The organism is Ilumatobacter sp. (assembly GCF_039969435.1).
Taxonomy (GTDB): Bacteria; Actinomycetota; Acidimicrobiia; order Acidimicrobiales; family Ilumatobacteraceae; genus Ilumatobacter_A.
This window is the reverse complement of the sequence record NZ_JBDVNU010000009.1, coordinates 339,512-454,854: the sequence shown is the minus strand read 5'-3', so window position 1 is coordinate 454,854 and position 115,343 is coordinate 339,512. Positions and strand designations below refer to the sequence as shown.

The window sequence follows — 115,343 nt, the reverse complement described above, 5'->3', positions numbered from 1 at the left end:
CGGAGCGAACGGGATGCAGCCCGAGGCGATCGCGTTGATCGAGGCCCTGGGCTACTCGCTCGACGTGGAGATCGACGACTTCGCGGTGGTCAACATGCAGGGGTTCACCGAGGTCATCGACGCCGTGGGTGGCGTGACGCTCGAACTCGGACAGACCGTGCCGCTCCCACCGAGCCTGCCCGGGGAACGTGCCCTCCCGTCCGAGATCGGACCCGGCTTCGTCGAGATGGACGGAGCGATGGCGATCGCCTACGCCCGCTCCCGCTCCGCCGATTCCGACTACCAGCGGATGGGGCGGCAGCGCCAGTTGCTCGCAGCGCTGGGAACACAGATCTCGCCGCTCGCCGCCGCCGGGGCGTTCGCGTCCGTCACCGGCGTGCTCGAGGACTCGATGCGCACGTCGTTGTCGGCAGGAGAGTTCGACGGCCTGCTCGACCGTCTGGGCGACAACTCGGCGATCAGTGAATCCGTCGGCCTCGCGCCGCCGCTGATCGAACCGGGCTCGCCGGACTACGACCAGATCAGGATGATCGTCGCCGGAGTCCAGCAGTCGCTGATCGACGACGTGCCGTCCGGCTACGCCGGCTGAACCGGACCACGTCCGGGTGGCCCGGCACCACTCGATCCGCGAGAACCCTGACGGGTGGAGAATCCGGTCCGGCCTACGCTCCGTGCGATGCCACGCACGATCGACCCGGTCGTCACCGCTTTCGGATCCGTCGCTCAACCCACGTTCGAACTCGGTGACGGACTGATACTTCGCCCGTTCGGATTCCTCGACGAATCGATCGTGCGCGCTGCCTTCTCGTCACCCGACATCGTCCGGTGGCACCACTTCCGAGTGGACACCGAGGCCGATGCCGTCGCGTGGATCGAACGGACACACGCGAAGTGGGTGCAGGAGGAGTCGGCAGACTGGTTGATCGAGGAGGGCGGAGTCGGCGTCGGTCGCGTCGGCTTCCACGCCGATGCGCTGCGCGGCAATGCGGAGATCGCGTACTGGTTGCTGCCTTCCGGTCGTGGCCGCGGTCTGGTGACCAGCGCTGCGTACGCGGTCACGGAGTGGGCGCACGACCTCCGGTTCCACCGCGTCGTCCTGCAGCATTCCCTGCACAATCCGGCGTCGTGTGCCGTGGCCGCCCGACTGGGCTATTCCTTCGAAGGGACGGCACGCCAGCAGGATCTCCACGTCGACGGCTGGCACGACATGCACCAGCACGCACACGTCGCCGGCGACTCGCTGACCCGGACGTCGCCCGGTGGATGATCAGGGGACCGGCGGAGGAACGAGGACGATCTTGCCCACGTGGCGCTTGGACATGAACTCCCGCTGGGCGTCGGCGATCTCCGACAGCGGGAGCGTCGTCGCGACGATCGGGCGGATCTCGTCGCGTTCGACGTAACCGACGAGATCGGTGAAGACGTGCGGGGGTTGGTACGTCGCACCGAGCAGCGAGAGGTCCTTGAGGTAGAGGGAGCGCACGTCGAGTTCGGTGATCGGTCCGGCGATGGCCCCGGACGTGACGTATCGCCCACCGGGCCGCAGAACGTCCAGCAGCCCCGGCCACTGCGGGCCCGCCACGAGGTCGGCCACCACGTCGATCGAGTTCGAGCCGAGTTCGGTGAGCAGGTCGCCGTCGCGATCGACCACGCGGCTCGCACCGAGCTCGCGCACCGCGTCGGACTTCGCAGCGCTGCACACCGCAATCACCTCGGCGCCGCGCCGCGAGGCGAGTTGCACCAGAGCGGAACCGACTCCACCGGAGGCACCGGTGATCAGCACCCGCTCGGCGCCGACCTGCGCTCGCCGCAGCATGTTCTCGGCGGTCGAACTCGCACACGGGATCGATCCGAGTTCCACGTCGCTCCAATCGCTGTCCACGGCGATTGCGTCGACGGAGTCGGCGACGACGAACTGCGCGAACCCTCCGTCGCGCTCGGCCCCGAGCGTCGTGAACTCGAACGGAACGAGTGACTCGTCCACGTCGCGCACCGGTGCCATGGATCGGAGCAGGACGCGCTCGCCGATCCGGGCAGGGGCGATCCCGCCACCGACGGCCATGATCACGCCGCACACGTCGGCGCCCTGGATCCGGGGAAAGGCGAGCGACGCTCCCGACCAGGGTGCGTCACTCGAATCGCCCGAGGAGACGACGGACTCGGCGTCGCTGGTGTCGAGTCCGTCGCTGGTGCCGGAGTTCACCGACTTCGAGTACCAGCCGACCCTCGTGTTGATGTCGGTGTTGTTCACCCCGGCGGCCCGCACGTTGACCAACACCTCGCCCGATCGAGCGGTGGGGACGGGAACGTCGGTCCGGTACTCGAGTCGGTCGAGTCCGCCATGACCCGTCAGCAGCACGGCCGCCATGTGCGCCGGGATGCTCGTCGCCGAGTGCGTCACGATCTCGGCGGAGGATGAATCGGCTGCCTCCGTCGTCATCGTCCCATCAGTTCACCGAAGGCGGTGCAGTTCGGGTTCTCGCACATCGACGGCTCACCGGGTGCTTCCGGTGGCAACGCGCTGACGCCGCAAGCGGAGCAGATCGGCGAGACGTCATCGTCGTCGGTGTCGTCCCACAGATCGCTCATCGCTGCAGTGTCGCCGCCGATCGCGCATTTCGTCCATCGGTCGGCATCCGACCGGACCGGCGCCTCCGCGTACTCTGGCGTCCATGATCTTCAGCTGCGGCGAGGCCCTGATGGACCTCGTCCCCGAGCCGGTGCCCGGAGGCGGGCCGATGAACGTCGCCATCGCCGCAGCACGACTCGGTGCTCCGGCTTCCTTCGTCGGCGGCATCTCGACCGACCACTTCGGCGATCTGCTCTGGTCGCACATCGAGTCGAACGGCGTCGACATGTCACTGAGTCGGCGGTTCGACGCCCCCACCGCACGTGCGATCGTCGAGCACGTCCCGCAGCTGAGGTTCCGCTTCGAGGGCGAGGGCACCGCCGACACGATGCTCGACTCGATCGACGGAGGTCTCGTGCGCGGTCCGGCCAACGTCGTGCACGGTGGCACGCTCGGCATGTTCCGCGGGGTGGCGGCCGAGGCGTATGCGAACCTGGCGGCGATCCACGACGGGCTCGTCTCGCTCGACCCGAACGTCCGCCCCCGGATGATCGGGGATCGCGCGGCCTGGGACGCCTTCCACGAGCGGTGGCTCCCTCATGTCGATCTCTACAAGGGTTCCGACGAAGACCTGTCGTGGATCTGGCCCGATCGATCTCCCGAGGAGTCGGCGGCATGGCTGCTCGAGCGGAGAGTCGGCGCAGTCATCGTCACCCGAGGGAGTGCCGGCCTGTCGATTCTCACACCGGCCGGGGAGTCGTTCGCGCCGGCGCCGACCGTCGAGGTGGTCGACACCGTGGGTGCGGGCGACACGATCGTCGGCGTGGTGCTCACGTCGATCGTCGAGCACTTCGACGGTGCTGCGATCGACCTCGGTGACATCTCGTCGACGGTGTGGCAACGCGTCGCGGAACGTGCGGTGACCGCGGCCGCCATCACCTGTTCACGCGCCGGCGCCGACGTCCCCTTCCGCCACGAACTCGACTGGTGAAACCAAACGGTGTCAGACACCGTTTCTCAGCGGGGCTTGGCGCCGCCGCCGACGCGGAGGATCTCGCCGCTCACCCAGCTCGCGGCGTCCGACGCCAGATAGAGGCAGGCCGCACCGATGTCCTGGGGCGTGCCGAGGCGACCGAGCGGGATGTTCCAGGCGTCGAGCAGTTCGTCCAACTGGTCCTCGGTCTTGCCGACAGCTGTCAGCATCACCTCGGTCGGGATCGCACCGGGCGCCACGGCGTTGACCCTGATGGCGGGCGCCAGTTCGGCCGACAGCGTCCACGTCAGCGAGTTCGTCCCCGCCTTCGCCGCCCCGTAGTGCGCGCTTCCGGGCACCGGCCCCGAACCGGCACCGGACGAGATGTTGACGATGGAACCGGTTCCGGTGGTCGCGGTGATGTGGCGTGCGGCCACGAGTGAGCCGACGTAGACCGACGTGAGGTTGAGCGCGATCGTGCGGTCCCACTCCGCTCGGGGGAGATCGGCGAGCGGCATTCGCATCGGCGAACCACCGGCGTTGTTCACCCAGGTGGTGAGCGACCCGAACTCGTCGACGGTGGCCTGGGCGAGAGCCTCGACCGCATCGTCGTCCGTGACGTCGGTGGTCACCGCGATGGCCCGGCCCCCGGCCGATCGGATCGACTCCGCGACCGCCTCGATCTCGTCGGTTCGTCGCGCAGCCACGACGACCGCCGCGCCGGCCTCGGCGAACGACCGGGCGATGCCCTCACCGATCCCGCGCCCTCCACCCGTGACCACCGCCACCTTGCCGGTCATGTCGAACAGTTGCGGAGTCGTCCGGTCGTTCATCGACCCAGTGTCGCGATCGACCGTCGCCCGGCTCCGATCGGACGTCGGGCTGGCCTGGGCCCGGGTGGGGGCGTGCCGGGGTGGGGTCAGATCCGTTCGATGATGATCGCCGGTGCCATGCCGCCGGCGGCGCACATCGTGACGAGGCCGATCTGCTTGTCGGTGCGTTCCAACTCGTCGAGGATCGTGCCGATCAGGATCGCCCCGGTCGCACCGATCGGATGCCCGAGAGCGATCGCCGCACCGTTCACGTTGACCTTGCTGCGGTCGAGGTCGAGGTCGCGCTGGAACTTCTCGGACACGACGGCGAACGCCTCGTTGATCTCGAACAGGTCGATGTCGTCGAGCGTCATCCCGGCACGCTCCAGCACCTTGCGCGTCGCGGGCACGGGTGCGTTGAGCATCAACGTCGGAGAGTCGCCCATGTTCGCCATCGCGACGATGCGCGCACGCGGCGTCATCCCTTCACGCTGGGCGTACTCGGAGTTCGCGATGAGGATGGCGGCAGCGCCGTCGACCACGCCCGACGAGTTCCCCGCATGGTGCATGTGCTCGATCTTGAGCCCGTCGAACTCCTTCTCGATCTGCTGGTTCAGGGTGGGCCCGCCCTCGTAGGCCGGGTACCCACCGAACTTGGTGAACGACGGCGCCAGCCCGGCGAGACCTTCCAGGGTCGTCTGCGGGCGTGGGTACTCCTCGCGGTCGAGCAGGACGTTGCCGTCGTCGTCCGTCACGGCGATGAGCGACTTGTCGAAGCGGCCCTCCTCGATCGCGACGGCCGCCCGACGCTGCGACTCGACCGAGAGTTCGTCGAGGGCCTGGCGTGAGATTCCTTCGAGCGTGGCGATCGCATCGGCGCACACGCCCTGGTGGCTCTGCGGGTGCAGCGAGTCGAGGTGCAGGTTGCCGCGGTGCATGCCGCCGGCGGGGTTGTGGCTGTCCTCGCGGGAGCGCGACATCATCTCGGTGCCACCGGCGACGACCATGTCCTCCATGCCGGATGCGACCATGCCCGCAGCGAGGTTCGCGGTGGTGATGCCCGAACCGCAGAAGCGGTCGATCGTGGTTCCGCTGGCCTTGACGCTCCAGCCGGCGTCGAGCAGCGCCATGCGGCCGAGATCGCCGCCCTGGTTGCCCGACTGCATCGACGTGCCCCAGATGACGTCGTCGACCTTCGACGTGTCGAGGTCGTTGCGTTCGGCGAGTGCGCGCAGCACCGAGGCGCCGAGTCGCTGGGGGTGCATGTCGGCGAGCGCTCCCTTGCCCTGCTTGCCGATGCCGCGAGGTGTGCGGCACGCATCGATGATCCAGGCTTCTGACATGTGAGTTCTCCGTTCGAGGTGTCCGTGACGATCCCGAGTGTTGTCGTTCCGCTCCGATGCGGACGATTCGGCAGGCACACGACACACCGCCCCGGAGGTGCGGGCACCGCTCAGCGTTCGGCTCGGCTCTGCGGGACCTTCGTCTCCCAGAACGTCGATCCGGCCTCGGGTTCGATCACCCGACCGTCGACTTCGAGCGTGATCCGGAACAGAGGCGAGAGCAGCCACGACGGCTCCGTGCGCACGACGCAGGCGTGACCGGCGACGTCCACACGTTGCGTGGTCTTCCACGTGAACCACGTGGCGCTCTCGGCGAGTCGTTCGCCGTCCACGTCGACGGTGCGCCGCCCGCTCCAGTACGTCCACTCGAGGCGCAACTCCCGGGGCGTGCCGTCGAGGTCGAACCTCCACGTCTTCACGTAGGTCGTGTCCGCCGCTTTCGGCTTCTCGGTGTCCATGCGCGACCGGTACCCACGCCGGTCGGCTTCGAATCAGGCGTGCTCGTCGGCGTGGATCGCGGCGCGGACCCGGTCGGCGATCTCCTCGGCGCTGGCGCCGGGGGTGAGCACGGTGGTGATGCCGCACTCGGCGAGCGCTTCGAGATCGTGGTCGGGGACGATGCCCCCGAGGATCACCGGGATCTCGATGCCGCGCTTGCGGACCTCCTCGACGACCATCGGAGCGAGGGTCATGTGGGCGCCCGACAGCATCGACAGCCCGATGGCGTCGACGTCCTCGTCGACCGCGGCCGCCGCAACGGTCTCGGGGGTCTGGAACAGACCGGTGTACACGACCTCGAAGCCCGCGTCGCGCAGGATGCGCGCCACGACCTTGATGCCTCGGTCGTGTCCGTCGAGTCCGACCTTCGCGACGAGGATGCGTTCACCCGCCATCGTCAGATGACCGGGACTTCGACGTGACGACCGAACTCGGATTCCATGGTGCCCATGATCTCACCGATCGTCGCGTAGACCTTCACCGCGTCGATCAGAGCGGGCATCAGGTTGATCTCGGGGTCCTGGGCCTCGCTGCGCACACGTGCCAACGCAGCGTCGACGGCTGACTGATCGCGGTCCTGGCGGACCTTGTCGAGCCGCTTGCGCTGCTTGGTCTCGTCCTCGCCGGAGATCCGCAGGAGCTCCATCTGGTCGTCGTCGTTCCCGTCCTTGAAGGCGTTGACGCCGACGCGGATGTGGTCACCGGAGTTGAGGCGTCGCTCCAACTCGTAGGCCGAATCGGCGAGGCGACCCTGGAACCAGTTCTCCTCGATGCCTTGGATCACGCCCTCGAGCATCGACCCGTCGCCGAGTTCGTCGAGGTACGCGAACATCTCCTCGGCCCGCCGCTCCATCTCGTCGGTCAGCGCCTCGACGTAATACGACCCACCGAGTGGATCGGCCACGTGGGCCACGTTCGTCTCGTGGGCGATCACCTGCTGGGTGCGCAGCGCGATGCGCGCCGACTTCTCCGTGGGCAGGGCGAGTGCCTCGTCCATCGAGTTGGTGTGCAGCGACTGCGTTCCCCCGAGGACCCCGGCCAGCGCTTCGATCGCCGTTCGCACGATGTTCACCTCGGGCTGCTGTGCGGTGAGCGACACGCCTGCGGTCTGCGTGTGGAACTTGAGCTGCATCGACTTCTCGTTCGTGGCGCCGTAGCGCTCCTTCATCCAGCGTGCCCAGATGCGACGTGCCGCGCGGTACTTGGCGATCTCCTCGAAGAAGTCGATGTGGGCGTTGAAGAAGAAGCTGAGGCGGGGTGCGAACGTGTCGATCGGGAGTCCGGCCTCGAGCGCCAACTCGACGTAGGCGAAACCGTTCGCGAGCGTGAACGCGAGTTCCTCGGCGGCCGTGGAGCCGGCTTCGCGGATGTGGTACCCGGAGATGGAGATCGAGTTCCAGCGCGGCATCTCCGCCGCGGTGAAGTCGATCGTGTCACGCACCAGTCGCATCGACTGGCGGGGCGGGAACACGTACTCCTTCTGCGCCTGGTACTCCTTCAGGATGTCGTTCTGCAGCGTGCCGCCGAGTTGAGCGCGCGGGGTCCCGGCCTGCTCGGCCTGAGCGATGAACATCGCGAAGATCACCGCGGCAGGCGAGTTGATGGTCATCGACGTGGTGATCTCGCCGAGGTCGATCCCTGCGTACAGGTCCTCCATGTCGGCGAGCGTGTCGATCGCGACGCCGCAGCGTCCGACCTCGCCGAGTGACATGGCGTTGTCGGAGTCGATGCCGAGCAGCGTCGGCATGTCGAACGCGGTCGAGAGGCCGGTGCCGCCCGACTTGATGATCTCCTTGAAGCGCCAGTTGGTGTCCTCGGCCGTGCCGAACCCGGCGAACATGCGCATCGTCCACAACTTCGAGCGGTACATCGACGCGTACGGACCCCGCGTGTAGGGGTACTGCCCCGGGAATTCGCCGTCGTCGGGCCCGTAGACCGGATCGACATCGATGCCCGACATCGTGGCGTACGGCTGGTCGTCGCGGATCCGTGATGCGTCGAACGCCTCTTGCCATTGCTCGCGGTTCGTCATGCACCGAAACTACCCCGGTGATCAATTCCCCGGCGAAGCCATCTATTCTCGCGAGTCGGGCCGGAAGAGGAAGGGACGACACATGAGTCGAGAACAGTTGGTCAGGATCGCCAGGCGAAACCTGGCACACACCGCCGCAGGGACCCAGGACCAGGCCGATGGTGTGGTCCAGGTCCCCGTCACGAACTACTTCGACGAGGATCGTTGGCGCGAGGAGATGGAGAAGGTGTTCGGGCGCCTCCCCGTGGTGGTCGCCGCGTCGTGTGAACTCGCCGCGCCGAATTCCTACATCGCCGGCGAGGTCGCCGGTACCCCGTTCCTCGTCACCCGGGGGGACGACGGTGAACTCCGTGGCTTCTACAACATGTGCAGCCACCGTGGCGCCATCGTCACCGAGCCGGGCACGGGGTCTGCTCGCCGCCACACGTGCCCGTACCACGCCTGGTCCTACGACAGCCGTGGCCGCCTCGCAGGCGTCATGGACGCCGACGACTTCGGTGACATCGATCGGGACTGCCTCGGCCTCACGCCGCTCAGCGTGGCGGAACGAGCCGGGCTCGTGTGGTTGTACCGCACGTCGAACCCGCTCGTCGACATCGACACGTTCCTGTGCGGGTACGACGAGATGCTCGCCCACCACCGCTTCGACCAGTGTCACGTCGTCGGCCGCCAGGTCATCGCCGGACCGAACTGGAAGGTGGCGTACGACGGCTACCTCGACTTCTACCACCTGCCGATCCTCCACAAGGACACGTTCGGTCCCGAGATGTCGACCAAGGCCAACTACGACGCGTGGGGCCCGCACCAACGCGTCACGTCACCGGGCCGCGGCTGGGAACGGATCGTCGACGTCGACGAATCCGAGTGGGACGACAGCCACCTGATCGGCGGGGTCTGGACGATCTTCCCGCACGTCTCGATCGCGGCGTTCGACGATGGTCGCATGTACATGGTGTCGATGCTCTACCCGGGCGACGATCCCGGTTCGTCGTTCACCACGCAGATGTTCCTCCACTCGGGCCCGGCGCCGGTGGACGCGGACGACATCGCGTCCGAGGCCGACTACGTGAAGAAGCGGATGGAGTTCAATCACCACGTCGTGAAGGACGAGGACTACTTCACCGGCCTGAGGATCCAGCGAGCCCTCCGGTCGGGCGGCAAACAGTTCAACCTGTTCGGCCGCAACGAGGGTGGCGGCCAACGCTTCCACGGGTTCCTCGACACGCTGCTCGCCACCCCCGACGACGAGCTCTCGTCGCTGTTCAAGTCGCTGCACGACTGACCCGCCCGGCCGGGCGGACGCTGTCAGACCGAGTCGAGCACGGCGACGCGTCCGTCGTCGGTCTGCGCCTGGATGACGTAGAACGACGCCTCACGCGCCAGGCGCTGAGCGGGGTGCGACAGGTCCATGCCTGCGCCGCCGACTGCCGCCAGCAGGGCGGTCGTGGCGCGCTGCCCCAGATCGAGGCACGCCGCCCGGTGACGGCTCGCCGCACCGACGGCCCCGTCGTCGTCCGACGGATCCTCGTCGGGCAGAGCGGCGAGCCGGGCCGTGATCTCGTCGTCGACCTCCCACCGACGGGCCAGCTCGTCGGTGAGTCGGCCCGCGGCCCGGTTCGCCGGGTCGTCCGGGGTGCGCGCCGCTCCACGGAGCAGGTGGATCGCGCGTGCTGCCACACCGAGGATCGCCGGGGACCCGACCGAGGCTCGACGGCGATCCCCCGCCCGCCACGCGTCGATGCCGTGGACACCGATCGTGTCGGCGTCGGCCACGACCGCTCCGTCGAACCCGATCTCCACCGTGCCCGTCGACGAGAACACCGGCAGTGCGAGAACGGATGCCGTCACTCCCGGCCCACCGTCGCCGGGGAGCATCGACCACACCATGCGTCCGTCGTCGGTCGTCGCTGCGACGGCGAAGCGCTCGGCGATGCCCCACGACGTGGCCCACGGGGCCTTCCCGTCGAGGCGCCATCCCTCCGCGACTCGGGTGGCACGCACTGCCGTCGATCCGGTGCGGCGGACGTGGGCGAATGCGGTGCCTGCGACGATCGAACCGTCGAGCAGCGCCGGCAGGGTTGCGGTGCGAAGCGTGACGTTCGCGGACGCGGCGACCGTTCGCACCACGCCGTGATGTTGGACCCACACGAAGAAGGTGGCACCGCATCCACCGGCGATCGCCGCCATCGCCCGTCGGGACGATCCGACCGACAGGCCGTCGAGCGAGAAGAGACCCGCCTGGCGGAGCGCGTCGAAGTGCGAGGCGGGAATCGACGAACGGTCGACGACCTGCGCCCGAGGGAAGAGGACCTCGTCGGCGATGCGCTGTGCCCGACCGATCGAGTCGTGATCGGCGGACCCGAGGTCATCCTGGGCCGCGTCGTTGCCGGTCGCCTCCCGCTCGTCCACGCTCCTGCTGGTCACGTGCTCGGCGGTCACGTCCACCACCCTGCCCGAGCCGGTGCCGGATGCCAACCGGGAGACTCCGATCGACGGACCCGGCCACGGGCGAACGCCGACCGGTGGGCTCGGCGACGGACCGCGCCGATGGTGTCGTGCCGCTTCGTCGGACGGTGTCGCTCGTCGTTACCTTCGGCGCAGCGGACCGACCGGGTTCGACGAGGCACCGACACACAGGCACCGAGACACAGGGACGGACGCACATGACCGACACGGACACCCAGGGGGCACCGGAGCCGGGCTCGCTGTTGGACAGATTCGCTCTGACCGACGGCGTCGCGGTCGTCACGGGTGCAGGACGCGGCATCGGGGAAGGGATCGCAGTCGGGCTCGCCGAGGCGGGATGCGACGTCGTGTTGACCGCCCGGCGCAACGCCGAGATCGAGGCGGTCGCCGAGCGGGTCCGCGCACTCGGCCGACGCGCGCTGGCCATCCCCGGCGACATCACCGACGGCGAGTTCGTCGAGGAACTGGCGCGGCGGGCGAAGGACGAGATGGGCAAGGTCACGCTGTGGGTCAGCAACGCCGGGGGCGCCGACGATCGCACGCCGCGCCACCTCGCCGACATGCCCGACCGGCAGTGGGACTACCAACTCGACCTGAACCTGCGTGCGGTCTTCACGTGTTCCCGCGCGGCCGCGGGCGTGCTCGACGACGGCGGATCGATCATCAACATCTCGTCGGGCGCTGCGCTCAAGCCGTCGCCGAACAACGGGCCCTACGCCGTTGCCAAGGCGGGGGTCGACAGCCTGACCCGCACGATGTCGGCCGAGTTGGCGCCGCGGGGGATCCGGGTGAACGGTGTGGCCCCCGGGCCCGTGCCGACCGAGGTGTTCATGGAGTTCTTCGGTGCGTCGGAGGACGACCTTCCCGGTCTCGGCAGGAAACTGGGGATCCCACTCGGTCGCCTCGGCACGCCGGAGGACGTGGCGAACGCCGTCGTGTTCCTCGCGTCCCCCGCAGCATCCTGGGTCACCGGCCAGACGCTGCTCGTCAACGGTGGGAATCGCTGAGACGAGCGACCGACCATGTCACCCGGGGAGATCGACGCGTTCCTCGCCGAGCCGCGTGACGCGGTGGTGAGCGTGCTCCTGGCGTCGGGTCGCGTGATGGGCACGCCGGTGTGGTTCCGCTGGGTCGACGGCGTGGTGCGGTTCCAGAGCCCGGTCACGTCGGCCAAGACCGCAGCGATCCGTCGCACCGGGCGCGCCAGCCTGTGCGTCCACGATCAGCCGTTGCCGTTGGCGCGCTACGTCACGCTCGAAGGGCCCGTGCGCGAAGTCGAGTTCGACCTCGATGCCGACATCGGCGCCGCGGCCGCGCACTACCTCGGCGACGGAGCGGGAGCGTTCCTCGACGGGATCGAACGTGCGCTCGCCGCAGGTCGACGCTGGGCGAGCTTCGAACTGACACCCGAATCGGTGAGCGCGAAGGCGCAGCGACTCGGCTGACCCGGCTGGGCCGGCCCGCTCCGGGTGGTTCACCCCGTCCGGACGTCGGCGTTGTAGCCGATCGTCGTGCGGTGCAGCAGACGTTCGTGGCCTTCGTAGCCACCCGTCGCCCGGTGCAGCACACAGCGGTTGTCCCACATCACGAGCATCTCGGGCTCCCAGACGTGGCGGTACTGGAACTCCTCGCGCGTCTGCCAGTGGTAGAGATCGGTGAGCAACGTGCGCGCTTCGTCGACGTCATCGGGATCGTCGTTCATCCCGTCGATGCCGATGATGTAGCCGAGCACCGAGTACAGCGTCTCGGCCCCCGTCTCCGGGTGGATCCGCACGAGGGGATGCAACTGCGTCGCATAGGCGTCGGCGCTCGGTCGGATCTGCATCGACCGGTCCGAGTCGTCGTCGTCGCCGTAGGTGCCGTCGGGTGCGTACCCGCCCCGGGCGGAGTGGATCGCGACACGCCCCTCGATCCTCGAACGCAGGTCGGCCGGCATCGCCTCGAGTGCCGCCTGCTGGTTGCTGAACAGCGTGTCGCCCCCGACCGGGGGAATCGTCTTGGCGTACAGGCAGGTGCCGTCGGGCGGGAACTCCTGGAAGCTCCAGTCGGCGTGCCAGTTCTCCGCGAACAGCGACGACGTCTCGTTCGCCGTTCGGCGGATGGCGGCGATGTGGGGATGACCCTCGATCGATGCGAAGAAGGGGTCGTCGCCGAAGGGACCGAACCGCAGCGTGAACGCTTCGAGGTCGTCGTCGGAGAGGTCCTGGTCGGGGAACGCGAGAACCTTGTGTTCGAGCCACGCGGAACGGATCTCGCGCACGGTTGCATCGTCGAGACCGCATTGCGCCATGTCGTGGAGGTCGAGCCCCCGCACCGTCGCGCCACATGCCTGGCCGGATGGAACGACATCGATTCCCATGACGCCGACCCTACGCGCTGCCGTCGGGCGCGGATCGGGTGGACGGACCGAGCAGGTCCCAGAGGTTCCCGGCGACGTCACGGAACACCACGACCGTGCCGTACACCTCGCGGCGCGGCTCCTCCGAGAACTCCACGCCGAGGCGGCGCATCCGTTCGTATGCCGCGTCGAAGTCGTCGACGTGCAGGAACAGTCCGACGCGACCGGCGAACTGTTCGCCGATCCCCGCCGCCTGACGGTCGCCGTCGGCCTCGGCGAGGAGGAGTCCGGTCGTCGACGACGCTCCGGGCGGTCGCACCACGACCCAGCGCTTCTGTCGTCCGTCGTTCGTGAGCGACGCCGAATCCTCGGTCAGTTCGAACCCGAGGACGTCGGTGTAGAACGCGATGGCACGGTCGTGGTCGTCGACGATCACGGTCACCAGGTCGATGCGCATGACGACCACCGTAGGCCGGTCGTCGGGTACCCGACCTCTGGTCGTCCACCGGACGACGTACCCGTCGGCGCACGACGCTCCCGATCGTCCCCGGGTGCCGCCTGCTGCGCCGGTGTCGCCGGTGAGATCCACGGCCGCCCGCTGCGATGCGGCACCGTCGCGGCGGCGAGGATGAGGGGATGAGCCTCACGCACGACACCGGTCAGCCCATCGAGAAGCAGCCGGACCCCGACGCGATCGTCACGGTGCTCCTCCCCGAGGACGAGTACACCCACACCCCCGACGCGGCCGAGAACTACAACGAATCGATGTACCTCAACGCCTTCGACCTCGGCCTCGAAGCCGGGGGCTGGTTCCGGCTGGGCAACCGGGTCAACGAGGGCTACGCGGAGATGTCGGTGTGCATCTACCTTCCCGACGGTCGGGTCGGGTTCATGTTCGGTCGTCCGGCGATCGACTCCAACGACGTGATGGAGGCGGGCGGACTGCGGATCGAGGTCGTCGAGCCGTTCGAGCACCTGACCGTCACCTACGACGGCAAGGTGTGTCTGCTCGACGACCCGGCGTCGATGGCCGATCCCCGCACCGCGTTCCGGGAGAACCCGATCGTCGCCTGCTCGGTGCGTCTCGACTACCGCGGGGTGTCGCCGATGTACGGCGGCAAGCCACAGTACGCCGACGGTCGCGAACTGCCGGTCGAGCCCGGAAAGAGCTTCGCCAAGGCGCACTACGAACAGCACTGTGCCGTGACCGGCACGATCACGATCGATGCGCCACCGGCCGCCGACGGTGAGCCGGCCGGCGACGCGACCGTGATCGACATCGACGGACTCGGGCTGCGTGACAAATCGTGGGGTCCTCGCTACTGGCAGGCCCTCACCTGGTACCGCTGGCTCCCGATGGTCTTCGGCGACGACTTCTCGATGATGCTGTCCGTCATCGATCGCGGACCCGATGCCGACGGTGGCACGCAGCCGCCGGCGACCAGCGGGATGGTGCTCGTCGGAGACGAGTACCACAAGATCCTCGACTGTCGGGTGGACGCCGACTGGAACGAGCGTGGTGAACAGACGGCGCTGCGCTGCTGGGCGAGAACGGCGGAACGCGAGTACGAGATCACCGGTGAGGTGCTGTCGATGATCCCGCTGCGCAACCGCCGGTCGACGCCCGACGGCGAGGTGCTCCACACCCGGATCACCGAAGCGATGACCCGGTACGAGTGCGACGGTCGGATCGGCATCGGCATGAGCGAGTTCCTCGACCAGGTCGTCGACGGGTGGCCGATCGGCGTGGCGACTCCGTGAGCGGCCGACCGGCGTCCTTCGGGGGTCCCCGTGTGAGGTTTGGCTCATCCGGACGGGGGAAACGATCACCCACATGACCCAGACACAGCCGATCCGAGTCTCGATCGTCAACGACTACGAAGTGGTCGTCGCCGGTGTCGCGGCCATGCTGGCTCCGTTCGGCGATCGCGTCCAGGTCGTCGAGACCGAAGCCGGCGGGCTGCCCGAACTCCCGGCCGACATCGCCCTGTTCGACACGTTCGCAGGCCGTCGCCGGTCGCTGAGTCGGATCGACCATCTCGCCGAGGACCGTGACCTGGCCAAGGTCGTGCTCTACACCTGGGATCTGCCCAAGGACTTCGCCCGGGACATCGACGTGCGCTCGATCGACGGCGTGATCATGAAGAGCACGACAGGCGCCGAACTCGTCGACGCACTCGAGCGTGTCCACCAGGGCGAGTTCGTCGGGTCGAACGTGGTCGACGAGCGGGACATCGGTTCCACCCTGACCGAACGCGAGCGAGAAGTCCTCGCCCTGCTGTCCCAGGGTGCCAGCAATCGTGAGATCGCCGTCGAGCTCTACCTGTCGATCGACACGGTGAAGACCCACGTCCGCAAGGTGTTCACCAAGCTCGGCGTGGGCAACCGCACGCAGGCAGCGCTCACGGCGCGTGACTACGGGCTGGAGGTCCACAAGTCCGATTCGGTCGCCTGATCTCGAAGACGCCCGGTCACGTCACCCGGTCACGTCATCGAGCCGTTCTCGGTCGTCGCAACACCTCGCACACGGTCCTCGGCCGCATTCTTCGGCCGCAGCCTCGTCGGGCGGCGGTACCGGTGTCGCCGTCAGCGTGCGAACTTGATGCAGCGCAGGTGGAGCCGGCCGTCGACATCGACGAGTTCGACCCGATCCATGATCGCGTCGACGATGTAGAGGCCGCGACCCGACAGCGCCGACGGGTCGGGGAGTGCCGGCAGGTCCATGCCCGCGAGACCGTCGGCGTTCGACACGTCGATCACCCACCCGACGTCGTCGGCGTGGACGTCGACCGTGAGGGTGCCGCAGTTGTTGTACTGGATGGCGTTGGTCGCCAGCTCGCTCACGACCAACTGGAGTTGCTCGACGATGTCGTCGGAGGCGTTGGCGGCTCGCGCAGTACGGGCGACGTGCTCACGGACCGCCCCGAGCTGGGACATGTCGGCGTCGATCGTCAGATGATGGTCGTTCGGCGACGTGTCGGACGATCTCACAGGACCCAGCCTTCCCGATCGACCTCCCCGCAAACGCACCCTACGCGCACTCGCCGAACGATGGTGAGAGCGCGTCCTGGACGCCCGCGCACGGTGTCGCCTTCCGGTCGGGCGAGCCGATCAGCCGGAACCGGTCAGCCGGGATCGATCAGCCGGGATCGACGACGTTCAGGTGGTCGGAGAGACCGCTGATCTCGAGGATCCTGGTGACCGACTTGCTGGGTCGTTCGATCAGCAGCTTGCGCCCGTCGGTCTCGGCCTGCTGGTGGGCTCCGATGATCACGCGCAGGCCACTGGAGTCGATGAACCCGACGTCGGCGACGTCGAGGCGGACGTCACCGGTCCCGCTCAGCTGCTCGAGGGCACTCGACAGGTCGGGACAGGTGTGGGCGTCGATGTCACCGGAGACCACGACGCGGTCGCCATCTCGTGTGACGTTCAAACGCGCAGTGGAATCAGACATCGCTGTGAGATTATCGCCTGTGGGCGGACATGCGGAGACCGGGCGAGGGGATCACCCGTGCGGGTGACCCGGATGGGCACACGGGTGACATCATCTCTCGTCGAGGCTGCCGAGGCCGGACCCGTCGCCGTCGGTCAGGACTTCGCGCATCTGCTCGAACGAGCGCTTGAGGAGTCGGCTGACGTGCATCTGCGACACGCCCACGCGCTCGGCGATCTCGCTCTGGGACTTGTCCTCGAAGAAGCGCAGTCGGATGATCTCCTGCTGGCGCTCGGGGAGGTCGGCGACCAGATGACTCAGGAGGTGGACGTTCTCGGCGTGTTCGAACATGTCGTCGTCGGTCGCGAGCGCCGCCTGACGATCGGTGGGCATGTCGTCGTCGTTGCGCCCGCCGTCGATGGTGCCGACCGCCGAGGCCGCCGAGGCGGCCAGGCCCCGGAGCACGTCGTCGCGCTCGATGTCGAGATGCCGTGCCAGATCGTCGACGCTGGGCGACGTCGCATTGCGCTGTTCGAGTTCGGTCGCGGCGTTGCGGACCAGCAGGTGCAGTTCCTTCGCGCTTCTCGGGACCTTGACCGCCCACGAGGCATCGCGGAAGTGCCGCTTGAGCTCGCCTTCGATGGTGCGCCCCGCGAACGAGGAGAACGCTGCGCCGTATTCGGGATCGAACCGGTCGACCGCCTTGACGAGTCCGATCATCGCGACCTGACGCAGGTCGTCGTCGCGCCGTCCGGCGCGGGAGTATCGCTTGGCGATGTGGGCCGCCAGGCCCATGTGCCGTTCGACGAGTTGGTTGCGCAGTCGTCTCTTCCTCGACGCGGCGAACTCCCGGAAGAGGCTGAGGTCGTCGAGGTCGACCTCGGTGTCGGTGGAGCCGCCGTCAGCCATGGGCCTCGTCCGCGACCTTGACGAGAGTGACGCCGGTGTTGTCGACCACGTGGCGGTCCACGACGGAGGAGAGGATCGTCTCGGCGAGCGTGTCGAGGACGAGTCGCTCGTCGTCGAGACCGCGGTGCAGGGTGATCGTGATCGTGCCGGGTGCTGCGGTGTACGCCACGTGCGCGCGAGTGGCCCCGACGTCGTCGGCATCGTCGGTGAGCAGGGTGAACACCTCGGACACGGCGAGCTTGACGTCGTCGATCTCGTCGATGCTCAACCCGTTCTCGGATCCGAGCGATGCGACGATGAGCCGCAGAGTGGCCGCGTGTTCGTCGCGCAGCGGCACGGCGATGTCGATCGTGTCGGTCGTTCGGGCCGGTGGTGTGCCCGTTGCGTCGTCGTGCGTGTGGTCGCCGTCGCCCGCGCCAGTGGTCTGATCGTCGCCGGTGGAAGCGGCCTGCGTGTCACCCATCGAGCGAACGGTAGCGGGCACGTCTCGATCCGCCGCTCCTCGGGTCGCAGAGACCATGATGGGCGGGTGTACGCGAGGTTGAGGCAGCTGCTGGGCATCGTTCGCCTGCGTCAGTTGGCCGACCAGATCCGGCACCGCCTCTCGTTCATCCCGGGGCTGTACGTCCTGGGCGCGTTCGTCATCGTCCAGGTGACGCTGGTGATCGATCGGGCACTGAGCGGCCAGGAGGTCCCGCAGTACTTCGCAACAACGGTCGACAGTGCGCGTTCGGTCTTCGGCGCCATCGCGGGTGGACTGATCACCTCGATCACGCTGCTGTTGTCGATGATGCTGATCACGGTGCAGCTGGCGAGTTCGCAGTTCTCGCCACGGACGCTGCGCGACTGGTTGGGCGACGCCTACCTGAAGCACACGGTCGGGCTGGCCCTCGGCACGACCGTGTTCTCGCTCGTGGCGTTGCGCTCGACCCGATCGTTCGGCGAGGAGGGCGGCGAGATCGTCCCGCACGTCTCGGTCATCCTCGCGGTCGTGCTCGGTGTCGTCTCGCTGTTCGGCGTCGTCCAGTCGGTGGACCACGTCACGCAGAGCCTCCAGATCGGTTCGGTCGCTCGGCGCATCGCAGCCGACACGATCCGCATCGTCGAGTCGAGTGACGAGATGGGCCCCGGGCAGGCTCCTGCTCGAACACCCAGCTCCGGCGATCCGGGGTCGGTCGACGGCCGGGACAGCGTCGCCGGTGGTCCGTCCGATGACGAGGGATCCTCCGCAGACGACGATCCGTCCGGGCCCGACCGTGCGTTCGATCACGTCGACGAGGGAGGTCGGATCCCGGACGACGCCGCCGCGATCGAGACACCGGCTGCGGGGTGGGTCCAGCAGATCCGTCCGGCGTCGATCATCGAGCGTCTTCCCGAGGGAGCGACGGGCTACATCGTCGCTCCGCTGGGAGCGTTCGTGCCGAGCGGGACGCCGCTGATGTGGGTGTCGCCCGCTCCGCCCGAGGACCACGAGTGCCGAGCGGAGCTGCTGAACGGATTCGCACTCGGTGACACCCGCACGATGCAACAGGACGTCGGATTCGGTCTGGTGCAGTTGACCGACATCGCCGTGCGCGCTCTCTCACCGGGGGTGAACGACCCGAGCACCGCCAACGACCTGGTCGTGCACCTCGGCGACGTGATGCTCGCCATCTGGTCCAAACCGGTCGCCGACCACCGTGAGGAGCACGACGGTCGATCGCTCGTGCGACTGCACCCGCAGCACGAGGAGTACCTGCGCCGCGCCTTCGATCCGATCCGGCGCTACGGAGCGTCGGACCCGACCGTCATGCTCACGATGGTGCGCACGCTGCGGATGCTGGTGTCCGAGATCGAACGTCGGTCGCTTCCCGGCCCGTCGGCGCCCGTGCGCAGGATGATCGAGGACACGATCAACGGCGCCGACACCGATTCGTGGGCGCCGTTCGAAACCCGGCAACTGCAGTCGCTCGCCCGGCGATCCTGACCATCCGTCGGTCCGTGCGGACCGAGTGCGTCGTGATCCGACCGTGGTCGCCCCGACCTGGCGCTTCCGGTCGGCGTGCTTCCCGATCCGCTCGTTCCGACCTCGGCGAGCGGCACGGGACGCCCGACGGGCCACACTGTCGAGCGGTGGGAGCATCGCTGCGGATCGTGTCCTGGAACATCGAGTTCGGTCTGCGACCGGACGAGGCCGCACGTGACCTGACCGAGCACGAGGATCTGATCGGCGCCGACCTGGTGCTGCTCCAGGAGATGGACCGCCCCGGATCCGAACTGGTCGCCGCTGCACTGGGGTTCGACCATGCCTATGCCGCCGCAGCGGTCTTCCCCGGCACCGGCCGCGAACTGGGCAATGCGATCCTCTCGCGGTCTCCGCTGTCCGGAGTGCGTGAGATCTCCCTGCCGCACACGGCTCGGTTCGGTGGGCAGGCGCGATCGGCTCTGACGGCGACGATCGACGTCGGTGGAGTGGCCGTGGCGGCGTACAGCGTCCACGCCGAGACCGTGCTCCTGCGATATGCCCGGCGTCTCGACCAGTACGCGACCGTCGTCGCCGATCTCGAACGGTTCGCACCGGCGACGCCGGTGATCGTGGGCGGCGATTTCAACACCGTCGGGCGTCGCGAGGTGCGAGGGCTCGTGCGAACGATGTCCGATGCCGGGCTGGTCCACGTGTCGTCACCGGCCACTGCGACGTTCTCCCGATTCGGCCGTGACTTCACCCTCGACCACGTGTTCACCCGCCACGCCGTATGCCGGTCGTCGGCCGTGGTGACCGACTCGACCGCCAGCGACCACCGTCCGATCCGCATCGACCTCGACTTCGAGCCCGGCTGACCTCGACCTCGGACCCGACCTCGACCCCGGCAACCCGGGCCGACGTCGTCAGAGGCCGCCGGCGACGATGATCGTCTGGCCCGTCACCCAACCACCGGCACCGCTCGCGAGGTAGACCGCTGTCGACCCCATGTCGTCGGGAGTGCCGAGCCGTTGGAGTGGGACACGTTTGGTCGCCATGACCTCCAGCGCGGCCTCGTCGGTGTCGAGCGCCGTCATCATCACCTCGGTCGGGACGTAGCCCGGCGAGATGCCGTTGACGCGCACCGTCGGCGCGAGTTCGAGCGAGAGGGTCTTGGTCAGTGAGTTCACCCCAGCCTTCGCCGCCGCATAGTGACCGCTGCCCGGCACTCCCCGGTCACCGGCGGGCGACGAGATGTTGATGATGCTGCCGCCCTCGCCCATGCGTTCGGCGGCGATCACCGACGCCCGCCAGACCGACGTGAGGTTGAGAGCGAGACACGCATCCCAGTCTTCCTCGGAGATCTCGGCGAGCGGAGAACGCACCGGCGAGCCGCCTGCGTTGTTCACCCACACGTGGAGTCCGCCGAAGGTGTCGATCGCCGCGTCGGCGAGAGCGATCAGCGCGGCCCGATCCGTCACATCGGTCGCCACGGCGAGCGCGCGACCCCCGGTCGCTGCGATGTCGGCGGCGACCCGGTCGATGCGGTCCTGATGGCGTGCTGCCACGACCACCGATGCGCCTGCGGCGGAGAGGCTCTTCGCGATGCCTTCACCGATGCCCTGGCCGCCACCGGTGACGACGGCGACCTTGCCGGTCAGATCGAACGGGTTCATGGATGTGCTCCTTCTCTGTGTGGCCCGACGTCGTGTCCGCGTCGGCGATCGGCCCGACCTCGGACCCGGGTCAGTGGACGAGGACGGGCTTGATGACCGACCCGTCCGCGCTGGCGGCTTCGGCGTCGTTGATCCGATCGAGCGGGTACGTCGTGATCAGTTCGTGGAACGGGAACTCCCCGGCGGCGTTCAACGCCGCGAGCCGCGGGATGAACTCCGAGGGGGTGGAGTCGCCCTCCATCACGCCCGTGATCGTGCGGCCGCCGATCAGTGAGAGGAAGTCGAAGGTGAGGTCGCCGAACCCGACTCCGGCCATGCCGAGCGTGCCGAGGTTGTTGAGCCCTTCGAACGCAGCGCGCACGACGCCGGCGTTGCCCGTGGTGTCGAACGCGTAGTCCGCACCACCCTGGGTCGCGTCGACGATCCCGGCCGTGATCTCCGCGGGGTCGCCGGAGATCGTGGTGGTCGCGCCGTACCTCGTGGCGAGGTCGAGTCGGTTCGCGTGCCGGTCGACGGCGATGATCGTGCCGGCCCGTGCGACCTTCGCCGCCATCACCGCACTCAGCCCGAGCGCACCGGCCCCGGTGATCACGACGGAGGACCCGGGTCGCACGTCGAGCGTGTTCAGGATCGCGCCGGCGCCGGTCTGGACTCCGCAGCCGAGCGGGCCGAGCAACGTGAGGTCGAGGCCGGGATCGACCTTGACGACCGACTTCGCAGCAACGACGGAGTGGCTGGCGAAGGACGACTGGCCGAAGAAGTGCGAGCCCACCGCGTGGCCGTCGGAGTCGGTGAATGACGTCGTCCCGTCGGGGCGCCCACCGCTCATGTTGTACTCGGTGAGGCGGAAGCAGTACGGCAGCTTCCCGACGTCGCACGCGCCGCATGATCCGCAGTGGTTGAACGACAGCACCACATGGTCGCCGACCGCGAGATCGCGTACGTCGGCACCGACGGCTTCGACGATCCCCGACCCTTCGTGCCCGTACACCTGCGGACCCGCGAAGAACTCGGGCGGAAGTTCGCGCGACAGCAGATCGGTGTGGCACATCCCGCTCGCCACCATCCGGACGAGCACCTCGTCGGAGCGAGAGTCCTCCAGCTCGAGGTCCTCCACGATGAACGGTCCGTTCCCGGACCGCATGACGGCTGCGCGTACCTGCATCCGCCGATCGTCGCAGGCTCGTCGCGCGCGATCCGAGGCGGGACGACCGCCGCCGCGCCGAAGGTCCGAGTTCGGGCCGGTCAGTGGGCGGGCTCGACGGCCCCGTCGTGGGACGCGTCGTGGTCGCTCTTGTGGAAGAACCGCAGGACGATCGCCGTGATGATGCCACCGACGATCAACCCGATGATCGCCGACACGCCGGTGTTGAACAGCCAGCCGAGTGCCCCGCCGAGGTTCTCCTCGATGTCGTGCACGGGTTCGTAGAGCGAGTTCAACCACGGCTGGTCGAACTCCTCGGACAGTTCGTGGGTGCCGACGAGGATGATGTGGCCACCGACCCAGAGCATCGCCGCCGTGCCGATGATCGTGAGCCACGACAGCAGTTTGGGCATGCCGGCGACGAGCGCCAGACCGACCTTCTTCGACCCGTCGGACTCCTGCTCGGCCAACTTCAGGCCGATGTCGTCCATCTTCACGATGAGGGCGACGACGCCGTACACCACCGCGGTGATCAGGAGGGCGACGACCACGAGGATGACCGCCTGGCGCACGAGTCCGTCGTTGCCGTCGTCGATCAGACCCTTCAGCGAGATCACCATGATCTCGGCCGAGAGGATCAGGTCGGTGCGGATCGCTCCCTTGATCGTGGCCTCCTCGGCTTCGGGCCCCTTCATCACGGCCGGCACCTCGGGCTCGGCATGAGGATCACCGGGCGTGCGATGCGCGACCTTGTGGTAGATCTTCTCGGCCCCTTCGAAACAGAGGAAGGCGCCGCCGAACATCAGGATGATGTCGACCGAGATCGGCAGGACCGCGTTGAGCAGCAGCGCGATCGGGATGATGAAGACGAGCTTGTTCCGCAGCGAACCGATGGCGATCTTCTTGATGATCGGCAGTTCCCGGTTGGCGGCGAGGCCCCGGACGTAGGCGGGCGTGACCGCCGTGTCGTCGATGACGACGCCGGCCGCCTTCGCGCTGGCCTTTCCGGCGGCGACGCCGATGTCGTCGACCGATGCGGCCGCCACCTTCGCCAGCGCGGCGATGTCGTCCAGCAGTGCAGCGAGGCCACCGGCCATCTCGTCTCCTTCGGGGTTCGGGGGAACAGCGGATCGCACCAGCGATCCATGCCTCACGCTAGTTGGCGCCGATGCGGAGCGGCCGCCCTCCTCCGCCGACGTGATTCCTGATCCCCCGTTGTCCCGCGATGTCGCCGACGCCAGGAGCGACACCCCGTCGGGAGTGGAGGATCGTGTGGCCCACGATCGGATCGTGATCGAACAGACCCTCGAACGACTCGCCGTGAGAGACGGAGGTCAAGCGAATTCCAGTTGGCCGGCGACCTCGCAATCACGGGCGTTGCCCCACACCGGCTCTCGGCCGACCGCGTCGGCTCGGGTCCAGCTGACATCCGGAGGAGGCTCGGGTTCGGAAGGATCGGCGTTCAGCGTCGACGACCGGGCCGTGGCGACCTGCGTCGTGGGCGGTCGGCTGGTCTGGACGGTGCCGTCGGGATGGTGGATGGTGACCTCGTGGCCGTTGCCCGTGACCTTCCAGCCGGGCTGATGCGTCAGCGAGTGGTGGTGGTGACAGAGCAGAGCGCACGTGGACTCGTTGGTGCGGCCGTGGTGGCCCCATTCGGTGACGTGGTGCGCGTCGCACCAGGTGGCGCGGATCGTGCATCCGGGCCAACGGCAGTGCTGATCGCGCACGACGAGCGCCAGGAACAGGTTCTCCGAGACGAGGCGGTTCTCGCGTCCGAAGTCCAGGATCGACGATCCTGGTCCGGTGATGACCCTGGTCCGGTGATGACCCGGTGGATTCCGGCATCGCAGGCCATCTGCCGGACCGCATCGGCATCGATGGTCGGTCCGGCACGGGTGACGCCACGAGCTGGACCGCCCTCGGTGACGGTCTCGTACGGCACCGTCACGAGCACCTTGGCGTTCGAGCGGCCGCCGACGATCGTGCCCGTCGATGCAGCCTTGGCAAGTTGTGCGAGTGCGTCGGCGCAGCGTTGGTCGCGACGGCGTCCGGAGTCGTCGAATGCGGACTCGTTCATGATGGAGTCGAGAGTGGTGCGCACGATCGCCGACGACTCGGGGTCGAGCAGCCCGTCGACGCGCGTCATGCCGTCGGCGGCGCTGGTCAAGCGGAGGAATCGGCGCGCACGTTGCCGTTCCGCCCGGCTGGCTTCCTGCTCGGCGTGGTTGCGGGCCTTCCAGTTCTCGGCGGCCGGCCGCACCGAGTGGAGGGGCAGCTCTGTGATCTCCTCGATCAGTTCGGCATCGAGCGCCAGCCCGCCGGTTGCTCCGACTGCTGCGTTGGCCTTGTCGCTCGAGATGCGACCCGACGCGACCGCAGCTGCCAGCGCATCGGACTTCGCCATCGCTTCGCCCAGATCGGCACCGGCGCGGTTCTTCGCCGTCGACGTTCCCGTCTGCGTGCCGACCCACTCCGCGGTGTCTCGAGCGCCGGTTCCGATGTGCGCGCCGGCCCGGTCGGCTGCGTGGGTCATGCGAGCGAACTGAGCTTCGAGACGCGAGATGCCGGTTCGCAGGGCGCTCAGTTCGTGACGCAGCTCGGTCGGATCGACCGTGTCGAGATCGACCCGGGCGCACCGGTCGGCAGCGTCCCCGACCGCTGCGACTGCCCGGCTGATCTCCATGTCGACCAACCTACTCAGGGGGTACTCCAGAGTTTCTCGGACCCCACACGCTGGGGTGATGCGGCCGCCTGGTCGGCCCGACCGTCAGCGGTGGGTGGCGTCGCGGATGAAGGCTCGGTAGCTCGGGTACTCGAGGTCGGGTGTGACCCAGCCGGAGGCCACCAACTCGTCGTGCAGGCGTGGCAGGTTCCGCCACGGCACACCCATGTCGACGTGGTGCGCGAGGTGCCATCCGGTGTTGTACGGAACCATCCACATGCGGGCGAGGAGCGACTGGCGGATCACGTGGGTCGTCTCGCGTCGGTCTTTCGAGCGCGTCATTCCTCCGTGCTCGGCGATCGACCGGACCCGGTTCGACACCCGCCACAGGGTGGACCACGACAGGATCCACACGAGGTACACGAGTGGCCGGCCGGCGGCGATGGTGGTGGCGAGGAACGCGACCTGGAACCCGACGATGTACCACGCTTCGGTGCTGCCGGACCGGGCCGCTCGGAACAGACCGCGGAAGTTCTTGTACGCGCTCACGCCGGTTGCGTCGCGTCGCATCTTGCGACGCCACGAGTCGGCGGCGATCGGATACCCGGCGTACAGACCGGCATCGGGTTCCTCCGGGCCCATCTCGTCGCGGTGGTGGGCGAAGTGGGATCGGCGGTACGCCATCAGGGCCTGGAATGTCGGGTAGGCGAGCAGCCATCGACCGATCCAGTCGTTGGCCCGCCGGTTCGAGAACAGCAGGCGGTGGGCCGACTCGTGGCCGAGGATGTTGAGCCGTGCATGGCTGCCGCCCATGACGAAGAAGGCCAGCACGTAGGCCCACCAGGTGTGGATCCAGCCGGCGGCGGCGACGACGCCGAACGACAGCACGAGCGCCCACCCGACCGTGAACACGTTGCCGACGTTGCTGATGCGACGAAGCTCGGCACGCAGCGGACTCCTCGCCATGCCGCGCTCGTTCAACCGGTCCGTCGGGAGGACGGACGGCAGTCGCTCCGGTGCGGGGACCATGGTCTGCATCCACTCCAAGACTACGGCCGCAGCCGACCGCTGACCTTGGCGCGCGACCCGCTGCGGCGACGGGTCGGTGTGCGAGGCTCCCAGCCATGACTCACCCCCGCCCGTTCCGTTTCGCCGTGATGGCCGCCAAGGCGTCGTCCGCGTCCGAGTGGACCGACACCGCGAAGAAGGTCGAGGACCTCGGCTACTCGGCGCTCCTGATGCCCGACCACTTCGGCGATCAACTCTCGCCCGTGGCCGCACTCTCGACGGCGGCTGCGGTGACCACTGCGCTGCGCATCGGAACCCTGGTGTTCGCCAACGACTTCCGCCACCCCGCCGTGCTCGCGAAGGACACGGCGACCGTCGACCTGCTCAGTGACGGTCGCCTCGAAGTGGGCGTCGGCGCCGGTTGGATGACCGACGACTACACGTGGACCGGCATCGCCCACGACCGCCCCGGTGTGCGGATCGACCGGATGATCGAATCGATCGAGGTGCTGCGCGGACTCTGGGGCGACGGGCCGTTCTCCTTCGACGGCGAGCACTACACGATCTCGGAGATGAACGGTCTGCCCAAGCCGGTCCAGCCGGGCGGCCCTCCGATCATCGTCGGTGGGGGTGGCAAGCGAGTGCTCTCCACGGCGGCGCGCCTCGCCGACATCGTGGGCGTCAATCCGAACGTGGGTGAAGGCACGGTCGGACCCGAGGCGATCGCATCGATGTCGGCCGACGCCACCGAGGAGAAACTCGGATGGGTGCGCGACGCTGCCGGCGACCGCTTCGACGACGTCGAGATCAGCATCCTCAAGTTCGTCACGATCGTCACCGATGCTCGAGACACCGTCGCCGAGAAGGTCGCCGGCAAAATGGGCATGGACGCCGCGACACTGCTCGCGAGCCCACACACCATGGTCGGTTCGGCCGAGCAGGTCGCCGACGAACTCGTCGAGCAGCGCGAGCGCTGGCAGGGTTCCTACGTGACCGTGCAGTCCGACGCGCTCGAGTCGTTCGCTCCGGTGGTCGCCGCGCTCGCCGGAACCTGAGCGCTACGTCGCGAGTTCCGCGGCGGGGAACGACGGGTCGGCAGCGTCGTCGATCCACGGGCCGACGCCGCTGAGGCGCTCGATCTGCACACGGACGACCACGCTGGTCGCCGAGTCGCGCAGTGCGAGCGGGTGTCGGCGCAGTCCCGTGTACTTCTCGGCGAGTCGGTCCATCAACGCCGGATCGGGGCCGGGTTCGATGCGCGCACGGCCCCGGATCACGAGGTGTCGTTGATAGCCGCGAGCGTTGCGCTCCTCGTCCTCGACCGACAGCACGATCCGGTCGTCGCGTGCGAGGTTCTTCGCCTTCTGGCTGGACGCGTCGGTGCCGAACAGGATCTCGTCGTCGAGAGCGATCACCCACACCACCGACACCTGCGGGCTGCCGTCGGGGTTGGTCGTCCACACGTGGGCGACCGCATCGGATCCGAGCACGGTCTGCGCCGTCGCCGAGATCATGGGCATGGTGGGCCTCCTCGATGTGATCGGTCGTCGGACGTGGGTCGTCGTGGAGCGAACACGCTAGTTCGTTCGTGAAGTGGTGTCGAGAGGGTCGTCGGCGGCCACGTCGCCGCCGACGATCGACAGGACCGGTCGTCGGTGTTCGTGACGCGGTACCTTGCCGCTGATGGCCGACCTGCTGCGTGACCGACCGAGCTCCGGACCGGCGATGCTCCGTCGGCTGATGGCCACTGCAGCGGCCGACCGGGCCCCCGTCGTGCTCCCGGGTTGCTACGACGCTCTCGGAGCGCGCCTCATCGAGCAGGCCGACTTCGATGCCGTGTACATGTCCGGCTTCGGCACCGCCGCGTCGCTGCTCGGTCGACCCGACGTCGGGCTGCTCGGCCTGTCGGAGATGGTCGACAACGCGCGCCGCATCGCCGATGCCGTCGACGTGCCGGTCGTCGCGGACGCCGACACCGGGTACGGCAACCGGATCAACGTGATCCGCACCGTCCAGCAGTACGAGCAGGCCGGGGTCGCAGGCATCCACATCGAGGACCAGGTGCTGCCCAAGAAGTGCGGCCACATGGAGGACAAGCAGGTCGTCGACGCCGACGAGATGTACGCCAAGATCCGTGCCGCCGCCGCGGCGCGCCGAGACGACGACTTCGTCCTGATCGCCCGGACCGACGCCCGCGCCCCCCACGGGCTCGACGAAGCCATCCGGCGCGCATCCGGGTGCCTGGACGCCGGCGCCGACGTGCTGTTCGTCGAGGCGCTGCAGGGCGAGGACGAGATCGAGCGTGTCGCGGCCGAGTTCAGCGGCGTGCCGTTGCTGTTCAACTGGGCCGAGGGCGCCAAGACGCCGCCGCTCACCTACGACGAGATCGCGGCTCTGGGATTCTCGATGATCATCATGCCGATCGGGACGCTGCTGTCGGCGACGACCGCGATGCAGCAGTTCCTCGCGAAGCTCAGGTCCGCCGGCACGCCGGCGTCGTTCGTCGGCGAACTGATGGCCTTCTCCGACTTCACCGACACCATCGGCCTCCCCGAGATCGTCGACCTCGAGCAACGCTTCTCCTCGTAGCGCCGCGAGCACGTTGCGGTGAGTCTGCGTCGGCGCCTGGGCGATCGAGCCTCACCGAACGCGCCGACTGCCCCGACGGAGTGTCCTCTGCGGTCAGACGGTGCGCCGGTCAGCCGAGAAGTGATTCGAGGTCGCGGAAGGCCTGTTCGCGCACGGCGGCGGGCGTGAGGAGCGCACCGACCGCCGCGAACGAGGTGTGGATCTGGCCGTCGGCACGCAGGTGGGTCACGACGCCTCCGGCGTCGCGCATCGCGTCGGCGTACGCCGCTCCCTCGTCGCGCAGCGGGTCGAACTCGGCGGTGACGATCACGGCGGGCGGTAGGCCCGAGAGGTCGGGGGCACGAAGGAGTGCGAGGCGCGTGTCGGAACGCTCGTTCTCATCCGCGTAGTGGTCCATGAACCACCCCATCAGCGAGGCGGTGAGGACGTAGCCCTCGCCGTTGTCGGTGTACGACTGGCTCGCCATCGCATGATCGGTCACCGGCGTGACGAGGAGTTGTGCGACGACGCTCGGGCCACCCTCGTCACGCGCCCGTTGGCAGACGTGACCGGCGAGGTTCGCTCCCGCACTCCAACCGGCGACGGCGATCCGTTCGGGGTCACCCCCGAGCTCGCCCGCGTGGTCGGCGGCCCACGTGAGAGCCGCCCAGGCATCGTCGTGGGCGGCGGGGAAGCGGTGTTCGGGTGCGTGGCGGTAGTCGAAGGAGATCACGATCGCACCGGTCCGATTGCACAGGTCGCGGCAGAACGCGTCGTCGGAGGTGGCGCTGCCGAGCACCCACCCACCTCCGTGGAAGTAGGCGACGAGGGGCAGTGGTGAGCCGCTCGATCCGAGCGGGACGTAGCGGCGGTACGCCATGTCGCCGTCGCCCGCCGGGAACACGCCGTCGGTCACCTCGCCGACGTCGGGTCCGGGCGGACTCATCGCCGCCGACGCGTCCATGAACGCACGCGCGTCGGTCGGTGACATCGTCTCGATCGGCGGCACGCCCAGCTCGGCCATCATCTCGAGCATCACGCCGACGTCGGGTGCGAGGGGTCGGACGATTCCGTCGTTCACGACGTCGGGTGCGGCGCCCGTCGACGACGCCCGTCGGAAGCCGAGGTAGCCCGAGTCGACGACGTCGGCGCAGGTCTGGCGGTAGCGGTCGACGCCGCCGATGTAGGGCAGCACGGAGCGAGCCTTGCCGGCCACGTTGGCACCCATGTACCAGGAGTTCGCCTGCGGGAAGAGCGTGATCCCGGCGAAGTCGTCGTTGTGCTTCACCCAGGCGGTCTCGGCGAGCTGCGTCGGTTCGATCACGTCGTGACCGTCGTGGCGCAGATCCCTGATCGTGTCGGTGATCCACTCGACGTGCTGCTCGATCGACACCGCCATGTTGGACAGCACCGAGGGGCTCTGCGGGCCGGTCACCATGAACAGGTTCGGGAAGCCGTGGGTCATCAACCCGAGATAGGTGTGCGGGCCGTCGGCCCACTTGTCTCGCAGGGACAGCCCGTCGCGACCCTCGATGTCGACGCGGACGATGGCGCCCGTCATCGCGTCGAAGCCGGTGGCGAACACGATCGCGTCGAAGTCGAACGAGCGCGTCGCGCCGTCGTTCGGACCGACCTCGATGCCGCCGGCGGTGATGCGTCGGATCGGTTCCGCGTTCAGGTCCACGAGCGACACGTGGTCGAGGTTGAACGTCTCGTAGTACCCGGTGTCCAGGCACAGCCGTTTCGTCGCGATGGGATACGTCGTCGGGCAGAGCATCTCGGCGGTGGCCGGGTCGTCGACCTTCGCACGGATCTTCGATCGCACGAACTCGGCGGCGGTCGCGTTCGCGTCGGCGTTGGCGAGCAGGTCGTTGTAGGCGCCGATGAGCGAGAAGATCGTGCCTTCCTCCCATGCCTGCTCGTAGCGCGCGTCGCGCGTCTCGTCGTCCACCATCAGCGCACCGAGTTCGGGGATCGGGCGTGGAACGCCGGCAGCCGACCAGCGTGCTTCCTCCCGGTAGTCCTCGGACCCTTCGAACTGCGCGACCTTGTCGGCTCTCGGCGGCCCGTTGTGCGCGGGGATCGAGAAGTTCGGGGTGCGCTGGAACACGACCAGTTCGGACGCCTCCTTCGCGATCAGCGGAATCGACTGGATGGCGGACGACCCGGTGCCGATGACGGCCACTCGCTTGCCGGTGAAGTCGACACCCTCGTGTGGCCAGCGACCGGTCACGTGGACCTCGCCCTCGAAGGCGTCGGCGCCCTCGAACTCGGAGTCCTTCGGCGCCGACAGGCACCCGGTGGCCATGATGTACCACCGGCACGTGACGGTCTCGGAGGTGCCTCCGTCGGTGGACTCGGTCCGAACGGTCCACATCGCCGTCGAGTCGTCCCATCGGGCATCGACGATCCGCGTGCCGAAGGTGACGTCACGACGCAGGTCGTGCTTGTCGGCCACGTGGTTGACGTAGCGCAGGATCTCGGGCTGGGTGGCGTAGCGCTCCGACCACGTCCACTCGTCGGCGAGTTCCGGGTCCCACGTGTACTGGTAGTCGATGCTCTCGACGTCACAGCGGGCGCCCGGGTACCGGTTCCAGTACCAGGTGCCCCCGACGTCGTCACCGGTCTCGAACGCGCGTGCGCCGACCCCCTGGTCCCGCAGCCGCTTCATCAGGTACAGCCCGGCGATGCCGGCGCCGACGACGACGACGTCGACGTCGGGTCCGTCGGACCCGGTTCCGTGCTCGTTCGTACGTGTCTGCAGGTCGGTCATGTTGCCCCCGTTGGTGTCGGTTGGTCGATGCGCCGATGTTCGCGTATCGCCGACGCGAATCGGTAGACGTGCGTCCCGACCCGGGACGCGCAACGGCCGGACCCGAAGGCCCGGCCGTTGTACGCAGCGCTGGGGTGTCGGTCAGTCCGTCGAGCGGTGCATGACGTCACCCTCGGTGTTCTTGAGGTGTGCCCGCACGAACCACTGGAACAGTTCGAGTTCGGCGAGGTGACCGATGAACAGGTCTTCGGTGACCGGGTCGATGTCTCCGAACTCTGCGATGGCCGCTCGGTGGTCGGCGGTCACGCCGGAGTACACCTTGTCGAGTTCGACCAGGTGCTTCACGCTCGGCGCCCGATCGAGCGGGTAGTCGTCCCACGTGCGGATCGAGGTGACGGATCCGGGCGTGCCCTTGGGCTGACCGCCCATCGTGGCGATGCGCTCGGCGACGGCGTCGGTCATGAGACGCACGGCGTCGACCTGCGGGTCGAGCATCTCGTGGATGGCGATGAAGTTCATGCCCACGACGTTCCAGTGGATGTGCTTGAGCGTCAACTGGAGATCGATCAGGGCGGTCAGCCGCTCCTGCATGATCTCGATGGCCTTCTCGGAGGAGTCCTGCGAGAGGGCCGCCACGGTCGTCTTGATTCCGTTGGTTTCGGTCATGCATTCCTCGTTCCCGACAGGATCGGCGGCGAAACGTGACGGGCGTGACGTCGTTCGGTGAACGCTCGGTTTCAGGCGTTGCACAGCTCGCTCGTGCCGGTTGCATTCGAGATGGCCGACCCGCCGGCCCACACCGTGAGGAGACTGCCCGTGGAGATGAACGAGTTCCTGAAGGCGATCCCGAAAGTGAGCCTGCACGTGCATCTGATGGGATCGGTCCAGGCCGCCACAGCGGTCGAGTTGTGTCGCAAGCACGGAGTGGCGCTGCCGGACTTCGACGAGCCGGAGGATCTCTACGACTACGCCGACATCTACGAGTTCCTCCACATGTACGACAACACGGCGCTCGGCGTGATCGATCGGGACGACTTCGCGCGCATCGCGTACGAGACGCTCACCGAGGCCGCCGAACACAACGTCCGCTACCGCGAGATGTCGTTCAACCCGACCACTCACATGGCTGCGGGAGTGAGCTACGCAACGTGCGTCGACGGACTGATCGACGGCATCGATGCGGCACGCGCCGATCACGGTGTCGAGTGCCGGCTCATCGCAGCGGTGAACCGGATGGAGAGCCCGGACCTCGCGGTGTCGATGGTCGACACGATGCTCGCCAACCCGCGGACCGAGGTGATCGGCATCGGGATGGACTACGCCGAAGCCGGGTTCCCACCCGAAGGATTCTGGAAGGCGTACAAGCTCGCCAAGGACAACGGGTATCACCTGACCGCGCACCAGTCCGAGGATGCGCCGCCGCGCAACATCGAGACGGCACTCGACCTGCTCGGGTGCGAGCGTGTCGATCACGGCTACCACGTCGTCGAGAGCGAGGAGATCATGAAGCGGTGTCGCGACGACGGCGTGGTGTTCACCTGCACGCCGGTGTCGACGTCGTGGGTGTACTTCGGCGACGACCACGCGAACCATCCGATCAAGCAGATGCGCGAGTTCGGACTGAAGATCAGCCTCGACTGCGACGATCCACCGATGTTCAGGACCGATCCGACCAAGGACATGATCCTGGCGCACGACCACATGGGGTTCGAGGTCGAGGACTTCCGTCAGTCGATGTTGAACGGCATCGACGGCTCCTGGCTCGACGAGCCCGAGAAGCGTCGGATGCGCCGTGAGTGGGCCATCGAGTTCGATGCTCTTGCGAACGGGCTGACCTGACGAGAAGGCTTCGGATCCGGAACGATGGCGCTCGCGACGCGGCTCATCCGCCGAACAGCGAGTCGACCTCGGCCCTGAACCCGGCGACGTCGGTCGTCATCGCGCACTTCCACGGAGCGAAGCCCTCGGGCACGTTCTGGACCGAGCCCTCGCCCGCTCGGTCGAAGAACGGCTGACGCCGATCGGCCACCGTGGCGCCCCATGCAGGGCCCGGGGCCGTCTGTACGGCGAGGGGCAGGACCGGACCGTCGACCAGTTCGGGACGCACCGCCACCATCGCCGCGAGCAGGTCGTGGCAGGGGCACTCTCCTTCGATGCAGAACGCTCCTCCGAAGCGCCGGTAGAAGCGCAGCGGTTCACACAGGAAGCGAGCGGCGGCATTGCGCTGCTCCTCGACCAGTGCGAACTGCTCGCCGGTGAACGTGCCCGTGTGCGTGACGTCCAGGCCGACGAGCGTCGCGTCGGTGAAGCCGGCGGTCACCACTCGCTGCGCTGCGGTCGGATCGTTGGCGATGTTCGCCTCGCCGATCGGCTGCGCGTTGCCGCACGAAGCGATCACCCCACCCATCACCGTGATCGACTTCGTCGCGGCCACCAGCGAGGGGACGTCGTCGAGAGCGTGAGCGAGGTTGGACAGCGGGCCGAGCGTGAGGATCTCGAGGCTCCCCTCGTGCGCGGCGGCGAGGCGGGAGATGAGCTCCGTCGCCGTCTCGGTCCCCGGCAGCGTGACCGGCGCCGGTCGGTTCGTGTCGCCGAGGCCGTCGGCGCCGTGGATGAAGTCGGCGGGGCGCATCGCCGGCGCCGGTCCGTACGGCACGGTCGCACCCAGGGCGATCGGGATCCCGGTGCTGCCGTGGGCCTCGAGGACCCGACCGATGTTGGCCGCAGCGACCTCGGTCGCCACGTTGCCGTGGACGACGGTGATCCCGACGATCTCCACGTCGTCCCGGTCGAGGAGCCACCACACGGCAACGCAGTCGTCGATGCCTCCATCGGTGTCGACGAGCAGCGGTCGGAGTCCTTCGGCCATCTCGACAGGCTGTCACGTGAGGCGGGCGACCATCGCCTCGCCGAGACCGCGGCATCGTGATTTCACACCGACGCAACACTGGGTCAACAACCGCTTCGTACCGTACGCACGGTGCTCGTCTCCGAGATCCCGGCACTGCGCTCGTACTTCCACCCGGTCGCTCGCTGCACCGACGTGGCCGACGACCCGGTGCGTGTCGAGTTGTTCGCCACCGGTGTCGTGCTCTGGCGCCCGACGCCGGACGGCCCGATCTCGGCTGCCGTCGACGAGTGCCCGCACCGTGCTGCTCGACTGTCGCAGGGCTGGCTCTCCGAGCCCGATTCCGACGGCATCCGCTGCGTCGTGTGTCCGTACCACGGGTGGGAGTACGCCGCCGACGGTGCCTGCACGAAGATCCCCCAGAACCCGCCCGACCTGCCGATCCCCTCGCGTGCCCACCTCGACCCGGTCCACTGCGAGGAGCACTACGGCCTCGTGTGGCTCGCACTGGACGAGCCGTGCGCACCCGTACCCGATCTGCCGGCAGCGTCGGACCCGGACTTCGAACTCCGCATCGAGTTCGTCGAGGAGTGGGACGCATCGGCGCCGCGCATCGTCGACAACAGCCTCGACATCGCCCACGTCGCCTGGGTCCACCGTGGCACCATCGGCGACCCCGGCCAGTCCGAGTTGTCGCCGTTCACCGTCGAGCGACACGACCACGGCCTGACCTTCCACCTGCAGTACCACACGCGCCTCGACGACGTGCAGCGTCGCAACCTCGGCATCGACGACGAGTTCGCCACCCGTGACACGTGGGTCGACCTGATCCAACCGCTCGTGTTCGCGGCGCGCCTCTGCTACCCGAACGGCGTCGAACACGTCCTGTTCAAAGGGGCGACACCGATCGACGATCACCGCAGCGTCTTCTGGCAGCTCAGCGCCCGCAACGACCGTCCTGACGAGGAGCGGTGGGCGACGATCATCGGGATGGACCGGGCGGTCACGAACGAGGACCGGCCGATCCTGGAGGGCATCCGCAGTGACTTCCCCGTGACGGTGAGCGACGAGATCCACACGAGGAGCGATCGCATGACGGTCGAGTACCGCCGACTCTTCGGCGAACTCGCCGGTCGCTCCGACGTCTCGCCGAACCGTCGAGTGCCCCTGAGCATCGTGTGAGTCGTGGGACGGTGGACAACCTGTCGCCCGGGCTCGAACACGGCTGGCATCCGGTCGGCCTCGCCGGGGCCGAGCCGCCGTGGCGACTCCTGGGTCGGGAGTGGACGAACGCACACTCCGTGTGCGACCGGTTCGGGCTGCGATGGGTGGCGCCGTTCGAGCCGCGGGCTCCGCTGCCCGAGGTCGCGGAGGACGACGATCCGACGATGACGCGGATGATCGCGCCGGTGGGGGTCTGGCGTGCGGGTGCCGCGCAGATGGCCGACAACTTCGCCGACCTCGGTCACCTGCCCTTCGTGCACGCCACCTCCTTCGCCGACCCCGACGAGGCCGAGGTCCCCCGGATCGTCCCCGTGGTGACCGAGACCGGCTTCTCGATCGAACATCGCCACCGCACGATGCGACTGCACGGGGACGGGACGGGTCGCCGGCGGATGGTGATCGAGGTGACCGCACCGTTCACCGTCGTCCTGCGACTCGAGTACCTCGACGACGACGCCGTCGTCACCACCTTGTTCGCGCATCAGCCGGTCGACGGAGACACGACCGTGCTGTGGGTCGTGCTGTGGCGTGACGACATCGTCGACGGCCGCGCCACCGTCGAGGGCGCGATCGCGTTCCAGCAACTGGTCGCCGAGGAGGATCGACGGATCGTCGAGGCGCTCGACTCGAACGCGATCGCCCTCGACCTCACCGTCGAGGTGCACACGCTCGCCGATCGGCCGACGGTCGAACTCCGTCGACTGCTCACGCGTTTCCTCGCCTGAGCAGCCGTCGACCGGCCGGCGGGCGAGATCCTCACGCGTCGCTCGGCACCGGTCCGAAGAATCCGACGATCGACGTGATCAGTCCGCTGTCGTCGAAACGGGCGAAGTCGGTTCCCGTCACGCTGACGGTGCCGTCGGCTGCGACGAGGTCCCACTCGTATCGGGCTGCGTCGTGGTGAGTGTCGACGGCGCTGGTGCGGCGGAAGGTGTGGTCCGCGAACTGCGATTGGACAGCGGCGAACATCGCGTCGATGCCGTCGTGGCCGGCGCCGCCGAGCGGCGGATCCGTCACGGTCGCGTCGGTGGTGAACACCTCGACGATCAGGTCGCGCCGTGTCGACGCGTCGGACTCGCCGTAGGCGGCCAGGTAGCGGTCGATGACGGTCGCAGCCGGGGTGGTGGCAGCGGCGGTGGTCGTGGTGGAGGTGGTGGCGGTGATGTCGGTCATGAGGGTTCCCTTCGATGGTGCCCGGGACGATCCCGTGCACCCGCCACGATGAACGGTCGTCCGCTCGACTGCTACTACCCGTCGGGTAGTGAGCCGCATCGCCACCACTCCCTCCGAGCCACTCCCTCCGAGCCACTACCTCCGAGCCACTACCTCCGAGGTAGTAGCCGCCGTGCCGCCCGCTTCGTACTGTTCTCGCATGACGAAGACCGATGTCGGCACCCTCGTGCGCCACTGGCGACACCAACGGTCGCGCAGCCAACTCGACGTCGCCTACGACGTCGGCGTCTCACCGAAGCACCTGAGCTTCGTCGAGACCGGCCGGTCGCGACCCAGCCCGGAGCTGATCGACGCGATCGGCGTCCACCTCGACATTCCGCTCCGCGAGCGCAACACGATGCTCCTCGCCGCCGGGTTCGCACCCCGTTACCGGCACACGTCGCTCGACGATCCGTCGATGTCCGGTGTCGCCGAGTCGCTCCAACGCCTGCTCGACACCCACGACCCCTACCCCGGTCTCGTGCTCGATCGTCACTGGAACGTCGTGCTCGCCAACCGTGGCGCCCGCGCTCTCGCAGCGCTGCTGCCCGAACACCTCGCCGGGCCGCCGATGAACGTGTTCCGGGCCAGCCTGCATCCCGACGGTCTCGCCGCCCACACCCTCGACTTCGATCGGTGGGCCACGCACCTGCTCACACAACTCCACCGGCTCGTCGCCGTCACCGGTGACCCCGGTCTCGTCGAGATCGAAGGCGAAGTGATCCGCTACCCGAACATCGTCGAACTCCTGGCTCGCACGGACTGGTCGGCCGCCACCGGAGCACCCGAGCTGCTGATCCCGTACCGGCTCGACCTCGACGGCATCGAGTTGTCGATGTTCACCACGCTCACCACGTTCGGTACTCCCCGAGACATCACCCTGGATGAACTCGCCGTCGAACTGTTCTTCCCCAACGACGCGGTCACTGCCGACCACTTCCGACGATCACCGACGACACAGGAGCACACGTGACGACCGCCAGCGACGACCAGCCCAGCGACGACCCGACCGCATTCATCCACGCAGCCATGCCGCTGTGCGCGACGCTCGGCGTCACGGCCGGGGTGCTCACCGCTCAGCGAGTCGAGCTGTCGCTCGACTGGTCGGAGGAACTCTGTACGAGCAACCACGTCCTCCACGGTGGTGCGGTCATGGCGCTCGCCGACTCGGCGGGAGGGGCGGTTGCGTTCCTCAACCTCCCGGAGGGGTCCGTCGGCACCTCGACGATCGAGTCGAAGACCAACCTGCTCGGCGCCGTGCGGGACGGCACCGTCACGGCCACGGCGACGCCGCTCCACGTCGGATCGACCACGATGGTGATCGAGACGGAGGTGCGTCAGGGTGATCGGCTCGTCGCCAAGACCACCCAGACCCAGACGGTGCTGCGTCCGCGACCCTGATCACGCGACCCTGGTCGGTTGCCGACGGCGCCGGCGGCCGTGCACCGGTCAGGTCAGCCAGGCGTCGATGCCGGCGACTGCCGAGGCCTTCACGGAGTCCGGCGCACCGCCGCACTCGATCGACGACCGCGCGATCGCGGCCATCTGCTCGTCCGTGCAGCCGATCTGCTCGCGACACAGCACGTACTCGTCGAGCAGACCGGGGCCGAACAGCAACGGGTCGTCGCCGTTGATGCTGCACCGCACACCGGCCTCGAGGAATTGCGGGAGTGGGTGACTCGCCAAGTCGGGCACGATGCTCAGCAACAGGTTCGACGTGGGGCACACGTCGAGGCAGATGCCGGCATCGGCGATCCGTTCGACGAGCCCGGGCATCTCGACCGAGCGCACGCCGTGGAGGATCCGGTCGGCGTCGAGCACCTCGATCGCCTCGACCACGTGATGTGGACCTTCGAGTTCCCCTGCATGCGGAGTCGACTGGAGGCCGTGCTCCTTGGCATACGCGAATGCTTCCGCATACGGCGTGCCGGGGTGGCCGACCTCGTCGTTGTGCAGCCCGAAGCTGACCGCCCCGTCGGGGATCATCTCCACCGCCATGTGCGCGAGTCGCATCGCCTCCTTCGACGAGTCCTTCACCCGGTCGACCGCCGGCATGTATCCGATCGCCAGGCCATGCCGCTCCGCTGCGGCGTTGAAGGTCGACATCACCATCGCCCAGCACTCCTCGTCGGAGTGGAAGCGGTGCCGGTAGTGCCCGGCCCAGAACGTGGCTTCGAGATACACCGCGCCGTCGGCCACCTGGTCGGCACAGATCTCGTCGGCGATGCGCGCCCAGTCGTCGGGTTCGCGCAGCACCTCGGTGGCGAGTTCGTAGGTGGCACTGAACGCCGTGAACGACCCGTAGTTCCCGATCTTCGGGACGTCGAGGTCGTACTTGGCCGCCAGGTCTGCCAGCGTGTCGCTGCGCATCCCCGCCTCCAGGTGCAGGTGCAGGTGCGCCTTGGGGAGCGTCGCCAGGTTCCTCGTGCCGTCGCGGGCGGATTCGATGTCGGTGAGCAGGTCGTTCGTCATGTGTAGATCCCCGGTTCGGGTTGCCAGCCGGTCAGCAGGTGCCGACCGATCTCTTCGTGTTTCCAGTCGAGTGGGTCGTGGAGCGACAGTGTGCGTGCGTTGCGCCACCAGCGGTCGAAGCCCGCGGCCGCACTCGCGGAGCGCGTGCCCATCAGCGCATGGATCTGTGACGTGGCCGCGATCGCAGCCCTCGACGCCGACGCCTTCGCGGCGTAGATCGGAACGGCGAGTTGCGTCCGGTCGATCTCGCCCTGCTCGAAGCGATCGAGCAGGGCGCCCGTGGCCATCGTCGAGTGGTACGCGGCGACGAGGTCGGCCGCGAGTTCGCCGCACAGTCGCCGCACCATCGGGTCGTCGGTGGCCGACTCGACGCCGGCCGAGGGCCAGGGCCGAGAGGAGTCCGCCACGAACGGCAGCGCCGACCTGATCGCACCGAGCCCGATGCCCACGAGCACGGCGGCGAACCCGGCCTGGTACCGCAGCGAGTTCTGGAGCAGCGGCGCCCGCCCGGGGATGCTCGCCTGGGCCGCCAGCGGTGCGATCACACCGTCGAACGTGATGGTGCCCGAGTCGGTGGCCCGCTGGCCGAGTGCGTCCCAGTCCCGGTGCACGACCATGCCGCGTGCTCCTCGCTCGACGAGCGTGAGGCGGAACCCGAGCAGCGGGTCGTCGGCGATGCCGGGCGCGGTCGGGTCGAACGCCCACACGGCGACCTCGTCGGCTTCGGCTGCACCGGTCGTGTAGATCTTCGTCCCGTCGATCACCCATCCACCGGCACCGTCGGCGTCGTGCGGAACGACCGTCGTCGTCCACGGCGTGTCGACCCGCTTGCCCGACTCGGCCACGGCGAGCCCGAGCACGTGGTGATCGTCGACGATACGGGTCGCCAGCGGGGCCCGGAGTTCGTCGGGGCAGTACACGAAGATCTCCCGCACCAGTTCGTCGTGCACCTTGAACACCTGGGCGACGGCGGAGTCGGCGGCAGCCAGGCGGACCTGGGCTTCGAGGCTCGCCGCGTGGCCGGCGCCGACGCCTCCGAACTCCGTGGGAACGGCGAGCGCGAGGAGCCCCGCTTGCTTGAGTGCGTGGATCGCTCTCGTCGGATACCGGCCGGCCGCGTCGTGCTCGACGGCGAGTGGAGCGACGACCTCGTCGATTGCAGCGTCCAACCGGACCAGTACCGCGTGTTCCCCCGGCGCGAGTCGAGGGGCGGGCACGGCCGCACCGAGCAGGGGGATCAGCTCGTCGGTCCGTACGGTCGGCGTCGCATGGTCGGAGATCGCGTTGTCGGCGTCGGAGGCCGGGTCGGTGACGGTCATGGCATGGTCTCCAGTTCCGGTTCGGATCGCGCGCTCGCCGGATCGAAGTGGCGGTGGACGTCGTGGACATGCGTCGGGCATCGGCAGCAGACCACGTCGACCTGTTGGGTGAGGACGACGTCGCAGAACTCCTGGGCAGCCACGTCGATCAGGCCACGCTCGGTCAGACCGAGATCGGGCACGCCGGCCAGACCGACGAACGCCATGATCATGAACGGCGCATGGATCACGCATCCCAGCGATGCCGCCGCGGCGTCGACGCCGTCGGCCAGGTCACGCACCACCTCCCACGGCTGATCGCTCATGATGCCGGCCACGGGGAGCGGGCACTCGCCGATCACCTCGCCGTCGGCGACCGCCACGTAGCCGCCCCCGCATGCTTCGATCGCTCGCACCGCGCAGGCGATCTCCTCGTCGGACGTGCCGATGACGACGATGTTCTGGTTCTCGCAGTTCGTCGACGCGGCCAGTGCACCGCGCAGCAGCCCGAAGCCGCGTACGAATCCGACGCCGACCGTCTCGGTGGCGTGGTGTCGATCGACGATCGCGACCTTCGCGACGTCGTTGGTCGGGTCGCAGCGCACCGTGCCGTCGACGACAGGGAGCGAGCAGTGGAATGCGCGCTTGAAGTAGCCGTCGTACATCTCCACGGCCTGGATCCATGCGGTGGGTCCTGCAGCCGGGACGGCGAACGACGACGCGTCGAGCGAGGGAGCGAGTCGGATCGTGTCGAACGCCCAGGAGGGCATCGAGTCGGGATTGTCGAAGAGCGGCTCGCCGTCGACTGCCACCGTCGCACCACCGACCATCACGAGCACGGGGCGGCCGGCCGGGTCGGGGTCGGCGACCCGTTCCACGATCTGCAGGTCGGCGAGACGGCCCGGGGTGATCGACCCGGTGACGTGGTCGAGGCGGTAGTGGATCGCAGCGTTGAGCGACGCCATCCGCACGGCCTGGATCGGGTCGACCCCGCATGCGACCGCCTGGCGGACGTGGTGGTCGATGTGACCTTCCCGATCCAGGTCGACCACGTGCTTGTCGTCGGCGCAGAAGCAGATGTGACCGAATGCGTCGCGCAGCATGTCGAGGTCGGCGAACACGTCGGGGCAGTTGTCGTTCATCGAGCCGGCCATCGCCGTGATCACCATTCCCAGCCGCAGGCGTTCGAGCACTTCGTCGGTGGTGACCGCGTTGTGGTCGTCGCCGACCCCGCCGGCGACGTAGGCCCACAGCGGCGGGCCGGACAGGCGCGCCGTGTGGCCGGTGATCCGCAGGCCCGCCTCGAGTGCGTGGTGCTGCAGTTCCGCCGTGAGCATCGACAGGTTGAACGGGTTGCCCTCGCCCAGGGTGACGGCGTTCGGCCGGTCGAGACGCTCGTGGACGTCCGCCGGGGCGACCACCGCGCCACCCAGCTCCATCGTCGGGAGCCGAGGAACTTCGGGCGACACCTGTTGCAGGATGCGCAGTGGCGTGCCGGTGGAACCGACGAGGTCCATCCCCCGGGTCCCGAGCACGTTGGCGATGCAGTTCGGGTCGGCGAGCAGTGTGGTGGTTCCGCGCGGCACGATCAGCCGTGCGAGTTCGCCGGGGGTGAGCATCGTGTACTCGATGTGGATGTGCGTGTCGATGAAGGTGGGGATCACCGACTTCCCGGCGGCATCGATCTCGCCCGCTGCGTCGTACACGCCGACCGGTGTCACTGCGGCGATGTGTGTGCCGGCGATCACCACGTCGCGTCGCAGCCACTCCCCGGTGTGCAGCGATGCGACCATCGCATCGCGCACGATCACGTCGCCCTGCTCGGTGCCGTTGGCGACCATCCGCAGACGCTGCAGCAACTCCGGACCGGGCAGCATGCTCGTCGGGACGATCATCGTGTCGCCTGCTCGGATCGCGATGCGGAGCCGGTCATCTCGACACCATCATCTCGACACCATCATCTCGACGCGGTCCGTTCGAGTTGGAAGCATCCAGCGAGTGACGCGGCGGCCACCTCGCGGACGGTGTCGTCCGTCCAGCCGAACTCCTCGATGCACCGCCGGTACTCACGGACGAGGTCGGTGCCGACGAACGCCGGGTCGTCGGTGTTGACCGTGACCGCCACACCGGCAGAGCGGAGCTGTTCGATCGGGTGTGATGCCATGTCCGGGTACAGGCCGAGCACGAGGTTCGACGACGGACACACGCCGAGCGTGGTGCCCCGCTCCACGAGCGCCTCGACCACCTCCGGCGACTCGACCGATCGGACCCCGTGGTCGATGCGATCGGCGCCGAGGAGTTCGAGTGCGTCGATCACTCCGTCGGGTCCACTCGACTCCCCGGCGTGCACGGTGCGCCGCAGGCCCGCCGCGCCGGCGCGCTCGAACGCCGACGCGAACCGTCGTCCGGTCCGACCGCTGAGCTTCTCGTTGCCGTCGATCGACAGCGCGACGATCCGCGGGTGACGCGCCTCGATCATCCAGTCGACCAGTTCCGCCGCTTCGGCGCCCGACTGCTGGCGCATGACCGACAGGCAGAGTCCCACGGTCGCCAAACCGTCGGCCTCGGCGGCCCCGAAACCGTCGTCGAAGGCCGAGACGAGGCCGGTGAGGTCGCCGCGCCATGAACCCCAGTGGGTCGGGTTGACGATCACGTCCGCGGCGATCGCACCACCCGCGGATGCTCGCTCGGCGTACGCGTACGCAGCCTGCGACGCGTCGTCGAAGGATCGGACGAGACCGCACGACCAACTCAGGAACTCGAGGAAGCCGTCGAAGCTGGTGAACTCGAAGAGTCGTTCGGGACTGCGTGGCAGCGCCTCGCCGGCGTTCGACGCGAGAGAGACGAGCGTGTCCACCTCGAAACAGCCTTCGAGGTGGACGTGGACCTCGGCCTTCGGGAGTGCCCGGAGTTCGTCGTCGTTCACGTGCGACGGGTGCCGCCGTCGCCGAAGCGACCCACGACGAATGCTTCGGCGGTGTTGACGAGTGCGACGAGGACGATCGACAGGACGGTCACCACCACGACTGCGGACCACAGTCCGTTGTAGTTGCTCGACGTGGTGGAGCGGAGCATGAAGTCCCCGAGTCCGTCGCCCGTCGAGAGCCACCCGTTGATCAGGGCACCGAGGATCGCAAGGGGGGCGGTGACCTTGGCCGCTGCGAAGAACGACGGAAGGGCGGAGGGGAACCGGGCCTTCACGAAGTACTGCCACTTCGACGCGTCGAGCACCCGCAACAGGTCGTGCTGTTGCGGTGTGAGTGAACGCAGCCCGAACGTCATGAACACCAGCGTCGGGAACCACACGATGATCGACACGATCACGATCGAGCCGCGGGTGTCACGGCCGAACACGTACGCGAGGAACGGGATCATCGCCACGATCGGCACCGACCGAAGGGCGAGTGCGATCGGCATGAGCGCCTGCTCGATCGCCCGTGACAGCACGAACATCATCGCCACCCCGATCGCCACAGCGGTGCCGACCACGTAGCCGACGAACGCCTGCTTCATCGTGACGTACGTGTTGTCCCAGATCTCCGAACGGCGTTCGGCGGACCGCTCGTCGCCGAACAGGTAGCCCCACACGTCGCCGGGCCCCTTGCCGACGTAGCTGCCGACGTTCACCACCCGGAGGAACACGACCCACAGCACCAGCAGCAGGACGCCCGTCGCCACGAAGGTCACCACGGTGGAGCGGACGTTGCGTACCGCCACCCGCCACGTGGACGGGGCGGTCGTGGCCGGATCGCTCCGCGGAGCGTGCGCCGTCGGGCTGCCGGTCGGCGCTGCGGGCTCGGCATCGGCATCGTGTGTCGCGATGTCGATCAGCTGATCGGTCACGTGCCCACCTCGCTCTCGACCCATGGGGTCAGTCGTCGTCCGACGAGCGCGATCGCGGCGTAGCCGATCCCGGCCAGTGCGGTGGCCAGGAGGGCGATCGCCCACACCCGGTCGGTCTGCACGTTGCGCTGCGCATTGACGAGTGCCACCCCCAGCCCGGTCTCCACGCGGCCGAGGAACTCGCCGATGATCGCACCGAGGACGGCGGCGGGCGCCGAGATGCGCAACGCGGCGAAGAACGGTGGGAGGGCGGCACGGAAGCGGACCCGACGCATCTGGTCCCATCGGCTCCCGCCCAGGGCTCGGACGAGGTCGAGGTTGGTCTGATCGACCGAGGTGAGCCCGACGATCGTGCCGACGAGCGTGGTGAGGATCACCGACAGGGCCGCCAGTGCGATCTTGGGTCCGTTGCCGTCGAGGGTCACCTGGAAGATCGGCCCGAGAGCGATGATCGGCAGCGAGGTGACGGCGACGGCGATGCGCATCGCCCAGCTCTCGAGGAACGGGAAGATCACGGCGATGATCCCGATGCAGACGGCGATCGCGTTGCCCCACAGCCAACCCCACGCCGCAGCGGAGGTCGTCGACCTGATGTGGACCGTGTACGTACCGAAGCGACTCGTCAGTTCATCCGCCACCGCTGACGGCGGAGGCATCACCGCACTGCTGTCGAACGCGAAGCGCCCGATCAGTTCCCACGCGACGAGCAGGGCGGCGACGAGTCCGACGGAGGACCACGGAATCCGGCGACGTCCACGCCGTGCGGTGCCGACCGGACCGGTCGGCTCGGACGCCGAGCCGAGGGCGGTGTCGTCGGGTTCGAGCGTGAGTGTCACTGCATCCTCCGTTGCGTCTGCGTGTCGCTCATCCGGCGGTGAGTTCGTCTTCGTCGAAGGTGCCGAAGAGCAGGTCGGTGATGTCGTCGACGAGATCGCGGAACTCGGGCGATCGTTGGAGGTCGTGGTTGCGGGGCCGGGGCAGGTCGATCGGGACGACCGCTGCGATCCGGCTCGGGCGGGGCGACATGATCGCCACCACGTCGGCCAGCAGGACGGCCTCGTCGATCGAGTGGGTGACGAGCAGCGTCGTGGTGATCCGCTGCATCCAGATCCGCTGCAGCTCCATGTTCATCTTTCGGCGCGTCATCTCGTCGAGCGCGCCGAACGGTTCGTCGAGCAACAGGATCTTCGGGTCGGTGATCAGCGCCCGTGCGATCGCACAGCGTTGCCGCATCCCGCCCGACAGTTGAGCGGGTCGGGCATTCTCGAATCCTTCGAGGCCGACGAGCGAGATCATGTCGGCGATGGCTGCCTTCGATGCGTCGACGCCGGTGATCTCCAACGCCAGGCGGATGTTCGCTTCGACACTGCGCCACGGGAGCAGCGCAGCGTCCTGGAAGGCGATGCCCAGATGGTGGGCCTTGCGGACCTGACCGGGGGTCTCGCCGTTGACGAGCACGGTGCCCGTCGTCGGTGTCTCGAGGTCGGCGAGGATCCGCAACACCGTCGACTTGCCGCACCCGGACGGCCCGAGGAGTGCGACGAAGCACCCCTCGGGCGATTCCAGATCGACCGACTCGATCGCGGTCACCGAGCCGCGTCCCAACTTGAACTGCTTGGACAGCCCCGAGATCGAGAACCCCGACGCGGGTGCAGCGGTGACCCCTGCGTCGGAGCCGACGGCGTCGGCAGGACGGTCGGGTGCAACCGGATCCGACGCGGTGGTCGCCCGGTCCGGCGCTGTCGCGTCGTGCGTCGTGTCCTGCATCGTGTCGTCGGGCATGGTCTCGGGGCTCGTCCGCATCAGAACGTCGGCAGTTCGTAGGTCTCGGAGACGCCGGGCTCGTAGCCGTCGTACAGGATGATCCCGTCGGCGTAGACCGCATCCATGATCTCGTTGGTGTAGTAGCTGCGGTCGATGGCGAGGCCGAGCAGTTCGAGGGTGGCCAGGTTGGCGTCGATGTCGGCGTCGCTCATGTAGAAGATCCCCTTGGTGGCGACCTCCGAGCCCGCTTCGATGAACTTGGCCTGCTGCTTGGACTCGTTCTCCTGGCTTTCCGGAATCAGGTCGAGGTCCTTGCCGTAGATCTCGAGCGTGTACTTGATGCCCAGGTCGATGTCGGCCACCGCGTGCTGCCACCCCTTGGTGATGGCGGTCATCGCCGCGACGATCTCGTCGGTGCGGTTCGTGAAGGCATCCTCGGTGACCACGTAGAGCTGCTGGTAGAGCTCGAAGCCGAGGTCGGCGAGCAGCAGCACCACGGGCTCCTCGCCGCGGGCGAACTGCACCCACGGCTCGTTGGTTGCGAACGAGAAGAAGCCGTCCATCTCTCCGGTGTCGAGCGGTGACGGGTCGAACCCGGCCGGCACCCGGTTGACCTGGTCGTCGCCCGTGCCTTCCTCGATCCCGGTGATCTCGAGCAGCGCCTGCCAGACCGCGTCGTTGGCGGCCTGCACACCGATGGTCTTGCCTCTCATCTCCTCGGCGGAGCGGATGGGCGTCTTGCCGGCGAGCGACAGGATGCAGAACGGGTTCTCCTGGTAGTTGCAGCCGATGATCTTCAGTGGGGCGTCGTTGTTGAGGATCGCGCCGGCCACGATCTCGGAGCCGGTGTAGGTGATCAGCGCCTTGTCGGACAGGATCAACGCGAGCGTGTCGACATCGGGGCCGCCCACGACGAGGTCGCTGCTGGCGAACCCCGCATCGGTGAAGTAGCCCTCCTGCTCGGCGATGTAGTCGCCTGCGAACTCGGCGTTCTTGAACCACGACAGTTGGATCGAGAGATCGCCGAACGAAGCCGGTGCTGCGTCGGTGGCCGGTTCACTGCTCCCGGCTGCGACCGTGTCGGTCGGAGCCGCTTCGGTCCCGGCGGGTTCGGGCGTGGTGGTGCCGCTGTCGGCGTCGTCATCGCTGCCGCATGCGGCGAGCATCGCCGGCCCGACACCGAGGACGGCGGCTCCGAGGAGCCCGGTCCGCAGGAACCTGCGTCGGTCGAGTGCGTACGGGTTGACGATCGTTGCTTCGTGTTGCGTCATGTGATGCGGACCTCCCCAGCCCGGGTGGTGCAGTGGCGGTCACTGCGCTTGACAAACCGTAAAGACGACTCGTTTCGGCGGTGTGAACGGGATCGCACGCTCTCGTTGTGTGTCCGTTTCGGCAGCTTTACGCCACGGTTTCCGTCCGTCGCACCGACGTGGACACGCTGTCGCCCACGTTCGGGCGGTCCGTGTTCGTGCTGGACGGAGCACGGGACTCGGCGTCGGCTTCGAGTGCTCGCATCATCAGGTGACGCCACGCGACCGACAGACGATCGGCGCGGGTGCTGATCTCGCCGGACCGGTTCGACAGGTCGACCGACGCGTCGTCGTAGCGTTCCAACACCAGCAGGTCCTCGGCGAGGATCGCGTCCTCGTCGGCGGCGACCTTCTCGATCCGCCCCGGTGCGTGGCGCAGGTCGTTGCGTGCGATCACCTTGTAGACGCACGTCGTGTCGGCGCGCTCGGGGGTGACGGCGTAGAGGATCCGGAACGAACCGCCGGTCAGTTCGAAGGACAGTTCGAGTTCGGTGATGAAGTCGGCCCGCCCGACCTTGCGCACGGTGTGCGGCTGGACCAGCGGGTGGGCGCCCCCGTCGACGAGCGGGTCGTCGTGGTTCCGGTACGGAGCGCTGAACGTCGAGCTCACCTGCCATCCGTCGGCCACCACCTCACCCGACTCGACGGTGGTCGCGTCGGCGACGCCGAACGTCGCCGTGTGGACGTAGGGGAAGTGAGCAGCGTCCATGAAGTTGTCGATCAACTGCGCGGCCCCGACGTGCGTCCGGGTGGTCGTGCAGCGGGCCACCTCGAAGGTGTCGTCGCCCAGGAAGTCGGCTCGGGGCAGCGGGCTCAACGGCTTCAGCGGCGCGATGAACACGAGGCCGAACCGCTCCTCGACGGCGAAGGGTGTGGTGAGACACGCACGCGACGGGATGTGGGCGCCGTCGCCGAGCGCCGGGATGGCGGTGCACGTACCCGTGTCGTCGTAGCGCCATCCGTGGTAGGCGCACTGCAACTCGTCGCCGACGAGCGTGCCGATCGACAGTGGGGCCGACCGATGCGGGCAACGATCGACGAAGGCGCGCGCGATGCCACCGATCCGCACGACCACCCACGGCACGTCGAGCAGCCAGACCCGCGCGGGTGTGTCGGTCACCGAGTCGCTCTCGGCGACGCAGTGCCACGCCCGCCGCAGCGCCGGCGTGGTGTTGGTCAGCACGGTTCGTTCCACGGCTCGATCCAAACAGGGATGCGTTGCCGCCGTGTTTCGGGTCGTGGTCCGTCTCGTGCCAGCACCGGGGTGATCGTGATGCCGCCGGAACCGGCCCGCCTCGACCCGGCCGTCGAACTCGACATCGTGGAGCGGGTCGACCGCCTCGTCTGACGCCCGTGCAGTTCGCACGCCGTTCACGTCGACGAAGCACCCCGATGACGTCGCGATGGTCTGATGACGACGTGCATGCCGAGTTCATCGCTGCGATCCCGAAGGTCGAGTTGCACTGCCACCTCGAGGGCTCGGTCCCGGCCGCCACGTTCATCGAGCTCGCGGATGCACACGGCATCGAACTGGCGAACCGCGACCCCGAACACGTCTACGACTTCGACTCGTTCCTGGCGTTCCTCGACCTCTACCACCAAGTGTGCGCATCGATCTCGACGCCTGCCGACTTCGAACGGGCTGTCTACGACTCGCTGGCCCTCGCGGCCAGGAGTGGCAACGTCGTGTACCGCGAGATGTTCTTCAGCCCCACGAACCACGGCGACGAGACCTCGTATGCGTCGATGGTCGATGCGCTCGGATCGGGCATCGAGGCCGCCCACGCCGACTTCGGGATCCGATGTCGCCTCATCGCCGGGATCAACCGCAGGCACACACCTCGGGTCGCGACCGAGTTGGTGCAGACGATGCTCGATCACCCGTCGCCCCACGTGATCGGTATCGGACTCGACGACGACGAGGACTCGGGCCCGCCCGAGATGTTCGTCGACGCCTACGCGCTCGCAGCATCGGGAGGACTCCGTCGAACGGCTCACGCCGGTGAACTCGGTGTGGCCGCCAACGTCGCGACATCGCTCGATGTCCTCGGATGCGAACGCCTGGACCACGGCTATGCGATGGTCCGCGAGCCGGCGGTGATGCAGCGGGTGCGAGACAGCGGCGTCCACGTGACCGGCGCCTGGTTCGTCAACAACTTCCACGCAGGGGTGTTCACCGGCGGCGTCGAGCCGGCGTCGACCCCGCTGGCCGAGATGATCCGCACCGGACTGCCAGTGTCGCTGAACACCGATGACCCGACAATGATCCCCACCGACCTGAACGCCGAGTACACAGCCGTCGCAGCAGCTCTGGACCTCGACGAGACCGCAGTGCTCCGCCTCGCAGGCAACGCGATCGACGGGGCCTGGCTCGACGACTCGGACAAGGCCGATCTCCGCCTGCGTCTGACCGACGCCGTGAACGCCGATGAGTCCTGACGACCTGGCGCGGCGGTACTGGCATGCCGTGGCCTTCGAGTCGGCGCTCGACGAGGGTCCGGTCGCAGTGCGTGTCCTCGGAGAGGACCTGGTCGTGGCACGCGTCGGCGACGATCTGGTGGCCGCGCCCGACCGTTGCCCACACCGTGGGGCCTCCCTCTCGAGAGGTCACGTCGGCGTGAGCCCCGGAGGCACCTCGTGTCTGGTGTGCCCGTACCACGCGCTGCACTTCGCAGCCGACGGCACCGCCGTCCACCTTCCCGCCCGTCCCGAGTCGCGGCTCCCCGAGCGGCTGGCGCTCTCGACGCTGCCGGTCCGGGCGGTCCACGGACTCGTGTGGGCGAGCCTCGACCCGGAACCGCTGGGCGTCCTTCCCGACTGGTCGGCGTTCGACGTGGCCGGACGAGCCCGCTTCCAGCTGGGCCCGCACCCGTGGGCGGCGCAGGCGTCGAGGATCACCGAGAACTTCAACGACCTCGCCCACTTCGCCACGGTCCACGCCGTGACCTTCGGTGATGCCGACAACACCGTCATCCCGCCCGTCGAACTCTTCGCGGAGGGTGACGTCATCGAGCACGGTGTGCGCATGCACCAACTCGATCGCGTCACGCTCGACGGCCCGCTCGTGAGCGCCGAGGTCGCCTACCACTACACGCACGTGATGCCGTTCGCCTCGGAGCTGGTCATCACCTACGCACCGGACCGGATCGAGTGGATCCAGGTCGCGATCACGCCGGCCACCCGGCTGGATGCCGAGGTCCAGGAATCGTTGGTGTTCCAGCAGAACGCCCGGGACTTCGATCTCGAAGGCGACATCGCAGGGTGGAGCGACTTCCAAGCCGAGGTCAACGAGGAGGACCGACACGTTCTCGAGACCGTCCGACCGGCTCGGATCAGCCCCGACGGCAGCGACGTCGACGAGATCGCCCTCGGCTTCGACACGTTCACCACGGCCTATCGGCGGCGTTGGAAGACGACGCTCGAACCGCCGACCTGAGGGTCGCTGTCAGCGTGCTTCGCGAACGGGTGCTCCGCGACGGCCTGTCGCCCCGTCGTTTGCCAACGCCTCCACGAGTTCCGAGCGCGACATCGACGACCGTCCCCTGACGCCCCTCGCCTTCGCCTGCTCGTAGAGCTCGGCCTTCGACAGTTCGGCGAGCGGGTGCCCCGGATCCGCGGGGTTCATCGACGGCTGGCGGACCGTCGTGATCTCGACACGCTTCGCGATGTCCTCGATCGCGTCGCGCCTCCCCGTGCCGAGACCGTGGCGCGACACGTTGAGCGCTGCGGCGGCCGCAGCCATCCGCAGACCGTCGTCGAACGACAACCCGCGCGACGAGGCGACGGCGAGCGCCGCGGTCATCGAGTCGCCACCGCCGCGTCCGTCGAGGACCTCGAGCGCCGGCGGACGAACCTCGACGATGCGTCCCTCGAACCCGGCGACGGTCGACCGATCCTGGCGTGAGACGACCACGGCCGTTGCACCTGCGGCGTGCAGACGGCCGATCCCCTCGGCGATCGCAGCGACCGAGCTGCGTTCGGACCACCCGTCGGCGATGAACTCCTCGTGGCTCAGCTTGACGATGTCGACCCCGCTGTCCAACACGCTGCGCAATGGTTCGCCGCACAGGTCGACGACGACGGTGACGTCGTTGCGACGCAGGTCCGCCACGAGACGACGGAACGTGTCGGGGTCGAACATCGGGGCGAGTTGCGTCCCGGCCAACACGCAGACGCCTGCGGACATGGCCGCCCCGACGATCGCGCTGTACAGCTCGTCGATCTCGTGGCGTCCGAGGCTCGGGATCGGGGTCTCCGCGAGCAGGGAGCGACCGCCGTCGCGACGGTCGTCCATGACGACAGAGTTGGCGTGGACCATGTGGGTGAGACGGGCGTCGAGTCCGTCGGCCTCGACGATGGCGCGGAGCGCGATGCCGGACTCGCCGCCGACGGCGGCACAGGGGATCGGGCGCGCCCCCAGCGCCTGGACCATCCGCGCGATCCAGTACCCCTGACCACCGGCGTGGAGATGGACCTCGTCGGCGCCGTCGCCGGTCCGGTGTACCTCGACCGAGAGCAGCATCGCCGGTGCGAACACCGCGACCGACATCGAGTCCGCCGAGGACGCCATCGTGTCGAGTTCCATGTCCGTTCCCCGATCCCGCCGGGCGTGGCCGACGTTCGGCCGAGCGCGTACCCCATCCACCGCCCAGTCGAACCCTCCGTGAGCGTTCGGGGCCGGCGGCGGATTCGGCGTCAGGAGATGCTGGCCAGGTACATCTGGTTGAGATGCTCGCCCGCGGTGACCGGACCGTGGAGCGCAGGCCGCTCGGCGGTGACGCACGTGTCGAGCACTTCGATGAGGGCGTCGTGGTCGAGGTCGAAGAAGCACGCCACCGAGTACCGCTCGCGTCCGGGGACGCCGAGGACCCGGTGCATCGTCGAGACGTACCGGTCGTTGGTCCAGCGCTGCATCAGGTCGCCGATGTTGATCACGAACGAGTCCGGGATCGGCGGCACGGGCACCCAGTCGCCCGACTTGTCGACCACTTCCAGGCTGCCGTTGCCGTCCTGGGCCAACACCGTGACGGCACCCCAGTCGGTGTGGGCGCCCGCTCCGAAGTCCGTGGCGCCGGCATCGTCCGGGCGCGGCGGGTAGCGCAGCAGCCGCAGCGTGCAGGTGGGTGCGCGATGGAACGGGGCGAAGTGATCCTCGTCGAGGTCGAGCGACAGTGCCATGGCGCGCATCAGGCGCTCGCAGAGGTCCATCGCCGCGATGTGGTAGGTCTCGATCGGCTCGCGGAATCCGTCCATGTCGGGCCACTGGTTGTCGCCCGACATCGGTCCGTTGCCGACGAGGTGTTCGGGGCTGAAGCTCCATGCCTCCTTCATGTCGGCCGCGGAGTCGGCGTCGAGCCGCTGGCGCCCGGGCGGGTCGTAGCCGCGGTTGACGTGGACCTCGTCCATCGCCTTCGCCATCTTGTCGTCGAACGGCAGAGCGAACAGTCGCTCCATCTGCTCGAAGGCGCCGGCGACGACTGCGTCGTCCACCCCGTGGCCGGTGACGCACAGGAACCCGATGGTCTCGCAGGCGGCGCCGATCTCACGGGCGACCTTCCTCCTGACCTCGAGGTCGTCGGAGGCGAGGCCGCTGATGTCGATGATCGGAACCGTGCTCATCGCCACATCGTGTCGAATCATCGCCTCGAACGCATTGCCCGACGGTGAACGCTCGATTTCGACCGCTCGTTCGATCCGACCTCGTCGTTCCAGCTCTGAACCAGAACGACGAGGTCGTCAGATCGAGCGGTCGCGGAGTGCGAGGGCGTGGCGGGTGAACTCGGCCACCACCCGTTCCTCGTCGATGCCGACGACCTCACCCGCGTCGACCACCAGTCGGCCGTCGACGATCGTGTGGGTCACGTCGCCGGCCCGACTGCCGTAGACGAGCGTCGCCTCGACGTCGTAGTTCGGCGCCACGTGCGCACCCGACACGTCGACGATCGCGATGTCGGCCGGCGCTCCCGGCGCGATCGTCCCCAGTTCCGGTCGGTGCATCGCCGCCGCCGCGTCACGGGTCGCCATCGTGAGTACCTGGCGAGTGGTGAGGAACGTCGGGTCGCACGTGTTCTGCTTGTGCGTGATCGCCGCGTACTTCATCTCCTGGAAGGTGTCGAGCGAGTTGTGGCTCGCCGGCCCGTCGGTGGCGAGTCCGACCGTGACCCCGGCTTCCCACAACCCGCGCAGGTCCATCGTCCCCGAGACGAGCTTCGCATTGCACACCGGGCAGTGCGCGACCTTCACCTCGTGCTCCGCCAGCAGCGCGATGTCGTGTGTCGTCAACATCGAGCAGTGGGCAGCAGTGACGTCGGGGCCGAGGAAGCCGATGTCGTGGAGCCACTGCACCGTCGTGCGCCCGTACGTCTCGGCCATGAACGCGGCTTCGTTCGCTCCTTCCGCCATGTGGGTGTGGATCGGCAACCGCCGCTCGTCGGCCAACACGCGCACCGCTCGCCACATCGGCTCGCTGCACGAATACGGAGCGTGCGGCGAGAGTGCGAGGCGAACCCGGTCGCCGTCGATGTCGCTCGAGCCGGTGGTCGCTGCGTCGAAGTCGTCGAGTGCGGCCCACGACCAGGCGGCCACGTCGGCGTAGACACCGCCATCGGCGAAGCCGTAGCCGAGGGTCGCCTTCAGCCCGATGTCGCCGAGCGCGCGGACCTGCGGCGTGACCGCATAGGCGTCGAAGTGCTCGTTGAAGCAGGTGATGCCCGTCTTGGCCATCTCGACCAGGCCGCACATCGAGGCCCAGTAGAGGGTCTCGTGGTCGAAGTTCTGCTTGAGTCGCCACATCGTGGACAACCACTCGAAGAGTTCGACGTCCTCGAGCAGCCCGCGCAGCAACATGTTCGACGCGATGTGGGTGTGGCAGTCGACGAACCCCGGCACGACCGCCGACCCGGCGGCGTCGATCGTGCGGATGGCGGCGAACGGTGCGCCGGGGTCGAGCACTGCAGCGACCACACCGTCCCGGATCGCAACCGTGCCGGGCCGTGGTCCGGTGTCGCCATCGACGCAGGACACCACGGTGCCGCCGGTGACGGCGAGGTCGAAGGGATCGTCTGCGGTGTTCACGCAGCGAGTCTGGCGGCCTGCCCGCGAGGTGTCGATTCCCGTTGCTGCTGTTCACGACGGCGAAACACCGACGTGACAAGCCGTCCATAGTTTCGCGCGGGTGAACGACATCGAGTGTGCGACCGATTTCGCGTGGCTGCCCAAGGTCGAGTTGCACTGCCACATCGAAGGGACGATGCGACCGGCCACGGTCGTCGATCTGGCCGTGGCCAACGACATCGAACTCCCGACCCGTGACGTCGAATCCCTCTTCCAGTACGAGGACCTCACCGGGTTCCTCGATGTGTTCTGGCTGGTGCAGTCGGTGCTCGCCACTCCTGATGACTGGGAGCGCCTGGCGTTCGAGTCCATGATCGACGGCGCAGCGCACGGGCTGCGGTACCGCGAGGCGTTCTTCACGCCGGCGCGCCACCTCGCAGCCGGCCAGGATCTCGGCGAGATCATCGCCGCACTGGATCGCGGGCTCGACATGGCCGAACGGATCACGCGGGCCCGGTGTGCGTTGATCCTCGACTTCGATCGTGACTTCGGGGCCGCCGCGGCGGACGCTCACATGACCGAACTCGTGTCGCTGAAGCGGGCGGGGCGCCCCGGAACCGAGCGGGTGATCGGCATCGGGATGGACTCGACCGAGTTGGGCGTGGACCCGATGTCGTTCGTGTCGGCGTATTCGCAGGCTCCCGAAGCCGGCCTTCGACGGACGGCTCACCAGGGTGAGAACTCGGGCGCCGACGCGATCCGTGCGGCGGTCGACGGTCTCGGCTGCGAACGCATCGACCACGGCATCTCGATCTTCGAGGACCCGGAACTCGTCCGTCGTTTCGCCGACGAGCAGATCCCGCTCACCGTGTGCCCGAACGCCAACGTGCGGATCAACCCCGGCGTGGTCGCCGACCTCGGTGACCACGTGTTCCCGATCATGCGTGACGCCGACCTGCTGGCCACTCTGAACACCGACGACCCGGCGCTGGTGGGGCTCGACCTCGACCAGGAGTACGCGCTGTGCGCGGAGACGTTCGGCTACGACACCGGCGACATGGTCGCCATCGCACTCGACGCAGCGTGTGCATCGTGGCTCGACGACTGCGACGCATCGGTGCTGATGGTCGAGATCAAGGCGGCCGCCGCCGGTGCTGCCAGGGCGGCAGCGGACGCGAGGTCAGCTGCCGAGGCCAGGCCGCTGATGCCGCTGTCGGCGTAGGCCCGCACCAGCTCGCGCACCCATCGCCGGTAGACGTTCGACACGAGGTCCGTGGACACCGACACCTCCTCGCTCGGGTCGAGCGGGAAGTGGGCGGGCGTCTGCGCGCACACGACGGGTTGGTCCTCCGACAGGACGAGTCGCTGGAAGTCGACGTGTTCGGCGTCGCGGACGGTCTCGCCGGGTTCGTCGAGGTCGTCGTCGCGGGCCATCGCCCAGAACACGCGGCACGACGTGGCGTCGAGCGGGCTGGCGGTCATCCAGAGCACGCGGCGAGCGCCCGACGCGAGCGTGAAGGTGATGTCGACCGTGCACGGCATCGGCATCCGGTAGGCCGACGACCCGTACATGGCGGAGCTGTCGGCTTCGAACTCGGGCGGTTCGTAGACGAAGCGCAGTTCGGACCCGACCCGCTCGATGTCGGGGAGTGGCGGCACCGGTTCGTCGCGTCGACCGAGCGACCCATCGTGGACCCACGCGAAGTGAGCGAGGTCGACGAAGTTCTCGACCCTCCGCAGCGCCGACACCGGCCACGTGTACGGCTCGCCGACGATCGTGTGGAGTGAGGGGTCGTCGAACGCGGAACTGGGAGGGATGATGGTGTCGATCGTGGGGCGGCGATCGCTCGTGACGCCGACGGGAACGTCGTCGGTTCGAGTGGTGTCTCCCGGACGCGCGGCAAGGCGCACCCACACGAGTCCGTAGCGTTCCGCGACGTCGTGCGCGACGATCCGTGCGGCACGCGGGATCGGGCCGTCGGGGAGCGACGGGATCGAGGTGCATCGGCCGTCGCTCGCCCAGGTCCAGCCGTGGTACGCGCAACGCAGGTCGCATCCGTCGACCGTGCCGATCGAGAGACGAGTCGACCGGTGAGCGCAGCGGTCGTCCACGGCGGTGAACCGTCCGTCGTCGAGGCGTGCCACGGCGAGCTCGCGTTCGAGCAGCGTGATGCCGAGAGGACGACCGTCGGGGATCTCGTCGACGGTGCAGACGGGATGCCAGAAGTGGGCGAGCGTCGCAACGAGATCGTCCTGGTGCAGGGCCTCCATCCGATCGACGACCGATCAGGCCGCAGCGGCGGTGCGGTCGAGGAGCGAGTCGTACCACCGCCCGCTGCTCACGCAGCCGACGGGCCGGAACCATTCGTGGGCGGTGACCGACACCTTGCCGTCGGACACCTCGATCGGGTCGCTCTCCATCGAGAGCACGCTCACGTGTGCCCGTCGACCGACCTCGAGTCGGCCGTAGCGGTCGCCACGACCGATCACGTCGGCGGTGTTCGACGTGCACATCCCGATCACGTCGACCAGATCGACGCCCATCGTGAGGATCTTCGTCATCGTCTCGGCGAGTGAGTACACCGGCCCGCCGACGTTGAAGATGTTGAGGTCGGTCGAGATCGTGTCCGGGAAGTAACCCTGGTCGAACAGCTTGCGGGCGTCGCTGAAACGGAAGTCGGTGCCGGAGTGGCCGACGTCGAGCCGCACGCCGCGTTCGACGGCGTCGACGAACTCGGGGATCACCGTGCCGTCGGCGTCGAGCATGCCTCCGGCACCCCGGAACGCATGGGTGATGATGTCGCCGGGCCGCAACGCCTCGAGGAGTCTCGGCGTAGGGATCGTCGGCGTGTGCGGGAAGCGGCCGAGGTGGACCATCACCGGTTTGCCCTGCGACGAACGCTGCGCGGCTTCGAGGAACGGTGAGTGGTTCGGGTCGTCGGTGTGGCACGCCCGCACCTTCAGCCCGACGATGATGTCGGCGTTGCGTTCCATCGACGCGTCGAGCGCGTCGATGTCGATGTTCCGCACGTCGTTGGCCAACTCCAGCTTGTGGCAGATGAAGTCCTTCGTTGCCAGGTAGAGCTGGTTCGGGTCGATGAAGGCGAGCACCTCGGTCCTGGTGGAGGGGTGGTCGATGACCGCCGCCCGTGCGAGGTCGAAGGTGGCGACGCCACTGGTGCCACCGTCGATCAGCATCGGCACGCCCATCCCCACGCCGACGTCGTCGGCACGCACGCAGAAGTCGCCGAGGCCGGGCATCACGTGGACGTGGAGGTCGATCAGCCCCGGCGTGACCAACTGCCCGCGACAGTCGACGACTTCGGTGTCGGCGGGAACGAGGTCCGGCTGACTCGCGAGGTCCGGCCCGATCGCGGCGATCACGCCGTCGACGCACAGCACGTCAGCGACCCGGTCGAGCTCGGACGCGGGGTCGATGACGCGACCTCCCTGCAGCAGCACAGCCATGTCGCGACGGTACGGAACCTGCGTGTCCGCCGTGTTACGACCGCGTGAGCGCTGAGCGCTGAGCGCTGAGCGCTGCGTCGGGCCGACCTCCGTGCGCGCATCGCGCCACGAGCCGTCGACCGACACGTCGATGGACGGTCTCGAATCGGTCGATTGGATTCCGAGAACAGGGTTGGGAACGACCGTCGCCGCCGATCGAACCGTTCCTCCGACTGACGTCGACCTGACGACCCGAACCCGGGCGACGCACGGGATCGGCTCAGGCGTCGACGAGCGCCCGGTCCTCGTCGACGGTTCGGTCGCTGTCGGGGTCGGCGAGGAATCGGTCCTCGGAGTCGGCCTCGCTGATGCCGAAATGGTCGTGGAAGCGACGCAGCGGGGCGGGTGCCCACCAGTTCGCATCGCCGGCGAGCCGCATGAACGCCGGTACGAGGAATGCTCGCACGACGGTGGCGTCCATCAACACGGCCAGGCCGAGACCGATGCCGAACATCTTGATGAAGCTCACCCCCGAGGTCCCGAAGGCGAAGAAGGTGATCGCCAGGAGGGCGGCGGCCGCCGTGATGATGCTCCCGGTGCGCTCGAGCCCGAGCGCCACCGCCGTCTCGTTGTCGCCGGTGCGGTCGTACTCCTCCTTGATGCGTGACAGCAGGAACACCTCGTAGTCCATCGAGAGTCCGAAGGCGATGCAGAACATCAGGATCGGCATCGAGATGTCGATCGACCCGGTGGCGGTGAAGCCCAACAGTTCCGACAGGTTGCCGTCCTGGAAGATCCACACCATCGCACCGAACGTCGCAGTGAGGCTGAGCAGGTTGAGCACGAGCGCCTTCACGGGCACGAGCAGGCTGCCCGACAACATGAACAGCAGGAGGAAGGTGAACACCACGATGATCGTGAGCGCGATCGGCAGGCGTTCGGCGATCGACGCCTTCGTGTCGACGAGCTCGGCGGCCTGCCCCTCGACGGCGATGTCGAGCGGCACGTCGAGCGAGCGGATGTCGCGGACCAGCTGCTCGCCCTGACTCGACGCCACAGCGAAGGTCGGCACGACCGACATCCACGATGCGGTGTCGGACTGGAAGCGGGCGTCGGCCACGCCGGTGGCGACGAGGTCTCCGCCGACGAACGTCCCGACGGCACTGTCGACCCGGGCGACGCCGTCCATCGAGGAGATCGACGAGGCCGTGGCACCGACGTCGTCGGCCCGATCGGGGCCGGCGCCGTTCGACACCACACCGAACGACTCGGCGGTGTTGCCGACGAAGTCGGTCCGCAGGATCTCCGACGCCTGACGACTCAGCGCAGACGTAGGGAGTACCCGGTCGTCGGGCGTGCCGAAGTCGACCCGCAGGAAGGGGCTGCCGAGGAGCAGCAGGACGGCGACGACCGACACGGCGATGGGGATCGGGCGGCGCATCACCAGCGTTGCGATGCGGTGCCACGCACCGTCGTGGTCGGCCCGCTCTCCTCGCTTCGGACCGATCCGCAGAGCATCGACGCGGTGACCGATGGCGGCGAGCAGCGACGTGAGCGACAGCAACGACCCGACGAGCGCGAGGAGCACGACGGCGACTCCGGAGTAGGCGAACGAACGCAGGAAGTACTGGGGGAACACCAGGAGCGCCGAGAGTGACGCCGCCACCGTGAGCGCACTGATCAGCACCGTCTTGCCGGCGGTCTCCACCGTGCGGACGACGGCATGCTCGACGTCGCGGCCGTTGCGCAACTCCTCACGGAACCGCGAGACGATGAAGAGCGCGTAGTCGATCGACAGGCCGAGGCCGAGCGCTGTGGTGAGGTTGATCGCGTAGATCGACACGTCGGTCACCGACCCGATGACGTACAGCGACAGGAAGGTGCCGAGGACTGCGATCACGCCGACGAACAGCGGCAGCGACGCCGCCACCACCCCTCGGAACACGAACAGGAGAAGCAGCATCGTGAGTGGAATCGCGATCAGCTCCGCGCGCAGCAGGTCGCCTTCGATCGTTCCACCGATGTCCGCGAACACGGCCTCCGCACCACCGAGCAGGACCTGGAACTCGCCCTGGTCGCCGGTCAGTTCGTCGCGGATCGTCTCCACCGCCAGTTCGACGTCGGCGTCCTCGCCGACCACCCGCGCGACGATCAGTGCGGTGTCACCGTCGGTGCTGGCCATCGCGTCGGCCCCGCCGAGCGACCAGTACGAAGTGACCTGCTCGACGCCGTCGATGCCGTCGAGACGCTCGGTGAGAGCGACGCCCGCCGCGAAGGTGTCGGGCGCGGAGAGGTCGCCACCCTCGGGGGTCGCGAGCAGCACGATGTTCGGGTCGCCACCGTCGAACTGCGTGTCGAGCAGGTCGGCGGCCACCGCGCTCTCCGATGACGGGTCGTTGAACCCGCCGCCCGACAGGACACCGAACGCTCCGGTGCCGATGACGGCGGCGACCACCATGAACAGAGCCGTGAACGACAGCACGAGGCGACGGCGACGGACGACGAACCAACCGAGTCGGGTCAGCATGATGGTGATCTCCTTGATCTCGGCAGGAGGGGTTCCCCTGCGCAGTCCCATCGTCTCCTCGCCGTGGACAGCGGCGCATCGGTCCCGGGTGCCGTTCGCATCGGACCTCGGGACGGTTCGCAGTGGTACCACGGGCCGGTGACGTCGCCCCACCGCCCGTCGTACTGTGTGGTCATGACCGTGTCGGTGCCTCGCGACGAGACCAGCGCCTCGATGTCGACGGTCATGGCGCTCGCTGCCGTGGGAGCCGCATTGGTCGCGATCTTCGGCGAGGCTGGGTCGTTCTCCACCGTCACCGTCGGCTTCGCGCTCGTCAGTCTGCTCCCGTGGGCGGTCGAGGCCGGTGGCGTCCGCCTCCCGATGTGGCTGCTGGCACTCCTCACCCTCGGCCCGGCCGCCGTGATCGTGCTCGCCGACCGCAACCCCGGCGGCATGTTCCTCGCGCTGATCGCCGTGGTCAGCATCGTCCACCGCGCCGGGCCGGCACTGATGGCCGCGGCCCTCGGCGTGAGCGCCGCGCTCATCGTCGGCCTGGCGATCCTGAAGGACACCGCTCACGAGACCGGCATGGTCTACTTCCTCGGAGGAATCGGTGTGGCGTGGTTGGCGGGGATGATGCTGCGCCGCCAGGCGACGCTGATGGAGGAACTCCGAGCAGCGCACGAACGTCAGGCTCGCCATGCGGCGGCCGGCGAGCGCACCCGGATCGCGCGCGAGGTCCACGACGTGGTGGCGCACTCCCTCACCATCACGATGCTCCACGTCGCCGGTGCGCGCCGGGCGATGACGACCGACCCCGACGGTGCCGCAGCGGCGTTGCAGCGCGCCGAGACGGTCGGTCGGGAGAGCCTGGAATCGATCCGTCAGGCGGTGGGTCTCCTGCGTGCCGACACGACGACGGGGGATGGGCCCGAGTCCGGGGTGTCGGGCCAGGAAGCGTCGGACCGCGACGAGTCGAACATCGCCATGGCGCCGATGCCGGGGCTGAGCGACATCCCGGCGCTCGTCGAGCAGTACCGCGAGGCCGGCCTGTCGATGACGGCCGACCTCCGCCTCGACGGGATCGACACCGACCCGGCTACGGGGCTGGCTGCATTCCGAGTCGTGCAGGAGGCGCTGTCGAACGTGTTGCAGTATGCGCCCGATGCACGGGTGGACCTCGACGTGCGCAGCGAGTCCGACGGATCGGTGCTGCGCATCACCGCCGAGAACCCGACCGACGGACCGACGACGAGGTCCGGTGAATCGGCCGGGGGAGTGGCCGGCACGTCCACAGGGGTCGCGGATCCGCGGGGGGAGGCTCGATCGGGGCTCGGTCTTCTCGGAATGTCGGAACGTGTCCGGGCGACAGGCGGAACCGTCGAGGCCGGTGCCACCTCTGCGCGAACGTGGCGAGTCGATGCTGCGCTGCCCGTACGACCTTCGTCTGTGCGAGCTTCCCCCGGGCGACCCTCCCCCGCGCAACCCTCTCCTGCGCGACCTTTCACGGTCGATGCATGACCCCCGGCTCCCTCACCGCTGCTCCGGGTCCGAGTCCCGATCGGGTGAGGATCGTGCTCGTCGACGACCAGGAACTCGTCCGTGCCGGTTTGGCCTTCATCATCTCCACGGAACCGGGGCTGCAGGTGGTGACCGAGGCCGGCAACGGCGAGTCCGGCGTCGTCGCCGCGATCGACCATCGCCCCGACGTCGTGCTGATGGACGTCCGGATGCCGGTGATGGACGGCATCGCCGCGACCGCCCGACTGCGCGAACTCGACGGGCCCCCGGTCCTCGTGTTGACCACGTTCGACGACGACGACGTGCTGTGGGGCGCCGTCGAGGCCGGTGCGGCGGGATTCATCCTCAAGGACAGCCCGGCCGACGACATCATCCGGGCGATCCGGTCGGTCGCCGGCGGCGGCTCGTGGCTCGACACGCGGGTCACGCCGCGACTACTCGAGGTGCTGCGCACCGACGCCCGACCGCGGCAGCAGGACAACGGCGAACTCGACCGGCTCTCGGAGCGCGAACTGGAGGTGCTGGTGCTCGTGAGCCGCGGGGCCACCAACTCCGAGATCGCCGAGCGGTTGTACGTCAGCGAGCGGACCGTCAAGGGCCACGTGGGCAGCATCTTCTCCAAGCTCGGGGTCCGTGACCGTGCCGCCGCGATCGTCCTGGCCTACGAGGCGGGTCTCGTCCGTCCGGGCGACCGCTGACCCGAACCCGCGGTCGCTTCGGGTCGGTGGTTCAGACAGCGAAGTGGGAGATCTGGATCTCGGTGCCGATGTCGGCGTAGTCGCCGTCGGCGCGGGCCCGGCGGAAGTCACCCCAGTTGATGGGCCGATAGTGGGCCGTGTCGCCGGGCGCGATCGACCCGGGCAGCGGCGAGTAGACGGTCGAATACGACGGGTTGAAGAAGTAGGGGAGCGACGATCGCTCGACGCCCGAGCGTGGCAGCACGCGGTGCATCGCCGCCCGGTAGCGGTCGTTGGACCACACCTGCATCATGTCGCCGGTGTTCACCACGAGCGCACCGGGGATCGGTTCGACGTCGATCCAGCCGTCGTCGAGCGCCACCTGCAGGCCACCCACCTCGTCCTGCAGGAGCACGGTCAGCGCACCGGAGTCGGTGTGGTGCTGGAGAGCCATGTCGCCGAGACCCGCGACGGCCGACGACTCGTCGGGCGTCAGCAGGTCGTCGACGGGATAGTGGTTGAGGCGCAGGAAGCTGGTGTGGCCGGGTCCGAACTCGCGGTGCAGATGATCGGCGTGTTCGCCGAGCCCTTCACAGAAGGCGGCCAGGAGCCAGAGCGCCACGTCGTTGCAGGCTCGCATGTGGCGGACCATCGTGGAGCGGAAGCCGACGAGGTCGGGCCACTGGTTGACCCCGTCGACGACGTGGATGTTGCTCGGATGGTCGTCGGGCAGGTCGGGGTGTGCGGTCTGCGCGACATCGAGCACCTCCTTGTGGTCGCGGACGTTCTTGGTGAGTTCGCGGTCGTAGTACCCGCGACTGTTCGCGTCGGTTCGCATGATCCGGCGCTTCTCGGCCATCGGCTGCTCGAAGAACGCCGCCGTGGCCGACCACACCTCGTCGATCCACTCGGCTCCGATTCCGTGGCCCACGACCTGGAAGAACCCGAACCGCTCCGCAGCGTCGGCGACCTGGCGCACCACGTCGGTTGACGGGCCCGACCCGGGCCGGCCACCGAGGTCGATCACCGGGACGGACGGCGTGGGCACACCTGGAAAGTAGTCCTCGACGGTGCGCAGGGACGGCGTCGTCGCCGACCGGTCCGACGGCACCGGACGATTCCCTGCCCGAGTCGACGCCGTGCGATGCTCGGTCGGAACGAAAGGGGTCTCCACATGCGACTCGCCAACCTGGCCGGACGGGCCTCGATCGTCGTCGAGAGCGGACACGCCGGATCCGGAGCCGTCGACGTCCACCGCGCGTCCGATGCGGCCTTCGGACCGACGATGCGGGCGATCTACGACGACTGGGCCGCATTCCGTGAGTGGGTGTCGGGGACCGACCTCGCCGGGCTCGACTCCACGCCGTTCGACGACGCCGACCTGGCGGCCCCGGTTCCCGAACCCCGCCAGGTGTTCGGCGTCGGGCTGAACTACCTCGAGCACGCGGCCGAGTCGGGGATGGGACTGCCCGACTTCCCCCTGACGTTCACCAAGTTCCCGAGCTGCATCGTCGGCCCCGACGCACGGGTGAGCCTGCCGAGCGGATCGGTCGACTGGGAGGCCGAACTGGTCGTGGTGATCGGCTCCCGGGCGCACCGCGCGGAGGCGGCCGACGCCTGGGCCCACGTGGCCGGGCTCATGGTCGGCCAGGACCTGTCCGAGCGGGTGGTGCAGAAGCGGCCGCCGTCGGCGCAGTTCTCGCTGGGCAAGTCGTTCCCCGGATTCGGTCCGACCGGCCCGTGGCTGACCACCCCCGACGAGGTCGACGACCCGGACGATCTCGCGATCGGCTGCACGTTGAACGGCGAGACGATGCAGGCATCGCGCACGGGCGACCTCATCTTCCCCGTTCCGCAACTGATCGAGTCGTTGTCGTCGATCGTGCCCTTGGGTCCCGGCGACCTGATCTTCACCGGAACTCCGTCGGGCGTGGGCATGGCGCGAGAGCCGCAGCACTTCCTGTCGCCGGGCGACGTGGTCGTCACGACCATCGAAGGACTCGGTTCGATCACGACGACGATGACCGACTGACCGGTCGGCCAGGCGACGGACCGACCGGCTGACCGACCGGCCCGGCTGGTCCGAGGATCGTCCAAGTGACGTCTCGACTGACCGATTCGACGCGCACAGAACGCGCACATTCGCCATGTCTTCGTCGCGAACTCGTCATCTGCGTCCGACACGATCTCTTGGGACCTGAGGAGGTGTGATGATGTTGCAAGTCTTCCCGGTTCTCGAAGCTGATCACGACACCGACGCCGCTCGCGAGTCGCCCGTCGGGCACCGCTCCGGCGAGCCGGACGTGATGGTGTCGATGTTCGACGACCAGCTGGTCATCTGTCCGCCTGCACACCTGGATCTCGAGACGACCGAGGTGATCGTCGTCGCGGCGGCGTCGGCGGTCACCTCCGGTTCGACGGTCATGATCGACCTCGACCCCGACACGGCGAGTGGCGAACTGATCGCACGCCGACCGCTCAGCGCTGCGACGGCGAGATGCGTCACCGGACCCGGCGGGCCGGTCGCGATCCCGAGTGCGGGCTACGTGCGACTCGCGACCCGCGACTCCCACTGGACCATCGACCTCGCGCACGGGCGCCTGTGCAGATCCGACTCCGTGGTCGACCCGCACTTCGTCGCTCCGGGGAGTTGGACCCGCATCCAGGCGCTCTGGGTCACCATCACCGACGTCACGGCGCTCACCGTCGACGGCACCTACCTCTCGACCCACGCCGCCTGGACCCTCCCGCGTCGCAGGACCCGGCTCACCGCCGTCTGACGCGCCCGCCGAGTCCGTCGGCGTCCGGTCGCGGAGCGCTGTCGAGAGGTTCGGCGGCACCGTCGTTTCCGACGTCGTCGCAGGGTCCCGGGCGGCCCGGATCACGTATGGTCGAACGATGAGCCGTCACCGCGCGTGGAGCGTGATCGCAGCGGTGCTGGTCGGTGTCCTGTTCGCAGCCGTCGCCACGTCGGGAGGTGTCGACCTCTGGCGTGAACCGACGTGGGATCCGTCGCTGCCCGAGCGTGACCCGATCGAGATCGAGGTCCCCGAACGGCCCGACGAGACGCTCCCGCTCGAACAGTCGGAGGTGGAACCGGTCGAACTGCCGGGCTGGGTCGAAGCGATCGTGCGCGTGGTGGCGATGGGTGTCGTGCTGGCCGGAGCGGTCGCGCTCGTGGCGTGGGCCGTCCAGCGGCGACCCCGGTTCAGCGTCCGCGGCCGCCGGCGCCAACAGGCCGACTTCGACGTCCTTCCCGACATCGCCGCTGCGATCATCGACGAAGCGGAGAGTCGACGCGCCGCGCTGCTCACCGGCGCGCCGCGCAATGCGATCGTCCGGTGCTGGCTCCAACTCGAACGAGACGTCGCCGACGCCGGCCTGGTTCGCGACCCGTCCGACACATCGGCCGACTTCACCGAGCGCGTGTTGAGCCGCTACACGGTCGACTCCGATGCGATCCACCGTCTCGGCAACCTCTACCGCGAGGCTCGCTTCTCGCAGCACGAGCTCGGCGAGGCGTCGCGGGATGCAGCGGTCGATGCTCTCGACGGACTCCACCGAGCTCTCGCATCGCGCCGTTCTCGCGACCAGACCGACGACGACTCGTCGGCCCGCGACGGAGCGGTGCGTTGACGACGCACTGGAAGTGGGCCGCCTGCCTCGCCCTGGGCGCGATCGTCGTCGTCGTGATGGTTCGCATCGGGATGGAACCTCGGCTCGTGCTGGTCGGCTGCATCATGCTGCTCGGAGCAGCGACCTGGCTGCTGTTCACCGACCTCGGAGTCGACGCCACCCCGATCGTGTGGCGAACCCTCACCGAGACCGACGCCACGCCGCAGTCGGATCGTCGCGTGGCTCAACTGCGCGCTCGGGTCCGTGGCACGGCGCGCTCGCGTCGAACGACCGTCGCTGATCGGCGTGCCGACCCTCGGGACCCGCCCTCCGACGAGATCGTCGTCAGCCTCCTCGCCGTGATCGACGACCATCTGCTCGCCGAGCACGGCATCGATCGCGTCCTCGACCCCGATGCGGCTGCGAACGTCCTCGGCGAGGAGTTGACCCGGTTCGTCCTCGATCCGTCGGCCCGCGTCTCGATGACCCGACCGCGCTCACTGGCCCACACCGTGGGCCTGATCGAAGCCCTCTGACCCACACGGCCACACCCTTCCCCCCTCTCGCCACCCCCCGCCACCGAAAGCCGACCACGTGACAGAACTCCAACTCCCCCAGGTCTCCGGACTCGCCGCCGACATCCTCGACGAGGTCGAAACCGCCGTGATCGGCAAACGCCGCGCGCTCGTGATGGTGCTCAGCGGCATCCTCGCCGGAGGTCACGTCCTGCTCGAGGACTTCCCCGGCCTGGGCAAGACCCTGGCGGCGCGGTCCTTCGCGCAGACCCTCGGCCTGGACTTCGCTCGAGCCCAGTTCACGCCCGACCTGCTGCCCGCCGATCTCACCGGCTCGTTCATCTTCGACCAACGGGAGAACGAGTTCTCGTTCCGCAAGGGTCCGTTGTTCACGGGGTTGCTGCTCGCCGACGAGATCAACCGGACACCACCCAAGACGCAGGCGGCGTTGCTCGAAGCCATGCAGGAACGACAGGTCACGGTCGAGGGGGAGACCTTCGAACTCGATGCGCCGTTCCACGTCCTGGCGACCGCCAACCCCGTCGAGTACGAGGGCACCTACCCGCTCCCCGAGGCGCAACTCGACCGGTTCATGTTGCAGGTCAGCTTCGGCTATCCGACTCCCGACGAGGAGTGGGACGTGCTGCATCGCCGCCTCGATCGGCGTCGCGAGGAGCAGACGCTGCGCCCGGTGATCGACTCGGCGACGCTGCTCGCGATGCAGGCGGCGATCGAGCGCGTCACCGTCGACGAGAGCGTCGGCCGCTACTGCGTCGCGCTGGCGGCGGCGACGCGCTCCCACCAGCACGTGCTGATGGGTTCGTCACCACGTGGTTCGCTCGCGCTGATGCTCGTCGCCCGATCCTTCGCGGTGATCGCAGGGCGCGACTTCGTGACACCCGAGGACGTCAAGGCCGTGGCGCCGACGGTGCTCGCCCATCGCATCGCAGTGAAGCCGGAGTTGTGGATGAGCAAGGTCAGCGGAGCCACGGTGGTCGACGCCGTGCTGGGGTCGACGCCGGTGCCGGGAGCGCTCGAACCGGGCTCCCTCGAACCAGGATCCCACGTACCGGGGTCACTCGGAACGGGCGGGCTCGGCGACCGTGAGGAGCGCACCGGGTCGTGACCGTGTCGTCGACGACACCGTGGCAGGCAGGCCCGGCTCACCTGCGTGCCGTGGTGGTGGGTGTGGTCGCCGTTGCCGGGGCCCTGCTGTTCCGGAGCCCCACGCTGCTGGTGTTGGCGACGCCGTTCGCGATCGTCGCCGTGTGGTCCACGGCGACGCGCCCCGCCCGTGACCCGTCGCTGGTCGGCCGGGTCGGTCCGCCGACCGTGCGCGAGGGCGAGGCCACCACCTGGACGGGGCAGCTGACCGATGCCGGAGGCGTCGACCACGTCGTCGGCGTCGCCCCGCTGCGCAACTGGCTCGAACCCCGGCCCCGATCGGGTGTCGCGGTCCGCGACGTCTCGACGGTCATTGCGTCCGTCGCGATCCCGATGCGATCGATCCGCTGGGGTCGACACGACCTGGGTCCGATCCGGGTGGCGTGCGTCAGCACGTGGGGAGCGTTCCGCTGGACCGCGCGCGACGTCGGACACCGCGTCGTGACGCTCCCGCTCCCGGCGGTGTTCGACGCTGCACCGTCGTCGCATCACTCGAACGGCCTGGTGGGGCTCACACGGTCGGCCCGACCCGGCGACGGAACGGAGTTCGCCGGACTGCGACCCTTCCAGTCGGGTGACCGGCTCCGACGGATCAACTGGCGGCGATCGTTGCGCAGCGGCGAGCTCCACGTCACGGCCACCTACGCCGACCAGGACACCCACGTCGCTCTGTTCGTCGATGCCCAAGCGGACTTCGGCGACTCCGGCGGCATCGACGGTGCGGCGTCGAGCATCGACACGAGCGTGCGCGCCGCCGGAGCGATCGCCGAACACTTCCTGCTGCGCGGTGATCGTGTCTCGCTGCGCGTCTTCGGATCGCGCGTCCCGGCGAGTGTCGCCCCTGCGAGCGGCCGGGCCCACCTGCGACGCATCCTCGACGCACTCGCATCGATCGAACCTCCGACCTACCGACCGTTGCAGCGCGGCGCGCCACGCGGCGACATGGTCCGCGGCGACGCGTTGGCGATCATGCTGTCGCCTCTGGTGTCGTCGACCGCGCTCGACTGGGCGATCTCGCTGGCCAGCCACGGGTTGACCGTCGCCGTGATCGACACGTTGCCCGGCGACGTCCACGTGAGCGACGATCCGTCCACCGGGTTGGCCTGGCGGATCCGGTTGCTCGAACGCCGTGTCGAGATGCGAGCGGTCCAACGGGTCGGGATTCCCGTCCTGGGCTGGGACGGCCCGGGCAGCCTCGACCCGTTCCTGCGTGAGGTCGCGCGCCGCGCGTCGGCGCCGAGGATGGCTCGTCGATGAGCCGTGCGCGCGACCCGTTGCAGGCCGGCACCATGCAGCGGGCGGTCGACGAACTCCTGGCGGTGAGCCGTCAGCGCTGGGTGCTGGGGATCGGCGCCGTCGCGACCGCGACGACCGCGTTCGCCGCCGCATCGGTCGCGAGTGGCGGGTGGTGGCTGCCGGGTCTGGTCGTGGTGATCGCATCGGCGATCGTGTCGGCCGCTCGACCCGACGACCACACCGGACTGGTGGTGGTCGGACTCGTGATCTGGCAGTGGCTGGCGCGCGTCGACGACGTGGGCACGCCGTGGTTGCCGGTGGCGGCCTGCTGCATGCTCGTGTTCCACGCACTGCTCGCCCTGACCGCCGTGGTTCCGACCAGCGGCTCGATCCCCGGGGCGACGATCGCTCGATGGACCGAGCGGACCGCCGTGGTCGCAGCGTCGACCGTTGCGATGTGGATCGTGGTCGTGGTGTTGGAACGTCGCGATCTCCCCGGCAACGGCGCGCTCACCGGACTCGCACTGCTGATCGTCGCCGCGACCGCCACGGCGATCCGTGCGCGCAGCGTGCGTTCACCTCTGAGGTGACTCCCGAAGATATTGCGAGTCGGAATCGCAATTGTATGTGACGGTGATCTACGCTGGCGCTCGTGGCTCCCGAGCGAACTCCCGTCGACGTCGTCGACGGGCGACGCGCACGTCGTGACCGGAGCCGAGCCGCCGTGATCGACGCGGTCTTCGCGTTGATCCAGCACGGCAAGGTGCCGCCGAGCGCAGAGGATGTGGCCGAATGTTCCGGCGTGTCGGTCTCGTCGATCTTCCGGATGTTCGACGGGCTCGACGACATGCGTCAGGCCGCGTTCGAGCGGTACGAGCACGACTACGCGCACCTGGTCGCTACCGAGTTCACCGATGACCCCACGCGCCTCGATCGCATCGACCGCCTGGTCCGGGCGCGCCTCGAGCTCTACGAGGCAACCGCATCCGTGCTGCGCTTCGCCCGTCAGCGTGCCCTCGACCACGAATCCAACGCCGCTCGGGTCGGACTGCAGCGCACCCGCTTGGCCGACCAGGTGCAGCGCTGCCTGAGCGACGAGACCCGACAGCTGACTCCCGTGGCCGCAGCGAATCTCGTCGCGGCCGTCGACGCACTCACCGCTCCCGAAGCATTCGACGTCCTGTCGGCGGCACACGGCCGCACCAGCCGCCAGATCGGCGCGATCTGGCGCCGATCACTCGCTGCACTGGTCGCCGACTGGTGTGACGGCGTCCCCGACGAAGGAGTGTCCACATGACGAGACCATCACGATTCGAAGGAACGATCGGTCGGACGCTCGCCGACTCCGAGGCCTGGTTCGACGAGCCGCCGCATCCTGGTACCGGCGCACCCAACGTGGTGATCGTGCTGCTCGACGACACGGGCTTCGCCCAGTTCGGTTGCTACGGGTCCGACATCGACACGCCCAACATCGACGCACTGGCCGCGGGCGGCGCGCAGTTCACCAACTTCCACGTCACCCCGTTGTGTTCGCCGACCCGTGCGTCGCTGCTCACCGGCCGCTCGCAGCACGCGGTCGGGATGCGGACCGTGGCGAACTTCCGCACCGGTTACCCCAACCAACTCGGCCACATCAGCGACCACGCGGCCACCGTTGCCGAGGTGCTCAAGTCGCAGGGCTACGCGACCTTCTGTGTGGGCAAGTGGCACCTCGCGCCGATGGAACAGTGTTCGGCAGCAGGTCCGTTCGACCAGTGGCCGCTCGCCCGCGGCTTCGACCGCTTCTACGGCTTCCTCGAAGGCGAGACGGATCAGTTCCACCCCGACCTCGTCGCCGACAACCATCCCGTCGAACCTCCTGCGGGTCCCGACGACGGCTACCACGTCAGCGAGGACATCGTCGACCAGTTGCTGAAGATGGTCAGCGACAGCAAGGGTGTTCGCCCCGATCGGCCGTTCTTCGCGTACGTCCCGTTCGGTGCCACGCACGCTCCGCACCAGGCGCCCGCGGCCTACGTCGACAAGTACCGCGGCAGGTACGACGAAGGTTGGGACGTCGTGCGCCGGCGCTGGTACGAGCGCCAGATCGAACTCGGCGTGATCCCCGAGGGCACCGAACTGGCGCCACGCAACCCGGGCGTCGAGCCGTGGGACTCGCTCCCCGAGAACCAACGCAAGGTCGCCGCCCGGTTGCAGGAGGCGTTCGCCGGGTTCCTCGATCACACCGACGACCAGATCGGCCGTCTCGTCGCCGGGCTCGAACACCTCGGTGAGCTGGACGACACGATCTTCGTCGTGCTCGCCGACAACGGCGCCTCCCAGGAGGGTGGGCCGTTCGGGGTGATGCACGAGATGAAGTTCTTCAACGGGATCTTCGACGACGGCGACGCGATGATCGACCAACTCGACGACATCGGCGGCCCCCACAGCCACACCAACTACCCGTGGGGGTGGGCGCAGTGCGGCAACGCACCGTTCAAGTGGTACAAGCAGAACACCCACGAAGGCGGCGTCCACGTGCCGATGATCGTGCACGCGCCACGCCACATTGCACAGGAGCAGCACGGTCTACGACACCAGTTCGTGAACGTGTCCGACATCGTGCCCACGATCTACGAGCTGATCGGCATCACGCCTCCCGACTCGTACCACGGCGTCGAACAGATGCCGGTCACCGGGCACTCGTTCGCGACCCTGCTCGCCGATGCCGATGCGCCGGCTGCGAACCGTCTGCAGTACTTCGAGATGAGTGGGAGCCGGGCACTCGCCCAGATCGACGACGACGGCGTCGCGTGGAAGGCGGTGTGCAAGCACACGCCGGGTGCCGACTACGACACCGAGCCGTGGGAGCTCTACCGGCTCGGCGACGACTGGTCGGAGTGCAACGACCTCGCAGCCGTGGAGCCCGACAAGCTGGCCGAACTCGTCGACCTGTGGTGGAGCGAAGCGGAGCGCCACGGGGTGCTCCCACTCGACGAGCGTCTGATCGAACTGTTCGGTGCGCGGTTCCGAGACAACTCACCGCACCCCGCCGACATGCGCTACGTCTACCGGCCACCGATGTCGCCGATGCCGGGTCAGGCGTCGGCCGCGATCGGCGGACGATCCTTCGACCTGACGGCGCGGGTGACCCGTTCGACGGGCGACGGCGGCGTGATCTACGCCACCGGCACCGAGAACTCGGGCCTGTCGATCTTCGTGCAGAACGACCGCCTCGTCGTCGACTACAACGCGTTCGACGAACACACCGTGCTCGAATCCGAGGTGGAGGTGCCGGCAGGAGACGCCACGCTCGTCGTGCACCTCCGCCGGCGCGGTGGGATGGCCGGAGAGATGGCGCTCACCGTCAACGGCGCAGCGGCCGGGCGGGTCGACCTGCCTCGGTTCATGCGGATGATGTCCTCGGTCGGGCCCAGCGTGGCGTACGACCACGGGTCGGCGGTGTCGATGCGGTACGCGGCGCCGTTCCCGTTCGAAGGGACACTGCACGAGGTCGAGATCCAACTCCTCAGCCGCCAGGACGCCGACGCCCGCGATGCCGAAGCCGCAGCAGAGATGAGCCGCCAATGACCACCCGCACTTCGATCCCCGACGCCCGCGTCGTCCTCCGGAGCACGACATGAGTCTGGTCGTCACGTTGCTCGGCACGGGTTCGCCGATGCCGTCGCCTGACCGGGCCGGTCCGGCGACGTTGATCTCGGCAGGCGAAGGCGTCGACGCCGAGCACTACCTCGTCGATGCCGGTCGTGGTGTGCTGATGCGCCTCGCCGCCGTCGGCCTCGGTGCGCCGAACCTGACCGCCGTCCTGATCACCCATCTCCACAGCGATCACATCACGGATCTGAACGACGTGATCACCACCCGTTGGGTGATGACGTTCACCGAGACGCCGCTGACGATCGTCGGTCCGGTCGGCACGCAGCAGGTCGTCGACCACATCCTGGCCTCCCTCGACCCCGACATCGAGTACCGGCTCGCCCACCACGAGGACCTGGATCATCGACCGCCGGTGACGGTGATCGAAGTGGAGACGGGTCCGGTCGCACTGCCCGACGGTCAGGGTGGCGTGGTGGGGATCACGTGCGGCCAGACCGATCACAAGCCGGTCGAACCGAGTGTCGGCTACCGGTTCGACGTCGGAGGTGTGTCGGTCGTCGCCGCGGGTGACACCGTGCCGTGCGCCGGCCTCGACGCGCTGTGCGAGGGTGCCGACGCACTCGTCCACACGGTGATCCGCAAGGACGTCATCGCCAACGTGCCGCTGCAGCGGATGCAGGACACGCTCGACTACCACTCGTCGCCCGAGGAAGCCGCACGGACCGCGGCACGGGCCGGGGTGCGCACGTTGATCTACACCCACTACGTGCCGCCGATGCCGATGGGCGGCACCGAAGACGAGTGGCGAGCGCTCGGCGCGGCCCACTTCGACGGCGTGATCGAACTGGGCGACGACCTCCACCGGATCGTCGTCGAACCGTCATGACACCGCCCGCTGGCGCCTCGCGCCCGACCCGACCACACGGCGTCGATCCACACGTTGATCCACACGGTGTCAGACACCGATCGACACACCGACCGACAACCATTCGAACCATTCGGTGTCTGACACCGTGTGGATCGGCATCGCCCGTGCGAGCCGACTTCGACAACGCAGGAGAGCACCGATGCACGAGATGAAGATCGTCAACGAAGTCACCCCGACCGATCCGGCGCAACTCGCCGGCTTCGCCGAGCCCGGACCCGACGGGCCGATCTACATGGTCAACCTGCTCAAGTTCAAGGAGCACGCCGAGTACGAGGACGGTCGCGAGACCGACCTCACCGGGGCAGCGGCATACGGTCTCTACGGTGCCGGTGTCGTCCCGCTGGTCGTCGAACACGGCGGACGCCTGGTCTTCTCGGGAGTCGTGAGCTGGCTGATGCTCGGCCAGGCCGACGACCTGTGGGACCAGGTCGCCGTCGTCGAGTACCCGAACCGTGCGGCGCTCGTCGCCATGTCCATGTCGACCGCCTATGCCGAGATCGCTCCTCACCGCACCGCCGGCCTCGCCGGCCAGCTCAACATCGAGACGACCGGACTCTTCGTCCCCGCCTGAACAGGATCTGCACCATGAGAACTCTGCGCACCCCCGACGAACGATTCGCCGACCTGGACGGCTACCCGTTCGCACCGAACTACGTCGACGTCGGCGATCAGGACGCCACCCGACCGAACGGCTCGCTGCGCGTCCACTACCTCGACGAAGGGCCCGCCCACGGGCCGATCGTGCTCGCGATGCACGGCGAACCGTCGTGGAGCTACCTGTACCGCAAGATGATCCCGCTGCTCGTGGCGGGCGGCGCGCGGGTGATCGCACCCGACCTCGTCGGTTTCGGCAGGAGCGACAAACCGACCGAGCAGAGCGACTACACCTACGCCCGCCACGTCGCCTGGATGCAGGAGGCGATCATCGACCACCTGGACATCCGTGACGCCACGTTCTTCGGGCAGGACTGGGGTGGCCTGGTGGGTTTGCGCCTCGTGGCGGAGAACCCGGATCGCTTCGCCCGCGTCGTCATCGGGAACACGGGTCTCCCCACCGGTGATCATGCGCCGAGCGATGCCTTCCTGGCCTGGCAGAAGTTCAGCCAGACCACCGAGGTGTTCGACATCGGGTTCCTCCTGAACAGCGCAACGATCACCGACCTGAGCGACGCGGAAGTGGCCGCCTACGACGCGCCGTTCCCCGACGACACGTACAAGGCGGGCGCACGCATCTTCCCGACCCTCGTCCCGACGTCGCCCGAGGATCCCGCTGCTGCGGCCAACCGGGCCGCGTGGGAGGTGTTCCAGACGTGGGACAAGCCGCTGATCTGCTGCTTCAGCGACAGCGACCCGGTCACCGCGGGTGGCGACAAGCCGTTCCTTCAGCTCGTACCCGGCGCACACGGCCAGCCTCACACGACCGTCGAGAACGCGCACCACTTCCTCCAGGAGGACGCAGCGCCGCAACTCGCGCAGATCATCCTCGACGCGATCGCCCGAGGCTGAGATGGCAACCGTCGAGCGACGTGCGACCATCGAAGCGACACGGCGTGACGTCTGGTCGGTGTTGTCCGACTTCGGTGCGATCAGTGCGTGGGCGCCGAACGTGGATCACTCGTGCCTCCTCAGCGAGCAGGTCGAGGGCGTCGGCACGACTCGACGGATCCAGACCGACCGGTCGACCATCGTCGAGACGGTCCGGGAGTGGGAGGCGGATTCGATGCTGTCGTACTCGATCACCGGGCTCCCACCGGTGATCCGGTCGGTGGTGAACACGTGGCGACTCGAAGCCGACGCTGACGCCACCCGCGTCACGCTCACCACGGAGGTCGACGCGGGCCCCCGGCCACCGCAACAGATCGTCGCCCGGCTGGTGGGAAAGCGCTTCGCGTCAGCCTCCGACCAGATGATCGCCGGGCTGACGCGACACCTCGAACAGCGACAGCAGGTCGCCGCATGACCACCGACCGGCCCGACGTCGTGATCATCATGACCGACGAGGAACGAGCCGCCCCGCCGTACGAATCCGACGCCGTGGCGGACTGGCGGCGCGACGCGCTCCCCGGCGCGCAGTGGTTCGAGGCGAACGGCGTGAACTTCCGCCGTCACTACACGGGCTCGCTCGCGTGCGTGCCGAGTCGTCCGACGATCTTCACGGGCCAGTACCCCGCGGTCCACGGCGTCACCCAGACCGACGGCCTCGGCAAGATGGCCGACGACTCGCGGATGCGCTGGCTCCGCGAGGGCGAGGTGCCCACGCTCGGCCACTGGTTCCGCTCGGCCGGCTACGACACCCACTACGACGGCAAGTGGCACCTCAGCCACGCCGACCTGCACGATGCCGACGGCACACGTGTCGACTCGAACGACGACGATGGCAACATCCTGACCGACGGAGTGGAGCGGTACCGGCGTGCCGACGTCCTCGACCCGTACGGATTCTCGGGCTGGGTCGGCCCCGAGCCACACGGTGGCCTGTTGCGCGATGCAGGTGTGCGTCGTGACCCGCTCATCGCCGACCGCGTCGTCGCCTGGTTGGAGGACCGCTACGCCCGCCGTGCGGCCGGCGACGCCGCAGCGCTGACGCCCTTCCTGCTCGTCGTGAGCTTCGTGAACCCCCACGACATCGTGCTGTTCCCCGCGTGGGCGCGGCGTGGCAACCCGATCACGCCGTCGCCGGTCGACCCGCCGCACGTCCCCGAAGCGCCCACCCAGCACGAGGACCTGGCCACGAAGCCCGCCGCCCAGATCGCCTATCGCGACACCTACCCGTCGGGATACGGCCCGGTGCGCGCCGTGCTCGGCACGTACGAGAGGAAGGCGCAGCAGTACCGCGACCTCTACCACCGCCTCCATGCCGAGGTCGACGCACCGCTCGACCGGGTCCGACGGGCGATCACCGATCGCGCCGCCGATCAGGTCACCGACACGGTCATCGTGCGGACCTCCGATCACGGCGATCTGCTCGGCGCCCACGGCGGGCTCCACCAGAAGTGGTTCAACCTGTACGACGAGGCGGCCCGCGTGCCGTTCTCGATCGCTCGGGTCGGAGATCGAGCGACGACCGGCGCGATCGTGGCCGACGCCCCGACGTCGCACGTCGACATCATCCCGACACTGCTCGCCGCAGCGGGGATCGACCAGGCCACAGCCGCAGCGGCGCTGCGCGCCGAGTTCAGCGAGGTCCACCCGCTGCCCGGCACCGATCTCATGTCGGTCGTCGACGACCCGGCGAGCGCAGACGTCGATCGCCCGGTCTACATGATGACGAACGACAACATGCTCGAAGGTGACAGCGGTGCATCGGGCATCGCTCGACGTCTCGGTCGGATCACGAAGCCGCCGGTTCCGCTGCGCATCAACACCCCCGCCCACGTCGCGGCCAACTTCGAGGGCCTCGTGCACCGCATCGACGGCACGCTGTGGAAGATCGTCCGCGTGTTCGACGACCCCGCCACCTGGACCGAGCCGGGTGTGCGCCACCTCGCCGCCAGCGGTGGGCCGGCGGCCGACCAGTACCGAAAGGCTCCGCTGCCCGACCAGTGGGAGCTGTACGACCTCGACGGCGACCCGATCGAAGCGCACAACCGTTGGAACGACCCCGAGTCATCGGACGTGTTCGCAGCGATGCGCCATGCGTTGACGGAGGAACGTGCTCGGCTCGTTCCGGAGCGAAACGAACCGTGGCCGTACGCGCCACGCGTCCCGACAGCAGGAGCACCCGTGAAGCAACCACCCCCACCCGCTCGTCTGCTCCGCAGAGTGCTGCGAAAGGTCGGGATGCATCCCGACGATCCCGACGCCACCACGTTCGAGCTCACGGGGAGGCGGGCGCTGATCGTCGCGACGAACGTCGCCTGGCTGGAGATCGCGAAGCCGACCGGAGTGTTCGCGAGCGAGATGACGGTGCCGTACTACGCCTTCCTCGACGCGGGGATGGAGGTCGACGTCGCCAGCCCCGCCGGTGGGATGGTCGCCGTCGATCCGATGTCACTGAAGCCCGTGATCCGGACGCCCGAGGACGATCGATTCCTGGCCGACGAGGAGTTCCGCGCACAGGTCAGCGACTCGAAGGCGATCGGCGACCTCGACATGGCCGACTACGACATCGTCTTCCTCGCCGGCGGTTGGGGAGCGGCGTTCGACTTCGGGTTCTCGCAGTCGTTGGGCCGGAAGATGACCGAGGCCAACGCCGCCGGCGTGGTCCTGGGCGGCGTGTGCCACGGCCCGCTGGGACTGCTCAACGCCACGGCCGCAGACGGCTCACCGCTCGTCGAGGGGCGCAGGATCTCCGCCGTCACCGACAAGCAGGTGAGGGAACTCGGCATCGACGCGACGCCGCACCACCCGGAGCGTGAGTTGCGCAGCGTGGGAGCGCTGTTCGAGAGCGAGACCCGGTTCCGCGATCCGCTGGCGAACCACTGGGTCGTCGACGGCAACCTCGTGACCGGCCAGAACCAGAACGCCGGTCCGATGGTCGCACGCGAAATGATGCAACTGATCGTCGAACGATCGACGACGGGGTCCTGACCGAGCTCGCGGATGCCTCGCTCGGGTGCCGGCGTCAGCTGTCGAAGCTGACGCTGACACCGACCGGGTCGTTGTCCGGGATGATCACCGGCAACAGGTCGCCGGCGTCGCGTACCACCCCGTCCGGTCCGCCGATGACGAACGCCGAGATGGTCCCTTCGTCGAAGTCCGCACTGTCGGTCGCGCTGATGTACCAGACCTGATCGGGCGACGGCGGGTAGAACGCAGCGCACTCGCTCAGGTCGGCCTGACCTGACAGGTCGACCGAATCGTCGTCGGGGTCCGGCTCTCGGACCACGAGCCCGCACAGGAAGGTGCCGGCGGCGTCGACCACGCCCACCTCGACGTAGAGGTCGCCCGCGTAGGAGTGGTCGATGACGTACGAGACCGTCGCGCCGCCGCCACCTGCCGACATCGACTCGGCGCCGGAGAGGAACAGGGCGAGCCCGTCCTGGTCGGCGTCGGGAATGTCGGTTCCGACGTCGGGCGAGTCGAAGACCTGGCCGTCGGGGCCGGTCAGTGTGAACTTCGTGACCGTTCCGACGTCGTCGGCGAGCGTGTCCCGCACGAACAGGTACCACTGCTGATCCGGCGTGGGCGGGTAGAACTGGGCGCACTCCGAGAGCGACACGTCGGTGGCGAGGTCGGCGGACGAGTCCTGGGGATCGGCGGTACGCACCACGACCTCGCAGAGCACGTTCAGGTCGGCGTCGGCGACGCCGGCGGTCACCGCCAGGTCGCCGGCGAAGGTGTGCGTGACCCCCACGCTCACCGCGGGGAGTTCGACGGACGATGTCTGTCCGCTGCCGCCCGCCGTGCCGTTCGATCCGCCGCTGTCGGTGAGCAGCAGGGCGACACCGTCGACGTCGTCGTCGGGGATCTCGGCGGGGACGTCGGCGAACTCGAACACGGCGCCGTCGGGTCCGGTCAACGAGAACTGGTCGACCGTCCCCACGTCCTCCACCGCGGTGTCGATGACCTGGAGGAACCACGGCTGGTCAGCCGTCGGCGGGTAGAAGGATGCGCACTGTCCCATGTCGACCGAGCCGGCGACGCCGCCCGAACCGTCGGACGGATCGGGGTTCTGGATCGGCACCGAGCAGATGATGTCTCCGTCGATGTCGACCACGCCGCCACGCACCGACAGGTCGCCGTTGTAGGTGTGGGTGATGTCGAGCGTGAAGAACGGTTGACCGTCGACCGGGGGACCCGGGGCTGCCTGATCCTCCTCCTGGACGACCGAGCCGTCACCGGAGGCGAGCGCGAACACGCCGTCGGGATCGCCGTCGGGGATGACCAGCGGGAGACCACCGGCGGGATACGGATCGTCGCCGACGAGCACCTGGAACTCGAGGATCTCACCCTCGTCGGCGTCGAGTTCGTCGACGACGTACAGGTACCAGAGTTGGTCGGGGCTCGGCGGAACGAACTGGGCGCACGGTGAATCGCTCACGTCGATGACGCCGAACAGGTTGTCCTCACCGTCCTCCGGATCCGCCTCGGCCAGCACGATCTCGTCGCACAGCGGCTCGTACGACGCGTCGACCACACCGACCGAGACCGCGAGGTCACCGCGGTAGTCGTGCGCGATGTCCACCGACACGGACACCGACCCGCTCGGCGTCTCGGTGGTCTGCCCGGTGGGGTCCATGGACGTGCCGCTGTCGCCGAGCAGTCCGTGGGCGGCGAAACCGGCCTCGAAGATCGCCCGGTCGGCGTCGGCGAATCCTGCCTCGTTCGCCTGCAGGTACGCACTCGAGATGTCGAAGAAGTCGGCGCCGTTCACGAGGTAGAAGTGCGACGAGAGGATGACGCTCAGCAGGCGGTCGGTCGCCGGAGCGCACGCGTCGGTGCCGAAGCAGTCCGCCGTCGTCAGACCGTCCTTCGCGAGCAACCCTTCGAAGATGTCCCACACCGCACCGGCGAACAGTTCGCCGTCGTCGTGGACCTCGCGGGTGAGGTCCTGGGGGAACACCCGATCGGTGTCGAGTCGCCGGAAACAGTCGTTGCGCAACCCGAACCATCCGCTGATGCAGGCGGGGTCTCCGGCGCGGAACTCGATCAGCGACAGCCCGGCGAGCAGGTCTCCGAAGCCTTCGCTGTAGGCGGCGAGTTCCTCGGACGAGAAGTGCGTGTCGGTGCCGACCTGGGCGTCGAGGACCGCGTGGCCGTACTCGTGGACCAGCACGGTCGCATCCTGAGCGGCGTTGATCCCGTCGGAGCCGACGCCCATGAAGATGCGGTTGTCGATCGCGTCGAAGAACGCATTGTCGACCTCCTCGGGGAACACCGGGACGACCTCGGTCGGCTGATCGGCGCGAATCGAGAATCCGAGCCGCTGCATCAGTCGCTGGGTCCGGTCGAGCCAGTAGTACGACATCGCCGCCTCGAAGTTGCGCGAACCGACTCCTCCGGCCCAGGTGCCGTCGGCCTCGGAATCGGGGACGAGCGGCGAACCCGGGAAGGCGACGTCGACGTACTGGCCCGAGAGTTGTTCCGTCGTCCCGAGCCCCTCGAGCGAGACGCCCGTGAGGTAGTCGTTGGCGTCGCCCGGGTCGACCGGGCCGCCGGCGGCGGCGAACGGGTTCAGGAACACGCACGCGCTCGGGGCGGCGGGGAGGGTGCACGCGTCGTCGGTCTGCGCAGCCGCGACGACGGGCAGCGAACCGCCGATCTTGCTCGGTACCGCTCCGGACCGACCGTGGGCCGTGCGTCCCGCTCGGTTCGTCGCGATGACCACGCCGTTCGATGCGTCGACGACGATCTGCCAGCTGCCGATGGGGTTGCGGGTGGACACCGAGACGAGCCACGCAGGGGTGAGGGCATCGCCGACCTGTGACCAGATCGGCTCGACCGTCGGCTCGCCTTCGACGGTGCCGTCGACCGCCTTGCTCGCGGTGAGCGAGGCCGCCGCCTCGTCGGTCGTCACGGCCGCCCCCGACGGTGTGGCCATGGTGAGCGCCTCGCTCGCACCCTGGACCGTGCCGTCGTCCATCACGTGGACGGTGATCTCCGACGACAGCACGCGCCGACCGTCGATGAACTGGGCGAACGTGACGTGCGTGACGGGGCCGGACGGCACGGTGCGCTCCGGCTGCAACTGCGCGACGACCGTCGCGTCGAGTCCGGAGTCGCCCGAGAGCCAGTCGGCCGCAGCGGCGTCGGCCTCATCGGTCGACGCAGGTGCCTGCGGGTCGGTCGTCGTGCCGTCCTCGGCGTCGGGCACGGAGTCGTCGGCGTCGTCGACCTCGTCGACGTCGTCGACTCGGGTGTCCTCGGTGTCGTCGGATCGCTCGGGCAGGCCGGAGTCGCTCCCACCCGTGCATGCGGCGACGAGCAGTGCCATCGTCGCGGCGACAGCGACGCAGACCGGCCGGCGACGACGTCGCCCCCCGATCACGACTCGACTCCGTCGTCCGTGCGTGCGAGGGTCGACAGTGCGTCGACCAGTGCATCGATCACGTGGAATGCGGAGGGAACCGCGTCACCGGCGCGGGCGACGTCGAACATCGAACTCCGGTGATCACCGACGGCGTAGGTCGATGTGTAGCCGTCACTGCGTGTACGCGGCCCCTCGATCTGCGACGGGAGATCGGTGAGTCCCGAGGCGTGGCAGATCGCTGTCGCGAGCTCGACCTGGTCGAGGGTGAGGCGGGTCGTCGCGGCTGCGTCGGTCTCGACGATCGTGCACTCACCGTCCCCGCGCAACTCGCACGATGACCGGGTCAGACCGGCGATCCCTCCTCGGATGGATCGTGAGAACACGACCGTCGCCACATCGTGGTCATTCGACATTCTTCTCCCGCTTCGTGCCCGCGCAGACACGCCGCGCCCCCCGTGATGCCGTCACCAGATGGGACGGCGACTGCGAACCTACTCCGCGCCTCCGGTGCTGTCGACCCCCGGATCGTCGGCGCCGAGGAGGAATGTCGTCATCCCGATCGCCCGCTGTTGCGCGGATGCTGACGAGCGGCGCGTTCGTTGCCGCGCTTGTAGTTGCCGGTGAGTCGCGCCATGAGTTCCTGAGCGTCTCGCTCGTCGCCGGCGTCGACCTCCTCGACGAAGTCGCGCGCCCGACGCCCCCGCAGCGTCGTGGCGACGGTCCCGTGATGACGCACGACGACGTCACCGGACTTCCTCATCTCCCACTCGAACCCGCTGGCCCCCGGCACGTGGAGAGTGTGACCGATCCGATCAGCCGATGTCCATTGCCGTTGCCATTGGCCATTGCCCATTGCCATTGCCACTGACGACGATGTCAGACGAAGCTCAACTGACCAGCTCTGGCCACTGCCCCAGCTCCGGCATGCGTCCCGGTCCCGGTCCCGGTCGCGGCCTTGGCTCCGACCCGGGCCCCGGCAGCGGCACGAGAGCGAGCAACTCGAGACCCAACCCCAGCGCCCGCTCCAGCACCGGCGGGCGTCGGGGCGCCCGACCTCCCCGGCTCTCGGCCGATCCGTGTCGACTCGGAGTGGATCGACACGTCTCGGCGGCTCGGGGCCCGTGATGTGGCCGCGGCATCCGGAACCCTGGGAGACGGCAGCCTGGTGATCCCCCGGTGACCGGGGAGGGCGGCTGACCTCGACGCTGCCGTCCGGATGGCGAATCGTGAACTCGTGGCCATTGCCGTCGACCGTCCAACCGGGTTGGTGGGTGAGCGAGTGGTGGTGGTGGCAGAGCAGCGCACACGTGGACTCGTTGGTTCGACCCTCGTGACCCCACTCGGTGACGTGGTGCGCGTCGCACCAGGTTGCTCGAATGGCGCAGCCGGGCCAGCGGCCGTGTCGGTCGCGTGCGACCAGCGCGAGGAACAGGTTCTCGGACACGAGTCGGTTCTCCCGCCCGAAGTCGAGGATCGACGACCCGGGACCGACGACGACCCGGTGGATCCCGGCATCGCACGCCATCTGGCGAACGGCGTCTGCATCGACCGTGGGCCCGGCGTGCGTGACGCCGCGCGCCGCTCCACGCTCGACGATCGTCTCGAACGGGACGGTGACCAGCGCCTTCGCATTCGACCGTCCGCCGTGGATGGCGCCATTCGAGGCCGCCTTGGCGAGTTGCACGAGCGCGTCGGCACAGCGTTGATCCCGTCGACGGCCCGAGTCGTCGAAGGCCGACTCGTTCATGATCGCGTCGAGCGTGGTCCGCACGATCATGCGGAGTCGGGTTCCAGCAGCCCGTCGATCCTCGTCATGCCGTCGGCCTGCCCGGTCAGATGCAGGACTCGTCGGGCACGTTGCCGCTCGGCACGGCTCGCCTCGTTCGCGGCGTCGTTGCGTGCCCGCCAGTTCTCCGCTGCAGGGCGAACCGAGTTCAGCGGGAGTTCGGAGATCTCGTCGATGATGGCCGCGTCGAGCACGATCCCGTCGGCGGCACCGACTGCTGCCGCAGCCTTGTCGTTCGAGATCCGACCGGAGGTGACCGCATCGGCCAACTCCGTCGACTTCGACATCGCCTCGCCGAGTTCGGCGGCGATGCGGTTCCTGTGGGTGGACGTTCCGGTTTCACGCCCGACCCACTCGGCCGTGTCGCGGGCGCCGGTTCCGAGGTGCGCCCCGGCACGTTGTGCAGCATGAGTCATCCGGGCGAACGAGGCTTCGAGACGGGACAGACCGCTCCGGAACTCCGCGAGCGACGTGCGCAGTCGCGTGGCATCGACGGCGTCGAGATCGATCTGCGCACAGCGGTCGGCGGCCTCGCCGATCGCCTCGCTGATCTCCACATGGACCCACGTACTCTGGGGGTACTCCAGGTTTTTCGGTGCCGGGTGTCACGCCCGTTCGTGGGAACTCCCGATCGTCGGCCGACGTCTGATGGGGATGAAGCGGAAGAAGACCTCACTCGCAGTCATGACGGTCGTCGCCATGCTCGGCGTCGGTTGCGGAGCCTCGGACGACTCGTCGTCGGCGGCCCCGTCGTCCCCCGCCCCGTCGTCGCCGGGGGAACCCGACTCGACGACCGGCGACTCGACCCCGACCACACCGGCAGAGGACCAGACCATGACGACCATCTCGGGTGAACTCACCTACCGCCAGCGCATCGCACTGATCCCCGGGGGAACGGCGACGGTCACCGTGAGCGATGTCTCGCTGCAGGACGTCGCCGCCCCCGTGATCGCCGAGGTCGAGATCGAGCTCGAGGATCGGCAGGTGCCGATCCCGTTCGACCTGGAGTTCGACGCGACCGGTCTCGACCCGAGAGGTGTGTACTCGGTGCGCGCCACGATCACCGGACCCGAGGGTGACCTGCAGTGGACCACCGACACCGTCAACCCGATCGACCCCACCCGGACCGAGATCGACCTCGGGGCGATCGTGCTGGTCCAGGTCACGGGCTCGCAGGACACCCCACCCGGCACGGACGACACCGCGCCCGATCCGTCGTCGTTCGTCGGTGAGTGGAACGTGGTCGACATCGGTGGGACGCCGGTGCTCGACGACGCGCCGGCCACGATGGTCTTCGACACCGAGGGGAACCTCGGAGGGACCACGGGCTGCAACTCCTGGGGGACGACGTACAGCTCCGAGGACGGCACCGCCTCGATCGACTCCGAGATCGTCATGACGCTGATCGCCTGCTCGGGCGACGTCGGAGCGCAGGAGACGGCCTTCCTCGACATCGTGAACAACGTCAAGAACATCGAGATCGTCGGAGACGGAACGACCCTCGTGGTCACGTCCACCGACGGTGCCGTCCTCACCGCCCGGCGCTGAGCGGACCGCCGTCGCGCGACCCCGTCGGTCGGCCGAACGTCGTCACGGACGCGAGTCGAGGTACGTCCGGCGGAGGTCGGGCGGCCAGTACCGGACGGCCTCGATGGCATCGGCCTCGATCAGCTCTGCCCGGATCTGTTCGTACGCGGAGCAGTTGATCTCGTACTGGTTCCCCCACGGATCGACGAGGTCGATCGCCCAGCACAGGTCGAAGTCGACGATGTGGTCCGGCCTCAGCGGGCCACCGCTCGTGTGGTCGATCTCGCCGGGCAGTGAGCGGACGAACGCGATGAAGGTGTCTGCATCCACGCTGAACGCGACCCCGTTGCTCTGGGGAACCATCGGGTGGCCGTCGGATGTCTCGAACAGCGCCAGCATCGTGTTGCCACCATCGGCGGAGATCTGGAGTGGGCCGCCGTCGACCGCGGTCGCCCAGAAGTCGTACTCGTCGACCGGCTCGAAGCCGAGGTGCTGCGAGTACCACCGGGCGGCGGCGTCGCGATCGGGGACACGGATGTGCACGTGGTCGAGACGCCCGATCCTGAACTTCGGCTGCTTCGACTCCACGTCGTCAACGTAGTTCGGGCGACGAGGGCGCGGTTCGCGGTCGATGCGGGTGATCGCTCAGTCCGTGGCCATCGGGCTCAGTACGGAGGGGTCGTCGCCGACGAAGTCGCTCATCTGCTCGGGCGTCCATTCGCGCTGTTCCACCAGGACGAGCCAGTTGCCGGTGTTGTCGCGGATCAGCGCTTCGACGCCGTAGGGCCGTTCCTCCGGTTGCTGGATCACGACGACGCCCTTGGCCTCGAGGTCGGCGACGGTCGCCGTGCAGTCGTCGACGTCGAGTCCGATCGCGAACGTCCCGCCTTCGTCGAGCGCCCGTTCGATCGACGCCGAGAACTCCGGTGACTGCGGTGGGCCCGGCGTGGTGAGGTGCACGTGCAGTTCCGGTTGCGACGGGTGCCCGACGGTGCACCAGCGGAAGTCGTCGCCGAGCTGCACGTCGTCGCGCTCCTCGAAGCCGAGCACGTCGATGTAGAAGGCCTTGGACGACTCGATGTCCTTGACCCAGACGGTGGTGAGGGAGATGTTGTTGATCACCGGGTCGACCATAGGGAGATCGGCGTCGGGGGGCTTCTCCTCGCTTGCGAAGGTCGCGATGTGGGTGCGTGCGGGCCGGTGTCGGCCGATCCTGATCCGGCAGTCCCGGCGATCTACGTTGCGGAGATGAGCCTGACCGGTCGTTGTCTGTGTGGTGTCGTGTCGTACGAGTTGACGGGCGACGTGATCGCCACGGCGGTGTGCCACTGCGACCACTGCCAACGTCAGAGCGGCGGCGCGTTCTCGGTCAATCTCGTCGCACACGAGTCGCAACTGGCGGTCACCGGTGAGCTCACCACGTACGGGGACACGGGCGACGACGGCGGTGACACGGTGTACGTCCGTCGGCGCTTCTGCGGTTCGTGTGGCTCGCCGATCGTGTCCGACCTCGTCGAGTCGGCGGGCATCATCGCGGTGAAGGCGGGGACGCTCGACGACACGTCCGGTGTCCGTCCGACCGTCGAGGCGTGGTGTGAGCGCAAGCAGCCGTGGGTCGACCTGCCCGGAATGGACGTGTCGCTCGACCGCGAGTGACGGTGCGGTGCGCGAGCGGGAGTCGGTGCGAGCCGTCGTCCCTCCCGCGACGTCAGGACGGTGACGCCGGTGGGTCGGTTCGTCGCTCTGCGAGGCCCCACATGAACACGAAGCAGCCGGGGATCCTCGGCGCACCCGTCGCGTAGCGACGTTGGAACGCGCCCGGTGTCTCGCCGACGAGGTCCTTGAACCGGGTGCCGAACGAACCGAGGCTCGAGTAGCCGACGGCGAAGCACACCTCGGTGACGGTCAGGTTCGTTGCACGCAACAGGTCCTGGGCCCGCTCGATGCGCCGATGGGTCAGGTGCGTGGCGGGGGTGACCCCGTAGGTCGCCGTGAAGAGGCGGTGGAAGTGGAACTTGGACACACCGGCGACCGAGGACAGTCGATCGAGATCGATGGACTCGCTGAAGTGACGGTCGATGTGGTCGCGGGCATGGCGGAGATGGACCAGGACGTCGCCGGGTACCCGCAACCGGGGCTCTGCTGCGGAAGGCTCGTGGCCGCTGTCGGGTGTGCCCACGGCATCACGCTACGCGCGCCGTGCATCGCTCCCGGGCGCGGCTCGGCCCTCCCGCTCGGCTCGATCACGGAGCGGACGGATCCTGATCACACACGTCGTACGACCTACCTTGCGGAGATGAGATGGAGCGAAGGCCGATGAGCGACCACACCACGACGGGAACGGACTGGTGGCGCAACGCCGTCGTGTACCAGATCTACCCGCGGTCGTTCGCCGACGGGAACGGTGACGGAACCGGCGACATCGCCGGGATGCGGGCCCGACTCCCGTACCTCGCGGAGCTCGGCATCGACGCGATCTGGGTCAACCCCTGGTATCGCTCTCCGCTGAACGACGGTGGCTACGACGTGGCCGACTACCGCAACATCGACGAACGGTTCGGGTCGATCGACGATGCCCAGGCGTTCGTCGACGAGGCGGGCGGTCACGGCATCCGGGTGATCGTCGACCTCGTCCCGAATCACACCTCCTCCGAGCACGCGTGGTTCCAGGCGGCGCTGGCCGCCGGACCCGGTTCACCCGAGCGGGAGCGTTACCACTTCCTCCCGGGCCGGGGCGACGACGGCGAACTCCCACCCAGCGACTGGACGTCGGTCTTCGGGGGTCGCGCCTGGGAACGTTGTCCCGACGGGGAGTGGTACCTGCATCTCTTCGACAGCACGCAGCCCGACCTGAACTGGGAGCACCCCGAGGTCCGCGCCGAGTTCGAGAGCATCCTGCGATTCTGGCTCGACCGTGGCGTCGCCGGGTTCCGGGTCGACGTGGCCCACGCGCTCGCCAAGCACCCCGACTACGAGGACGTCGGTGACCGCGACCAGCGCGACGGGCCGCGTTGGACCGAGGGCCATCCGTTCTGGGACCGTGACGAGATCCACCCGATCATCCGCAGCTGGCGACGTGTCCTCGACGAGTACGACGACCGGATGATGGTGGCAGAGGCGTGGGTCCGAGCGGATCGACGCCCGCTCTACCTGCGACCCGACGAGTACCACCAGGCGTTCGACTTCGAGTTCCTCTCGGCCGACTGGGACGCCGAGCAGTTCGGCGGGATCATCGAGCAGTCGACGACCGCAGCCCGCGACGTCGGGTCGAACCCGACCTGGGTGCTGTCGAACCACGACGTCGTCCGCCACGCCACCCGCTACGGCCTCCCGGGTGGAACCGACTCGGCCGCCTGGCTCCTGGACGGTCCCCACCACCTGCTCGATGCCGAGCAAGGTCACCGTCGTGCCCGGGCCGCGGCGCTGTTGACGCTCGCACTCCCTGGGTCGGCCTACGTGTACCAGGGTGAGGAGTTGGGCCTTCCCGAGGCGTGGGACCTGTCGACCGACGTGCTCGACGATCCGGTCTGGACGGACTCCGGCCATCGCCGCAAGGGCCGCGACGGCTGCCGGGTTCCGATTCCGTGGGAGGCGACCGGCCCCTCGCTCGGCTTCGGCGACGCCGAGGGCTGGCTGCCCCAACCCGTCGGATACGCCGCGCTCGCCGCAGCGGTCCAGCACGACGACGACGGCTCGACCCTGAACCTCTACCGCAGCGCGCTGAGGATCCGCCGCGAGCACTTCACCGCCGACTTCGACATCACCATGATCGACCTGGGCGCCGACGTGCTGGCGTTCGAGCGTGGGAACGGTGCACGTTGCGTCGTCAACATGGGAGCGGTGCCGATCGCGATCCCCGAGGGCGTCGTGCTGCTGGCGTCCGCGCCGCTCGACGACGGGGAACTCCCGGCCGACGCCGCGGTCTGGCTCGCCGACCACTGATCCCGGCACGTCGAGCGACGAGTCGACGCCGCACGTCGATCTCAGTCCGTGGCGCGACCTGTGCCGAACGAGAGTGGCGTGTCCGACCTCCTGAATCGCAGGTTCAGCTTCAGCGTGCCGAGCATGATGCCGGGTTGGTGGAGCCAGTCGTTGTCGTCGCCGTACCCGATCGTGTCGAGTCGGTCGAGCAGGACACCCCAGGCGATCTGTTGCTCGATGCGTGACAACGTCGCACCCGGGCAGACACGCGGGCCGGCGGAGAAGGTCACGTGGCGCGACACTCCGGCTCGGTCGACGTCGAGATCGAACGGGCAGTCGAACTCGTCGGGGTCGACGTTGGCCGCACCGAAGCGGAGGTGCAGGAGAGATCCGGACGGCACGCGGACTCCCTGGAACGTCTCGTCGTGGGCGGTGATGCGCGTCGACAGGCCGTGGGTCGGCGAACGCATCCGCATCGCCTCCTCGACGAAGTTGCGCAGCTTCGAACGATCCGTGCGCAGCCGTTCGAACAGGCCCGGATGCTCGCACAGCAGTTGCGCCTGCTCCTCCAGGGCGTACTGCGTGGTCTCGAGCCCGCCGATGACCATCGCGTGAACGATCCCGGCGATCTCGAGGTCGGTGAGCCGGCGATCCAGCGCGTCGTAGTGGACGTCGCAGAGGAAGCTGACCATGTCGTCCTGCGGGTCGGCTCGCTTCGCGGTGACGTGGTCGTAGACGTACTCCTGGAACCCGTCGAGACGGGCGAGCATGTCGCTCGTCTGCTCGGCGGTGAGTTCGTGCTTGAGCCCCGTGCCGTGGACGAACGGTGCGACCACCGCATCACCCCACGCCGCCAGCCGAGGAATGTCCTCCTGGGGGAAGCCGAGGATGTCGGCCATGACCCGTTGCGGCAGCGGGCGTGCGAACCGACCGATGAACTCGACGACCCCGGGTGCGGCGAGATCGGTGTCGTCCGCACCGGTCGCTGAGGCTGCGTCGGTGTCGTCGATCCATTCGTCGAGCAGGTCGTTCGCGTGTCTCGTGATCATGGCCCGGTGACGCAGTGCGCCGGGCCCGACCCACGGATCGGTGAGCTCACGCCGATGCCGGTTGTACAGCTCCTGCGTGGGTCGCAACGACACCATCGATGCTGTCATCAGATTGCGATGAGCCTCGTAGGTGTCCTCCGCCGACAGACCCTGCTCGACGAACCGGCCGAGCCGCTCCGTCGTCAGGCTCGGGAAGCGTTCCGGATCGCGGATCACCTGCGATACGTCGGCGTGCTTCGTCAGGACGAACGCGTCCGTACCGGGCGTGACACCCCCTCCGTGGATGCGCAGGACGGGTGCCTCGCGGTGGAGGATCTCGTACGCCTCGTACCAGTGCTCCTGGGCGCCGTCGCCGAACAGGTCGACGTCCTCGAGCGCGACGGGGCACCGCATCGCGCTGAGTTCGTGGTTGACGTGCTGGGATGACGACATGTGATGAACCTCTGGCCCGGACGACAGCCAGATGTATCAGATCGACGTCGGCGGCCCGCTGGCGGGGCCGACGGCGATCGGTTCCGCAACCGCCCGTGCTCGGCGATAGAACGACATGTCCATGATCGAGGCGACGTGAAACAGCAGTTGGTGCTCGGTCCGCTCCTGCGGTGGGTGGGTGAGACATCGGCCACCGTGTGGGTGGAGACCGCGCGACCGGGTCGGGTCGAGGTCCTCGGCCACGGCGCCGACACGTTCGAGGTCTCCGGGCACCACTATGCGTTGGTGATCGTCGAGGGACTCGTGCCCGATTCGATCACGCCGTACGAGGTCCACGTCGACGGCGTGCAGGAGTGGCCGCTCGCCGGGCGCCACGATCCGCCGAGTGTCATCCAGACCTCCGGCAGTGAGACGACCCCGCGGTTGCTCATCGGTTCGTGCCGAGCGGCTGCACCTCACGAGCCGCCGTACACGCTCGATCTGGCGATGAACTCCGAGGGCCGCGGCGTCGACACGCTGTGGGCGCACGCGGAGCGAATGAAGTCCGAGCCACCGTCGGAGTGGCCGTCGCTGGTCGTGTTCGCCGGGGATCAGATCTACGCCGACGACTCGTCTCCGCAGGCTCGCGAACGGATCGAGGAGCGGCGCGCCGAGAGCGTCGACCTCGATTCGTCGAAGGTCCACGACTACGACGAGTACTGCTGGCTGTACTCCGAAGCGTGGTCCGCGCCGCCCGAGCGCTGGCTGTTGTCGACGGTGCCGTCGGCGATGATCTTCGACGATCACGACATGATCGACGACTGGAACATCTCGGCGTCCTGGATCGCCGACATGCGCGACGAGGAGACGTGGCGCGAGCGGGCCGTCAACGGCATGATGTCGTACTGGGTCCACCAGCACCTCGGGAACCTGTCGCCGGATCGGATCCGTGAGGACGGGATGCTCGACCGGCTGGTTGCGTCCGATGACCCGACGGGCGTCCTCCGGGCGTGGGCCGTCGAGTGCTTCGAGGCCGCCGGCACGGAAGGCGGATGTCAGTTCAGCTACTCGCGCCGGGTCGGGAACGTGACCGTGGTCGTCGTCGACTGTCGGAACGGGCGGGTGCTCACCGACGAGGAGCGCCTGATGGTGCAGCGCAGCGAGTGGGAGGACATCCGGTCTGCAGCGATGGAGGCCGACGGGCACGTCCTGTTCGTCACGTCGCTCCCGGTGTTCCTGGCCGACGGCATCCACGACCTGCACGTGTGGAGCCAGCGGCTGTGCGCCGGATCGTGGGGACGACCCGGACGGCGAATCGGCGAACGCGTCCGGCGTGCTCTCGACCTCGAGGACTGGCCGGCCTTCCCCGAGTCCTTCGCGATGTTCCGGACACTGATCGACGACCTGCGGGCCCGACCCGACCCGCCGCGCTCGATCGTGGTCGCGTCCGGGGACATCCACTTCAGCTACGCCGCCCGGGTCGCCTCGTTCGATTCCGACGGACCGGACGTGTGGCAGATCGTCAGTTCGCCGATTCGCAACGCGCTGATCCCGCACGAGCGGGGCGCGATGAGGTTCTCGTTGACCCGATCGGGCGCACGAGTCGGCAGCATGCTGCGCCGTCTGGCTCGTGGCGGCGACACGCGCCCGGTCATCGACGTCGTGGCCGGGCCGTTCTTCGCCAACAACATGTGCGAGGTGATCTACGAGAGCGATCGGATCGAGGTCGCGTTCGAGCAGTCGACCAGCAGCGACGGCGACGAACCGGACCTGAACGAAGTGGGTCGTCTGACGCTCTGACCGGCGCGTGCCACTACGCTCGCTGCGCCGGCGGCCACGTCGATGACACACGAGCGAGGACAGATGAACGGATGAACGAGTCCGAGCCGAATCCGCGTCCGGATGCATCACCACCTCAGGACGACTCCGCAGTGGCGCAGGTGGCGCAGGAGGCCGAGCGCGTCCGCCACGTCGAGATCCCCCTTCCGTCGTTGATCGTGCTGGGCCTGATCGTCGTCGGGACGATCCTGCTCCTCCGGGCGATCGACCGGACGCAGCAACTGGTCGCGCTGGCGATGCTCGCCGCCGTCGTGTCGGCCGTGCTGGCACCGGCGATCGCATCGCTCCAGCGCCTCGTCGGGCGGACCGCCGCGACGATCCTGATCTTCGTCTCCCTGTTCTTCCTGCTCGCCGGCGGGACCGGGCTGGTGCTGCAACAGATCCGATCGGAGTCCGACGCACTGTCCGAGTTCGCCCAGGAGCAGATCGACGCCGCCGACGGGGAGTCGAGCGACATCCTCCGACGGAGCGACCTCGACGAACGACTCGGGGACGCCGCAGCGACGTGGGGAACCGATGCGATCGTCGGGGACGGCGATGCCACGGGAATCGCGACCCGCGTGTCGGAACTCACGATCGTGATCGTGCTCGGCGTGTTCTTCACGCTGCAGGGAGGCTCGATCGTCGACTGGGCGATCGGGACGACGCGGGATCGTCGGCGTCGGCAGCATCGGCGAGCGATGTGGTCGACGGGAACGATGGCCGCAGCGTCGTACCTGCGACGCAATCTGCTCGTTGCAACCGTGAGTGGCCTGGGTGCGTCGGCGCTCGCTGCGTCGTTCGGACTCCCGGCCATCGTCCTGATCGGATTCTGGGCGGCGTTGTTGTCCGTCGTGCCCCTGCTCGGAACCGTCGTCGGCTGGGCGCCGATCGTGGTGCTCGCGGTCATCGACACGTCGGAGAGGACCGCGCTCGTCGTCGGAACGATCGCGGCGGCCGGTGTGATCGCGGTGAACGTGCTGAGAGCGCGGGTGGTCACGGCGCCCGTGCAGCCCGGATCGTTCATCATCGCGATGAGCATCGCCTGCGGTGTCACCGCAGCCGGGATCCCGGGTGCCACGGCGACGATGTTCGCTGCGGTGGCCGTGGTGACGGTCATCGGCCATCCTCGCTTCTCCGAGCGCGACGATGCCGAGGACGGCGGAGAGGACCCGGGAGATGCTCCCCCGGTCGACGTGCTCGCAACGGTGCCGCTGTCGTCGGTCGTCCTGGAGGAACTGGCCGATCGCCCGACGCCATCCGCCGAACCACGCGACGGGGGTCGCGGTTCGCTCGTCCTCACGTTGTCACGACGAACCGCCTTGCAGATCACGGCCCTCGTCATCGCTGCGTTCGTCGTGCAGCTCGCGATCACCCGGATCGGGCCGATCCTGGTGTGGGCCGTGGTCGGCGCGCTGATCGCCATCGGCCTCGATCGTCCGGTGTCGTGGGCCCAGAGGCGGCTCCACGTCGGTCGCCCGGTCGTGGTGATCGTGTCGGCCGTCGTCGCGGCGTGTGCGATCGCCGGGCTCGCGGTGACCGCCACCTCGGGCGACTCCGTGGACGACGCCCAGCCGATGGATCAGGGCGTCTCCGAACTCGTCGACACCTTGACCTCGCTGCCCATCGTCGGTGACTCCTTGGCAGACGCCGACATCGAGGCCGAGATCGACCGGTTGGAGCAGGATCTGCCCGACCTGATCACCCGGTCGCCCGCGGCCGGGCAGGCTCTCGGCCTGCTCGGAGGCGGAGTGGTCGGTGCGTTCTGGGTCGTTCTGGCGGCCCTCACCTGTCTGCTCGACGGGCCGCGACTCGTGGCGGCGGTCGACCGACGAGTTCCGGCGTCGATCACCCGGCAGACGACTCGGTTGGCCCGGGCGGGCAAGGTCGCGCTCGGCGGGTACGTGGCCGGCGCCGCCGTGGTGGCTGCGATGAACGGCGGGATCGTCCTGCTCCTCGGACTCGCGTTCGGTGTCCCGCTCGTCGCCCTGCTCGCCGTGTGGGCGTTCAGTTGGAACTTCGTCCCTCAGATCGGCGCAGTCATCGGGTGGGCGCCGCTGCTGCTGTTGGCGCTGTTGGAGAGTCCACTGCGCGGGGTGGCGTGCCTGTCGATCTTCGTCGTCTACCAGGTCATCGAGAACAATGCGATCCAACCGACGATCGTGGGCAATGCCGTCGACATCGGCGCGTTGGCGGCGTTGGGTGCGGCACTCGCCGGCGGAACTCTCGCCGGGCTGATCGGCGCGGCACTCGCCATTCCGATCGCAGGCGTCGCCCGAGCCCTGTACCTCGAATCCCGACGCGAGGACTTCCCCGCGATCAGGTCGGGCTCGAAACCGATCCGCGCTCGTCGGGTCCTGCCCTGACCGCTCCGCGGCGGCTGGCTGCGGCGGTCACTCCGGGAGCGGTTCGGTTTCGAGCCAGAAGTGGACGAGGTCGGGAAGTCGAGGCGCCGAGGCGAAGACGGGACCGGATGGATCCGGGTCGGCGTCGGTCGCTCCGGGCACCGCTGTCGAAGGAACGTCGATCCGCCAGCGGATCCCGTCGTGCAGCGGAAGCGCTGCCGTCGGCGACGTCAGCGGCCCGCGCTGGGTGGCGAGTTCGAGCGTGAACGACGTGGCGTCCGGGTCGATCGGTCCGGCCAGTCGGAAGCTGAGGTCGGCGATGCGTCGGCCCGGGACGCCTGCGGGCTCGACCGCGAGGGACTCGTACAGGTTGCCCCGGTCGTCGCGCATCACGAGCAGGGGACCGTAGATCGTGTCCTGGACGCCCATGTCGAGGTAGTCGTCGTCACTGTTCGCGACGCGCAGGCGGACGAGGACGTCGTTCCCCACCGTGTCGACGGCGTCGACGGTCATCGACATGGATCGTTCCGGGGCGTCGACGTGCGGTCCGACCTGGTCGCGGAGCTCGATCGGGGTGTCGGCATCGACGGCCGCGCCGGAGGTCGCGCCGTCGTCGGTCGCACCGCACGCAGCGGTGGACAGGGCCACGATGGCGGCGAGAGCCGTCAGCGAGAGACGGCGACGGGAGCGCCGGGTTCGGGATGCGACCACGTCGGCGTTCACGTCGCCCGGCAACATGTCCATGGATCGGTCCTCGTGTCGACTGGGTGGAACGTCGGGGATTCCTGCGATGCACGAATGATCGTCGGCGCTGTAACCGTTGTCAAGTGTATGATGGTTTCATGTCGTCGGCGCATCCTGTCGATCGGTTCGGTCGGTCGCTTCCGACCTGCGACTGGCCGCCCGATCGCGTCGCACCCGCACGGCTCGAGATGCTCCGACGGTTCTGCAACACGACGAATCTCGAGTCGGGCGCGGACCGCCTCGGCGATGCGAGTGACTTCGCAGAGTGGCTCGCGGAGCAGGGGCACGAGCCGTTCGTCGCCTCGCCGTCCGAACTCCGGCGTTGCATCGCCGTTCGCGAGGCGTTTCGTAGGGGTGCGATCGCGCATCGCGAACGCCGATCCGATCTCCCCGCCATGACGGAGGTGAGGGACCTCGCGGATGACGTTCGATTCGTCGTCGCGACCGACGACCGTGCGCTTCGGATCGTGGTCGACCCCTCCGACGCTCCCGTCCAGCGCTTCATCGGCTCGCTCGTGCTCGCCGTGACCTCCGACGACGCGGGCTCGGGGTGGGTTCGCGTCAAGGCATGTCGTGCGTGTCAATGGGTCGTCTACGACCACAGCAAGAATCGATCGGCCCAGTGGTGTTCGATGTCCGCCTGCGGAGGGCGGTCCAAGGTGCGCCAGCATCGTGCGCGGCGCCGATCGTCGGCAACGAACCCGGCGGGCGACGTCGAACCCCGCCACGACTGATCGGGGCAGCGCTGTCCCGTCGGAGGTCGCGGAGGTCGGAGCGGAGTGTGCGGGGGTGACTCAGTCGGCGAGGTCGAAGGCGGCGGTGACCTTGGTCGGGTGGAGGCGGACGAGGAGTTCGCCGGGAACGCCGTTGCGTTCGCCGAACTCCTCGGCCCGGTCGGCCCCCATGTAGCGGCCTCCGATCAGCGTCGCGAAGCGTCGGACCTCGTCGAGGTCGTCCGACAGTGAGATGGTCCCGTCGACCTTGACGAACGAGTACGGAGGGACCTCGTGGTCGACGACGAGCGACGCACGACCCTCGCGAGCGAACGATCGGCCCTTCCCGGTGCTGGAGCCGGTGTTGAACACGAGGTCCTCGCCGTCGAGGACGAACCAGATCGGCGCGACGTGGGGTGCACCGTTCGATGCGACCCACGCGACCTTCCCGGTTCTCGTGCCGGTGGAGAGGAACTCGCGAACCCGATCGTCAGAGAGCGAAGCCATGACCCAGTCTCGCAGGAGCACGGCGTCCCGCAGCGGTGGGAGCGGCGAGCGTGGGGTCAGACGGCGCCGATGACGTGGGTCTGGATGCCTTCGAGCACGGTGGTGAGTCGCCCGTCGGGTCCGGTGATGGCCACGTCGCACACGACCATGTTCGGTGTCGACCGTCGACCCGTGAGCACGGCGACGTGGCGTCCGTGAGCCGGTGGGTCGAGGTGCCGGATCCGTTCGATGCCGGTGGGCAGCGACCGCGCACCGAGCAGATGGTGGGTCCACCTGAGCGCGAGTTGGAGCCCACCGTCGAGCAGCGCCGGGTCCGATGTCCACGCCGCCGGTGGCCACGCGAGCCCACCGACGCCGACGAGTGCTGCCGAGAGACCGCCGGGCGACACGTGATCGACGGACCGGATCACCTGGAATGCGCTCCCGTGGAACAGCACCTCGCCGTCGTACACGACGCCCGACCAGGCCTCGCCGCCCGTGACGTCGCCGGGACCATCGACGACCGGACGTGCCGGAGCGTCCGTCGTGAGCAGCGCGGTGCACCGATAGTGGGGACGCTTCGTGCCGGCGTCGACCAGATCGAGTGCGAGTGTCGTCGATGTCGGTGACGAGTCGGTCGTGCGTGCGGTGATCTCCACCTCGAGTGATCCGTCGTCGAAGTAGTCGTCGAGCAGCAGCCCCTTCAGGACCCGGACGTCGCTGAGTTCGACCAGGCGGAGGTCGGGGCGGTGTTCGGCCGCCGCCCGGGCGAACCACTCGACGGCGAAGGCCACGGGCACGACCGGCGTGCCGTCGACCGCGTGGTCCGCCAGCTGTGGGTGACTCGCACGCGTCACCGTGACGACCGAGATGGTCGGCGAGGCGTCGGTGGTCTCCGTCGTGCTCGCCGAGCCGACGGGCGACGGGAGACCCGACCGGGTCGTCGGCTCGTCGGGTGCCGGCGTGGAATCGGCGCCGGGTGCACCCGAGACGATCCGCATCCCCATGTTCGACACCTCGTAGATCCGCAGTCCGTCGCACCACAGGGAACCGGATCCGACCACGAACGGACCCGACTCGTCGACGCCGGTCTCGGTGATCTCCATCGTCGACGTGATGAGCGTGTTCAGCGGAGTCACCTGACCGCGGTACTTCCAGGTCATCGGTGCGTCGAGCAGGATCGGCTCGAAGCGGGCATCCTCGATGCCGTCGGCCATCCCCGAGTCGATCATGTGGAACTGCAGGAGTTGGAGCAGGGCCTCGACACCCAGAGAGCCGGGTTGCACCGGGTCCTGGAAGAAGTGCGCCTTGAAGAACCACTCGGAGACGTCGACGTCCTTCTCGCCACGCACGACGCCGAGACCGTTGCGTCCGGCACCGGGGATCCGGGTCACGCGATCGATCATCAGCAGCTGGTCCCCGGCGAGACGAGCGGTCCCGGCGAAGGCGGCGCCCGTGCGCCCGGTGAGGTCGATCGTGTCGCCGCCGACGAGATCGATCGACGCGCGGTCCGATTCGGCGATCGGGAGTCCGGCCTGGTCCTCGAAGGCGGCGGGTGGGAAGAAGCCGAAGACCGTGGTCATCGTGTACACGACCCGATCACCGAGTGAGCACTCGACGTCGAACCCCTCGATGACCATTCCTCCGGCCTGCGAGACGCTCGTCAGTTTCACCCGGGTGGTCAACGTGCCGGCGGTGCGGGTGAGTTCGCCGACCAGGGTGCCGGTGCCGTCGAGGTTGCGGAACAACACGTCGGTGGGCATCGCGGACGCAGAACCCACGGCGGACGCGACCCAACCGCAGGGCTGGAGAGCCGCTTCGAGCAGCACGGCGTACGGCATCGTCTCGGCGCCGTTCTCGTCGAAGTACCACGCGTCGTGGGGGATGTCGTACTCGCACACGATCTCCATGCCCGCTTCGCACACGTCGAGGTCGCCGACGATCTCGGTGATCCGACTGATGAAGAGATAGGGCTCGCCGGGCAGTCGGGGTGATCGCCGGGTGCCGTCGAACACCTCGTACATCGTGCCGAAGGCGTCCGACGGCTTGCCCCATGCCGTGGACAGGATCGCCTTGCGGTCGAAGGGGAGCCCGTCGGGCCCGGTCGCGACGGCGACCGGCTCCTCGAACCCCGCGTACAGCTCCGGCATCGTCGACAAGGGCCACCCGGGCACCAGTTCGACGCCGATGCGATGGGCGTGGAACGCAGCGGCGCCGTCGACGAATCCGACGACGTCGCAGATGATCGTCGGGTGCGGGCCCGAGTGGATCTCCTCGACGTGCAACTCGTAGGCGACTCGGCTCGTCTGCGGGTTGATCTCGCCGCGGCACTTCAGTTCGAACGGCTGATCGGGCAGCGGCTGGAAGCGCCAGCCGTCGGCGCGCAGGGTGTGACCGAGCGCTGCCAGGTAGATCGACATCGCCTCGATGCACGCTTCGACCATGAAGTTGCCGGGCATGCACGGGTCGTTCTTGAAGTGGCCGTCGAAGAACCAGGCGTCGTCGGCCACATCGGACTCGCAGCGCATGAAGCCGCGCCCCCACGGCCCGCCGGTCGGGTCGAACTCGGTGACCTCGTCGATGAACAGTTGATCGCCGGCCTGGATCCGCGGGGACCGTGTGTGGGTCTCCGCCCACTCGAACCCGGGCCCGAAGCACTCGAGCGTCCGGCCTTCACTGAAGGCGACGACGTCCGAGCGGTCGAACGACGTCTTGGTGCAGACGACGACGGGAGGATCGACGCGAGCATCCGGTTCGAGCGCCCGTCGTCCCGCCTCGGGCGTCCACACGAGTCCGAGCGCGTCGTCGAGTTCGGCGGCCGTGAAGAACCCGGCCTGAGCGTCGCGAACCGTCAGGCGCGGTTCGCCGTCGACGGTGCAGTCGTACTCGAAGAAGAACAGACGGATGTCGCCGTGCCGTGCGTGCCCGGTGATGCGGATCTCGTACTCGAGCGTCTCTCCCGGTGAGGGGAGGTCGCCGTGGTAGGTGAGCGTGCATCCGAGCAGGCGGTAGGAGCGCTCGCCGCGCGTGACGAGGTCGATCCCCATGTAGCTGATCAGCATCAGGTCGGCCTGCCCCGCTTCGATCATGAACCCCGCGGGCATGTATCCGTCGTGGAGGAACCATGCGTCGGCCACGACATCGGTCTCGGTCCAGATCGTGCCGGTGCCGAGCACACCCGCCTCCGCGACGAGGCCGGTCACCCGGTCGGCGAGCAGCAGTGGCGGTTCGGGCATCCGGCACTGGATCGTGTACTGGTCCTGGGGCTCGAACATCGGCCCGAACAACTCCGAGATCCGCCCCGACGAGTGGATCTCCAGCTCCCTCTTGTCCCAGGTGGGCCCTGTGGGCGTGGCGCGACCGGAGGTCGGGACGACCTCGGGTCGGTGCGGCCCGTCGGCGTCGAGCGCGTCCACCGGCAACGGGTTCACGGGGAGCGGGTCCACGGGAGCCGACGGAGCGGGCTCCGGGGTTCTCGGCGGCGACGCAGGCGACGCGACCGCATCGGAGGTGTGCGGGATGTCGGCGAGCGCACCGAGTGCCACGGCGCGCTGTGCCAGGAAGTGCTGGTGCACGGTCGACTGCTGGTCGAGGAACCGCTGGTGCAACGCAGCGACCGAGGCCATCTGGCTCTGCACGATCGCAGCGGCCTGGGTCGCGGGCGAGTCGTCCGCAGGCGACGACCCGGCGGGGGGTGCCTCGGCGTGGTCGTGTCGCGATCGGGGCGGGAGCGGTGCTGTCGCCGGTGGCGGGTCCGCAGGGGTTCGTTGCGGGTCGGTCGACGGCGATGGATCCGACGTCGCGCGCCGTGCAGTCGAGTTCGACGCAGTGAAGGGTGTCGGCGGGCGCTCGACCGCGTCCATGAACACCGACGGGAGCGCCGGGGCGGGCGGCATCTGCTGGAACGTCGGACGTGGAGTCGCAGCGGACGTCGACGCGCCGACCAAGGACTCGGCCTCGGACTCGGTGCGCGTGAGCGGCATCCACGCGGAGTGGGCGGGGAACGACAGCGTCGGACCGTCGGACGCGGGCGGCACTGGGTCGCGTCGGTCGAGTCGTGCGGTGAGCGCGGAGTGATCGACGTCGACCCCCGCGGCCACGAGGGCCGCAGCGACCTCGAAGACCTGCTCGATGTCGTGGTCGCGTCGGTCCAGGTGGACGGCGACGATGTCGTGGCCGTCGAGGATCTGCCGGATGAAGTTCGTGCACGCCCCCGACGGGCCGTGCTCGACGAAGATGCGCACGCCGTCCGCGTGCGCAGCCCGGATGGTCGTGGGGAAGTCGACCGTGTTCTCGGCCTGTCGGGTGATCACCTCGGCACAGCGCTCCCGGCCGATCTCGTACGCGCCACCCGCACCGTTCGAGTAGAACCGGACGCCGTCGACCGGCGTGACCGCTCGCGTGTGGACGTCGACCCACTGCTGGTGGAACGCAGCGGCGACCTCGGGGACGTGGCAGGCCAGGTTGTAGTCGACCGGTCGGCATCGCTGGCGTCCGATTGCGTCGACGACGCGATCGCAGGCCGTCGAATCACCGCCGATGACGACGTCGCGTGCGGTGTTGATGATGGTGAGATGGACCCGTTCCTCGTCGGCGATCGCTGCGCGCACCTCATCGAGCGGTGCGAGCACGTTCCACAGCGACCAGTCGGCCGACTCGACACCCCACGCCCGCGCCACGGCGGTGAACTCGACGCCGATCTCTTGCTCCAACATGCCGCTGGCCTCGATCTCGGCGCGCATCGCGTCCATGTCGGTCCAGGCGCCGAAGGCGAACAGGCTGTTCGTCTCGCCCGACGAGTACCCGATCGACGCCTGCGGCCGGAGTCCGAGGATCCCGCGTGACACCTGCACGTGTGCCTGGCTGATCAGCGCCGTACCCCACAGGAAGTCGGTCGGGTTCGGTGCGTGTTCCGGATCGAACACCCACCCGGCCACGTCGCGCAGCGGGAACTGGGTCGAGTTGGGAGTGGTGATCTCGGGGAGAGCGGCCAGCAACTGTCGGCCCATCCCGTTGTAGGCCGCTCCGCCGGCGGTGAAGACGAAGGCCATCTCGCCGACGAGTGGCTCCGACCGGAAGTGGACACCCGTTCCCGCCGGCTTGCCCGCTGCGATGTGCAACCGTGCGCGCTCCGCACGCGACTCGAACTGCGCCTCGTCGTCGGCGACGATCACCAGACGCGCGGCGCCGTCGGTCGACTCCACGCCGGCCGCGAGGTCGGCGAGCACGGCCGCCGAGTCGGCCCCGGCGAACACGTGGAGGCGTGGCGCGGGAATGCGACTCGGTGCCGGATGGTCGGTGGCCTCGGCCAGGGAGACCGAACATCGGGTGTGGAGTGGGTCAGACCCCTGCCACACCCCCGGAGCTTCCGTCATCGCCACGACGTCGACGGTCGCGGTGCGCGGCCCCGCTCCGGACGGGAGGGTGGAACCCGATGCGGGGTTCGACGCAAGGATCGGGTCGCCGCCCGGTGCCACACGATGTCGCAGTGACACCGCGGCGGCTGCGACGTGGAGCAGTCCCGACGCCGTGTGCGCATGACCGAACAGTTTCGTGATCTCGCTGTCGTCGCACCCGGCCACGAGGTGCAGATCGCCACGCGGTCGCGGTTCCTGGTGCTCGCCGCCGTCTGCCGTCGGACCGGTCGTCACGAGTGCATGGATCGTGTCGCCGTCGCTCACGGCGTCGTCGAGTCGCTTCAGGATCAGCATCACCGCGGCGTCACCCGGAGCGGCGGTGCTGTCGACGTCGAGCATCTCGCGCGCCGCGAGGTGCACTGCGTTGCAGGACAGATCGGCGGCACCGACGAGCGCGACGTCGAGGTCACCCGTGCGAAGTGCCCGCACCGCGAGTTCCAGCGCATCGACACCGCTGCGTTCCTCGGAACTGACCGTGAAGCTCGGGCCGCTGATGTCGTACTGGCTGTTGACCCGGTTGGCGACGAGGTTCGGCATCGTGCCGAGGACGCCGGCCGAGTCGAGCGCCGGGCCGACGGCGTCGAGAGCCGCGTCGATCCACTCGACGGATTCGCCGAGTTGTTCGGCGAGACGCGTGATGCGCCAACGCACGCCGAAGCGCGCGGCGTCGGGGTCGGTACCCATCCCGACGTAGACGCCGGTCCGGTCGGCGGGGATCGGTCCGCAGTCGGCGAGTGCCTCGTCCGTGACCCGCAGGATCGCCAGTTGCTGACCCAGCGCCGCACGCAGGTCGTTGGGTGGGAACTTCAGGCCGGCGAGCGGGAGTTCGACGTCGGGCATGGACCCGTTGCCGTCGGCGTCGAGGCAGGACGTCCCGGCGAGCAGCGCCTCGGTGAACGCGTGGCGACCGACCGCCGACGCCGCCGTGACGCCGAGCCCGACGATCGCGATCGGCGTCGTCGATGCGGCCGGCGCATCCGTGTCGGGATCGGAGTCGACGCGGGCGACGAGCGTGGCGGCCGTACCCGGTTCCTCGAGGACGAGGTGGGCGTTGTTGCCTCCGAACCCGAACGCGGACACTCCGGCGCGCAGCACGCCGTCCGTCGTGTTCTCACGGTCCCAGGGTTCGGGCGCGTGCAGGATCCGGAAGGGAGAGTCGGTGATGACGTCGAGCGAGTCGTCCGCGTGCAGCGTCGGCGGCCGGACCTCGTGGCGCATCGCTTCGATCACCTTGATCACGCCGGCAACGCCGGCCGCGGTGATCAGGTGCCCGGTGTTCGACTTCAGCGATCCGATCGGGAGGTCGGCGCAGTCGCCGTACACGGATGCCGACGACTCGATCTCGATGCGGTCGCCGACCGGCGTCCCCGTGGCGTGACACTCGAGCAGCGAGATGTCCGTCGCGTCGAGTCCGGCCCGCCCGAGCGCCTGGGCCATCGCGACCGCCTGACCCGACGAGGACGGGACGAGCATGCCCTTGCCGCGCCCGTCGTTCGAGAGACCGACGCCGCGGATGATGCCGTGGACGGTGTCGCCGTCGCGCACGGCATCGTCGAGGCGGCGCAGTGCGAGGAAGCCGCAGCCCTCTGCGGGGACGAGACCGTCGGCCTGGTTGTTGAACGGCCGTGACCGCCCGGTCCGGCTCAGCGCCTGGAGTGCCGTGAACCCGGTGTGGATGAACAAGTCGTCGGCGCAGTTGACCGCACCGGCCAGCATCAGGTCGGCGTCTCCGTCGTGCAGACGGTCGCACGCCAGTTTGATCGCGTACAGGCTGCTCGCGCAGGCGGCGTCGAGGGCGAATGCGCCGACGCCGAGCCGCAGCGCCCGTTCGAGGAGCAGCGCGGGCAGGCCCGAGTTGAAGCGGTTCCGAGGGTCGGTCGGCGCGAGATCGTCGATGTCCCGGTCCACGGCGTCGCGCGCCCACACCGCCTGGGCGTAGGCCGCCATGCCCGCCGACGGGAACGACAGGTTGCCGAACACGGCGCCGAATCGTCGGGCGTCGGACCGGTCGTGGCCGGCGTCGCGCAGCGCCGCGCGTGCCGTGTGCAGCGTCCAGGTGACCACCGGGTCGAGCCCGGCGATCTCGTCGGCGGGGATCGCGAAGCCGTCGGGATCGAAGACGTCGTCGAAGCCGCGCACGTAGCCGCCCCGATCGGACCACGTTCGGTCACGACCGTCACCACTCGGATCGCACATCACCTCGTCGCGGTCGACTCCCCATCGGTCCTCGTCCACGGTGGTGATCAGGTCGGTCCCGGACTCGACGGCGCGCCACAGTTCCTCGGGTGACATCGCGCCCGGGAGCACGCAGGCACGTCCGACGATCGCGATCGGTACGAACGAACTCACGGGCGAGATCACGGGTGACGTCCGGTCACGCGCCGACGGCGACGGCCGACCGCTGTGCCTCGGCCGACGGCTGCACGCCACCGCCCAGGAGCACCTCGACCTGATCGCGATGTCGGCTCGCGATCTCGTCGACGAACATCTGCGCACCGTCGTCGAGGTCGATGAGTTCCACACCCATCGCCTCGAAGTGGGACTTCAGCGACGGCGTGACCATGCCACCCGCCCACGGGCCCCATCCCAACGACTTGACGATGCACGACTCGCCACGACGGCGCCGTTCGGCGACGGCCACCTTGTTGAGGACCTCGTTGGCCATGGCGTAGTCGGCCTGTCCGGTGTTGCCGCTGTGGGCAGCGACGGAGGAGAACAGGCAGAGCAGTCGAAGGTCGTCGTCGGCGGTGGCGGCGAGCAGGTTGCGAATGCCGAGCACCTTGGTGTCGAAGACGAGGTCGAACTGGTCGGTCGTCTTGTCGACGATCAGCTTGTCGGCGAGCACGCCGGCGCCGTGGACCACGCCGGTGATCGAGCCGAACCGCTCGCGGGTGGCGACGCACGCGTCGGCGACGGATCGGGCGTCGGTGATGTCGGTGGCGACGTATGTGGCGGTGCCCCCGACCCGCTCGATCTCGGCGACGGTCGCCCGGATCTCGCGGCCGGCGAGGATTCCGCCGACGGTCCGCGAGAGTTCGTTCGGGGTGAGGGTCGTGCCGGCCGCCACCGCTTCGTCGAGGACGACCCGCTTGAGTGCAGCGTCGTCCGGCGCGGCGGCGTGGGTCGGGCTCTCGTCGACGAGTTCGGACCTGCCGAGCAGGACGAAGGTCGCCTGCGACGCTCGGGCCAGTTCGATGATCGTCGTCGCCGTGACGCCACGACCGCCTCCGGAGACGACGATGACGTCGTCGGCTCCGATCGGCGTCGCGCCGGGGTCGGCATCGACGGGTGTGGTGCGAACGGAGTACCGGCGCCCGTCGAGGGCCAGGCCGATCTCGCGTTCGTCGCCGCCCGACAGGAGTTCGGTCGTGATGACCACAGCGATCGCGTCGGGCGACAACGAGCCTCGCTCGACGTCGATCGACTTGATCGTCGTCCCCGACCATTCGATCGCAGCGGTGCGCGCCAGGCCGGTGAGACCGGCCGACCACGCTGCGGTCGGCGTGCACGCATCGGAGCCGAAGCGTCCTCCGAGCGCCGAGACCACCACGAACGAGCCACCCGCGGCACCGCGGGAGAACTGCTGGGCTGCGGCGAATGCGTCGCGGTTGATCGCCGAGCTCTCGTCGGCGTCGGTGACGTCTCGCAGACCGGTCAGCAGGATCACGCTGGAACCGCGGTCGGCCGATGCGGTGTCGGCGAGGTGTGCGTCGATGCCGGCGTCGGTCAGCGCGCTGACGAGCGCGTCACCGATTCCGGACCCGCCGTCGACGACGTGGACCCGACGACCGCGGATGCCGCTGAGTGGTCGGACGGGCTCGGAGATCGGAACTTCGACGACGCGCAGGACATGGCGACCGAACGAGGTCGATCCGGTCACGGGTGGTTCGTCGAGCTCGATCGTCTCGGTGGGCATCGACGTGCCGCCACCGGTCGCACTGTCGTTCTGTTGGGCGAGGTAGTCGACGATCTGGCCGAGGGTGTCGAGTGAGGCCATGACGCCGAGGTCGACGTCGGGGAGGGTGGGGACGGCGTCTTGGACGGCGCTGAGGATCTCGACGCGTTTGATGGAGTCGATGCCGAGGTCGGCTTCGAGTTCCATGTCCATGGTGAGGATGTCGGCGGGGTAGCCGGTGCGGTCGGCGACGATCGTCAGCATCACTGCGGTCATGTCCACGGCGTCGGGGGTGGGAGCACTGCCGTTGGAAGACGGAGCCGGTGCCGGTGCGGGTGCGGCCGGTGCGGCGGGTGCGGTCGGCGTCGGCGCGGTCGGCGCCGGCGCGACGACCGGGGCCGGGGCGACCGGCTCGACGGGAGCGACCGCTGCCGGAGCAGGAGCGGCGGCGGTGCCGACCGGTGTGACGGTGCGGGGTGCGGTGGTGGGGACGTCCACGCCGGCGAGGCGGCCGAGCACGGCGAGGCCGTCCTGGGCAGCGTCGAGGAACGCCGCGTGGGACCTGGCCATCGAGTCGAGGTAGGCGGTGTGCGCATCAGCGGTCTGCTGCTGGGCCGCTTGGTATGCCGCCAGGACACTGGCGGCGGCAGGGGTGGGCACGGGAGCGGGCGCGACCGGTACGGGTGAGGCCGGAGCGGCGCTGATCGGTGCGGGTGCCGGTGCTGGCGATGCGGCGACGGGTGCGGGTGCGGCGGGCGCCGGGGATGGCGCTGCCGGGGGAGCAGCGGTCGGCGTCACCGCGTCGGGGACGGTCGGAGTCGGTCGGGCGGTCACGGTGGGATTCGGTCCGACGAGTTCGGTGAGGTCGTGCGGCGGATACGGCGACCCGGTGTTGGCACCGTTGATGGGGATCGCGAGCTTGGCCGCGGCGACCACGGAGTTGGCGGGGTCGTCGTACTCGGACCACAGTGCGCCGAGGTCCATCTCCACACCAGCGGCCGCGAGTTGCCCGAGCCCGCGGAGCAGCGGCGTGAGGTCGGACGCGTTCTGCTTGTCGAGTTGGATGGCGGCGTGGTCCCGACCGTCGAGGATGCGTCCGATCAGCGACGTGAGGACGGACCCGGGCCCGACCTCGACGAACGTACGGGCACCGGCGTCGTACATCGCTTCGATCATCTCGACGAAGCGGACGGAACTGGCGATCTGCCCGCTCAACTGCACCCGCATCTCGCCGGCCCCGGTCGGATAGGGGGCGGCCGACGCGTTGGCGAACACGGGCATCGTCGGTGTGTCGAACTCGATCCCGTCGAGGAAGGTGCCGAACTCGGCACTCGCGCCACCGACGATCGGAGAGTGGAAGGCCGTGGCGACGTCCAGCCGCTTGAACCTCACCTCGGAGGCCGTCAGGTGTGACTCGACTGCCTCGATCGCGTCCGTCGCACCCGACAGCACGACCTGGGTGGGGCCGTTGTGGTTGGCGACCACCACGTCGGCGCCCGACTCCTCGACCAGTGTGCGGACCTCGTCGATCGAGCCGACCACGGCCGTCATCGAGCCCGGGGTCGTGGCAGCGTCGGCCATCAGTTCGCCGCGGCGTCGGGCGACGTCGATCATGTCGGCGGCCGACAGCACGCCGGCGGCGTGCAGCGCCGTGATCTCGCCGAAGCTGTGACCGCCGACCTGTGCGGCGGTCACCCCGATGGATCCGAGCAGGCGCAGCAGGGCCATGCTCGTGACACCGATCGCGGGCTGCGCCCACTCCGTCCGGGTGAGGCGGGCGGCGTCGATCGCGGCGGCGTCGTCGGCGAAGGTGGTGATCGGGAAGACGACGTCGTGGAGCGGTTCACCCGCCCAGTCGCAGTCGGCCGCCAGGTCCCACGCGGCCATGGCCTCGTCGAAGTTCATCGCGGTCGCGCTGCCCATCGACACGTACTGGCTGCCCTGCCCGGGGAACACGAACGCCACGTCGCCCGCCGGTCGACCGACGCCGTAGGACACGCCGGACGGCATGGTGAATGCGTCGTCGGGTGCGGCCTCGATGCGCGTGATCGCCTGTTCGAGCCGTTCGCGCAGTTCGTTCTCGTCGGCCGCCACGACGGCGAGGCGGACGCCGGCCGCTGCGGTGTGCGCGGACTGGCTGCTGTGTGCGAGTCGTGCGAGTGCGCCGGCGTCGGTGAGCGAATCGGTGTGCGTGCGGGCCTGTGCGACGAGGTCCTGGGCGTCGGTGCCGTCGAGCACGACGAGTTCGGGTCCGCTCGTCCGCAGGCGCGGGGCACGAGTCCCCGAGCCGGTGTACTCCGAGAGCGTGATGTGGAAGTTGGATCCGCCGAACCCGAAGGAACTGACCGATGCGCGCCGTTCGTGATCGGAGCTGCGCACCCAGGGGCGCGTCCGGGTGTTGAGGTGGAACGGCGAGTTCTCGAGATCGAGTTCCGGGTTCGGACGCTCGATCTTGGCGGTCTGCGGCAGCACCTTGTGGTGCACCGCCATGACCGCTTTGAACAACCCCGCAGCGCCGGCCGCCGACTTGGTGTGGCCGATCTGGCTCTTGACCGAACCGAGCGCACACCACTGGCGGTCGGGGCGTCCGGATGCTTCGAAGGCCAGTTCGAGCCCTCCGAACTCCGCGGCGTCGCCCGCCACCGTTCCCGTGCCGTGCGCTTCGACGAGTTCGACGGTCTCGGGCCCGTACCCGGCCTTGGCGTAGGTGGCTCCGAGCGCCCGGGCCTGACCCGACGACACCGGTGCGTAGACGCTCTTGGAACGTCCGTCCGAGCTGGAACCGACGCCGTTGATGAGCGCGTAGACGTCGTTGCCGTCGCGCTCGGCGTCGTCGAGACGCTTGAGCGCGAACATGCCCAGGCCCTCACCGAGCATGGTGCCGTCGGCCTGGTCGGAGAACGGCCGGATCTCCTCGGACTTGGACAGTGCCGGAGTCTTCGAGAAGCACATGTACATGAAGATGTCGTTCATGGTGTCGACGCCACCGGCGATGACCAGATCGCTGTCGCCAAGGTAGAGCTCGTTCACGCCCATCGAGATCGCCGAGAACGACGATGCACACGCTGCGTCGGTGACACAGTTGGTGCCGCCGAGATCGAGTCGGTTGGCGATGCGCCCGGCGACGACGTTGCCGAGCAGGCCGGGGAAGGTGGCCTCGGTCCACTCCGGGTGCAGGTCGGCGATCCGGTCGCAGGCGGCCTGGGCGGCCTCTTCGGGCACACCGGCGCGACGCATGCCCTGGAGCCACAGCGGCCGGTTCATCCGGCTGACCATCGATCCGAACAGCTCCTGACCCGACGTGACCCCGAGGATCACCGACGTGCGCGAACGGTCGAGTTCGCCGATCTGCCCGCGTGTGGCGTCGTCGAGGACGCGCTGGGCGACGATCAAGGCGAGGAGCTGGGCGGTGTCGGTCGAGTCGACCGACGACGGCGGGATGCCGAACTGCATCGCGTCGAGTTCGACGGTGTCGAGGAATCCGCCGCGGCGGCCGTAGGTCTTGTCGGGTGCCGTGATGTCGGGGTCGTAGTGGTCGTCGACCAGCCAGTGCGTCGAGGGAACGGCGGTCATCCGGTCGGTGCCGGCGACGATGTCGTTCCAGAAGCCGGTCGAGTCGGTCGACCCGGGGAAGAGAGCCGACACGCCGACGACGGCGATCGGTGGGCGCCGGGTCCGGGAATCGGGGTGGGTGTGGCTGGTCGTCATGGAGGTCCTGAAGCAGATCGAGGTCGCGCTCAGTGGAGCGCCGGGATGTCGAGCGGGCGGGGTCGGTAGTCGAAGCCGGACGGATCGACGGCGACGCCGAACGTGCGGAGCTGGTGGGCGCGCGTGACGACGGCTGCACCCTCGAGCAGGTTCATCGCCACCTGGGCCGCGGTTCGTCGAGCTGGATCGGCGAGGAAGGAGCCGGCCGTCCACTCGTTGAACGCCCCCATCGCTGGTCCGCACCAGATCTGGTAGTCCAGCATCCGTTCGCTCTGGCCGTCGATCGCCCAACGGCTGGACTGCCCGAGGTAGCTGCGGAACGTGAGGGCCATCAGGTGGCGCGGCTCGCGTTCGGCTCGCTCGACCTGCGCGGGATCGCGATCCATCCAGAAATCGCGGGTCGATTCCCAGCACTCGGCGACCGTGGTGCCGAGGATCTTCTCGAGCTCGGCGATCTCGTCGGCGGGGATGTCGTCGAGCGATCGGTACGAACGGTAGAGCTCGTAGAGCTTCTTGGCCCGCGGCGCGAACATCGTGCCGCGCTTGAGGACCTGGAGGTCGACGCCGAGTTCGAACATGTCGGCGGCGGGTGCCATGGTGATGTCGGCGATCCCGGCCGTGGCGAGCATCTGCTTGCCTTCGTCGGACAGGCCGGACTCGACGCAGGCTTCGTTGACCGTGCCGGTCAGCACGTAGGAGGCTCCGAGAGCGAACGCCGATGCGACCGCCTGGGGCGTCCCGATCCCGCCTGCAGCGCCGAGCCGGATCGGACGCGTGTAGCCGTGTTCGGCGACGACCTCGTCGCGCAGTGACTGGATGGTGGAGAACAGCGGGCCGAGCGGGCGGTTGTCGGTGTGGCCGCCGCTGTCGCTCTCGACGGTGATGTCCTCGGCGACCGGCAGAGACGCGGCGAGGTCGGCCTCGGCGGCGGTGAGCTGCCCCTGCGCCACGAGGGCGTCGAGCATCCGGCGCGGCGGCGGGCTCATGAAGTGGCGTGCGACCTCGGGGCGCGAGATCTTCGCGAAGACCATGTTCGGCCTCCGGACCCGCCCGGAGTCGTCGAGGGTGATTCCGCTGGCGGCGTAGCGCACGATCGCCGGCGTCAGCGACATGTACGCAGCTGCCGACACGCGTCGCACCCCGCGCTCGATGTAGAGGTCGGCGACCGCCGCCTCGAGCTCGGGTTCCTGGGGGGAGTGGATCAGGTTGCAGCCCCACGGAGCCCCCGACGGCCCGAGGGTGGCCGTGAGTTCGTCGACGGCCAGCGCGATCCGGTCGCGAGCGAGGCCCGCGGCTCCGAAGAACCCCATGCACCCGGCGCGGGCCATCGCGATGACGAGGTCGGTCGTGGCGATGCCGTTGGCCATGGCACCGCTGACGTACGGGAACCGGGTGCCGTGGACCTCGGTGAAGCTGCGATCGCCGAGCCACTCGGGGAACATCGGAGGCAGTACGGCCGCCACCGGCCACGACTCGGGCGTGCCGACCTCGACCATGGATCCCTCGACGGCCACGCCGCGGGCGCCGGACGACGGGTCGAGGACGACGTAGACGCGCTCGCGCAGTTGCTCGGTGATGTCGGCGATGGCGGTGGGCGTGAACGCTGGCGGCTGCGACGTGATCAGACCTGCGATCGCCCCGTCCGTGACGCACTCCACCGCGAGCTCCGAAGCACTCACGGCGCCGCCGGACCGCGGTACTCCACGGGGCGTGGAGGATGAGTCGACACGTACCGCACGGAAGGACGACCCTACTTCGTCGGAGGGGTCGACCGATCGGCGCGGCCCGCTCAAAACGGGGGGTGACTTCGGTCCGAGATCGCCCGACACGGGCGAGTGGGGCAACGTGTCAACGACTGTTGGGCGCAGCGACGGGCGCAGCCGCCTTCGCCCAGGATCTCGCGACCGCCGCGGCCGTCCTCTCGTGAGCCGGCTTCACCCCGCCGGAGCCCGGTCCGACACCGGGGTGTCGGCATCCTGTGCGGCCAGCCACTCGCGCTTCGTCGCGCGCCATGCCTCGTCGGTGTGATCGCGACGCCAGTAGGGCGAGATCGAGGCACGCTCGCGATCGACTCCACGATGCTCGAGGAGGTACCGGCGGACGGCACGCACCTCGGACGCTTCACCGTGGACGAACACGTCGACGGTGCCGGGTCGCCACGAGAGCGACGCGACGGCATCGGCGAGCAACGTGTCGGGCTCGGCGGCGGTACGCCGGTGCAGCCACTTCACGTCGAGCGTGCCGGGACCCGGGAGTTCGATCTCACTGTCGGGTCCGTCGACGACCACCCGCACGGCGCAGTGCGACCCGGCCGGCACGACCTCGAGGGATGCGGCGATTGCGGGAAGGGCGCTCTCGTCGCCGGTCATGAGGTACCAGTCGGATTCGGGATCGGGACGGTAGCCGCCACTCGGACCGACCATCTGGAGGGTGTCGCCGCGCCGGGCCCTCCGTGCCCATCGACCGGCGTACCCGGCGTCGCCGTGTGCGACGAAATCGATGGTCAGCAGACGAGAGGTCTCGTCCCACCTGCGCACCGTGTACCGCCGTCCCCGCGGACGGAGATCCGCATCGAGCGACGACACCTCCGCGGGTTCGAAGGGCGCGCTGTAGGTCGCCGCTTCCGGAACGAACAGCGCATTGACGTACTGGTCGGTGCGGTCGGTCGCTGCGAACGAGTCCAATCCGGGCCCGCCGAAGACGACGCGGATCATCGACGCGCCGAGTCGTTCGATCTGCTCGACCGTCCCGTACATGGGTGGTGTCATCGGTGCTCCCACCTGATGTGCGCTCGGGGAACGACGGAGTCGTCGCTCCTGCTGACTGCAATGGTTGGCGCGCGTGCCATTCAGATCATCGTGTCGTAGAGCTGGTCGAGGAGTGGATCGACTCGGTGGCGGCGTACACGGAACCCTGGTTCGTTCGGGTGTCGGTGACCACGACGCTGCCTGCAACCACCGCCGGGAGTTGCTGCCAGATCGGATTCGCAGCCAGCAGGTCTCGATCCTCCTGCGAGTTGGACACCAGGAGGATCGCGCCCGCGTCGGCGATCTCCCCGAGGTTCTCGATGCTGAAGGGCTCGTCGAAATAGCTGCGGTCGGCGAGGAACGGCACCAGCGTTCCACCCAGTTCCCCGAGCGTGTTCGCCTGGAGTTGGAAGTCGTCGACACCACCGGCGTAGAAGGTGTCGTCAGCGGGGTAGTACTCGACGATCGCGATGGGCGTGGACAGTCGGTCGGCATGGCGCGTGCGGACATCGTCGAGGGCGGTGTCGTAGTCCTCGAGGGCGTCGTCGAGCAGGTCCGAGCGCTCGAGCCAGCCCGCCAGCTGCTCGAGGTCGTCGCGCCATGATCCGTCGCCGGCGATCGGCAGGATCGGAGCGATCTGGCCCAGTTGTTCGGCCTCGCCGTCGTTCAGGTAGATCTCACGGGCGAGGATCAGATCGGGAGCGAGTGCTGCGATCCGCTCGAGGTTCAACTCGGCGTTGTCGATGATCTCGATGCCGTCGAGGTCGATCGGAACGAACGGTGCGACCACGTCCTCCCCATCGCCTCCGAACGCACCGATCGCCGCGACGGGGAGTTCGAGGACGACGGCGGTCTCGAGGTCACGTCGGTTTTCGAGGGCGAGCACACGGAGCGGGTGCAAGGGGATCTCGAAGGTCCCGTACTCGTGGGTGATCGTGGCCGTGGTGGCGACCGACTCCGGGTCGGTGGCCGCAGGGGTGCTCGTCGCCGACTCGGAGGCGGTGTTCGCCGGTTCGGTGCTCGGTGATTCCGTGGTCGGCGGTCCGGTCGTGGGTGACTCGCTCGCCGCGGCGGTGGACTCGGTCGTCGGCCCGCGATCCGGCGCAGCGGAGTCCGACCCGCCGCCGGATCCGCACGCTGCGACGGCCAGCGCGAACGCAACAGCGAGGACCGCCTCCGTACCGATGGATGAACGGATGGTCGTCATGGTAGGCAAGCCTAACAAAGTTTGACCGAAATTCTGTCGAAGAGCGCAGGCACCCAACTCCTGGAACGGGCAGCGGACGGATCACGCCACGATGGCCGCGGCGGCGGCGCCGATCAGGAGGTACGGCCCCAGTGGCACGGTGGCGCCGGTCCGACGAAGCGCGTGGACGACGCTGTGCGGCCACGCGGCCAGGAGGGTGAGCGCGCACGCCAACAGTCCGGCGATCGGGTCGAACCATGACAGGTAGATGCCGAGGGCGGCCGCGAACTTGACGTCACCGAAGCCGATCGACGACGGGCTGACGAGGTGGACGACGAACCACGGTCCGGCGAACGCCACGGCGCCGAGCACGAGGTGGGGGGAGCGGAGCAGCGGTTCGCCGAACGACGCCGCGGCGAGGCCCACTGCACCGACGGCCGCGCAGGGGCCGACGAGGCGGTTCGGGAGTCGGTGGGTCCGGGCGTCCTCGATCGTGGCCGCGAGCGCGAGTGCGACCCCGACGGCGAACGTGGCGACGGCGATGGTCGCCGTCATGGGATCGGTCGTCCGACCCCGACGTCCGGCAGGCGAGGGGCCTCGTCGATCGACCGGTTGGCGGGTTCTGGTCGCACGGGTTCGGACCGTACCGGGGGTGTCGTGGACCAGGAAGGGGGACTCCTCCCCGTTCCCCGTCGACGGGTCCACGCATACCTTGCCTGGTGGGTCGAAACAGCCCGACCGAAGCGAGTCAGCGACATCTCGTCCGCCGTACGCCTCGTGCCCACGAACTCCGAACCCGCCGATCTGGAGCCGAAGATGATGGACACAATCGAGTCAGAACGAGTGAACGGCCACGGCCGATCCTCGACGCAGACACCCGAGAACGACACTCGTCAGGACCCGCCCACCCGATCGAAGGTCGGCCTGCCGACCGCCCCACCCAAGGCACGCAACACGACGTGGATCGCCGCCGGCCTGGTGCTGGTGGTCGTCGCGGGGATCGCGGCGTCGTCGCTGTGGCGGGGCCTGTCCGACCGGGTGGAGGTCCTGGTCGCCGCCGATCTGATCGAGGCCGGCCAGGTGATCACCGAGGCCGACCTCACCACGGCGTCGATCGCCGCGGACGAGAACGTCCGGGCGATCAGCCCCGACGAGCTCAGCACCCTGATCGGCCAGGTCGCCACGGGTCCGATCGGTGCGGGCTCGATCGTCGTGCCCGCGCAGTTCGTCGCCGACGTGACCGGCGACGAGCCCACCGTCATCATCGGCGCCGCACTCCAGCCCGGCCAGTACCCGATCGTCGGTCTCCTGCCCGGTGACCGCGTCCGCATCATCGAGGTCAGTGGCCGGGACGCACTGATCGGCGAGGAAGCCGAGCCGCAGGAGATCGCCGTCGGTGAGATCGTCGAGGTCGCCGGGCTCCAGCAGGCCGACGTGTACCTCGTGTCGCTGCGCATCAACGAGTCCGCGAGTCTCCTGATCTCCGAACGGGTCCAGCAGGGGCGGATCAGCATCGCCCTGCTCGACAGCGGCTTCCCCGACGAGCTGATCGATCCGATCGGCCCGGCCGACCCGGTGGAACCGGGCGAGCCACTGGAACAGGCAGTGCCCGGCGACGACGATGCGGCCACGGAGCCCGATGCGACAGCCGATCCGGAGACCACCGACGACGGAGGCGAGTCGTGACCGTCATCGCCGTCTGTTCGACCCGATCGAGCCCCGGTGCGACGTCACTCGGCATCGCACTCGGCGCAGCGTTCGCCCACCGTGGCGTCCGGCCGCTCCTGATCGAGGCCGACCCGGCCGGCGGTGTGATCGGGCTGCGGTTCGCGATGTCGGCCGACCCGTCGCTGCGCACCCTCTGGGCCGACATGCGCCGAGGGTTCTCAGCCGAGTTGGTGCAGCAGAACTCCGCCGATCTGCGCGGCGTCGACTGTCTCCTCGCGCCGACCGATCCGGCGTTGGCCGCACGGGCGCTCGAACACGTCGCACCGGTGCTCGCCCGTGAGGTCGGCGGTCTGCGCCGGCCGGTCGTGATCGACCTCGGCCGGCTCTCCGACTCGAGCCCCGCCCTCCCCCTCGTCGCCTGTGCGACCCACGTCCTCGTCGTGACCCGCCCTCGGGTCGAAGACGTGCAGTCGCTGCTCTACGGAACCCGCCTGCTGGAGGCGCACGGTCGCCGGCCGTCCATCGTCTCGATCGGCGACGGACCGCATCACCCGGCCGAGGTCGCGACGCTCGCCGGCCTGCCCCTCGCCGCCGTGCTGCCCGACGACCGCACGGTGGCTTCGGCCTTCAC

General features: G+C 68.7%; 98 protein-coding genes and 3 pseudogenes (2 of these 101 running past the window's edge). 45 read left to right on the top strand and 56 right to left on the bottom strand.

Going from position 1 to position 115,343, the window contains the following annotated elements; all coding sequences use genetic code 11:
* Together ABJK40_RS06220 and ABJK40_RS06215 are read left to right on the top strand one after the other, a co-directional pair.
* A protein-coding gene (locus ABJK40_RS06220) for an LCP family protein (protein WP_348480012.1) crosses the window boundary here: on the top strand, positions 1-589 show its final stretch. Its footprint begins 971 nt before the window's first position; only the last 589 of its 1,560 coding nucleotides appear in the window; its start codon lies off the left edge, out of view; its stop codon occupies positions 587-589.
* Positions 590-676: 87 nt separating this feature from the next.
* Entirely contained in the window at positions 677-1,267 is a 591-nt protein-coding gene (locus ABJK40_RS06215) for a GNAT family N-acetyltransferase (protein WP_348480013.1), read from the top strand.
* On the opposite strand, the gene ABJK40_RS06210 is transcribed toward ABJK40_RS06215, so the two are convergent.
* On the bottom strand, positions 1,268-2,440 hold the full coding sequence (locus ABJK40_RS06210; RefSeq protein WP_348480014.1) for an alcohol dehydrogenase family protein: 1,173 nt from the start codon (positions 2,438-2,440) through the stop codon (positions 1,268-1,270). It lies immediately after the preceding gene.
* Complete coding sequence (locus ABJK40_RS06205) at positions 2,437-2,589, bottom strand: hypothetical protein (RefSeq protein WP_348480015.1); 153 nt, start codon at positions 2,587-2,589, stop codon at positions 2,437-2,439. Before ABJK40_RS06205 ends, ABJK40_RS06210 begins: the two co-directional genes overlap by 4 nt.
* A gap of 83 nt (positions 2,590-2,672) precedes the next feature.
* On the opposite strand from ABJK40_RS06205, the gene ABJK40_RS06200 reads away from it, so the two are divergent.
* Complete coding sequence (locus tag ABJK40_RS06200; protein WP_348480016.1) at positions 2,673-3,560, top strand: carbohydrate kinase; 888 nt, start codon at positions 2,673-2,675, stop codon at positions 3,558-3,560.
* A 26-nt stretch (positions 3,561-3,586) separates the two neighbouring features.
* On the opposite strand, the gene ABJK40_RS06195 is transcribed toward ABJK40_RS06200, so the two are convergent.
* From ABJK40_RS06195 to ABJK40_RS06175, 5 genes are all read right to left on the bottom strand, one after another.
* The gene (locus ABJK40_RS06195; RefSeq protein WP_348480017.1) at positions 3,587-4,375 is read right to left on the bottom strand and encodes a glucose 1-dehydrogenase; all 789 of its coding nucleotides are present in this window, start codon (positions 4,373-4,375) and stop codon (positions 3,587-3,589) included.
* An 86-nt stretch (positions 4,376-4,461) separates the two neighbouring features.
* Positions 4,462-5,697 (bottom strand): acetyl-CoA C-acetyltransferase, encoded by a 1,236-nt coding sequence (locus ABJK40_RS06190; protein ID WP_348480018.1) that lies wholly within the window; start codon positions 5,695-5,697, stop codon positions 4,462-4,464.
* A 110-nt stretch (positions 5,698-5,807) separates the two neighbouring features.
* Positions 5,808-6,155 carry a hypothetical protein gene (locus tag ABJK40_RS06185; RefSeq protein WP_348480019.1) on the bottom strand — a complete coding sequence of 116 codons (348 nt, stop codon included), beginning with the start codon at positions 6,153-6,155 and terminating at the stop codon, positions 5,808-5,810.
* A 33-nt stretch (positions 6,156-6,188) separates the two neighbouring features.
* A complete protein-coding gene (locus tag ABJK40_RS06180) occupies positions 6,189-6,590 on the bottom strand; it encodes a cobalamin B12-binding domain-containing protein (RefSeq protein WP_348480020.1) in 402 nt (133 codons plus the stop codon).
* Between the two features lie 2 nt (positions 6,591-6,592).
* The gene (locus tag ABJK40_RS06175) at positions 6,593-8,227 is read right to left on the bottom strand and encodes a methylmalonyl-CoA mutase family protein (protein WP_348480021.1); all 1,635 of its coding nucleotides are present in this window, start codon (positions 8,225-8,227) and stop codon (positions 6,593-6,595) included.
* Positions 8,228-8,309: 82 nt separating this feature from the next.
* On the opposite strand from ABJK40_RS06175, the gene ABJK40_RS06170 reads away from it, so the two are divergent.
* Complete coding sequence (locus ABJK40_RS06170) at positions 8,310-9,509, top strand: aromatic ring-hydroxylating dioxygenase subunit alpha (protein ID WP_348480022.1); 1,200 nt, start codon at positions 8,310-8,312, stop codon at positions 9,507-9,509.
* A gap of 23 nt (positions 9,510-9,532) precedes the next feature.
* On the opposite strand, the gene ABJK40_RS06165 is transcribed toward ABJK40_RS06170, so the two are convergent.
* The gene (locus ABJK40_RS06165; RefSeq protein WP_348480023.1) at positions 9,533-10,666 is read right to left on the bottom strand and encodes an acyl-CoA dehydrogenase family protein; all 1,134 of its coding nucleotides are present in this window, start codon (positions 10,664-10,666) and stop codon (positions 9,533-9,535) included.
* A gap of 224 nt (positions 10,667-10,890) precedes the next feature.
* On the opposite strand from ABJK40_RS06165, the gene ABJK40_RS06160 reads away from it, so the two are divergent.
* On the top strand, positions 10,891-11,700 hold the full coding sequence (locus tag ABJK40_RS06160) for an SDR family oxidoreductase (RefSeq protein ID WP_348480024.1): 810 nt from the start codon (positions 10,891-10,893) through the stop codon (positions 11,698-11,700).
* Positions 11,701-11,715: 15 nt separating this feature from the next.
* Positions 11,716-12,138: a pyridoxamine 5'-phosphate oxidase family protein gene (locus ABJK40_RS06155; RefSeq protein WP_348480025.1), complete on the top strand. Its 423-nt coding sequence runs from the start codon at positions 11,716-11,718 to the stop codon at positions 12,136-12,138.
* Positions 12,139-12,167: 29 nt separating this feature from the next.
* On the opposite strand, the gene ABJK40_RS06150 is transcribed toward ABJK40_RS06155, so the two are convergent.
* On the bottom strand, positions 12,168-13,052 hold the full coding sequence (locus tag ABJK40_RS06150; RefSeq protein WP_348480026.1) for a TauD/TfdA family dioxygenase: 885 nt from the start codon (positions 13,050-13,052) through the stop codon (positions 12,168-12,170).
* A gap of 10 nt (positions 13,053-13,062) precedes the next feature.
* Positions 13,063-13,488, bottom strand: a complete 426-nt coding sequence (locus tag ABJK40_RS06145; protein ID WP_348480027.1) for a VOC family protein — start codon at positions 13,486-13,488, stop codon at positions 13,063-13,065.
* 179 nt (positions 13,489-13,667) lie between these two features.
* On the opposite strand from ABJK40_RS06145, the gene ABJK40_RS06140 reads away from it, so the two are divergent.
* Together ABJK40_RS06140 and ABJK40_RS06135 are read left to right on the top strand one after the other, a co-directional pair.
* Positions 13,668-14,792 (top strand): hypothetical protein, encoded by a 1,125-nt coding sequence (locus ABJK40_RS06140; protein WP_348480028.1) that lies wholly within the window; start codon positions 13,668-13,670, stop codon positions 14,790-14,792.
* A 73-nt stretch (positions 14,793-14,865) separates the two neighbouring features.
* Positions 14,866-15,486: a response regulator transcription factor gene (locus ABJK40_RS06135; RefSeq protein ID WP_348480029.1), complete on the top strand. Its 621-nt coding sequence runs from the start codon at positions 14,866-14,868 to the stop codon at positions 15,484-15,486.
* A 131-nt stretch (positions 15,487-15,617) separates the two neighbouring features.
* On the opposite strand, the gene ABJK40_RS06130 is transcribed toward ABJK40_RS06135, so the two are convergent.
* The 4 genes from ABJK40_RS06130 to ABJK40_RS06115 form a co-directional block, all read right to left on the bottom strand.
* Positions 15,618-16,022 carry an ATP-binding protein gene (locus ABJK40_RS06130; RefSeq protein WP_348510197.1) on the bottom strand — a complete coding sequence of 135 codons (405 nt, stop codon included), beginning with the start codon at positions 16,020-16,022 and terminating at the stop codon, positions 15,618-15,620.
* Positions 16,023-16,170: 148 nt separating this feature from the next.
* Positions 16,171-16,485 carry an STAS domain-containing protein gene (locus tag ABJK40_RS06125; protein ID WP_348480031.1) on the bottom strand — a complete coding sequence of 105 codons (315 nt, stop codon included), beginning with the start codon at positions 16,483-16,485 and terminating at the stop codon, positions 16,171-16,173.
* A 90-nt stretch (positions 16,486-16,575) separates the two neighbouring features.
* Complete coding sequence (locus tag ABJK40_RS06120; RefSeq protein ID WP_348480032.1) at positions 16,576-17,373, bottom strand: SigB/SigF/SigG family RNA polymerase sigma factor; 798 nt, start codon at positions 17,371-17,373, stop codon at positions 16,576-16,578.
* The gene (locus ABJK40_RS06115; RefSeq protein WP_348480033.1) at positions 17,366-17,836 is read right to left on the bottom strand and encodes a hypothetical protein; all 471 of its coding nucleotides are present in this window, start codon (positions 17,834-17,836) and stop codon (positions 17,366-17,368) included. Before ABJK40_RS06115 ends, ABJK40_RS06120 begins: the two co-directional genes overlap by 8 nt.
* Positions 17,837-17,902: 66 nt before the next feature.
* Between ABJK40_RS06115 and ABJK40_RS06110 the strand changes: the two genes are divergently transcribed.
* Together ABJK40_RS06110 and ABJK40_RS06105 are read left to right on the top strand one after the other, a co-directional pair.
* Positions 17,903-19,339, top strand: a complete 1,437-nt coding sequence (locus ABJK40_RS06110; protein ID WP_348480034.1) for a DUF2254 domain-containing protein — start codon at positions 17,903-17,905, stop codon at positions 19,337-19,339.
* Between the two features lie 146 nt (positions 19,340-19,485).
* Positions 19,486-20,193, top strand: a complete 708-nt coding sequence (locus ABJK40_RS06105) for an endonuclease/exonuclease/phosphatase family protein (RefSeq protein WP_348480035.1) — start codon at positions 19,486-19,488, stop codon at positions 20,191-20,193.
* 48 nt (positions 20,194-20,241) lie between these two features.
* Here ABJK40_RS06105 and ABJK40_RS06100 read toward each other — a convergent pair whose 3' ends face one another.
* From ABJK40_RS06100 to ABJK40_RS06080, 5 genes are all read right to left on the bottom strand, one after another.
* Positions 20,242-20,991 carry a glucose 1-dehydrogenase gene (locus ABJK40_RS06100; RefSeq protein ID WP_348480036.1) on the bottom strand — a complete coding sequence of 250 codons (750 nt, stop codon included), beginning with the start codon at positions 20,989-20,991 and terminating at the stop codon, positions 20,242-20,244.
* A gap of 70 nt (positions 20,992-21,061) precedes the next feature.
* Positions 21,062-22,156 (bottom strand): NAD(P)-dependent alcohol dehydrogenase, encoded by a 1,095-nt coding sequence (locus ABJK40_RS06095; protein ID WP_348480037.1) that lies wholly within the window; start codon positions 22,154-22,156, stop codon positions 21,062-21,064.
* 80 nt (positions 22,157-22,236) lie between these two features.
* Positions 22,237-23,232 carry a DUF808 domain-containing protein gene (locus ABJK40_RS06090; protein WP_348480038.1) on the bottom strand — a complete coding sequence of 332 codons (996 nt, stop codon included), beginning with the start codon at positions 23,230-23,232 and terminating at the stop codon, positions 22,237-22,239.
* A gap of 491 nt (positions 23,233-23,723) precedes the next feature.
* Positions 23,724-24,821 (bottom strand): DUF222 domain-containing protein, encoded by a 1,098-nt coding sequence (locus tag ABJK40_RS06085; protein ID WP_348480039.1) that lies wholly within the window; start codon positions 24,819-24,821, stop codon positions 23,724-23,726.
* Between the two features lie 84 nt (positions 24,822-24,905).
* Positions 24,906-25,838 (bottom strand): fatty acid desaturase family protein, encoded by a 933-nt coding sequence (locus ABJK40_RS06080; protein ID WP_348480040.1) that lies wholly within the window; start codon positions 25,836-25,838, stop codon positions 24,906-24,908.
* Positions 25,839-25,924: 86 nt separating this feature from the next.
* Between ABJK40_RS06080 and ABJK40_RS06075 the strand changes: the two genes are divergently transcribed.
* A complete protein-coding gene (locus tag ABJK40_RS06075) occupies positions 25,925-26,863 on the top strand; it encodes a TIGR03621 family F420-dependent LLM class oxidoreductase (RefSeq protein WP_348480041.1) in 939 nt (312 codons plus the stop codon).
* 3 nt (positions 26,864-26,866) lie between these two features.
* On the opposite strand, the gene ABJK40_RS06070 is transcribed toward ABJK40_RS06075, so the two are convergent.
* Positions 26,867-27,328, bottom strand: coding sequence for a PPOX class F420-dependent oxidoreductase (locus tag ABJK40_RS06070; RefSeq protein ID WP_348480042.1), 462 nt, complete (start codon positions 27,326-27,328; stop codon positions 26,867-26,869).
* 163 nt (positions 27,329-27,491) lie between these two features.
* Here ABJK40_RS06070 and ABJK40_RS06065 point away from each other — a divergent pair, with 163 nt between their 5' ends.
* On the top strand, positions 27,492-28,397 hold the full coding sequence (locus ABJK40_RS06065; RefSeq protein ID WP_348480043.1) for an oxaloacetate decarboxylase: 906 nt from the start codon (positions 27,492-27,494) through the stop codon (positions 28,395-28,397).
* Between the two features lie 109 nt (positions 28,398-28,506).
* On the opposite strand, the gene ABJK40_RS06060 is transcribed toward ABJK40_RS06065, so the two are convergent.
* Both ABJK40_RS06060 and ABJK40_RS06055 read right to left on the bottom strand, forming a co-directional pair.
* Positions 28,507-31,149, bottom strand: a complete 2,643-nt coding sequence (locus ABJK40_RS06060) for an alpha/beta hydrolase fold domain-containing protein (RefSeq protein ID WP_348480044.1) — start codon at positions 31,147-31,149, stop codon at positions 28,507-28,509.
* Between the two features lie 141 nt (positions 31,150-31,290).
* Positions 31,291-31,815 (bottom strand): DNA starvation/stationary phase protection protein, encoded by a 525-nt coding sequence (locus ABJK40_RS06055; RefSeq protein WP_348480045.1) that lies wholly within the window; start codon positions 31,813-31,815, stop codon positions 31,291-31,293.
* A gap of 57 nt (positions 31,816-31,872) precedes the next feature.
* Here ABJK40_RS06055 and add (ABJK40_RS06050) point away from each other — a divergent pair, with 57 nt between their 5' ends.
* Complete coding sequence (gene add, locus ABJK40_RS06050) at positions 31,873-32,988, top strand: adenosine deaminase (protein ID WP_348480046.1); 1,116 nt, start codon at positions 31,873-31,875, stop codon at positions 32,986-32,988.
* A gap of 43 nt (positions 32,989-33,031) precedes the next feature.
* Here add (ABJK40_RS06050) and ABJK40_RS06045 read toward each other — a convergent pair whose 3' ends face one another.
* Entirely contained in the window at positions 33,032-34,018 is a 987-nt protein-coding gene (locus tag ABJK40_RS06045; protein ID WP_348480047.1) for a nucleoside hydrolase, read from the bottom strand.
* 111 nt (positions 34,019-34,129) lie between these two features.
* On the opposite strand from ABJK40_RS06045, the gene ABJK40_RS06040 reads away from it, so the two are divergent.
* Both ABJK40_RS06040 and ABJK40_RS06035 read left to right on the top strand, forming a co-directional pair.
* Entirely contained in the window at positions 34,130-35,179 is a 1,050-nt protein-coding gene (locus tag ABJK40_RS06040; RefSeq protein WP_348480048.1) for an aromatic ring-hydroxylating dioxygenase subunit alpha, read from the top strand.
* An 11-nt stretch (positions 35,180-35,190) separates the two neighbouring features.
* On the top strand, positions 35,191-35,946 hold the full coding sequence (locus tag ABJK40_RS06035) for a hypothetical protein (RefSeq protein ID WP_348480049.1): 756 nt from the start codon (positions 35,191-35,193) through the stop codon (positions 35,944-35,946).
* Positions 35,947-35,977: 31 nt separating this feature from the next.
* Here ABJK40_RS06035 and ABJK40_RS06030 read toward each other — a convergent pair whose 3' ends face one another.
* Positions 35,978-36,394 (bottom strand): nuclear transport factor 2 family protein, encoded by a 417-nt coding sequence (locus tag ABJK40_RS06030; protein WP_348480050.1) that lies wholly within the window; start codon positions 36,392-36,394, stop codon positions 35,978-35,980.
* A 199-nt stretch (positions 36,395-36,593) separates the two neighbouring features.
* Between ABJK40_RS06030 and ABJK40_RS06025 the strand changes: the two genes are divergently transcribed.
* The gene (locus tag ABJK40_RS06025; RefSeq protein ID WP_348480051.1) at positions 36,594-37,406 is read left to right on the top strand and encodes a helix-turn-helix transcriptional regulator; all 813 of its coding nucleotides are present in this window, start codon (positions 36,594-36,596) and stop codon (positions 37,404-37,406) included.
* Entirely contained in the window at positions 37,403-37,834 is a 432-nt protein-coding gene (locus ABJK40_RS06020; RefSeq protein WP_348480052.1) for a PaaI family thioesterase, read from the top strand. The genes ABJK40_RS06025 and ABJK40_RS06020 overlap by 4 nt, the downstream gene beginning before the upstream one ends.
* Before the next feature lie 48 nt (positions 37,835-37,882).
* Here ABJK40_RS06020 and add (ABJK40_RS06015) read toward each other — a convergent pair whose 3' ends face one another.
* From add (ABJK40_RS06015) to ABJK40_RS05975, 9 genes are all read right to left on the bottom strand, one after another.
* On the bottom strand, positions 37,883-38,905 hold the full coding sequence (gene add / locus ABJK40_RS06015) for an adenosine deaminase (protein ID WP_348480053.1): 1,023 nt from the start codon (positions 38,903-38,905) through the stop codon (positions 37,883-37,885).
* Positions 38,902-40,224, bottom strand: coding sequence for an acyl-CoA dehydrogenase family protein (locus tag ABJK40_RS06010; RefSeq protein ID WP_348480054.1), 1,323 nt, complete (start codon positions 40,222-40,224; stop codon positions 38,902-38,904). The genes add (ABJK40_RS06015) and ABJK40_RS06010 overlap by 4 nt, the downstream gene beginning before the upstream one ends.
* Entirely contained in the window at positions 40,221-42,098 is a 1,878-nt protein-coding gene (locus tag ABJK40_RS06005) for an adenine deaminase C-terminal domain-containing protein (RefSeq protein WP_348480055.1), read from the bottom strand. Before ABJK40_RS06005 ends, ABJK40_RS06010 begins: the two co-directional genes overlap by 4 nt.
* 62 nt (positions 42,099-42,160) lie before the next feature.
* Positions 42,161-43,129 (bottom strand): adenosine deaminase, encoded by a 969-nt coding sequence (add, locus tag ABJK40_RS06000; protein WP_348480056.1) that lies wholly within the window; start codon positions 43,127-43,129, stop codon positions 42,161-42,163.
* The gene (locus tag ABJK40_RS05995) at positions 43,126-44,046 is read right to left on the bottom strand and encodes an ABC transporter permease subunit (RefSeq protein ID WP_348480057.1); all 921 of its coding nucleotides are present in this window, start codon (positions 44,044-44,046) and stop codon (positions 43,126-43,128) included. The genes add (ABJK40_RS06000) and ABJK40_RS05995 overlap by 4 nt, the downstream gene beginning before the upstream one ends.
* Positions 44,043-44,882, bottom strand: coding sequence for an ABC transporter permease subunit (locus ABJK40_RS05990; RefSeq protein WP_348480058.1), 840 nt, complete (start codon positions 44,880-44,882; stop codon positions 44,043-44,045). The genes ABJK40_RS05995 and ABJK40_RS05990 overlap by 4 nt, the downstream gene beginning before the upstream one ends.
* A 28-nt stretch (positions 44,883-44,910) precedes the next feature.
* Positions 44,911-45,849 (bottom strand): ABC transporter ATP-binding protein, encoded by a 939-nt coding sequence (locus ABJK40_RS05985; RefSeq protein ID WP_348480059.1) that lies wholly within the window; start codon positions 45,847-45,849, stop codon positions 44,911-44,913.
* A complete protein-coding gene (locus ABJK40_RS05980; protein WP_348480060.1) occupies positions 45,849-47,081 on the bottom strand; it encodes an ABC transporter substrate-binding protein in 1,233 nt (410 codons plus the stop codon). The genes ABJK40_RS05985 and ABJK40_RS05980 overlap by 1 nt, the downstream gene beginning before the upstream one ends.
* 127 nt (positions 47,082-47,208) lie before the next feature.
* The gene (locus ABJK40_RS05975; RefSeq protein ID WP_348480061.1) at positions 47,209-48,315 is read right to left on the bottom strand and encodes an aromatic ring-hydroxylating dioxygenase subunit alpha; all 1,107 of its coding nucleotides are present in this window, start codon (positions 48,313-48,315) and stop codon (positions 47,209-47,211) included.
* Positions 48,316-48,539: 224 nt separating this feature from the next.
* Here ABJK40_RS05975 and add (ABJK40_RS05970) point away from each other — a divergent pair, with 224 nt between their 5' ends.
* The gene (gene add, locus ABJK40_RS05970; RefSeq protein ID WP_348510196.1) at positions 48,540-49,559 is read left to right on the top strand and encodes an adenosine deaminase; all 1,020 of its coding nucleotides are present in this window, start codon (positions 48,540-48,542) and stop codon (positions 49,557-49,559) included.
* A complete protein-coding gene (locus ABJK40_RS05965) occupies positions 49,549-50,556 on the top strand; it encodes a Rieske 2Fe-2S domain-containing protein (protein WP_348480063.1) in 1,008 nt (335 codons plus the stop codon). The genes add (ABJK40_RS05970) and ABJK40_RS05965 overlap by 11 nt, the downstream gene beginning before the upstream one ends.
* A gap of 9 nt (positions 50,557-50,565) precedes the next feature.
* Here ABJK40_RS05965 and ABJK40_RS05960 read toward each other — a convergent pair whose 3' ends face one another.
* The 3 genes from ABJK40_RS05960 to ABJK40_RS05950 all read right to left on the bottom strand — a co-directional run bounded on the left by ABJK40_RS05960 (position 50,566) and on the right by ABJK40_RS05950 (position 54,194).
* On the bottom strand, positions 50,566-51,705 hold the full coding sequence (locus ABJK40_RS05960) for a PfkB family carbohydrate kinase (protein WP_348480064.1): 1,140 nt from the start codon (positions 51,703-51,705) through the stop codon (positions 50,566-50,568).
* A gap of 110 nt (positions 51,706-51,815) precedes the next feature.
* Positions 51,816-52,739 (bottom strand): 2-oxoglutarate and iron-dependent oxygenase domain-containing protein, encoded by a 924-nt coding sequence (locus ABJK40_RS05955; protein WP_348480065.1) that lies wholly within the window; start codon positions 52,737-52,739, stop codon positions 51,816-51,818.
* A 117-nt stretch (positions 52,740-52,856) separates the two neighbouring features.
* Positions 52,857-54,194 carry an amidohydrolase gene (locus ABJK40_RS05950; RefSeq protein WP_348480066.1) on the bottom strand — a complete coding sequence of 446 codons (1,338 nt, stop codon included), beginning with the start codon at positions 54,192-54,194 and terminating at the stop codon, positions 52,857-52,859.
* Between the two features lie 100 nt (positions 54,195-54,294).
* Here ABJK40_RS05950 and add (ABJK40_RS05945) point away from each other — a divergent pair, with 100 nt between their 5' ends.
* Positions 54,295-55,395: an adenosine deaminase gene (gene add / locus ABJK40_RS05945; protein ID WP_348480067.1), complete on the top strand. Its 1,101-nt coding sequence runs from the start codon at positions 54,295-54,297 to the stop codon at positions 55,393-55,395.
* A gap of 11 nt (positions 55,396-55,406) precedes the next feature.
* Here the strand turns inward: add (ABJK40_RS05945) and ABJK40_RS05940 are convergent.
* From ABJK40_RS05940 to ABJK40_RS05930, 3 genes and pseudogenes are all read right to left on the bottom strand, one after another.
* Positions 55,407-56,444 (bottom strand): annotated as a pseudogene (locus ABJK40_RS05940) (aromatic ring-hydroxylating dioxygenase subunit alpha); the annotation flags it as partial.
* A 15-nt stretch (positions 56,445-56,459) separates the two neighbouring features.
* Entirely contained in the window at positions 56,460-57,641 is a 1,182-nt protein-coding gene (locus ABJK40_RS05935) for an amidohydrolase/deacetylase family metallohydrolase (RefSeq protein WP_348480068.1), read from the bottom strand.
* 259 nt (positions 57,642-57,900) lie between these two features.
* Positions 57,901-60,198, bottom strand: coding sequence for an MMPL family transporter (locus ABJK40_RS05930; protein ID WP_348480069.1), 2,298 nt, complete (start codon positions 60,196-60,198; stop codon positions 57,901-57,903).
* 123 nt (positions 60,199-60,321) lie between these two features.
* Between ABJK40_RS05930 and ABJK40_RS05925 the strand changes: the two genes are divergently transcribed.
* A complete protein-coding gene (locus ABJK40_RS05925; RefSeq protein ID WP_348480070.1) occupies positions 60,322-61,647 on the top strand; it encodes a histidine kinase in 1,326 nt (441 codons plus the stop codon).
* Positions 61,644-62,345 (top strand): response regulator transcription factor, encoded by a 702-nt coding sequence (locus tag ABJK40_RS05920; RefSeq protein ID WP_348480072.1) that lies wholly within the window; start codon positions 61,644-61,646, stop codon positions 62,343-62,345. Before ABJK40_RS05925 ends, ABJK40_RS05920 begins: the two co-directional genes overlap by 4 nt.
* A 31-nt stretch (positions 62,346-62,376) precedes the next feature.
* On the opposite strand, the gene ABJK40_RS05915 is transcribed toward ABJK40_RS05920, so the two are convergent.
* On the bottom strand, positions 62,377-63,435 hold the full coding sequence (locus ABJK40_RS05915; protein WP_348480073.1) for a 2OG-Fe(II) oxygenase family protein: 1,059 nt from the start codon (positions 63,433-63,435) through the stop codon (positions 62,377-62,379).
* Positions 63,436-63,498: 63 nt separating this feature from the next.
* Here ABJK40_RS05915 and ABJK40_RS05910 point away from each other — a divergent pair, with 63 nt between their 5' ends.
* The 15 genes and pseudogenes from ABJK40_RS05910 (at position 63,499) to ABJK40_RS05840 (ending at position 77,909) form a co-directional block, all read left to right on the top strand.
* Positions 63,499-64,356 carry a fumarylacetoacetate hydrolase family protein gene (locus ABJK40_RS05910; RefSeq protein WP_348480075.1) on the top strand — a complete coding sequence of 286 codons (858 nt, stop codon included), beginning with the start codon at positions 63,499-63,501 and terminating at the stop codon, positions 64,354-64,356.
* Positions 64,357-64,537: 181 nt separating this feature from the next.
* Positions 64,538-65,104, top strand: a complete 567-nt coding sequence (locus ABJK40_RS05905) for a hypothetical protein (protein WP_348480076.1) — start codon at positions 64,538-64,540, stop codon at positions 65,102-65,104.
* 118 nt (positions 65,105-65,222) lie between these two features.
* On the top strand, positions 65,223-65,960 hold the full coding sequence (locus tag ABJK40_RS05900) for a DUF4129 domain-containing protein (protein WP_348480077.1): 738 nt from the start codon (positions 65,223-65,225) through the stop codon (positions 65,958-65,960).
* On the top strand, positions 65,957-66,475 hold the full coding sequence (locus ABJK40_RS05895; RefSeq protein ID WP_348480078.1) for a hypothetical protein: 519 nt from the start codon (positions 65,957-65,959) through the stop codon (positions 66,473-66,475). The genes ABJK40_RS05900 and ABJK40_RS05895 overlap by 4 nt, the downstream gene beginning before the upstream one ends.
* Positions 66,476-66,533: 58 nt before the next feature.
* The gene (locus ABJK40_RS05890) at positions 66,534-67,580 is read left to right on the top strand and encodes a MoxR family ATPase (protein WP_348480079.1); all 1,047 of its coding nucleotides are present in this window, start codon (positions 66,534-66,536) and stop codon (positions 67,578-67,580) included.
* Between the two features lie 2 nt (positions 67,581-67,582).
* Positions 67,583-68,875 carry a DUF58 domain-containing protein gene (locus tag ABJK40_RS05885; protein WP_348480080.1) on the top strand — a complete coding sequence of 431 codons (1,293 nt, stop codon included), beginning with the start codon at positions 67,583-67,585 and terminating at the stop codon, positions 68,873-68,875.
* Positions 68,872-69,444, top strand: coding sequence for a hypothetical protein (locus tag ABJK40_RS05880; protein WP_348480081.1), 573 nt, complete (start codon positions 68,872-68,874; stop codon positions 69,442-69,444). Before ABJK40_RS05885 ends, ABJK40_RS05880 begins: the two co-directional genes overlap by 4 nt.
* 62 nt (positions 69,445-69,506) lie before the next feature.
* Positions 69,507-70,151 carry a hypothetical protein gene (locus ABJK40_RS05875; protein WP_348510195.1) on the top strand — a complete coding sequence of 215 codons (645 nt, stop codon included), beginning with the start codon at positions 69,507-69,509 and terminating at the stop codon, positions 70,149-70,151.
* Positions 70,148-72,424 (top strand): arylsulfatase, encoded by a 2,277-nt coding sequence (locus ABJK40_RS05870; RefSeq protein ID WP_348481947.1) that lies wholly within the window; start codon positions 70,148-70,150, stop codon positions 72,422-72,424. Before ABJK40_RS05875 ends, ABJK40_RS05870 begins: the two co-directional genes overlap by 4 nt.
* Positions 72,425-72,473: 49 nt before the next feature.
* The gene (locus ABJK40_RS05865; RefSeq protein ID WP_348481949.1) at positions 72,474-73,337 is read left to right on the top strand and encodes an MBL fold metallo-hydrolase; all 864 of its coding nucleotides are present in this window, start codon (positions 72,474-72,476) and stop codon (positions 73,335-73,337) included.
* 115 nt (positions 73,338-73,452) lie between these two features.
* Entirely contained in the window at positions 73,453-73,950 is a 498-nt protein-coding gene (locus tag ABJK40_RS05860) for a DUF1330 domain-containing protein (RefSeq protein WP_348481950.1), read from the top strand.
* Between the two features lie 14 nt (positions 73,951-73,964).
* On the top strand, positions 73,965-74,885 hold the full coding sequence (locus ABJK40_RS05855) for a haloalkane dehalogenase (RefSeq protein ID WP_348481952.1): 921 nt from the start codon (positions 73,965-73,967) through the stop codon (positions 74,883-74,885).
* Position 74,886: 1 nt separating this feature from the next.
* Positions 74,887-75,339 carry an SRPBCC family protein gene (locus ABJK40_RS05850; RefSeq protein WP_348481954.1) on the top strand — a complete coding sequence of 151 codons (453 nt, stop codon included), beginning with the start codon at positions 74,887-74,889 and terminating at the stop codon, positions 75,337-75,339.
* Positions 75,336-77,099 (top strand): annotated as a pseudogene (locus tag ABJK40_RS05845) (sulfatase-like hydrolase/transferase); the annotation flags it as partial. The gene ABJK40_RS05850 and the pseudogene ABJK40_RS05845, both read left to right, overlap by 4 nt.
* Before the next feature lie 60 nt (positions 77,100-77,159).
* Positions 77,160-77,909, top strand: a complete 750-nt coding sequence (locus ABJK40_RS05840; RefSeq protein WP_348510202.1) for a type 1 glutamine amidotransferase domain-containing protein — start codon at positions 77,160-77,162, stop codon at positions 77,907-77,909.
* A gap of 34 nt (positions 77,910-77,943) precedes the next feature.
* On the opposite strand, the gene ABJK40_RS05835 is transcribed toward ABJK40_RS05840, so the two are convergent.
* From ABJK40_RS05835 to ABJK40_RS05820, 4 genes and pseudogenes are all read right to left on the bottom strand, one after another.
* Positions 77,944-81,255, bottom strand: coding sequence for a M36 family metallopeptidase (locus tag ABJK40_RS05835; RefSeq protein ID WP_348481956.1), 3,312 nt, complete (start codon positions 81,253-81,255; stop codon positions 77,944-77,946).
* A 50-nt stretch (positions 81,256-81,305) separates the two neighbouring features.
* On the bottom strand, positions 81,306-81,704 hold the full coding sequence (locus ABJK40_RS05830) for a hypothetical protein (RefSeq protein WP_348510194.1): 399 nt from the start codon (positions 81,702-81,704) through the stop codon (positions 81,306-81,308).
* A gap of 137 nt (positions 81,705-81,841) precedes the next feature.
* Positions 81,842-83,493: pseudogene (locus ABJK40_RS05825) on the bottom strand (hypothetical protein).
* A gap of 189 nt (positions 83,494-83,682) precedes the next feature.
* On the bottom strand, positions 83,683-83,913 hold the full coding sequence (locus ABJK40_RS05820) for a hypothetical protein (RefSeq protein WP_348510193.1): 231 nt from the start codon (positions 83,911-83,913) through the stop codon (positions 83,683-83,685).
* Here ABJK40_RS05820 and ABJK40_RS05815 point away from each other — a divergent pair.
* Positions 83,912-84,625, top strand: coding sequence for a YbaY family lipoprotein (locus tag ABJK40_RS05815; RefSeq protein ID WP_348510192.1), 714 nt, complete (start codon positions 83,912-83,914; stop codon positions 84,623-84,625). The genes ABJK40_RS05820 and ABJK40_RS05815 overlap by 2 nt on opposite strands.
* Positions 84,626-84,667: 42 nt before the next feature.
* Here ABJK40_RS05815 and ABJK40_RS05810 read toward each other — a convergent pair whose 3' ends face one another.
* Both ABJK40_RS05810 and ABJK40_RS05805 read right to left on the bottom strand, forming a co-directional pair.
* Positions 84,668-85,192 carry a VOC family protein gene (locus tag ABJK40_RS05810; protein WP_348481966.1) on the bottom strand — a complete coding sequence of 175 codons (525 nt, stop codon included), beginning with the start codon at positions 85,190-85,192 and terminating at the stop codon, positions 84,668-84,670.
* A gap of 57 nt (positions 85,193-85,249) precedes the next feature.
* Entirely contained in the window at positions 85,250-85,726 is a 477-nt protein-coding gene (locus ABJK40_RS05805) for a VOC family protein (protein ID WP_348481968.1), read from the bottom strand.
* Between the two features lie 126 nt (positions 85,727-85,852).
* On the opposite strand from ABJK40_RS05805, the gene ABJK40_RS05800 reads away from it, so the two are divergent.
* Complete coding sequence (locus ABJK40_RS05800; protein WP_348481969.1) at positions 85,853-86,260, top strand: GFA family protein; 408 nt, start codon at positions 85,853-85,855, stop codon at positions 86,258-86,260.
* Between the two features lie 52 nt (positions 86,261-86,312).
* Here ABJK40_RS05800 and ABJK40_RS05795 read toward each other — a convergent pair whose 3' ends face one another.
* Positions 86,313-86,783 carry an AraC family transcriptional regulator gene (locus ABJK40_RS05795; RefSeq protein ID WP_348481971.1) on the bottom strand — a complete coding sequence of 157 codons (471 nt, stop codon included), beginning with the start codon at positions 86,781-86,783 and terminating at the stop codon, positions 86,313-86,315.
* Positions 86,784-86,920: 137 nt separating this feature from the next.
* On the opposite strand from ABJK40_RS05795, the gene ABJK40_RS05790 reads away from it, so the two are divergent.
* Positions 86,921-88,546: a glycoside hydrolase family 13 protein gene (locus ABJK40_RS05790; protein ID WP_348481973.1), complete on the top strand. Its 1,626-nt coding sequence runs from the start codon at positions 86,921-86,923 to the stop codon at positions 88,544-88,546.
* Positions 88,547-88,587: 41 nt separating this feature from the next.
* Here the strand turns inward: ABJK40_RS05790 and ABJK40_RS05785 are convergent, their stop codons facing one another.
* A complete protein-coding gene (locus tag ABJK40_RS05785) occupies positions 88,588-90,006 on the bottom strand; it encodes a cytochrome P450 (protein ID WP_348481975.1) in 1,419 nt (472 codons plus the stop codon).
* Between the two features lie 135 nt (positions 90,007-90,141).
* Between ABJK40_RS05785 and ABJK40_RS05780 the strand changes: the two genes are divergently transcribed.
* Both ABJK40_RS05780 and ABJK40_RS05775 read left to right on the top strand, forming a co-directional pair.
* Entirely contained in the window at positions 90,142-91,785 is a 1,644-nt protein-coding gene (locus ABJK40_RS05780; protein ID WP_348481977.1) for an alkaline phosphatase D family protein, read from the top strand.
* Positions 91,786-91,856: 71 nt separating this feature from the next.
* Positions 91,857-94,169, top strand: coding sequence for an AI-2E family transporter (locus ABJK40_RS05775; RefSeq protein ID WP_348481978.1), 2,313 nt, complete (start codon positions 91,857-91,859; stop codon positions 94,167-94,169).
* Between the two features lie 27 nt (positions 94,170-94,196).
* Here the strand turns inward: ABJK40_RS05775 and ABJK40_RS05770 are convergent, their stop codons facing one another.
* Positions 94,197-94,892: a hypothetical protein gene (locus ABJK40_RS05770; RefSeq protein WP_348481980.1), complete on the bottom strand. Its 696-nt coding sequence runs from the start codon at positions 94,890-94,892 to the stop codon at positions 94,197-94,199.
* Between the two features lie 98 nt (positions 94,893-94,990).
* Here ABJK40_RS05770 and ABJK40_RS05765 point away from each other — a divergent pair, with 98 nt between their 5' ends.
* Complete coding sequence (locus ABJK40_RS05765; protein WP_348481982.1) at positions 94,991-95,626, top strand: CGNR zinc finger domain-containing protein; 636 nt, start codon at positions 94,991-94,993, stop codon at positions 95,624-95,626.
* A 60-nt stretch (positions 95,627-95,686) separates the two neighbouring features.
* Here ABJK40_RS05765 and ABJK40_RS05760 read toward each other — a convergent pair whose 3' ends face one another.
* The 7 genes from ABJK40_RS05760 to ABJK40_RS05730 all read right to left on the bottom strand — a co-directional run bounded on the left by ABJK40_RS05760 (position 95,687) and on the right by ABJK40_RS05730 (position 113,599).
* On the bottom strand, positions 95,687-96,112 hold the full coding sequence (locus ABJK40_RS05760) for a PPOX class F420-dependent oxidoreductase (RefSeq protein ID WP_348481984.1): 426 nt from the start codon (positions 96,110-96,112) through the stop codon (positions 95,687-95,689).
* A gap of 56 nt (positions 96,113-96,168) precedes the next feature.
* Positions 96,169-103,857 (bottom strand): beta-ketoacyl synthase N-terminal-like domain-containing protein, encoded by a 7,689-nt coding sequence (locus tag ABJK40_RS05755; RefSeq protein WP_348481986.1) that lies wholly within the window; start codon positions 103,855-103,857, stop codon positions 96,169-96,171.
* Positions 103,858-103,882: 25 nt separating this feature from the next.
* A complete protein-coding gene (locus ABJK40_RS05750; protein ID WP_348510191.1) occupies positions 103,883-109,111 on the bottom strand; it encodes an SDR family oxidoreductase in 5,229 nt (1,742 codons plus the stop codon).
* 29 nt (positions 109,112-109,140) lie between these two features.
* Positions 109,141-110,790, bottom strand: coding sequence for a PfaD family polyunsaturated fatty acid/polyketide biosynthesis protein (locus tag ABJK40_RS05745; RefSeq protein ID WP_348478329.1), 1,650 nt, complete (start codon positions 110,788-110,790; stop codon positions 109,141-109,143).
* Positions 110,791-111,045: 255 nt separating this feature from the next.
* Entirely contained in the window at positions 111,046-111,879 is an 834-nt protein-coding gene (locus ABJK40_RS05740) for a siderophore-interacting protein (protein WP_348478327.1), read from the bottom strand.
* 85 nt (positions 111,880-111,964) lie between these two features.
* The gene (locus ABJK40_RS05735; protein WP_348478325.1) at positions 111,965-113,065 is read right to left on the bottom strand and encodes an ABC transporter substrate-binding protein; all 1,101 of its coding nucleotides are present in this window, start codon (positions 113,063-113,065) and stop codon (positions 111,965-111,967) included.
* Between the two features lie 81 nt (positions 113,066-113,146).
* Positions 113,147-113,599 (bottom strand): prepilin peptidase, encoded by a 453-nt coding sequence (locus ABJK40_RS05730; RefSeq protein ID WP_348478324.1) that lies wholly within the window; start codon positions 113,597-113,599, stop codon positions 113,147-113,149.
* A 102-nt stretch (positions 113,600-113,701) separates the two neighbouring features.
* Here ABJK40_RS05730 and ABJK40_RS05725 point away from each other — a divergent pair, with 102 nt between their 5' ends.
* Positions 113,702-114,730, top strand: a complete 1,029-nt coding sequence (locus ABJK40_RS05725) for an SAF domain-containing protein (protein ID WP_348510190.1) — start codon at positions 113,702-113,704, stop codon at positions 114,728-114,730.
* Positions 114,727-115,343: the 5' portion of a hypothetical protein gene (locus ABJK40_RS05720; RefSeq protein ID WP_348478322.1), read on the top strand. It continues 451 nt past the right edge of the window; the window shows 617 of its 1,068 coding nt (coding positions 1-617); it begins with the start codon at positions 114,727-114,729; its stop codon lies off the right edge, out of view. The genes ABJK40_RS05725 and ABJK40_RS05720 overlap by 4 nt, the downstream gene beginning before the upstream one ends.

Coding starts and splice junctions, on each gene's coding strand:
- ABJK40_RS06085 (WP_348480039.1), bottom strand. CDS start 24,821: ATGGAGATCAGCCGGGCAGTCGCAGCGGTCGGGGACGCTGCCGACCGG.
- ABJK40_RS06095 (WP_348480037.1), bottom strand. CDS start 22,156: ATGCAGGTACGCGCAGCCGTCATGCGGTCCGGGAACGGACCGTTCATC.
- ABJK40_RS06070 (WP_348480042.1), bottom strand. CDS start 27,328: ATGCCCATGATCTCGGCGACGGCGCAGACCGTGCTCGGATCCGATGCG.
- ABJK40_RS05865 (WP_348481949.1), top strand. CDS start 72,474: ATGAGTCTGGTCGTCACGTTGCTCGGCACGGGTTCGCCGATGCCGTCG.
- ABJK40_RS05830 (WP_348510194.1), bottom strand. CDS start 81,704: ATGTCGAATGACCACGATGTGGCGACGGTCGTGTTCTCACGATCCATC.
- ABJK40_RS06125 (WP_348480031.1), bottom strand. CDS start 16,485: ATGTCTGATTCCACTGCGCGTTTGAACGTCACACGAGATGGCGACCGC.
- ABJK40_RS06170 (WP_348480022.1), top strand. CDS start 8,310: ATGAGTCGAGAACAGTTGGTCAGGATCGCCAGGCGAAACCTGGCACAC.
- ABJK40_RS05740 (WP_348478327.1), bottom strand. CDS start 111,879: ATGACACCACCCATGTACGGGACGGTCGAGCAGATCGAACGACTCGGC.
- ABJK40_RS05925 (WP_348480070.1), top strand. CDS start 60,322: ATGACCGTGTCGGTGCCTCGCGACGAGACCAGCGCCTCGATGTCGACG.
- ABJK40_RS06065 (WP_348480043.1), top strand. CDS start 27,492: ATGGCCGACCTGCTGCGTGACCGACCGAGCTCCGGACCGGCGATGCTC.
- ABJK40_RS05765 (WP_348481982.1), top strand. CDS start 94,991: ATGTCGTCGGCGCATCCTGTCGATCGGTTCGGTCGGTCGCTTCCGACC.
- ABJK40_RS06080 (WP_348480040.1), bottom strand. CDS start 25,838: ATGCAGACCATGGTCCCCGCACCGGAGCGACTGCCGTCCGTCCTCCCG.
- ABJK40_RS05835 (WP_348481956.1), bottom strand. CDS start 81,255: ATGGCACTGCTCGTCGCCGCATGCACGGGTGGGAGCGACTCCGGCCTG.
- ABJK40_RS05750 (WP_348510191.1), bottom strand. CDS start 109,111: ATGACGACCAGCCACACCCACCCCGATTCCCGGACCCGGCGCCCACCG.
- ABJK40_RS06190 (WP_348480018.1), bottom strand. CDS start 5,697: ATGTCAGAAGCCTGGATCATCGATGCGTGCCGCACACCTCGCGGCATC.
- ABJK40_RS05855 (WP_348481952.1), top strand. CDS start 73,965: ATGAGAACTCTGCGCACCCCCGACGAACGATTCGCCGACCTGGACGGC.
- ABJK40_RS05930 (WP_348480069.1), bottom strand. CDS start 60,198: ATGGGACTGCGCAGGGGAACCCCTCCTGCCGAGATCAAGGAGATCACC.
- ABJK40_RS06115 (WP_348480033.1), bottom strand. CDS start 17,836: ATGGGTGACACGCAGGCCGCTTCCACCGGCGACGATCAGACCACTGGC.
- ABJK40_RS05935 (WP_348480068.1), bottom strand. CDS start 57,641: ATGGCTGTGCTGCTGCAGGGAGGTCGCGTCATCGACCCCGCGTCCGAG.
- ABJK40_RS06150 (WP_348480026.1), bottom strand. CDS start 13,052: ATGGGAATCGATGTCGTTCCATCCGGCCAGGCATGTGGCGCGACGGTG.
- ABJK40_RS05790 (WP_348481973.1), top strand. CDS start 86,921: ATGAGCGACCACACCACGACGGGAACGGACTGGTGGCGCAACGCCGTC.
- ABJK40_RS05735 (WP_348478325.1), bottom strand. CDS start 113,065: ATGACGACCATCCGTTCATCCATCGGTACGGAGGCGGTCCTCGCTGTT.
- ABJK40_RS06090 (WP_348480038.1), bottom strand. CDS start 23,232: ATGGCCGGTGGCCTCGCTGCACTGCTGGACGACATCGCCGCGCTGGCG.
- ABJK40_RS05955 (WP_348480065.1), bottom strand. CDS start 52,739: ATGAGCACGGTTCCGATCATCGACATCAGCGGCCTCGCCTCCGACGAC.
- ABJK40_RS06140 (WP_348480028.1), top strand. CDS start 13,668: ATGAGCCTCACGCACGACACCGGTCAGCCCATCGAGAAGCAGCCGGAC.
- ABJK40_RS06200 (WP_348480016.1), top strand. CDS start 2,673: ATGATCTTCAGCTGCGGCGAGGCCCTGATGGACCTCGTCCCCGAGCCG.
- ABJK40_RS05730 (WP_348478324.1), bottom strand. CDS start 113,599: ATGACGGCGACCATCGCCGTCGCCACGTTCGCCGTCGGGGTCGCACTC.
- ABJK40_RS06075 (WP_348480041.1), top strand. CDS start 25,925: ATGACTCACCCCCGCCCGTTCCGTTTCGCCGTGATGGCCGCCAAGGCG.
- ABJK40_RS06155 (WP_348480025.1), top strand. CDS start 11,716: ATGTCACCCGGGGAGATCGACGCGTTCCTCGCCGAGCCGCGTGACGCG.
- ABJK40_RS05800 (WP_348481969.1), top strand. CDS start 85,853: ATGAGCCTGACCGGTCGTTGTCTGTGTGGTGTCGTGTCGTACGAGTTG.
- ABJK40_RS05900 (WP_348480077.1), top strand. CDS start 65,223: ATGAGCCGTCACCGCGCGTGGAGCGTGATCGCAGCGGTGCTGGTCGGT.
- ABJK40_RS06045 (WP_348480047.1), bottom strand. CDS start 34,018: ATGGCCGAAGGACTCCGACCGCTGCTCGTCGACACCGATGGAGGCATC.
- ABJK40_RS05850 (WP_348481954.1), top strand. CDS start 74,887: ATGGCAACCGTCGAGCGACGTGCGACCATCGAAGCGACACGGCGTGAC.
- ABJK40_RS05920 (WP_348480072.1), top strand. CDS start 61,644: ATGACCCCCGGCTCCCTCACCGCTGCTCCGGGTCCGAGTCCCGATCGG.
- ABJK40_RS05760 (WP_348481984.1), bottom strand. CDS start 96,112: ATGGCTTCGCTCTCTGACGATCGGGTTCGCGAGTTCCTCTCCACCGGC.
- ABJK40_RS06215 (WP_348480013.1), top strand. CDS start 677: ATGCCACGCACGATCGACCCGGTCGTCACCGCTTTCGGATCCGTCGCT.
- ABJK40_RS05815 (WP_348510192.1), top strand. CDS start 83,912: ATGACGACCATCTCGGGTGAACTCACCTACCGCCAGCGCATCGCACTG.
- ABJK40_RS06205 (WP_348480015.1), bottom strand. CDS start 2,589: ATGAGCGATCTGTGGGACGACACCGACGACGATGACGTCTCGCCGATC.
- ABJK40_RS05775 (WP_348481978.1), top strand. CDS start 91,857: ATGAACGAGTCCGAGCCGAATCCGCGTCCGGATGCATCACCACCTCAG.
- ABJK40_RS05980 (WP_348480060.1), bottom strand. CDS start 47,081: ATGACGCAACACGAAGCAACGATCGTCAACCCGTACGCACTCGACCGA.
- ABJK40_RS06180 (WP_348480020.1), bottom strand. CDS start 6,590: ATGGCGGGTGAACGCATCCTCGTCGCGAAGGTCGGACTCGACGGACAC.
- ABJK40_RS06175 (WP_348480021.1), bottom strand. CDS start 8,227: ATGACGAACCGCGAGCAATGGCAAGAGGCGTTCGACGCATCACGGATC.
- ABJK40_RS06195 (WP_348480017.1), bottom strand. CDS start 4,375: ATGAACGACCGGACGACTCCGCAACTGTTCGACATGACCGGCAAGGTG.
- ABJK40_RS05770 (WP_348481980.1), bottom strand. CDS start 94,892: ATGGACATGTTGCCGGGCGACGTGAACGCCGACGTGGTCGCATCCCGA.
- ABJK40_RS06060 (WP_348480044.1), bottom strand. CDS start 31,149: ATGACCGACCTGCAGACACGTACGAACGAGCACGGAACCGGGTCCGAC.
- ABJK40_RS06025 (WP_348480051.1), top strand. CDS start 36,594: ATGACGAAGACCGATGTCGGCACCCTCGTGCGCCACTGGCGACACCAA.
- ABJK40_RS06030 (WP_348480050.1), bottom strand. CDS start 36,394: ATGACCGACATCACCGCCACCACCTCCACCACGACCACCGCCGCTGCC.
- ABJK40_RS05960 (WP_348480064.1), bottom strand. CDS start 51,705: ATGGAACTCGACACGATGGCGTCCTCGGCGGACTCGATGTCGGTCGCG.
- ABJK40_RS05820 (WP_348510193.1), bottom strand. CDS start 83,913: ATGGTCTGGTCCTCTGCCGGTGTGGTCGGGGTCGAGTCGCCGGTCGTC.
- ABJK40_RS06055 (WP_348480045.1), bottom strand. CDS start 31,815: ATGACCGAAACCAACGGAATCAAGACGACCGTGGCGGCCCTCTCGCAG.
- ABJK40_RS05880 (WP_348480081.1), top strand. CDS start 68,872: ATGAGCCGTGCGCGCGACCCGTTGCAGGCCGGCACCATGCAGCGGGCG.
- ABJK40_RS06100 (WP_348480036.1), bottom strand. CDS start 20,991: ATGAACCCGTTCGATCTGACCGGCAAGGTCGCCGTCGTCACCGGTGGC.
- ABJK40_RS05870 (WP_348481947.1), top strand. CDS start 70,148: ATGACGAGACCATCACGATTCGAAGGAACGATCGGTCGGACGCTCGCC.
- add (WP_348480053.1), bottom strand. CDS start 38,905: ATGACGAACGACCTGCTCACCGACATCGAATCCGCCCGCGACGGCACG.
- ABJK40_RS05840 (WP_348510202.1), top strand. CDS start 77,160: ATGCATCCCGACGATCCCGACGCCACCACGTTCGAGCTCACGGGGAGG.
- ABJK40_RS05985 (WP_348480059.1), bottom strand. CDS start 45,849: ATGCGGACGAGCCCCGAGACCATGCCCGACGACACGATGCAGGACACG.
- ABJK40_RS06120 (WP_348480032.1), bottom strand. CDS start 17,373: ATGGCTGACGGCGGCTCCACCGACACCGAGGTCGACCTCGACGACCTC.
- ABJK40_RS05965 (WP_348480063.1), top strand. CDS start 49,549: ATGAGTCCTGACGACCTGGCGCGGCGGTACTGGCATGCCGTGGCCTTC.
- ABJK40_RS06160 (WP_348480024.1), top strand. CDS start 10,891: ATGACCGACACGGACACCCAGGGGGCACCGGAGCCGGGCTCGCTGTTG.
- ABJK40_RS06135 (WP_348480029.1), top strand. CDS start 14,866: ATGACCCAGACACAGCCGATCCGAGTCTCGATCGTCAACGACTACGAA.
- ABJK40_RS06005 (WP_348480055.1), bottom strand. CDS start 42,098: ATGATCGTCCCGACGAGCATGCTGCCCGGTCCGGAGTTGCTGCAGCGT.
- ABJK40_RS05785 (WP_348481975.1), bottom strand. CDS start 90,006: ATGTCGTCATCCCAGCACGTCAACCACGAACTCAGCGCGATGCGGTGC.
- ABJK40_RS06210 (WP_348480014.1), bottom strand. CDS start 2,440: ATGACGACGGAGGCAGCCGATTCATCCTCCGCCGAGATCGTGACGCAC.
- ABJK40_RS06185 (WP_348480019.1), bottom strand. CDS start 6,155: ATGGACACCGAGAAGCCGAAAGCGGCGGACACGACCTACGTGAAGACG.
- ABJK40_RS06010 (WP_348480054.1), bottom strand. CDS start 40,224: ATGACCGTCACCGACCCGGCCTCCGACGCCGACAACGCGATCTCCGAC.
- ABJK40_RS06145 (WP_348480027.1), bottom strand. CDS start 13,488: ATGCGCATCGACCTGGTGACCGTGATCGTCGACGACCACGACCGTGCC.
- ABJK40_RS05910 (WP_348480075.1), top strand. CDS start 63,499: ATGCGACTCGCCAACCTGGCCGGACGGGCCTCGATCGTCGTCGAGAGC.
- ABJK40_RS05905 (WP_348480076.1), top strand. CDS start 64,538: ATGTTGCAAGTCTTCCCGGTTCTCGAAGCTGATCACGACACCGACGCC.